Source organism: Tardiphaga sp. vice304, from assembly GCF_007018905.1.
In the GTDB taxonomy this organism is placed as follows: domain Bacteria; phylum Pseudomonadota; class Alphaproteobacteria; order Rhizobiales; family Xanthobacteraceae; genus Tardiphaga.
Genome location: NZ_CP041402.1, coordinates 5,592,272 through 5,707,614, shown reverse-complemented (window position 1 = coordinate 5,707,614; position 115,343 = coordinate 5,592,272). Strand labels below are relative to the sequence as shown.

Below are 115,343 nucleotides of genomic sequence, written 5' to 3'. Positions count from 1 at the left end.
ACGACAGGGCCAGGCCGTAATAACCCTGGGCAAGCGAGAAATTTGGATTGAGACTCAACGCCGACTCGAACGCAGCCAGCGAATCTTCGAAGCGCCGCTTGAACAACGACACGCTGCCAAGAGCGTGATGCGCCCAAGGGTCCTCACTGTCGGCCTGGATCGACGCCAGCGCCGCCCGTTCGGCGATTGGCACAATAGTTGCCATGTCCGCCCAGCCCATATGCGCGCTGAAAGTATAGCTCGTGGCGAGCACGCCAAGCGCCTGTCCGTAGTTCGGATCGATAGTGATCGCCTTCTCGAGCAGCGCCTGAGCGACAACATTATCCTGTCGCGTCACCCGCCAGTAATGCGACAATGCCCGCATCACCAGATCCCACGCATCCATGCTGTCCGGCGGTTTGCGCTGGGCATGAAAATTCTCCGCGGCATAGAGTTGCGGTTCGATCGCGGCGACAATGGCCTCGGTAATTTCATCCTGCACCGCGAAAACGTCTGCAATGTTGCGGTCGTACTTTTCCGCCCAGAGATGACTTCCGGTTGCAACATCGTTGAGCTGCACCGTTATGCGCACGCGGTCGCCGCCCTTGCGGACGCTGCCCTCGACGACGTAGCCGACGCCGAGTTCCTCGGCGACCTGCTTCATGTGAACGGCTTTGCCTTTGTAGGTAAACGACGAGTTGCGCGCGATCACGAAGAACCACCGCAACTTCGACAGCGCAGTGATAATATCCTCACTGATGCCGTCGGAAAAATACTCCTGCTCGGGATCACCGCTCATGTTGGCGAAAGGCAGCACGGCGATGGCGGGCCGATCAGGCAGCGGCATCGCCGGGCGCGGCTGCTCGGGGATTTCATCCGGAGTTGCTGCGGCGTAAGTCGGCTCGGCGCCGTTTGACCTGGTATCGACAATACCGACAAAACGCACGCCCTTGCGAGCAACGGTGCGTATCAATTTCTGGTCTTCGCCGCTATCGCCGAGTGCCTTGCGCGCGGCGTTGATCCGGCTGGTGATCGTCGACTCCGACACCACCCGCCCGCCCCAGACCGAAGCGAACAGATCATCCTTGCTGACGACACGATCGCGGTTCCGCAAGAGATAGATCAGCAGATCAAACACCTGCGGCTCGACCGCGATGCGCTCCGAACCCCGATGCAACTCGCGCCGTTCGGTATCAAGCCTATGATTAGCAAAGATAAATTGCAATGGCGATGCTCCCGACCCGAGCGCGTCTCAAGAAATAATCAAGCTCATCTCAAGCAAAAATCGGGCTCCGGGCAAAGCCTTTTGATCTCAGGTCCCTGCATCTTCGTGACTTCCGATGCATCCCGACCGAGGAGAGAGATCATGACCCAAATCCAGGCCATAGGCGAGGAAACGAAGGGCAGTCCAGTCGGCAGATTTCTTGCCTTCGTCTACGGATTTGCATCCTACGCCATATTCTTTGTGACATTCCTCTATGCCATCGGCTTCGTATCAGGCCTGATGGTACCCAAGACCATCGATTCTGGAGCGGTCGGGCCGATGCCGGAGGCGATCATCGTCGATCTTGTCCTGATGTCGGTTTTCGCCATTCAGCACAGCGTCATGGCGCGCAGGCAATTCAAGCAGTGGTGGACCCAATTCGTGCCGAAGCCGGTCGAGCGCAGCACGTACGTGTTGTTGGCCAGCCTCGCGCTTGTCCTGCTATTCTGGCAGTGGCATCCGATCCCTGCCGTGGTTTGGGAAATCACCAATCCGGTGATCGCCATGGCTCTCCTGGGCCTGTCATTAATCGGCTGGCTGATCGTATTGACGAGCACGTTCTTGATCAACCACTTCGAATTGTTCGGGCTGCATCAGGTCGCAAATAACCTGACCGGCCACCCGATGCCAACGCCGCGCTTCCGCACTCCGCTTTACTACGAGTTCGTGCGGCACCCGATCTACCTTGGTTTCATAATCGCATTTTGGGCCACCGCCACGATGACAATCGGGCATCTTCTGTTCGCGGCTGTGACCACGGCCTACATCTTCGTCGGCATCCTGCTGGAGGAACGTGATCTGGTCGATCTCTTCGGCGAGGACTATCACCGCTATAAGGACCGTGTTTCGATGCTGCTGCCCTGGCGCAAGTCTGTTCGATAGATAAACACCGGCGTAAAGGACCGTTTGCAATGATAAACGAAGCGCAGGGCTGCATCGACTACGATGAATGCGGATCTGGCCCGGCCGTGGTGCTGTTGCCGGGATCATGCAGCACCGGCGCGGCGTGGCGGCCGGTCATCGCCGCGTGGGGCAACGAGTTTCGAAGCGTCACCACGAGTCTGCTAGGTTATGGTGGAACTGGCGAACGACGCAACCCAGGCGATCCCTCGATTTCACGCAACGCCGAAGCGATGGAATCGGTTATCCGCCGGGCCGGCGGCCGCGTTCATCTTGTCGGCCATTCCTTTGGTGGCCTCGTCGCGCTGGCTGTAGCGCTCCGCAACCGGGTATCTCTCGCAAGCCTCGTGGTTATCGAGGCGCCGGCTGTCGGCGTTTTGCGAGAGGGAAAAGAGCACCAGCATTATTGCGCGTTCAATCGGATGACGGACGCGTATTTGGCCGACTTCGCGGGCGGAAATGTCGAAGCAATCGCCGCGATGATCGACTTTTACGGGGGAGCCGGCACCTTTGCCTCATGGCCGCCGCGCTTGCGCGCCTATGCCGTGGAAACAACGCCGGTCAATATTCTCGATTGGGCCGATGCATATGGCTTCCCGATGTCGGCGGCTTTGCTCGACAGGATCAAGATTCCGCTTCTCGTCGTTCGGGGTGGGGCAAGTCCTCAAGCCGTGCAGCGCGCGAACGCGTTGGTTTGTGAACTCACGAGCAACGCCACTCTGGCCACGATCGATGGCGCCACGCATTTTGTGATCGTAACGCACGCCGTTGAGATCGCCGGCCGCATTGCAGCGCACGTTCGTCGTGCAGAGGAAGAAATGAAGTCGCCCGTGCAAGGGAAGTAGCGTATTTCATGCTGGACGGCGGCCATCAGACCATCGCAGGGCGCTGGAGAGCGTACCGTCGTTGTCGAATTGCTCCCCACAGTAGTGCATACGAATGCCGGCCGTGGAGCATAGGCGCTCATGACAAGCGCCTTCATCCTGGAACCGGCAGCCGGGACGACGTACCGGCTCAATGTCAGCTGCGGAGCGGCGGGAGCTGGGCCCGTTGCATACGTCGCTTGCAGGGCCATCATGGGCCGCAGCGGGGGGCGGCCTAGCTGGGCATACCACGCTCTTGACTTTTCGTTCCGCGGAAGGCGTGTGCCCGCCATCGCGCTCTCGAGGCGGCATCTGCCGCACTCCGATCGGGGCCGCCAGATCAGAACCGTACCTCCAAAAGGTGGTGCAAGATGGGAACCGCCAAACAGGTCGACTAGCGACGGTCCTTGTAAACGCTGGTCTACCGCCTCGCACCCTGGTCTACGCGGAGAAGGTTCGACCCCGGTTCCTCTCCCTCCGCCACTAAATATTATAATCCCTTGATTTTGCTGGGTTATCTTTTTGACGGTTAAGTTAGCCCCCAATTTAACCCCTAAGTTCGGTTAAAAAATGGAATGCCCCGGATTACCAACGTACCCCTGATCTCCTCGGACAAGCCACCGACCTTACCTAGACTCAAACGAATTGCACCTCCGAATACTTTGTTGCGAGGGGCAGACATGGAATTCTGGGGGCGCTGTCCTTATTGGACAGTTGATGAAGCTACTGCCCTGTCTTGGGGCTTGAACCCTGTGAGGGTGTCTAATTACCTTAAACGGCATAGACATAATCCTGATGATTTCTCGATTAAATGGACGAAACGTAAGAATTTGGCAGACCGAGCCATCGAGGCGGGTGACCTACTAACGCCGATTAGACCGTACCTTTATGCTGCATGGCTCGCCGAAGTAAAAATTGAACTTGAGCACGCCGGTCGTAAGGCAATGGACGGCGTCCTCAAAACTTCTAGAGATGCTCAGCCTCCCAACAGTGGTGAAACTCTTCCGGAAAAGAGCGATGCCGCAACTCCGATAAGCGAAAAGGCTGACGAACTAGAAAACCCGAAACTTCGGAATATCTTCTTAAAACTGCTTCTTGGCGTGGCGGTCACCAAATATAAGTTTGACCCTAACAAGCAGGGGTCTGCCGTCAGCAACATTGCGAAAACGCTAGAAGAGCTAAATCTCAGGGTCGGCGACGATACCATCAGAAAGTATTTAAAGCAGGCGTACATTGAGTTTGGTGGCGATCTGCCGGAATGATCACGACCCGAATTCGGTTCTTTCGACCCGATATCGGCCATTAGCAGAAAAGTTTCCGTCAAAACGTCTCCATCAGCAACCGATGGAGACCTCAATGCAAATTAATGACTTTCCAACTCATGGGCTTGTTCGCCTTTCGTCGATCTTATCGCCCTCTGGTCCTATACCAGTTGCAAAATCCACGTGGTGGGCTGGCGTAAAATCCGGCCGATTTCCGAAGCCAGAAAAACTCGGGCCGGGGATCACGGTCTGGCGAGCCTCCGATATCTGGGACCTGATTAACAACGGACCAGCCCGTTGAGAATCACCCGTGGAAGGACCGGCGTTGTGAGCGCCCGTCCTTTCGCCAGGCCCTCTTATAAGCCCCTTTCAGCAACCATTTCATAGCAACAGAATCGAAAATCCAATGACCACCAACGCCACGAGTCCGTTCAAATTATCAATCGACAAGATATCGATACTGGCTAATGCTTTTGGTCCCGACGAGATCAATGATGCCTGTAGTCGTTTAATAGCTATCGCAGACAGTGCTCCTCATAGGGTCAAACTGAAGTCCAGTAACCGTTATCGTCTCCAGGCGACATTCCAGATCGGCGGCTCCGGCACTCTGTTTATTCAGGTCGGTCCACGTTTTTCCGGCATCCGGGATTACCGGATCGAGTTCAACCCATCCAAACTTGACCAAGATGGTCTCGATGAGGTCCAGGCTATCGTCGAGGAAATTACGCATATCCCGTTCCGGGACTTTGTGGCCTCGGGAAAGGTCACCCGTATCGACGTGGCCTTGGACCTCCCCACATTGACGCTTGAGGATGTTGTTATCAGGAGCAAAGGCCAAAAGTCATTCGGTGCCTTTACGGATGGCAAGGGCATCCTCAAGAACGCCTACCTTGGAGACCCTAAGGCTAACCGGTCGTCTTGCTACACGAAAAAAACTAAGGGTCAGAGACCGTTCCTCCGCATCGAGCGGCAGCTTAAACCGGGTTGCCCGGGCAGCGGGGTAACCTTGCTCCCCAACCCATTCGAAAAGATCGATATGGTCTCAACATCGACGATTGAACCGTACCTTGACCAGATTGGTCCAAAGTATTTTTTTGACCGTGTTCGGCTGAGGGGTATCGGACGTGTCCTAGAGGAGTTCCCGGCGAAGGAGCGGAAGGTGATCCTGGCCGCTCTCAAGGACCCTACAAAGACCATGCTGCCGCCAATGGACCTCATCTGGCAGCGGTGGCCGTATGTCGTCTTGGAGAGCCTTGGGGGCGGGGAGCAGCACAATCCGAAGGCTGGACACGCTGCATGGCCACAGGGCACCCATTGCCCGACCATCCGACAGAAATTAAACCCCCGAAATCAAATCACTCCCGGTGTGATCGTCATGGGTAACTGACCGACCATAAACATCTTCGCTGCTCCCCGGTGGCTTTGCTCTCGGGGAGCTTTTCTTTGTGTTTGGGCACCTTAAGCCTGCTAGTACCCGTTGCCGCAAGATGCTGCCATTGAGCGCCTTAGACCGTCTACTGCTTATCAGCCGGACCATAATCCACGCCTGCGCCTCCCGCAGTCAGCACGTCACCCGCCCGCAGGAAGTCGCACATCAACTCCAAACGGTCATGACGGCGGTTCAAAGTATCCTTTGCGCACTGCAACATCTCTGCGAGTCGTCAGAGAACCCTTGGTCAGGCCTAAGCGCAGCATCTGCTATCTTCGGCGATCTCCAACCGTGCCTCAGACTGGCGGACTGCGACATTTTCGCATCTGTCGCTGAAATAAGAACTTTTCCTTGGCAATTACCCTTGTGGCGGCAGTACTAATTAATGTTTTGTATAAGGACATTTTTGACTGATTTCGGCTGCCCTGCGAATCGGGAAGCAGAGCACCCTTATTGCAAGTGCTGGGGTTGATCTTTATGCGCACGCCTTTTGTTCGATTTTCTTTTGGATTTTTAGCTGTTGGCATCGGGATCGCAGGATCGGCTTCCGCAGCCGATTTATCCAGCCGCCCGGTAAAGGCCCCCACAGCCGTTGCCGAAGTCGCACCGAATTGGGTGACTTCACTCAACACCGAGGTGCAGTATTATTCGTGGACCGGGACACTTGGAACACCGGTGCTGGCCAATCAAGCCCCCTATGGTGCGCCAGCATCAGGTTCACAGGTCTACATCCCGACGGCCGTCTCACTGACCGGCATGATGGGTACTGATCTGAAGCTAGAACTCACGGCACGCTCGGGTTACGTGTGGGGCCAGCAGAAGACTCCAGGCGAGGCAGGTACCGCTTCGTCCGCCACAGACACCCAGTTATCTACCACAGTAACCTATAGCGGTCTGAACGGCTTGCAGCCGTATTTCTCGCTTCTGATGAACCTGCCGACGGGCAGTTCAGCGTTATTCGGTGCCTCTCGGTATGCCCGCATGGACCCCGATCTGGTTGGCATATCGAGCTATGGTGAGGGCTTCAACATCGGACCGACCGTCGGCGTCAACATTCCGATCAATTCGGAGTTGCTGGCATCGATTAGCGGCGGGTATACGTCCCGGGGCAATTTCAACAAGGAAAGTGTGTTCGATCCGTTTTTCACTACGGACAGAATCACTCCCGGAGATGATGCTACGGTGACGCTCTCCCTAGGCTATGCGTCCGGCGCAGTGAGCTTGCAAGGCTCTGGCTCTTTCACGACCACAACCCCAAGCCTGAACAACGGCGTGGCGCAGTATAAAGCGGGTGACCGTGAACTGTTGACGTTGGGCGGGTCTTACGCCTGGAGTGATCAATGGAAGAGCAGTATGAATGCCTTCTGGAGCCACTCCGATAGTATTTCGACGGCGTCCGGCGGCGTATTCGTTTTGGAGCCTGCCAATTCGACCAGCAATGTTTTCCGCATCAACAGCGACACCACTTACGTATTCACTAATGGTTCTTCGCTAGGCCCGACGGCCAGCTATCTTTACCGTGACAGGAACGGCTACGACCCTACAACCTTCTCCTTCATCCCCGCCAAGACCCGCTGGTCCGCTGGTGTGCAAGGTGGTTACGTTGTGGCCAGCAACTTCACCCTGAGCGGCAAGGTCGAGCACGTCTGGACTCGTGAAAATGATAACCCCGACAAAGCTATCGGCGGGTTTGTGTTTCCGGGAACAGGTGCCCCGCTGATTTCTAGCGATGGCTGGGCTTTGAGCCTTGGCGGAACGGTGAGGTTTTAAGAGAGTATCATGACAAACATTTTCAAGATGTCCCTGTGTGTCCTACTTTTGACCTCGGCGTCGCTGTCGCCCGCAAGAGCAGACAATGCCTGCCCCGGCTTTGAGGCCAAGACCGCCAGTGGCGGCTGCGTCAATCCGATGCTGTCGGCATCGCTACGTCAGCGCAGCATCCTGCTTTCTCAGCAACGAATTTCCGAGCAGGCTTTTCCGATCCTTCCGAGTCAGGACCGGGTCTATCCACGGCCCGGCGAATTTAACAGGTTCGAACTGATCGGCGTCACTCGCAGAGGAACGCTGCGGACGCCAGGCATCTTCGGCACGAGTTCTCGTTTTCTGTCGTGTCATCCGAATTGCTGATGTCGCTCTGAGCCCTCTCGCCACCCTAGGGTAGCAAACGAATGATCCAACGCAGTGCGCCCAAGGTTATCCGACTGGACACGTCGCCAAGCTCATCTTCGATTTTGAGGAGAACAGCCCATTAGGCCTCTGTTTCATTTTTAGAACTGGCGCTACGCAACCATTTTAAAACGCAGGAGCAGTAACATCATGAAACCGTTCTATATTGCTTTGATGACCTTCGGACTTATCCCGATATCGATGTATCCGGCAGGTGCTGCGCCTCAGCGGGCAAGGCTTACAATTGAGCCAATCCGCCCCGCTGCGCCAAAGCCGGCCCCTGCTATTAGGCCCGGTAATCGTACAGCGCCGGTTGTTGTGGCCAAACCCGGCGCTCTCGCAGGAAGCGTTCCGGCTTCCCGCCTGCTTGGCAATAACTCGAACCGACTTATCAGCCAAGACGGGGCCGGCGTTATTAGCCCGGGAAATCGCAATGGCCTTATAAGCCCTGCAAATCAGAATGGCCTTATTAGCGACCGTGGCGGGTCTTTTATCGGTCATAACGGGAGTGCGATGCGGGGCAGATAACCAGCCTTATAACGCCGTTCACCGTAGGACACTAATCAAGAATCGTTGAATATCTGAGACCTGCGGAGTCCGGCACACTATTAGCAGTTTGCCGGGGTTATTTTAATTATTGCAAGAGCGATTCTCTCCAAATCTGAGGCTTTCGGCAAGGTGTTCACTTTTAGTGCGCAACCATTTTACAACGTAGAAGGAGTATCATCATGAAACCACTCTACATTGCTTTGATGACTTTGGGACTCATCCCGATATCGATGGATCGAGCAGGCGCTGCGCCTCAGCGGGCAAGGCTTACAATTGAGCCAATCCGCCCCGCTGCGCCAAAGCCGGCCCCTGCTATTAGGCCCGGTAATCGTACAGCGCCGGTTGTTGTGGCCAAACCCGGCGCTCTCGCAGGAAGCGTTCCGGCTTCCCGCCTGCTTGGCAATAACTCGAACCGACTTATCAGCCAAGACGGGGCCGGCGTTATTAGCCCGGGAAATCGCAATGGCCTTATAAGCCCTGCAAATCAGAATGGCCTTATTAGCCCCGGAAATCGCAATGGTGTCATCAGCAATGACGGTGGCAGTTTCAGAGCTAGGTAATTGCGCCATCGATAGTTGATGAGTGTTTGGGCAGCGCATCTTCGATTCTGATGTTGACCTTAAATCGAAGTGCGTTGTTCTTCCGTGGATCACTTGATGCAGGAGTTTTTAGAATGCGGCTTTTCGGGTTCACGGCAATCGTTGCGTCGTTAGCTGTATCGGTAGGCTCGGCATTGGCCGCCGTTCCCGTCGTTAAACCACCGACCCGACCAGCGCCGACGATGAATACGCCAGAGCGGTTGCAAGAGGTGAGAAGAAAGACGCAAATGGAAAAGCAGGCTAGTGAGCGAATCGGAAAAATCGAAAATAGGGGCCGACGTTCGCCTCAGTAGTTCCGTATGCGGTTTCATGTTTCGTGCCCCGACCATTTTTTGATATTGCGCCACGGACCGCTAGAATAATTTTCTGGTATCAGTCGCATTTGATTCCCCATTGCTCGGACTAATTATACTGCCGATACCTCGCACAGCGTTACTTGGGCTGCCAGCTTCCTTACCTTTCTACAATTAAGGGAGGCGGTCTCGTCCCGGTGGATAGCATGGGGTCAAGGCCGCCGATTTGTAAATGCCGCCTGTGCCCGAGTATATTGATCGGGCCGTGTTGCTCGAACTCACGGGCAAGGGCTTAGGACGATCAGCGATTGCAAAGCAACTTAAGATAGGCCGTGCGTCGGTATTCAGGGGCCTTGTCGAGAAGTGGGAGGGGCTCGATTGTTGAATAGGAATAAGTCTAACATCGATTAACAACTGAATACGGCCTACAGAAAATACGCCAAGCGAATCTACCGTTCGACATCCGGCGCAAAGTTGAAAGAGCCCCGTTTCAAACATGACGCTAAGCCTGACCAACCGGAGGGGAATTCGCAGATTGACAGTAGTCCGCCCAATCTTGCATTAGCTGCCGCCTTCTCTCGACGGCCGTTTTTCGCCGGTAGGCTCTCTCTGTCTTGTTGCCTAAAATGTGCGACAGACACAGTTCAGCAAGGTCGGAAGGATACTCAGTCTTATCGCCGACCCAATCACGAAATGACGATCTGAAACCGTGGACGGTTGCGTCTGTCACTTTAAGCCTATCGAGCGGAGTTTCCAGACTTGAGATTGGCCGGTCTGTTTTGCTTCCAGGAAAAACGAATTTGTTGATCTGTCCAACACGTTGATGGTTCAAAATCTCCAATGCTTGTTCGGAAAGCGTTACCTGATGGAATTGTTTTGTTTTCATGCGCTCGGCAGGTCGATCCCAGGTTTTGTTGTCCCAGTTGATCTCAGACCATACGGCACCTCGCACCTCCTCCGTACGTGCCGCAGTTAGGATGCCGAATTTCAGGGCAATCGCTGCTGTACCACCCACTGATTCGAGTTGCCGACAAAAGGCAGGGACTTTTTCATAGTCCATCGCTGCATGATGACGCCTTACTACCGTGGATTGATCTGCCAAAAGGTGATCTAAGTTTCCTTTCCAGTCAGCCGGATTGTCACCTTCCCGATAACCTCTGGACTTCGCAGCATCGAGAATCTTCTGGAGGCGTCCTCGAACCCTTGAAGCCGTCTCGGCCTTCGTGAGCCAGATAGGAGCAAGAATGCTCTGGATGTGATCCGTGGTGACCGCATTTACGGGCTTATCCCAGATACTGATTGCATAGGTCCGAAGGGTGTTCCTCCATTGCTGGCGGTGCTTTGGGTTGCGGAAGCCCTGCTCACGAGACGCTATGACCTCCTCTGCGAAGGCACCAAAGGTCGGTACCCGGCCGGATTTTCGACGGTCATCAATCGGGTCGATTCCGTTCGCAATTTTGCGTCGGGCGGTTGCAGCACGGTCTCTGGCCTCAGAGACCGAAATGACGCTGGCACTCCCCAGGCCCATTTCTCGATCCCTGCCGTTCAAGCGGAAGCGCAGTAGCCACTTTTTGGCGAGGGATGTTGAAACCTCCAAGTAAAGCTTCTCGCCATCGCCATAGCGGCCAAGCTTGGCGTTCTTCACCTTTAAAACAGTCAATGTGCCCATCGTCAGCCCCCGATTTAGCCCCCAAGAATGAGCCAGATTTAGGCGGATCGCAATAGACGCCATTGGACTAAAAAAAGAAAAAAATAATGAAAACAGACAGCGTCTCAGACATATGACGATTAGTCAGGATTGATCTGGACTGCTAATCAGCGGACACTCTCTCCGCCACCGACGCTGCGCTCCTGACGCCGCCGGTCGCAAAAGTGTCCAAAAAGCCCAATAAAAACAACCTTCCCTGGAAGTGGTGCCGTACGAGAGAACTGCCAATTTTGGAGATTTGAGGCTGGAGACGTCGTTTTTCTCCAAAGCTTAGTACTTCGGCGATTTGGTACGGTTCTCAAAGCCAGCCATTTAAGGTGTTTGCAGCCTCCATCTTGCTGACGGTTCGAATCCTTGTCGGACGACCGAGAGCGTCACAACCTTTCGCCAAATTGCTGTTGGCCGTCCTGCTATTCGGCCGGACGGCACCGCCAGCCCAGGGGCCCGCAGTCGCATGGCGTTCTTGCACTTGGAAGACTCCACTGAAAAGTAGACCTGGCATCAAAGACGCCACGATTCAAAAGTCTCCAGCCGACTTTCGAAATCCCTCTTTTGGAAAAGTTGAAGGCAGAAATCGGTTTAATCGCCAATCGCAACCGATTTTGGTACTTTCCTAGGGCGGCTATCCCGCCCGAATGCATGCAACTAGGAGTATGCATCTGGTGTGCCGCGGAGATTTTCAAGAGATCGTAAGGCAAGGATGAGGCGGTTTCCATGGCTTCGGGTCTGGCTCTAGGTCTGAGGCTGACTCCAGCAATCGAAGCCAAACGACCATTTTAAATTTATACAAGTATGCATTCATCGTGGCACCTCCGAACTCCGTCGGTGTGATCAGAATGGTCGGCGGCCACGCTTCGCGTGCATTCTGTTAAACCTGACGCGATTTAGTTGGCAGGACGCTGACAGGCGACGTATCAAGGAGCAGTCGACCTAAAGCCTTGAGGCAGCGCTCCGAGCATCCGTTTGCGTGTCTGGTAAACGGTGGGACACATCAATTGGAGAATCTTGTATGAAGGTCGACGAGGGAAAATATTCAATCGCCGAGTTGGTCGACTGGTACCAAACGAAAACCTTAGTACCAAACAAGGAATATCAACGTGGGTCGGGCTTATGGCCACCTTCCGCGAAGAGCTATTTCATCGACACAATTCTCAAGGAGTTTCCGTTCCCCAAGGTTTACTTCCATGAGCGGCTAGATTTGCGCACCCGAAAGCCCATGCGTGAGATAGTTGATGGCCAACAGCGGATTAGTACAATCGCGGAATTTGCTGCCAACGGGTTCGAACTCGGCACAAATGCGGAAGGCTTAAAGGGCAAGCGCTTTGAAGACCTGACGGAAGAGCAGCAGGATGCGTTTTTCTCATACACCGTGTCAGTCGACGTAATACGGAACGCCAGTCGTGCCGAAATTCTTTCAATGTTTCGCCGCATGAACGCCTATACGCTCCCGCTCAATGGCCCGGAAAAACGACATAGTGAATTTTTTGGCGAATTCAAAGATTGGGTGAATACAGCACTAGACAGATACGGAAAGGCTTTGATTGATTGGAAAATTCTGACCAGCAGACAAGTTATCCGTATGGCAGACGCGGAGTTTGTTGCTGACTTAGCCCTCGCGATTGAAGAAGGGATTGTCAGCACGAGCCCGGCAAAGCTTAGAGATCTTTATAAGCGCTACGACGTGTTCTTCACTGCGCGCGACGAGATGGACAACAAAATCTCGGCCGCGTTCGATGTGATTTTGTCAGACTTTTCCGAATTGCAAGGGACCTTTCTGACGAGGCCTCACGTATTCCACTCGCTTATTTGTGCACTGATCCACCGGCGATATGGGCTGCCCGGAGCAGAGCAGATGATCGGCGTTAAATGTGCAGGGAATTTTTACAGCGATCGCGAAAGTGCGCTTGGAGCGCTAAAAATGCTTGCTGCCGCATATGAGGAGAAGGATCTAGATGGCTCTCTGAGAAACTTTGTACGTTCTGCTTCCGAGGGGGGTAATCGTACGGCGCAACGGGCAGAACGCATTCGCTATTTCTGCGAAGCCCTCGAAGGTCGTGTTGAGTAAGCCGCGGTGGGCCTCACAGCAGCATTTGGAATTCTTGATGCTGAACTGAACGTGCTGGCAAGTGAGCTGCGCTCATTCTCTTCCGGTCGGGCTCAGCTTGCTGCGGCCAATCAGTTTTCATTGTTAGATGAGTGCTTGTTGGAAGGGCTGCTGTCTCGTGTCTGGCAATCATGGTGCAGCTTTGCACGAGTATGCGTTGTCGATAGCTGCATGGGCACGACTTCTGCCTCGGGGGCAGCGGTAAGTCCGCTGATTGAAGCAGTGAGTGACCCACATGTCTCTTGGGCGGCGATACGCGCGAAAAACAAGCCTAATCCGCCCTACTGGGGCGCGACAAATACCGTGCTTCGTGTAGAGCCTACCTGGGGCGACGTCGACGTCCTCAACAAAATTCTGACAAAGCTGAGGCCAAGCAACCACCTCCAGTTACTCGCTGCATTCTCATCTATTACTCCAAGCGCCAAAGCTCTCCAGACGATCCGCAACGGGGCGGCGCACCACAACGCGGAGACAATGGCCGAAGTACGTAGTCTGCAATCGTCATACGTCGCTTTTCGGATAGACCATCCAACCCATGCATTATTTTGGACCGAACCAACCAGCAGCGACTTTCTAGTAACGTTTGCAATCGACGAAATAAGGGTCGCAGCACAAGCTGCCATATCATGAGTAGATAAGCTTGCCGGGCTTGGTATGGCGTGCAGTCTTTTCGAGCGCGTTACCTTCCCAGTCAAACGTTCCATAACATTCGATCGGCGCGGGGCTCCTCGTCTGCAATTCAGCCCTGATCGGCAGACGAAATTGGAGCCGTTGCGCGGCAGTTTGCTATTCAGAAATCAGCTGATTTTGCTGCTGCGCCCAATTCTGGGGAATGGGTCCAAGCAGCCCGTCAAGCTCGAGACCCACGGGCTGTTGCCCCTCAAGGATCGATTGGATGATCACCGGTGCCAACAGTGTTAAGCGCAGCACCCGGCTGAGATATGACTCGTTGATGCTTTCCGCTTTTGCCAGGTCCCGGACCGTGCTGTACCGGCCGGACTCCAGCATGTCCCGCCAACGATGGGCCCGAACAACGGCTTTGACGAGGGTGCTGTCGATGCGGGCGGCCCGCGGGATCCAAGGAGCCGCATCCGCCGGCGTCACGACCTGCTTGCGACCGCCCTGGTGACGCAGCGTGATCGGAATGTGGACTGAGATCGTTCGGCCGTCTCGGCTGAGAGCCGGGCGGCGGGACTTGCCAACAATGAGGTTCTGTTGAGTGGTCATGCGGCCTCTTGCTGCTGGACAGTGACGCCGCGGAGATCGTTGCAGAGAGACGTCAGACCATCGACCCGAAGGCGGAGGTCGATGCCGGTGGGGCTGATGTCGACCCGCTCGACCAGCAGCTCGATGATGCGGGCCTGCTCGGCGGGGAACAGCTCGGCCCAGAGTGGTTCGAATTCGACCAGTGCGCTGCGGACGTCATGCTCGCTGACCCCCTTGTCGGCCTGGTGTGCTGCGCGCCAGGTGGCGACAATGACCTCCGGTGACAGCAGCAGCGACCGGATTTGCTCAATGACGATGCGCTCGATCTCGGCTGCTGGCACCTGGCGAAGCGGACAGGCGTCCGTTCCGCGCTTGATGACGCTCTGGCTGATGTAATATCGATAGAGCTTGCCGGCTTTCCGGGTGTGGGTCGGCGACATCGCAGCACCGTCTGGACCGAACAGCAGCCCCTTCAGGATTGCCGGGGTCTGCGCCCTGGCGCCGGCCGCCCGTTTGCGGGGGCTGGCCTGCATGAGGGCGTGGACCTGATCCCAGAGTCTGCGGTCGATGATCGCCTGGTGCTCGCCGGGGTAGGACGTGCCCTTGTGGACGGCCTCGCCAATGTAGACCCGGTTGTTCAGCAGCTTGTAGAGCACGCCTTTATCCAGAAGGTGGCCGTATCGATTGGTGGCCCCCTTCAGGACCAGCTCCCGCGCTAGCAGGGTTGCGGACTTCAGAACCAGGAAGCGCTTGAAGATGCCTCGCACGGTTTCGGCATCTGCTTCGTGAATAATCAGCTTGCGGTCCTGGACCTCGTAGCCGAGCGGCGTCCAGCCACCCATCCACATGCCCTTCTTGCGGGAGGCGGCGACCTTGTCGCGGATCCGCTCGCCCGTGACCTCGCGCTCAAACTGGCCAAACGACAGCAGCACGTTGAGCATTAGCCGGCCCATTGGGCTGCGGGTGTCGAATGATTGGGTGATGGAGACGAAGGTGACATCCCGGCCGTCGAAGGTTTCGACCAGCTTGAGGAAATCCAGCATGGATCGGGAAAGCCGGTCGATCTTGTAGACCAGGACCACATCCAGCTTGCCGGCTTCGATGTCGGCAAGCAGCCGCTTCAGCGCAGGCCGCTCCAGGGTGCCGCCGGATATTCCACCATCGTCATAGCGGTCTGGGACTAGCGTCCAGCCCTCGGCGCGCTGGCTAGAGATGTAGGCCTCGCAGGCCTCGCGTTGGGCTTCCAGCGAGTTAAATTCCATATCGAGGCCCTCCTCGCTGGATTTGCGGGTATAGACCGCGCAGCGCAGTTTCCGGAGCGGTGCCATGGCAACGCCGCGGCTCGTCGACCGGTGAATGCCATCACTGCTGGCTGAAAATTTCGACGCGGCGGAGTTGCTACGGCGAGCGGTCATGCTTTTACCTGGTAATTCTTGAGGCCGAAGAACACCCAGCCATTCCACTTGGTGCCGGTGATTTCCTGGGCGACGGACGACAGCGACTTGTACGGTCGTCCGAGATATTCGAAGTCCTCGATCCGAACCGTCACGCAATGCGAGACGCCCTGCCACTCGCGGATCAGTTGGGTGCCGGCAATCGGCCGGTGGACCGGTCGGGCTTTTCGTTCAGCAACCGTCTTGGCGTCATATTGCTTGGCCATGGCGCGGAGCCGGTCGAGGGTCTCGCGGGCAAGGCCGCCGTAGGCCAGCTCCTGGATGCGGTAGGCCAGCCGGCTCTCCAGAAAGCGCCGGTTATATTGGGGCGGTTCGCTCTCGAACAGCTCCCGCCACTTTGCCTTCAAAACGGGGGCAGATGCGCCCTTCAGGGCGGCTAATTGGCTTAAAACCGTGTCATTCACGTGTCGGTTTCCTCGTGCTTACGAGGGACATCACCGGGCGACCCGGGGTTGAAGTCGAGCGGAGAATCTCGATTTGCCAGCGAAATGAGACTGGACTTGCGGGCATTAAGACGCTGGAGACCGAGCGCCAGAATGCCGGTGATTTCACCGAGGCCGTCAAGATTATTGTTCGGAGGGTTGTCCATAAGCGCAAGGGTGATGGTTCACCGGCTGCTTATCGAGTCTCTATTGGCGGTTGCTGCTCTGAAACAACCATCAGCGAACGCGGTAGGAGAGCAGCGTATTGGATTTCTGTGGCAAATCGCAAGTTTGGCAGATTAGCGCTGAGGCATTCAGGCCAAAGTGAGCGCGAATCACGCGCAACGCGCGGACGCGAGGGAAAGCCGCTATGAAATCTCAGAAAAAAACAAAGACCAACGCGAGCGTGCCTCTGGTTCGCAAATATCACCAGATCGCAACCAACGAGGGGGAGCCCCGCGAATACCTCGTAAAGCATTCGCGCGGTGTTCTATCGCGGACCGTACGTACGTCGTTGGTAAGCGGCAAAAACCTTTTACCTTCCACTCCGCGTATCCCATTAAACCTCGACGAGGTCTGCCAAGAGGCAAGGGATGTTCTGGAAGAACACGAATACGCGACTGATCAAACGCGCCTCCCACCAGAGGAGCTCGACTTTGTCGAGGAGCGGCTCTGCGATGACGAGGTGTTGTGGTACCACGACGTTATTCACGAGTCAGAGGAGCTGTCTGAGGTACGCATCGCGGGCGATTTGTTGATGACCTTGCTCCAGCTAGAGAAGCTTCCGCATATCGAGCAGTACATGCCTTATCTGGCCAAAGCCATGTTCGACTATGGCGAGTTTCGAGTGAGCCAGATCAACTCCCTTGCAGCCGCAGGCGCAGCCTCCATTGCTGGGCGAGCGGCCGGACCTATCGCGAAGAGCAAGAAGCTCTATGCGATCAGGCGCATAGTCTGGCACCGAGCCGTAGCCTGTTGGCTGAAATTTCCCGCTTACAAGGGAATTACTGAGAGCACCGCGTCTCAAATAGCCGACGATGTTCGCGCCGACATCGCAAAAGCTAACCTCGGTTCGAAGACAATCCGCAGCTTGAAGACGATCGGGGACGACCTTCGAGCGGGCCGGAGATCGAAAGTTTTTCCAGATTGGCCAATCAAGCGGACCAGTGAGCTCCGGTCTGGCCAATCGAGAAGATGATTTTCTTTTCGGGCTAACCGTCTCTGTTACGGCTCAATGCGCTCGACCGACATGCTGTCCGTCTCACTGCTCGAGCGCACGGAGCTACCGATGGATACGTCTCAGATTAGTTTGCCCCCGCTGTTGTGCGAGGAGCGAGCGGCTCGCTTTTTGTCGATTTCGAAGCGAACGCTCCAGGCCTGGCGAGTGGCCGGCACGGGCCCACTCTTCATCAGGATGGGACGAGCAATCCGCTATTGCCAGACCGATCTGGTGGAATGGATGAATTCCAAGCGGTGCAGCCGGTGAACATCCTCACCGAGAACTGCGGGATCCGCGAGTCGGATAGCAACCGGTCGCCGCGCAGCCGTCGTGCCATCGCAACGGCCGCAGGTCATGACCCGCAAGACTATTCGCTATATTTCGGGCGCCAACGGCTGGGTTTGGTTAGACAGATTGCTCCACGGCAGTTCGAGGCATTCACTGCGCGGGGAAGGTACATCGGGTGCTTTAAAACCGTTGTGCGAGCAATGGCTGCGGTGCCAAAACCGCGGGGATCGCGGTCGTGAGCTGGCAAGCGACGGAATGGGCGCGCCGGCAAGTTACCGGGTCTAAGGCGCGAAAAGTGCTCTTGCTGGCAATCGCCACCTACGCCGACGAAAACGGGTTTTGCTGGCCGGCTCAGGAGACGCTCGCCAAGGACACCGAGATGTCCGTCGATACTGTTCAGCGTCAGCTCAAGATCCTTGAGAACCAGAAAACCCTCACGCGCGAACATATGCCAAAACGACGCGGCCAGTGGCGTGGTTACTGCTATCGCCTGAATATGGGCTCAAACGTGATGGTCGCCGCGCCAAAACCTGAGAAACCGTCGGCACGAATGCGGCCCGCCCACACCGCATCGAGCACTGAGACCGAGCCGCATAGCTTGCGGCATAAACCTTCAATGGAACCTTCACCTGAAACTTCAATGGGACACACATCCACGGGAATTGTCAGGCGGCAGGCTGCCTTTCAAAGGAAATACGAAGGAATCGAGATCGTTCAGCATCGCGTCGCGTCACGCATTGGAAGCGATGGCTGGCTTATCTTGGGTGAGATGAGCGACAGCGAGCTTGCTCGGGTGTCCGGGCTTGAGCGCCATGGCGAGTTGGACGATGAGAAACTAGCGGAAGCTGTTCTCAGAGTCCGGGTGACGAAGCGGCCAACATGATGGAACCTCCGCCCTTGGCTGCGAAAGGCGCGCTTAGCGAGAAGGGGCGTTGCCCTCGCGCTCCATCTGTCCGTCCGGTGCCGCGTACTTCTGGCGGTTCTGCTGCGGAACGGCCAGAAGACTACGGCGAACGTCCAACCTTGCCTGCGTCGGCTTGCGCAGACAATCTGAAGCAGCAGACCGTTCCGCGTCGGAAAGGATGCTCCCGTCCGGCGCTGGTCGCTGAAGTCGCGACGGTGCGTCCGGGCGAAACACCCCTAGATAACAGCTCGGGCCAAATGGACGACCGACGTCGACAGTCGCGCGGTCGCCCCATCGTCGCATCTGAGGAGTTGTCAAAACTCTAGGGGCAGGGGCATCGGACCGGTTAGGGTGGTTCACACGGAAAGAAACAAAAGCTCAATACAGAAAGCCATCCGTGCGTGGCGCGGCAAGGCGCGAGACCTCAGATAGCGTTGCTGACGGAAGCGGCTGTAGCAACCGGTAAAAACGTTTTACAGGTTGCTCCCATGGGGGCGGAAGTCGCGAGCCTTCGAGATTACATCCACTCCCGCCAGAGAGGGGGGGTGGTCAAAACTCTGAGGGGTAGGGGCATCGGACCGGTTAGGGTGTTTCATTTAGAGAAAGTCTGACCTCAAGACAAAAAGCCCATCAGCGAGCACGCCGGTAATTACAGTGCCAATAGCGGCGTCGGACTGGCTAGGCTGCTCACGCAGGAAGAAATGGAAGCTCAATGTATAAAGCCATCCGTTTCTAACGCGGCAACCCACTCGTGATTTTAGCGCTGATCATGTTGCGCGTGCCCGACGCGGAGCTTGCGCTCTTGGCGATCGATCGCAATCCTGGTCAAGTTTGCCTCTCGGAGGGGGGGTATCAAAACTCTACGGCCTAGGGGCATCGGACCGGCTAGGGTGTTTCATTTAGAGAAAGTCTGACCTCAAGACAAAAAGCCCATCAGCGAGCACGCCGGTAATTACAGTGCCAATAGCGGCGTCGGACTGGCTAGGCTGCTCACGCAGGAAGAAATGGAAGCTCAATGTATAAAGCCATCCGTTTCTAACGCGGCAACCCACTCGTGATTTTAGCGCTGATCATGTTGCGCGTGCCCGACGCGGAGCTTGCGCTCTTGGCGATCGATCGCAATCCTGGTCAAGTTTGCCTCTCGGAGGGGGGGTATCAAAACTCTACGGCCTAGGGGCATCGGACCGGTTAGGGTGCTTCACGTGCATGAATCCCACTTTTTTCAAAAGAAAAAGCCCACTCGCCGAGCGGAATTTTCTCAATGCGCCGGCGACCTCAGGCCGCTTGTGGCGCAAAGCGGACGCCGATGAGCAGCACCACAGCGGCGGTGCAAGGCCGGCTTGGCATCACAGTCTTCTATTCGGTTGGTCTTTTCACAATAAGCGCATCAACCGTGGTGATACGGTTCGCGCCACAGATCAACGGGTTGAAATCCATTTCCGCAATTGTCACGCGGTGATCGTCGGCGAGTTCCGACACGCGCGCCACAATCTCGCTGAGCGCATCGATATCGATCGCCGCGCTGCCGCGAAAGCCGGTCAGCAATGCTGCGCCCTTCAGACCGATAACCATGCGTCGCGCCTCTGCGGCTGAGACAGGAGCGATTGCAATGGCGACGTCTTTCAGCAGTTCGACTAGAATTCCTCCCAGTCCGACCAACACCAACGGGCCGAACAGCGGATCGTTGCGCACGCCGACCATGACCTCCACGCCCTTAGGAATCATCGGTTGGACCAGCAGTCCGTTGATGCGCGGTGTCGGAACGATGGCGCGCGCGCGTTCGAACAGAAGACGCCCAGCATCGCGGACATCCTGCGCATTCTGCACGCTGAGGCTGACCACGCCGGCTTCCGTCTTGTGCATTATGTCCGGGCTCTCGATCTTGAGCACGACGGGATATCCCAGACGATCGGCTGCGACCACAGCATCATCGGCGGTCGCCACCACAGCCTCTTCGACCACGGGAATGCCGTAAGCGGCGGCGATGCGCTTGCTCTGGCTTTCGGTCAATGCCGCCTCGGCGGTGGCGTTCAGGATCTCGGCTGCGCGTCCTGCAGCTTCCGGTGGGGAGCACCGTGCGGCCTGCTTGTCGGGCACCATGTGACGCAAGCGTTCGCGCTGCTGCCAAGCAGCCAGGGTGGCAAAGCAGCGATCCATGCCAATGAACAACGCAAGATTGCTGTCTCGATGGGTTTCGATCGTACCCGGGCCGCCAAGCCAAGCCGGCGCCCAGACGTTACAAACGATCTTGCCATGTTTGGCGGCGGCGCGACCGAAGACGGGGAGCCGGGAGGTGGCGGATTCATAGGCATAAGCGTGCGACGTCACCATCGCGCCGAATTGCCCGTCAGCCATCAAAGCATCAACACAGGTATCCAGCGCGTCCATGTCGTTCATCAGTTGCGCGGTAACGTCGCAGGGATTTCGTGGCGAACCGAAGTCCGGCACGTGGGTCGCCAGCAGCTCGCGTGCGTGGGCAGCAGGTTGTGGCAACGGAATGCCGTGCAGTTCGGCCTTGTCTGCCGCCATTATAGTGGCGCCCCCAGAGGTCGCGATCACGGCAACGCCATCCGCTTTGGGAGGCGGCGCCTTCGCGAAGAACGCGGCGGTCTCGATCAGATATTCGAGCCGATCGACCTGGATGACCCCGGCGCGCGCGAACATTGCGGCATAGGCTTCGTTCGATCCCGCGAGCGAGCCGGTATGCGACATCGCCGCGCGCGCGCCTTCGTTACCAGTGGCCATCTTGTACATGATGACCGGCTTGTTGACAGACCACGCAAGTCGCAGGGCATGATCCATGCGCTGTGGATGTGCCATGCCTTCGAATACGCAGACGATCGCCTTACACGCAGGATCTTTTGCGAGGTAGGCGACATAGTCGGCGACGTCGACATCGGCCGAGTTTCCGGCGGTCAGGACATGACTGACCGCGACGCCAAGCTCGGCTGCCTGTGCCAGCGAGAAGCCGAGGGACCCTGACTGGCTGACAATGCCGATGGCATGCGGCAAAAGCGGGCGGCGTGCGGGCATGGCCGAGAACGTCAGGCCGGCACCGATGTCGTAGTTGAGAAGGCCGATCGTGTTGGGGCCGACGAGGCGCATATTCGCGCCACGCGCGAGGGCGACGATTCGACTCTGCTCGGCCACGCGATCGGGCTTTGCCGTTTCGGCGAGGCCGGACGCGACGATCACGACCCCGCCGACGCCTGCGCTCGCGCAATCCTGCACCACGCTCTCGACCATCTCCCGGGGCACGGCGACAAACACGCAGTCGGGCACTTCGCCGATGGCCTGTACCGATGGGAAACAAGGGCGGCCTGCCACGGACGTGGCGCGCGCATTCACTAGATGCACCGGGCCATCGAAGCTCTGCAAGTTCTCCATCGCGCGATTGCCGAATGAACCTTTGCGGTCGGAGGCGCCGACAATGGCGACGCTGCGCGGAGCGATCAATCGTCTGAGATCATCCCGGGCATAGGGCGTCAGGCGCGGGGCCAGAATCGGAGCGTCTGCTGTGGTCATGGGATCGTTCTCTCGCCAGTGAGGCTCGTCATTGAAGTGAGGCGAGCCTTCGCGTCACCATCCCATAGCAGCACGCCGCGTCAACCCATCGCAGTAATGTCGATTTGAGCGAGCCTGCATGCAGCACTGCAGAGTGGCTGCATCTTTGCGGAGGCCATGTTGTGTGCCACAGTCATTGGATTGCAAAAAGTCGACGCCGAATGGCGCGAGATATCAGGGAAGGAAGCTAATATGCCCACGCTTAATTTTTCTCGGGTGCTCGGAGGCATGGCGGTGGCGCTGCTGGCCTTCGCCGACACTCAAGCGCACGCGCAAGCCTATCCCGATCACAATATCACCCTCGTCGTTCCATTTCCGCCGGGCGGAACAACCGACATCGTCGGTCGTATTCTGGTCGAGCAACTCAGCGCGGACTTCGGAAAACAGGTCGTTATCGAAAATCGTGGCGGTGCCAGTACGTCGCTCGGCGCGCAGATGGTCGCCGGCGCAGATAAGGACGGCTATACGTTGCTGTTCGCCAGCGCAACGACCTTCACGACGAACCCACATCTGCTTCCCTCCATCAAGTACAAGCTGGAGGATTTCGCGCCGGTCGCGATGGTAGTGAAGGTGCCGTTCGCCTTCGTCGTCAAAAAGGACTTTCCCGCGGCCGACATCACGGCATTTCGCGCCTATGCGCTGGCCAATCCGGGCAAGGTCAATAACGCCACGAACGGACCGGGCAGCACGGTACATCTGATGGGCGAGATCGTGGCGCGCGGGCTCGGGGTCAAGTTCCAGCATGTGCATTATCGCGGCGCCGCGCCTGCGATGAACGATATGCTCGGAGGGATCGTCGACAGCAACGTAGAGGCGCTGACGAATTCAGCGCCAAACCACAAGGCCGGCATGTATCGCGCGTTGGCCGTGTTGTCGGAGCAGCGTCTGCCGCAGATGCCGGACGTGCCGACATTCAAGGAACTGGGCTACCCCCGCATTGTCGGTGAAACGTGGTTCGCGGTATTCGCGCCGGCCGGCACGCCTCAGCCCGTGCTGGACAAGCTCAGCACTTCAATCACACGCGTCGTGAACACGCCCAATTTCGCGAAGCGCATGGAAGCGATCGGCAACGTGCCATGGGCGATGACGCCGGTCGAACTTGGTGCCCATGTGGTGAGTGAACGGGAACGTCTGGGCAAGCTCATTCGCGACGCTAACATCATTCTGGAATAAAGGGCTGAGGAGGATCGCCGACTGCTTGCCTGTGGGGTGAGCGATCACTAACCTGCAGCAAAACAATCAAGGAAGAAACCTATGAATGCCGCCATCAGTGCACCGGCCGTTAAGGTCGTTCGATCGGTCCAGGATCAGGTCAGCCCGGAAGAATGGCAGTCGCGCGTCAACCTTGCGGCTTGTTATCGCCTGACCGCCATGTACGGCATGACTGAAATGATCGCCAATCACATCTCTTGCCGTGTTCCGGGCACGGAGAACGAGTTTCTTATTAATCCCTATGGCATGCTCTATGAGGAGATCGACGCGTCAAGCCTCGTCAAAATCGATGTCGATGGCAACGTCCTATTCAACGCGTCCGATTACGCTGTGAACGCGGCCGGCTTCGTAATCCATAGCGCGATCCATATGGCGCGCCATGATGTCGATTGCGTTGCGCATACGCATACGGTTGCCGGCATGGCCGTCTCTGCAATGGAGTGCGGGTTACTGCCGGTGGCGCAGACCTGCATGCGGTTCCTTCACGTCGCCTATCATGACTTCGAGGGCATCGCGGACAATCCTGAAGAGCGGGAGCGACTAGTTGCTCATCTCGGCAACCATGAAGCCATGGTGCTGCGCAATCACGGACTGCTCGTGGTCGGCAAGACGATTGCCGCGGCATTCAATGTGCTGTTTCGGATGGAGCGCGCTTGCGCGGTGCAGGTCGCAGCCCTGTCCTGCAACACCAAGCTGATCACGCCTCCGCAAGACGTCTTGCAGCAGACTTACGATCGTATGAAGCCGCGCGACAACGTGCCGGGCCTCAGTGGTGAACTGGCCTGGCCCGCGCTTCTCCGCAAGCTCGACCGGGTTGATTCGTCATATCGGAATTGATGGAGGCGGCAGCCATGTCCTGGATGGCCGCTCATGGCGGATTGTGTTGAAAAACCCTGGTTGAAGCCGAACGCGATCGCTGATTCACTAACGGTATTGACGGAGGCTGAATCGATGATGGGTCCCCAGCAGATTGATCAGGCGGCTCTGTTCTACGAGTTCTCGCTTGAGCGGCATGTGCCGGCCTCTCATCTTCTGAGGTCTATCGACCGCTTCGTCGATCTGTCGGGTATTCGGAGCGAGTTGGCGCCTTTCTACAGCTCGACAGGCCGGCCTTCGATCGATCCTGAACTGCTCGTGCGGATGCTGCTGGTCGGCTACTGCTATGGCATTCGTTCCGAGCGGCGGTTGTGTGAAGAGGTTCACCTAAACCTCGCTTATCGCTGGTTCTGCCGGCTCGGCCTCGATGGCGAAGTGCCGGATCATTCGACTTTCTCCAAGAACAGGCATGGTCGCTTCCGCGATTGCGACTTGCTGCGCAAGCTGTTCGAGACTGTCGTTCGTCGCTGTATGTCTGAGGGATTGGTCGACGGTACCGCCTTTGCGGTCGACGCCAGTCTGATCGCCGCCGACGCCAACAAGCAACGCTCGGCTGCGAGCGCCGATCAGCAGGACTGGGAGGGCCTTGCCAGAACCCGCCGGTCGGTCAGGGAATATCTCGAAACGCTTGATGAAGCGGCCTGGGGCACAGCAAGTGAGACGGTGCCGAAGTTCGTCTCAAGATCGGATCCGGCCGCGCAATGGACCGGCGCTCACAAGGGCCATGCCTTCTTCGCCTATGCCGACAACTACCTAATCGATCTGAAGGTTGCGATTATCGTCGACGTCGAAGCGACCCGCGCGATCCGACAAGCCGAGGTCGGCGCAGCACGCACGATGATCGACCGCACGGAAGAACGCCTCGGACTGCGCCCCGAGCGTCTGGCTGCCGATAGCGCTTATGGATCAGCCGAGATGCTGGGTTGGCTGGTCGACGAGCGCGCTATCGAGCCGCACATTCCGGTGTTTGACAAGTCAGCCCGTAACGATGGGACGTTCGCGCGGGACGACTTCGCCTACGATGCAGAGACCGACATCTATCGCTGCCCGGCAGGCAAAGTGCTGGCTTCTACCGGGACCTTGGTCAATGACGGAGCGACACTTCTCTATCGTGCGAGCAAGTATGACTGCGATATCTGCAAGCTCAAGCCACGGTGCTGTCCGAAGATGCCTTCCCGGAAGGTGCCGCGTTCCGTCTACGAGAGCGCAAGAGATGTGGCGCGCGGCATCGCCAGGACCGAGGCCTATGTGACGTCGCGACGTGAGCGCAAGAAGATCGAGATGCTGTTCGCGCACCTGAAGCGCATTCTGCGCCTCGACCGGCTCCGGCTGAGAGGACCTTACGGCGCTCACGACGAGTTCCTGCTCGCCGCTACCGCCCAGAACCTCCGAAGACTGGCAAAGCTGGTCCCGTCGCCCGCCCCAATGCCTGCCTAAGCCGAGACGAACTGACGCGCGCCTTGCTCACAGAAACGTCGCGAACAGTTGCGACGGCGACTTTTTCAACAAAATCGGCGCAAAGTGGACCGTCGAATACATCGAGCCATGGGAAGGACAAAAACTCTAACGAGCAGCGGCGGAGCGCAGGATGGACCGGTTAGGGTCGTTCATCCATAGAGAAACCAGAGCTTAATCGAGAAAGCCCACATACCATTTTAGACGTGTGCAAGCAGTTGAGCTGATCGCTGACGCGCGATCCGTCAAGCTTGCGAATTGCGACCATCTTGAGATGGGGCTGGATCTCTCGCTCACTCACGCTTGCGGTTGGTGGCGCAAAGGGGAGGGGGGCGTAAAAGTCTGTGCGATGGGGAAGGCTGGACCGGTTAGGGTGTTTTATACAGAAAAAGTCTGACCTCAATCCAGAAAGCCCACTGGCGAGCACAACGTGACCAGGGTGATAATAGGGGCTTCGGGCTGGTTAGGTTGCTTCGCATGGAAAGAAACAAAACCTCAATACAGAGAGCCATCCTTCCGTGACGCGGCAAGGTATAATATGCGAGCAGCCGGAGCAGCCTATAAAAACATTTTACAGGCTGCTCTAATGAGCTGAGGCTTAGCGCCTCCATGATCACTCACGCTCCAGCCTGAGAAGGGGGGTGGTCAAAACTCTAGGGGGCATCGGACCGGTTAGGGTGGTCCACACGCAAAAAGTTGTTTTTTTAATTAGAAAAGCCCACTTCTCAGGCGGGATATCAAACCGAGCCTTCAGAGGAATTAATACAGAAAGCCAACTCGCGTTTCGGGTACGCCGTCGACCACGGACAGCTTCTGACGCAAAGCCGCCATTCTATTATCCACGGGGAAAGAGCGCCGTGAAGGTCGTGCCGTGCTTCTCTGATGAGGCTACCTTGATCGTTCCGCCATGAGCGATGACGATCTCGTTCGTAATATATAAACCCAAACCCAAATTGTTCGACTGTAAGTGCGCGTCTTCACCTTCGCCGCTTCGAACCAGCGCGTCGAAGATTCTCGCAACTGCGCCCGGGGGAATGGGAACGCCGTCGTTGTGAATCGAAACGGTGACATCGGTCGTCTCGCCGTTGACGCTGACGCTGATGGGAAGATCCTTGAAGCCGTATTGCACGGCGTTGCCGAGCAGGTTCGAAAGGACCTGCCCGATGCGCGGCCTGTCCCAGTTTCCGTTGGTGTCGCCCGACACATCGACCGTGAATGTGCGCTCCGGATGAGCGGCACGCATCTCATCGACGAGTTGCCGCGCGACAAAGGCCATATCCATCTGAGCCCGGATGACCCGCAGGCCGGATCCTATGCGGGCTCTTGTGAGGTCCAGAAGTTGGTCAAGGATCTCGATTGCGCGGATTGAACTCAAAGAAATTTGAGATATCAGCATTCTCTGACGTTCGCTGAGCGCCCCAATTCGCCCGATCAGCTCCGCCGACATCGTCATGGCACCTATCGGATTGCGAAGATCGTGGCCAAGGATACCAAGAAAGAGATCGCGGGAGCGCTCGACCTTCAGGGAGTAATAGCTGATGGACTCCGTCAACTCCTGGTCGATGGCCTCATTAAACCGCGTCAAATCTACGATATCCTGCCGCGTAGTCTCCGTTGCCTGTGCCCCCCACAGCTTTATGACGCTCGCACGCAGTGCGCGATACTCGGAGACCATCTGATCCATGTTGAATCCGCCCGCCTGTCTAAGCGCGGCGTGAACTTCGGCTACGCTGTCGGTGGAATGCTTTGCGTTCATGCCTTGCGATTTTCTCACCTGCTCCGCATCCGTCTGCAGGCTATCAATGTCGTCGGCGATGAATTGAAGGATGTATTCGATGTGGTTGCGCAGTGAAAGCGGGCTCGCCGCTTCCGGCGACGGGGCCAATGTCCCAGCAAATGCTTCCCATTCGGCGATGATGGGCGCGGAGTTTTCCCGGATGAAGGTCGACAGGCGCATGATCAGCTTTCAAATATGTCGCAGGAGGGTAGGAAATCACGACCGTCTACCGGTCAGACTGGGCGGACTGGTGTCATGCGACCGCCGACGATCGCACGCGAGCCGCCACTGGGGGGGAGCGCCCGTGGGAGCCGAATATCGGCCGAGCGTAGCGGATTGGTCGATCAGCGACTGGTATCACTCGCAGGACAGCGCCTCTAACCTGGATCGATCGAGGATTTTGATCACGCCGCGCGAGAACGAGATGGTGCCGTCCTTCTGAAGTTGGTTGGGGTGGGAGCCGAAAAACGGGCCGATTACGGTCATGGAGCTCTCCTGAAAAGGCGGGAGTGCTACCGAACTCTCTGTCACCGTTAACAGCCTGGGGCGGACGGCGATGATGTAACAACACCCCAGATTTAGTCCGGTTCCGTACGGTGCCCCGGTAACGGTGGAATGGTGGGCTAGGCAAGGTGGTCGATCGACCATGCCGTCAGATCGTAAATTCCTCGATATATGACGATTATTCGGCGCAAATCCGCTCACTCGTCAGACATCGAAGGCGCCGTTCTGATCGGCTTTCTCGTTTTGAATCCGGAAAAAGTTGGGAAGCCGACATGCGGCTAAAAGCAGCCCACTTCATCGAAGAATTTGGTAGCTCGCTAAAAGCGACTGTGCTGCAGCGATTTTTGCAGTTCCTATAGATCCAGTGCTAGGCCCTTGGTGCCGCCTGCGGATTAGTTTCAAGTATATGTTGTCCTCCGGACCGAATAAGCGGGAACGTTAGATACAGCCGTTACTTTATCGTTGGATCGGATTTGCAAAGTAAGCGAACTTTCTTCGCTTCAGCTTCCTTCACCAAAAGCATTCGACGTCGAAGCCGAGCACGTTGCCGCCGGACGCTTGAACTCGATCAAAATTCACCCCTACGCTCATGGAGCAACAAATGACGGACACTCGAAACGTCTCGCAGGCGACCGTGCCTGGCGAGAAGACATCCGAAGGATTCGGCCGGCGTCGTTTTCTCGCCTGGTCGGGCACGGCACTCCTGGGCGCCGTCGCGCTCAGCGGCAGGCTGCCGGGCTTCAGCATCGAGCAGGCCCTGGCACAGACCCCGGGCGGCGCCGCGATGGCGAAGGCCGTCGATCTCGGCGAAGGCGACGTAGGCATCCTGAACTACGCCTACGCGCTGGAACAGCTCGAGGCGGCGTTCTACACCCAGGTCACCAAGACGCCCTACGCCAACATGTCGTCGGCGGACACCGCGGTCCTGACCGGCATCCGCGACCATGAGATCGCCCATCGCGATTTCTTCAAGGCCGCGCTCAAGAAGAACGCCATTCCCGCGCTCGATGTCGATTTCACCAAGATCGACTTCAACAGCCGCGACAGCGTGCTGACCACCGCCAAAACCTTCGAGGACCTCGGCGTCGCCGCATATAACGGCGCCGGCCAACTGCTGGAGAAGGCTGAATACCTGCTCCTCGCGGGCAAGATTGTCTCCGTCGAGGCGCGTCACGCGACCGCGATTCGCTACCTGATCGGCATGAAGGGCAGCGCCAGCGCCTCCAACGGCTCCGGCACCACTGTCGGCTCGAACACAGGCGGCGGCAACGCCTTCGACGATGCCGACGTCGTCAACGAGAAGGGCCTGGACCGTGCGCAGAAGCCGGCTGAAGTCCTCGCGACCGCCGGTCCGTTCGTGAAAACACCCATCACCGCCGACGATATCGGCTGAGGAGCAGAAACATGACAAACGAAAACACCATTCTCGCCGACATCGATCCGGAAATCGCCGCTCGCGTGTCTCAGCCCGGCTCGTTCAAAAACGCCGCACTCAAACTCGGCGTACTGGCCACGGCTCCCCTGGTCATCGCCGCCGCGTCGACGGCCGCGTTCGGGCAAGGTGCGCAGTTGCCCCGGAAGATCGCCGAGGTCCTGAACTTCGCCCTCACGCTCGAATACCTCGAGGACGAATTCTATCGGACCGCGCTCGCCAGCGACAAGCTGATCCCGTCCGAAACGCGTGCGACCTTCGAAACCATCGGCAAGCACGAAGCCGCGCACGTCGAGGTCCTGAAGGCCGCATTGGGAAGCCACGCGGTCAAGAAGCCGACCTTTGACTTCACCGCAAAGGGTGCGTTCGGCGACGTCTTCTCCAACTACAAGACGTTCCTGGCGGTCTCCCAGGCGCTCGAAGATACCGGTGTCCGGGCTTACAAGGGCCAGGCCGCCAACCTGAAGAGCTCAGACGAAATCCTGACGGTCGCGCTGCAGATCCACTCGGTAGAAGCGCGACATGCGGCACAGGTCCGGCTCATCCGCGGACAGACTGCCTGGATCGTCAGCAACTCCCGCGGCGACCTGCCGGAGGCCACGCAGGCGGTCTACGACGGCGAAGCCGACTTCATGCAGGGCGGCGCAGACATCAAGGATCTCGGCGGACTTTCCGCTGATTCGCTGTCCGGTGCGTTCGATGAGCCCCTGAGCAAGAGCAAAGTCCTCGCGATCGCCAAGCTGTTCATCAAGGCCGCGTAAGTCGTCCCCCGCGTTGGCCGAGATGAAACTGGGGTGGCGGGCGCTTGTCCGCCACCCTTCCTCTATATGCGAAGGAACGCTCCGATGGGCTCAATGAGCATCGTGCACTGGATGATCGTCGTCGGCGTCGTCGTGCTTCTGTTCGGCAAAGGTAAGATCTCCGGCCTGATGGGAGACGTGGCCCAGGGAATGAAATCGTTCAGAAAAGGACTTCAGGAGGATGACCCGGCTGAGACGCCGTCGCTCAAGACCCAGGCAAATCGTTCTGAGAATTCACCACCTGTCGCGAAATCCTGAAAAGTCGAAATCTCCCGCCGACGACAGAGGCGCGAGGAGCGGAGCGCGGGCCTACAGTAAGAAACGTTTTGGTAGACTTGATAATTTGATGATCGAGTTATTTTATAACGAATGATGTGCGAACGGCGGTGATTGCGTGAGACGACGATCTAGTTTTAAATGTGTTGGGTTGCAGGTTGTTGAACATAAGGCGCCAACTGCATCGGACCGATTAGTGTAGTCTGCTCGCGAAAAGTTTGATTCTTTCAATTCTAAAAGCACACTTGCCATGTGCGACGCCGAACGGCGCGCGCGCAAGCGATGCAGGCGCAAGGCCAGAAGGCCCCAATTGCGCAGATCGCCATCGGCCGCGCGTCCGCCGACGAGCCGCTCCGCGTCACCCTGGTCGTGCTGCCGGACCTGTCATTTCCGCAGCGCGCAGGCGACCGGCGACAATACCGGTTCGGCACTCGATCTGCCATGGCGGCGCTGCCTGCCAGGCGGCTGCTTCGCTGATGCCTTGGCCGCGGACGATGTGCTGAAGCGCTGGCGCGGCCTCACCGAACCGGGCCGCATCGTGTTGAAGAGTGCGTCGGGTCGCGAGGTGGCGCTTCCGCTGTCGTTCCGCGGCCTCGCTCCCGCCCTCGACGCCCTTGCGAAAGAGCGGGCGTGGGCTGCGTCGGCGTGACCTGCCCCTGCGGATTTCCTCCAGATGAAGTTAGAGTCCGGCCCACTGAAGGACGGACCAATGAAGCGAACCAGGTTTACGGAAGAGCAGATTATCGGTGTTCTGCGCGAGCATGAGGCGGGGGCGAAAGCCGTCGATCTGGCGCGCAAGCACGGCGTCTCGGAAGTGACACTGTATAATTGGAAGGCCAAATTGGGCGGGATGGACGTTTCTGAGGCCAAGCGGCTGCGGCAGCTTGGGGATGAGAACGCCAAGCTGAACAAGCTGCTGGCCGAACAGATGTTGGATGCCGCAGCGTTACGCGAGCTTCTGTCAAAAAATGGTAGGGCCCGCCGTCCAGCGCGAGGCTGTCGCGCATCTGCAGGCCGAACTGGGCCTGTCAGAACGGCGGGCCTGCACCATCGTCAGCGCCGACCGCAAGATGATCCGCTACCGGTCGTGCCGGCCGCCGGATGCCGAACTGCGCGTCCAACTGCGCGAGCTCGCCAACGCCCGCCGGCGCTTCGGTAATCGCCGACTGTTTGTGCTGCTGCGTCAACAGGGCGAGCCGTCCGGGTTGAACCGGATTTACCGGCTGTATCGGGAGGAAGGCCTCAGCGTGCGGAAGCGCCGGGCCCGCCGCCGCGCGGTCGGCACTCGGGCGCCGATTCTGGTCGAGGCTCGGCCGAATGCCCGCTGGTCGCTGGATTTTGTCCACGACCAGTTCGCCAATTGCCGCCGCTTCCGATTTCTGAATATCGTCGATGACGTGACCCGGGAATGCCTGGCGGCGATCCCCGACACCTCGATCTCGGGACGGCGGGTGGCGCGCAAACTGACGGCGCTGATCGCTCGCCGCGGCAGGCCTGGCATGATCGTCTCGAACAACGGCACCGAATTCACCTGCAACGCGATGCTGACCTGGTCGGAGGACCATCAGGTCGCCTGGCACTTCATCGCGCCGGGAAAGCCGATGCAGAACGGCTTTTGCGAAAGCTTCAACGGCCGGATGCGCGACGAGCTGCTCAACGAAACCCTGTTCTTCAGCCTCGACCACGCCCGAGCCAAGATTGCAGTCTGGGCCGACGACTACAATCGCCACCGCCCGCATTCCTCGCTGGGCTACCTGACACCTGCGGCCTATGCCGCCAACCTCACCGCAACGTGCGATCGGCTGCGCAACCCCGACCAGCTCCGCCGATCGCACGTTGCTCACCCCACGCCGAACGGCGTAACATACGCGAGACTCTAATCGCTACTGGATGAACGTTCAGGGGCAGGTCACTCAGCCTTTAGGGCCTCCGAAAATTCCAGTAATTAATTACGCCAACGGCGTTCGGAGCAGCACCTATCGCGCGAAAATGCTGTGGCACTCGTGTGAGTGTGAAGCCGCGCTGGTCTCCGCTCCGCTTAGAGCAACCGCGACCATGGCAACGACGACGATAAGTGCCCGGGATGTTTTCAACCATCCCCTAGGCCAATCGCGGAGAAAGAACGTCCAGTTCGCACCGCCAATCAAAATGGCGACCACAGCTGCGACGGCTACAGCCATCCACACACCATGAAGCTGCCAAACATAGGCAGCCGGCGGTGCGACCAAAAGCCGAGTCGGAAAGTAAAGAATCTATCCGCTCGCGGATGACGACCACGGCCGGAAGCCGTGTCGGCCCGGATGTTGGGAACGGGAATAGCGAATCGCACCCGCGACCCGTTAGTGTCGCGGTACAAGGTCAGAAGCGAGAAGGAAAGCAGGCGGGATCAGCCCGCGCGCACCGTGTTCAGGAATTTGCTGACTTCGGCTTTCAAGCGGCTGCTGTCGCTGGACAGCGACTGTGCCGCCGAAAGCACCTGCGATGAGGCGGAACGGGTTTCGCTGGCCCCGCGCTGCACATCGGAAATGTTGGAACTGACCTGCTGCGTCCCTTGCGCCGCCTGCTGCACGTTGCGGGAGATTTCCTGGGTTGCGGCGCCCTGTTCCTCGACGGCCGAGGCGATGGTCGAGGCGATCTCCGACATCCGCCCGATCGTGGCGCCAATTTCCTTGATGGCGTTAACGGATTCCCCGGTCGCAGCCTGCATGCCGGTGATCTGCAGACCGATCTCGCCGGTCGCCTTGGCTGTCTGTTCCGCCAGCGCCTTTACTTCGCTGGCAACAACCGCGAAGCCGCGACCGGCTTCCCCCGCACGTGCGGCTTCGATGGTGGCGTTTAGGGCCAGCAGATTAGTTTGCCCCGCAATGCTGTTGATGAGTTCAACGACATCACCGATGCGGTTCGCGGCAAGCGCCAGCTGGGAAATCCGGTCGTTGGTGCGTCCCGCCTGCGTCACTGCCTCGCTGGCAATGCGCGCCGAATCCTGGACCTGCCGGCTGATCTCATTGACGGAGGACGCCATCTCTTCAGCGGCGGACGCAACCGACTGCACATTGGTCGATGCTTCCTCCGAGGCGGCGGCCACCATGTTGGTGAGTTCCTGCGCTCGCTGCGATGTCGCAGTAAGCGTGCTGGCCGACGCTTCCAGCTGGGTCGATGCCGAGGAGACGGTCCCGATGATCTCACCGACCGCGTCCTCGAAATCGTCAGCGAGCTTGATCATGTCGCGCTTGCGCTGATCGGCGGCCGCCGTATCCTGACTGAGCTTGGCAGCGGCTTCAATGCATGCCTTCTCCTCCGCCTTGACCTTAAACTTATCGACCGCCACGGCGAAATCGCCGATTTCGTCCTTTCGGCCGAAGCCGGGGAGGATAACGGCGAAGTTGCCATCGGCCAGTTCCTGCATCGCGCTGCTCAGCCGGCGCATGGGCCGGGCAATCAGGAATATGGACATCACAGCGGTCACGATCAGGATAAGGCAGGCCAGCAGGCCGACGCCGAACGACGTTGTCACGACGGAAGCTGCTTCGGCGGCGGATTCGGTGGCCAGCTCCTCAACCCGCTTTACGGAAATGGCCGTCATGGCATTGGCGGCCTCTTCCAGCGCGGAGAACATTGGGATGGTGACGTCACGGCGGAAGCGAATGATTTCGTCGTCCTGCTTCGCGATTTTCTCGGCGCTCGCCGCCAACGTCTCGCCGTTCGCGCCACGCTTGGCCTCTAAGGCAAGAACCTGTCGCTTCATTTCAGCAACGACGTCCTTAGACTTGGTGTAAGCTACGAGGTCTTCGCTGATTTTCACCACGAGTGACTGATTCTCGGTCGAAAGCGCGTTCTTTCGCATGAATTCATTATACTTGGTGGCAGATGCATGCCGCGCCACGAAGTACTCGTTGGCTTTTTCGATGGCGTCGACCGAGCGCGCTAGGTGGATATCGCGAAACACGATTGCCATGCCGCGGACCGAAGCCTTAAGCTCGACAGCGGCCTGCGCCACCTTCTCCTGTGTGATGGCGCGAGCAAAACTTTTCTGAATGCTGGCGAGTCCGGTCATCTCTACATAAATCAGCGTGGCGATGAGACCCAGGCCAAGCGCCGAAGCGATCGATAGTTTGGTGCCTATGCGAATATCGTTCAAGAAACGAATCATAATATTCCTTGGTCAGGCTGATGAAGCCAATTAAACCTAGTAATTCATATTCCCAATATCTCGTATTCGTAGCACGCCATAGATTAATAATATATTTTTGAGATGCTGGGGTGTCTCGGACTTGCAGATCCACCGATGCAGGCAACTGGTTGCCGCAGCAGAAGACTGGTCGCTCCCGCAATAGAAGTGCTCGGTGATCAGTCTGTCGCAGCAGATGGTAGCGTGATTTTATCTTGTTCGCCTCTGACACACCGACGCGTGACTTATATGCCTAAAGAGGGGCGTTCAACAGCGCTCATCCCGCCACTTTAGCCGTGACAACCTGCATCCGTCCTTCATTTTTAGAATCGCGCCCGCCCACCCTTTGATTTCCATTGATTGTTTTCAAGGCGGGGTGGCCTAGCTTCAGTGTCGGGTTGGGCAGGCGACATCGCCAAATTTCACTAGCGTCGGTCTGGAAGGCGGTACAGCACGCAGCCTCCGTCAAGGGGCTCAGCAACGAAGGCGGGGGGGGGTATGTCCGTCGTCAGACAATTTGAGACTGATCAGGCGTTTCGAAAAGAGAGGCTCTGGCTCATCAGGGTTATAGTTTAAGCGGCCTGCAGTCGGTGCTGCAAGCGTCGGTTAGCGATGGTGGCGAGTTTGATGCGTCTGCGTTCTGCGATGATCGTCTGTGCTCTGCCAAAGTAAACGTCGGCAGGTGTGACGTTTTCGATGCTCACATGATAACGGACGTGGTTGTAGTGCTCGACACAGGCTCCAATCTGTCGGTCGAGATCTCCGGGTAAATAATAGTTTTCCAGCAGAATGCGGTTCTTCAGGGTCTGGTGCCAAAGCTCGATCTTGCCTTGGGTTTGCGGGTGGTAGGGTGCGCCCCGCACATGCTGCATACCCTTGTCCTCGAGCCATTCAGCCAGATCGCCTGCAACATAGACGCGCCGTTGTCGCTGAGCAGTCTCGGCCGGTGCACGACTGTGGCGCTGTCGAGGCCCGATGCCGCCAGCGCCTGGTCCAACGTATCCGTGACGTCGGAAGCGCACATAGTGAGGCCGAGCCGCCACGCCACGATATAGCGCGAGAAGTCGTCCAACACCGTCGACAGATAATACCATCCCCAGCCGGTGATCTTGAGGCAGGTGAAGTCCGTCTGCCAGAGCTGGTTGATCGCGGTGGTCTTGTCCTTGAACTCGTTCGCCGCCTTGATGACCACTTAAGCCGGGCTTGTGATTAGGTCATGCGCCTTCAACCGCCGATAGACTGACGCCTCCGAGACGAAGTACTTTTTCTCGTCGGTGAACCGCACGGCCAGCTCCCGCGGAGACAGCTCGGGAACCTGCAGCGCCAGGTCGATGATCTGGCTGCGAACGTCGTCCGGAATGCGATTCCAAACGCGATCCGGTTGGGAGCGATGATCGGCCAGCGCCTCGATACCGCCCTCGCGATAGCGATCGTACTATCGGAAAAAAGTTGCGCGTGGAATGCCGAGCATGTCCAGCATGCGCTTGGCGGGCAGATGCGATTGCTCCACCAGAGCGAAAAACAGTTTTACAGGACGACTCGCTCAGCAACAAGTGCCGGACAGTGACTACTTTTTGACTGGTGATCGCGACCGAATTCTTGCTTAACTGGCCTCACACCTTGTCCCCGAATTCGCCGCGGCCAGCGCGGCGCTTCAACAAATTCCGGCTGCCGATCACGATCGCCCGCATGTTGTCGAAGTCGTGGGCCAGCTCACCGGTCAGCTTGCAGCTTGTGTTCTGACGCCTCCGCCGAATTAAATCTGAGCAATATTGACCATCCTACTTAATCAAGCCTGTTGAAGGGGGAACCATCCTCGCTGTCGCCGATTGTAACGCTGTTGTTTCAACAAGAGACTAAAATGAGAAAGATCATTCTTACTGCGGTATGTGCTGCTATCACCGGAATTTCCGCGACTGGCGCGTTTGCTCAGACCACCGGTCCGGCCGGGCAAGACACGACCAAAATGGCATCTGAGGCGAAGAGTAGCATGTCGAAAGAAAGCACATCAGGAATGTCTAACGGCGGCATGGCCAAGGAAAACATGAGAAAAGATGGCATGGCGAAAAAAGACATGTCGAAGAATGGCATGAAGAAGGACGACATGAAGAAGTGAGCTTGCTGCTTCTTACGTTCAACAAGCTGTCTCCACATGCGGAAGCAGCTTAACGGCTTTTGGCGGAATTCTTTGTCGGAGTGGACTAAAATGTCCGAAAGTGACGTCCGCAAGGGCATGCCATCAACCAAGCTTTCCCGCGAAGAGTTCGACCGGCGCTTTCGAAGCCGATTCACTGATCCGGCATTTGAACCGCTCGAAGCTGAAATAAGAGCGATAACTGCCGCAGCCTGGGACGGCTACACCAATTCACGAAAATCGCCCCGAACTCGCAAGGCAGGCACAGGATTTTCAGATCCGGACTACGACCTTGCGATCGACTGGATTAACGCGCGTGCCGCGATCGCAGCGGCGAAAAAGCGCCACGATGACCCAAACGAAATCAAGCGCGTTCTTTTAGTAAATGGATCGTCGCGTAGCGACCAAACATGTCCCGGCGAGATGTCGAAAACCTACCGTCTGGCCATGATGGCGCAGCCGATCTTGGAGGAAGCGGGATACGCGGTCGATTTCCTGGATCTTTCCCGATTGACGTCGGAGATGGGACGACACATTCATCCCTGCAAATCCTGCGTCTCGACTGCGATGCCGCTGTGTCACTGGCCATGCAGTTGCTATCCGAACTATTCGCTGGAGCAGACCAACGATTGGATGAACGAGATCTATCCGCTTTGGGTGGGCGCGCATGGCGTGATGATCATCACTCCGGTCAATTGGTATCAGGCGCCGACAGGTCTAAAGGCAATGATCGATCGTCTCGTCTGTGCTGATGGTGGCAATCCCGATCCGACGTCGACGCACGGCAAAACGCCTGCCGAGGCCAAGAAAATCGAATTGGATGGTTGGGACTATCCGAAGCATCTCGCTGGACGATTGTTCTCTGTGGTGGTGCATGGCGATTCGATTGGCGCTGAAACTCTCAGGCGGTCGCTATCCGACTGGCTGACGGACATTGCGATGATCTCGGCCGGAGCATTATCCGAGAAAGACGGATATATCGGGTATGAGGAGCCTTACGCGACCTCGCATCAGGCACTGGACGAAGATGATGCATTTCAACAGGATGTTTGCAGCGCCGCTCTCACACTTGCGCGCGCCATCAAACTTCAAGGCGAACACCAATTGGTGCAACCAGATTTGGGATTGCGACCGGCGAAATTGAAATAGGGGCGACGCGATCAGGAAGAAATGCTATTGCCCGTGCATATCCGAAACGTTGTTTGGACGCGGACTTGTATGGCCGGCCTTCTGGCCAACCCGTCATTGCCATAGACAAAGCAACGGTGTCACGCCGAGTTTCATTGCCAGGGCGGCCTTTATTCCAAAGGGTGGGAGGCCGATTACCGCAAGAGAAATCAGCCGCGCCAAGCCTCCAGTGACGACGATGAATGAAAGCAACTCAAATCTTTCCCCGTTAGCTTCGATACGCGGAATGGTGCTCCAAAAGCCAAGGCCGATTCCAGGCAGGAGTCCGGAAAAAATAGCGAAAGTGGCTGTTTGCGCTGGGCCCTACCGCGGTATCGACGAATTCCGGACCCAGTAGAATCCCTGCTACTCCTGCCGCGACAGGTACGATTCCGGCGACAGCAACGCAAAGCTGCAATAGCGACCGCTTACGCATCAAAGCTTGGCCGTTTGATTATCCATTCGCGCAGCGCTGGGCCCGGTTCCAGTCTGCGTAGAGGCAAAGTTGGTGATGCTATGCCCGGCAACCGCGGAGAGAACATATATTCTATGATACCGCTTCACTGACTAGTTTCCGAAGCTGTTGCCCTTAACTTCCACTGAACAAATTATAACCCTGGTCGCCCCCAGTAGCGCCTCACTCCGCCGGCATCTTAGCAGAGCGAAGCGGCGCAAAGTATCGCTTCATGGCCGCATGAGACGTTTAACTACGACGCATTGTTGAGGGCGTATTGCCACGCGTCACTAGGCGATAACTGTTCTTTCTCAAATTTTGTAGCAGCTCGCTCTTTTAAATGATTGGCAGTAAGGTAAGTAATTTTTTCAGTCGAGCGAATTGACAATTCCTTTTGTCATCGCGACGGTCTGCCGCCCTCGCGATTAAGCCATAAGCGTCCGAGTGTTGCGAAGCACTCCAGCCGCTTTTAAGGCATCGTTTCGCTCTGTTCCGGGTGGCATGTTCCGCGCCGCTTCAAGGGCGTCATCAGCCTTGCTACGCAGACCAGCGGATCGCTTCGGCTGTTTACCGTCCAATGGTCAAAATTGATCAGAATCAGCTTTATCAAATGGTCAGATTGGTCATCGCGGGTCCACCATACGAGCCAATCGCACTAATCGCTCGTTTGGTATCAAAGAGAATTTCGTTGTCTCGAGCGAAACTCTTTCTCTAATTTTAACGGTCTCTTCGTTGCCGTCCGCTGCGCTGTGTTATTAGATTCAGAATTGGCGCATGACGCCCAAACACGCTCACTCGAGGGCCAGGACGATGGCAAGCAAGCCAGTCAAAGACGCGTGCCCTCCTAGCGGTCGAGCGCATCGATCTCTCCCAGCTTCATCGCATCGACCCGGCGGCGCCGCGCGACGAGTAGTTCGACGTGGTTGGCAGATCTAGAAGGAAAGCCTTATCCGTTACGTCAGTTTCAGCGAAGTGAGCGTAAAGGAAATTTTTTGCGTCGGGCAGCGACTTCATCGTCACGACTATGCAGAATCAGTACGACCTGATCGACCGCAAGAGCGATGCGGTTTTCGAGCATTGCCAGACGAAGGGAATCGGTTTCATCCTCTGATCGCCGCTGGCCCGCAGGTTGCGGCCACCCCGGGTCCGCGCTCTTGGAGATCGCGGGCCGGTTGGGAACCTCGCCGAGCCGCGAGGCATTGGCCGGGGTGCTGATCGTTCCGAGGTAGTCCTGCCGATTCCCAGCACCAGAAATTCCCACCATTTCGAAAAAGACGTTGCTGCCGCGGGCATCACGCTGACCGCCGCGAATTCCAAAATGGGCGATTAGCAGGGCACGCTCATCACAGCAAAAGAAAGCCGGCTGACGCCAGGGAACGATTGTCAGGATTTAGGATTGTCGGTCAAGAGACACGTCGTTCGGCTAAAGGAGGCACCACCAGATGTCGTCGCGGGTTTGCGCCTATTAGCCCGCGGTACACGAACGTCCGGCCGCAAAATCTCTTCTTTATCTTGACCTCACCAATAAAGACTAAGGGTCGCCTTCGAGATCAGTGCCTCATAAAAATTTGGCGAAAGTCCACGTCAAGACCACTTGCTAATGCGCCTGTTAGTAAAAATGGAACACGCCATGGCTTACCAGAGTATCAACCCGTATGACGGTAAAATCTTCAAGACGTTTAAGGAAATTACGGACAGCCAGATCGAGACGGCGATCAAGACGGCAGCAACATGCTATGAGAGCTGGCGGCAGAGGAGTTTCGCCGAGCGAGCGGTCGTGGTTGCAAAGGTCGCTGCCATCATGCGCGCACGAGTGGACGAGTTCGCTCGTCCGGCGACCCGTGAGATGGGCAAGCTCATCGAGCAGGCTAGGGGCGAAGTGCTGCTCAGCGCGGACATCATCGACTACTATGCAAAAAACGCCGAGCGTTTCCTGGCGTCAGAAGATCTCAAACCAAGCTGGGGCGAGGCCGAGGTCGAGAGCAGCCCGATCGGGGTGCTGTTTGGTGTCCAGCCGTGGAACTACCCCTATTATCAACTCGTGCGCTTTGCAGCCCCTAATCTTATGGCTGGCAATGTCGTTATGGTGAAGCACGCGGGATGTGTCCCGCAATGCGCCCTCGCTTTCGAGAAGTTGTGGATAGAAGCGGGTGCACCAGCGGGTGCATATACCAACCTGCGAATCTCGCATGATCAAGCCAGTCGCGTCATCGACGACCCTCGGATCAAGAGTGTGGCGCTCACTGGGAGCGTGGATGCCGGAAAGATCGTTGCCGCGAGAGCTGGGCACAGCATGAAGAAGTCCACAATGGAACTTGGCGGCAGCGACGCTTTCATCGTGCTTGAAGATGCCGACCTCGACAAGACGATGAAGTGGGCAGTCTGGTCTAAGATGAGCAACATGGGCCAGTCTTGTGTCGCTGCGAAGCGCTTCATTGTCGTGGAAGACCTGGCTGATCGCTTTCTGGAGAAATTCCAGACAGCGCTGGCAGAGCTTGAACCAGGAGACCGATGGACAAGGCAACAACGCTCGGGCCTTTGTCCACGGAAGCGACGCTGGAAACGCTGCTGGACCAAGTCAAGCAAGCCATTGCACAAGGTGCTACAGTTGTGATGGGCGGCAAACGCATTGATCGACCGGGATGGTTCATGGAGCCCACGATTCTTGCGGACATCGAGCCCGGCAACCCCGCCTTCAGGGAAGAATTCTTCGGCCCGGTTGCGCTTTTCTTCCGGGTGAAGAACGAAGATGCGACGGTAGCACTCGCCAATGACTCTGATTTCGGGTTGGGAGGCTCGGTGTTTACTAAAGATAACGCCCGCGGCAAACGCCTGGCGAGCCGGGTCGATACGGGCATGATATACGTCAATCACCCGACCTCTTCGACACCGGGCCTTTCATTTGGAGGCATCAAGAACTCCGGCTACGGACGTGAACTCTCCAGCATGGGCATCCAGGAATTCGTGAACAAGAAGCTGGTCCGAGTCACTTCGATTGACCCGCAACCAGGCGTGCCACTTTCAGTCTAATGTTTGGGGAAACTCACTATCCGTTACACGCTTATTCATATCGAAAGGAGATACTCTCATGAAGGCCTTAATCTACAACGGTCCCCGTGACGTAAGCGTCAGCAGCATTCCCGACGCTCAGATTGAAAGGCCGACGGATGCGGTCGTCCGGATTACTACCACCAACATCTGCGGCTCTGACCTGCACATGTATGAAGGTCGCACTAATTTTGAGAAGGGGCGGGCTTTCGGCCACGAAAACCTGGGCCAAGTCATCGAAATCGGTGCCGGGGTGGATCGGGTGAAGAAGGGCGATTGGGTCTGTCTGCCTTTCAACATCGGTTGCGGCTTCTGCGAAAATTGTGAGCGTGGCCTGACCGGGTTCTGTCTCACGTGCAACCCAGGCACGGCGGGAGCGGCCTACGGCTTCGCTGGAATGGGACCATTCCAGGGGGGGCAGGCGGAACTTCTGCGCGTGCCCTACGCCGACTTCAACTGCCTTGCCCTGCCGGAAGATGCGGCGGAAAAGCAGGATGACTACGTCATGCTGTCCGACATTTTCCCAACGGGCTGGCACGCGACGGAGCTCGCCGGGTTGCTTCCTGGGGAGACAGTGGCGATCTACGGCGCCGGGCCGGTTGGCCTGATGGCGGCGCACTCCGCAGCAATCAAAGGCGCTGCTCGAGTGTTCGTGGTCGATGCCCACGATGACCGGTTGGCGCTCGCAAAGTCGCTTGGGGCTATTCCGATCGATATGCGGCGCTGTGACCCGGTGGAAGAGATCCTCGGCCAGACAAACGGGCTTGGCACGGACCGCGGCTGCGAGTGCGTCGGCTATCAGTGCTGCGACCGTCACGGACGCGAAGTGAACAACTTCACGATGAACAGCCTGGTCGCGACGACGAAGGCGACGGGCGGTATCGGAGTGGTCGGCGTGTTCTTGCCTCAAGATCCAGGCGCTTCCGACGCATTGGCGAAACAAGGCAAGATGGCCTTCGACTTTGGCGCCCTCTGGTTTAAGGGGCAGCGCATCGCCACTGGGCAGGCTAACGTAAAGGCGTATAATCGGCGCTTGCGCGACTTGATCCACGTCGGCAAGGCGAAACCATCGAGCATCATCTCGCATCGCATTGGGCTGAACGAGGCGCCCGACGCTTATAAGCATTTTGACGCCCGCGATGAGGGGTGGACTAAGGTGGTATTGAAACCAGCGGCTTGACCGACCGCCGTGACGCGGTGGTGTCACGGCGACGCTCGCCTCTGTGAGGCATTAAAGAACGGCCACGTGCCACATCGCAAATCGTGGCCTGAAGCCTGCACGAGCGAGCATCCTCGACGGTGCCTTCTTGTTTTACTCGGCTAAGCCATTTCTCGACTTCAGCAGCCAGCTCTGCCTCGGCTTGTACCATGCGGGGGTAGCTGATCGGCTTCTGTTTCGAGGCGTTCGCCCGCAATTTGGTGCCGCCCACCGCAACATAGCCAAGGTCGACCAGACCCGCCCCGGGACCTGCACGAACAGCCCGGCCAGCTGTCGGGTGACGCCAGCGGAATTCGCTGAAGGTGCGGAAGTCTGCTTATATTCTATTTCATTCACCCAATGGGGGCATCGCCATTGTAACGGGGGTTGCGCGTTGCTCGTACGGCGTTTTCGTCCGCTCGGAAGTTTGAGGAAACGACATCATGGCTAACCGTGTAAAGAAAATCTTCAAACCAAAATTTGGCTTCAGGCTCGGCGGCGTCTCGCTCGGATCGAATTCAACAAGCATACCGACAGGGAGGCCGAAACTACCCTAGAAGCTGCGTGGGACATCGGCGTGCGATATTTCGATGTCGCACTCTGGTATGGGTTTGGTCTTTCGGAGCGGCGCTTCGGTCACTTTCTGCACAACAAGAACCGCAACGACTATCTGCTATCCTCAAAAGTGGGAAAGCTGGGATCGGCTGCCGCTTGCGCCGCTCTTCGATCGGCGTCCACCCTTGTGTTGATGGCGAAGGTTTTCGCGTCCGCCCGGAAGTCCATTCCGCGATAGTCTGTTCCGAATCCGATGGCTTCGTTCTCTCTCAAAACGAAATCGCAGACTTGAAAAACGGCAGGCTACTTAGGGTCCGGACTCACTACAGCCACCAGATGACTGCGGCGGCGAGACTGATGGCTCCCATGAAGTTTTTGATGTTCCGATCGAAGCGGGTTGCGATGCGTCGCCAATCTTTGAAGCGGCAGAACATGCGCTCGACGACGTTGCGCTGCTTGTAGATCGCGCGGTCATATTCGTATTGGATCTTGCGGTTCTTGCGGGGCGGAATGACGGGCTCGGTGCCACGCTCGGCCAGCCATTCCCGCAGTGCCTGGCTATCGTACCCCTTGTCAGCGACGAGTTCCGCAGAGGGTGGCATCGCTCCGATGCAGAGCTGCGCGACCTTGCAATCGTGCACGTTTCCGGGCGTCAGGAGCAGGACGCAGGGGCGGCCCTTCTCGTCGCAGACGGCATGGAGCTTCGTGTTTCGTCCGCCTTTCGTGCGGCCGATACCATGAGCCAAGGCCCCCCTTTTCCGCCGCCCGCACAGCGGTGGACCTTGATACAACTGCTGTCGATGAACAGCCGGCCCGGCACATCTGCCGCTCCCGCCAACGCGCTGAATATGCCTTCCCAAATGCCGCGTTCTGACCAGCGGACGAACCGGTTATAGAGCGTTTTCTTCGGACCATAGACGTCGGCGCAATCGACCCAACGGCCGCCGCAGCGAAGGGCATGGACGATGCCACTCAGCACACGACGATCATCTACCCGGGGCTTACCGCGCACGTCGGTTGGAAGCAGCGGCTCGATCCGAGCCCACTGCGTATCGGAAAACCAAAAGAAATCCGCCATCTCATTGCCTCCTCGATGAGGCAGTGAATCACGAACGAACGATCATGGGAATCCAGTTATTGGGTCCGGACCCTAGTACAGAAAGCCACGTCGCGTTTCGGGTACGCCGTCGACCATGATCGGTTGCTGGCGCAAGGTCGATCCTGGAAGATGAACCTCTGAGGTGGCATAAGAGCCAATACCGCCGCCTCTTCGCCGGTGATGTGGAGAGATCAACAGGAACTGGCATTGGCTCTGGCAATGAGGCATGGGCCCGAGCCATAATGCGTCATGAGATGCATCGCCCAGTTTCTGAAAATCTGGTTACTCGGGAGTGCGCTTTGCCTCTTTACGGCGACCGCTTTCGCACGGCTTGCTGATGATGAAGATAAACCCGTTGATGAGGATACAGGAGAAAGCACCGTAAAGGAGCGCACGCTTGGCATCCTCCCGAACCCACTGGAGCGCTGGGGCATAAAGTTCGCCGCAACGTACATCGGCGAAGCGCTCGCCAACGGTGTCGGCGGTGTGCAGCCCGGAGCAACGCTCTTAAACCGGCGAAATCTCGCGCTCGATATCGATTTTGAAAAAGCTGCCGACGCGAAAGGCCTAACCTTTCATGGCAACGTCTTCGCAATTTATGGAGATCAATTCACCAACCGCCATCTGCAAAGCTTCATGGGGGCGAGTGGGATCGAAGGAGTGACGACTGTCCGGCTGTTTGAGGCCTGGTTTGAGCAGAAGTTCGTCAACGATCGTCTTTCGATCCGCGCCGGGCAACTTTCCGCGGACGCCGAATTTATCACGACAAAATTCAGCGACGTATTTACTAATGCAACCTTCACTTGGCCTGCAGCTACCGCAGCCAATCTGCCAAGCGGTGGCCCGGCGACACCGCTCGCCGCGCTCGGCGCCCGGTTCCGGGCGAAGCTGAGCGACAACATCACCGGAATGGTCGCTGTCTATGATGGTGACCCAGCCGGTCCTGGCGACGGAGACCCCCAAGAGCGCAACCGTTACGGTCTGAACTTCCGCTTGCGAGACCCGCCTCTCGTTATCGGGCAGGTCGAGTTTGATTGGTCTGATGCATTCGGCAAGAAAGCGCCCGGCGCCTTTAAGCTCGGCGGCTTTCGTCACTTCGGTGAATTTGACAGCCAGCGCTATGCTTTTGACGGGCGTTCGCTTGCAGACCCGACGTCTTCCGGGATGCCAGCGACGCTGCGCGGCAATAGTGGGGTATTCGCTGTGATCGAGCAGACGATTGCCACGAAGCCTACCGTTGAGGATCGCGGCATTGGCGTGTTCGCACGCGCGGTGGTGAGCCCACCGGATCGGAACCTAATCGATGTCTATGCCGATGCGGGCTTTCAGGCGAATGGGTGGTTCGATTCTCGACCGAACGACAAATTTGGTGCTGCGATTGCCTATGCCCACGTTTCGCGGGCCGTTCAAGCCCTCGATCAAGACTACCAGATCTTTCTCGATCCGACCTTCGCGCGTCGCTCGTCGGAGGCGCTGGTGACCGTGGCATATGCCTACGAAGTTCGACAAGGATGGTTGTTGCAACCAAACGCTCAGTTTATTGCCCGTCCGGGTGGGGGGGCTGTTGATCCAATGAAGAGCGACACGCCTGGGCGCCATATTGGCAACGCCTTTATTCTCGGTTTGCGAACGGTAGTTAAATTCTGATCAGGTTGCCCCTGCTGTCCTTGGCGGCCTGAAAGAGGTCGCTGATGGCCGCCTGTTCTCCGTAATAGATTATAGATTGCAAATCTCCGGCTTGCCTTGATTTTAGCGCCATTCGTTCACAAACCATTCAATAGAATGCTTCTAAAGGTTTCGGCGCGTTCTCGAGAGCGCATATGACGCACGATCCCATGGCAACTGCAATCGACTGGCTCGACGGCGCTGCTGGTTCCACGACTTGGAAACCTGCGTCCCCGAGCATTTCTGCCGCATTCATGCGGAGCAAGAATTCGTCTTTGACGATTAGAATGACCGTGCTGCGAGCTGCATGATGGAATTCCCTTCGGCGATGAAAGCGACGCAGCAAGGATTCGTTACTAAGTGGACAACCGGACGGCCACTGTCAAAGGGTCATCGATCCGGCGAGTTCTCGCTGGCCCCGTACGATTCAGCCGCCGATTCGACTAGTCGGCCGGATTCGCCCCCTCTTCCACCGCGACGGCGGTCAGCCGCTCCGCGTCGGTCACGCCCGCGGACGCCGTGCGAAGCATCCGCTCGGCCATCTTCGCGATCGTGGCTGGAGTCCGGTTCGCCTCGTCTATGCTTCCCGCCGCGTCGTTCAGCGCGGTACGCATCGTCGAAATCAGGTCGGCTCCGAATTCGGAGGGCGAAAGCTGCGGGGATTCGGTCTTGGACATGCTTGACTCCTCAATTCGGCCAGCGATGGTTAATTCCCCATCGCGACAGCCGAAAGGCCCTAGGGCTACGAATACGTGGTTTGTTCGTGGTGGCAATCGGGCATGCGTCGGACGGCAGGCCGGCTGGCTCTCCTCCCGGGATAACCTATTCCAGCGAGGCAAACGGACCATTATGTTCGCCGCCAAGACCACGTATCGGAAGGTAGCAAGATGGTTTCGGCAGACGATTTCAGGGAAGAACTGTTGGCGCAAATGAAGACTGCCTCGACACGTGGACAACGGCATCTCGTCGTGAACGCGGTCGAACTGCACGTGGCCCTCGGGCTTTTCCCTGCCCCCAGCCACCACACGGCTTCTGACGTGATGGAGGTGGAAAGGCAGCCCGGCGACATCCTTATCGTCGGCCGCGACAACCCATCCGGACTCACGATCCGATTTCTACTTCCGAGAGGCCCATCCGGATCGCCTGTGCCGACGGAAACGTGATCTTGCTTCAAATCGGTTGGGTTGGCGAAGGTTGCGGTTGCAGCCGATTTGTATCGCTTCCGCGCCGGCCGTGCTGGCGATGTACCACGGTCGTAGAAGCGAATCTTGATATCTCGACGCGGTCCGCATCGTGTCGCTGCTATGCAGCAGAGTGTCGGATATCGAGGCATCGTGGACTCGGGTGTGGCGTCAGCCTGGCAGATGTCGGGGTTGACGGCCTAGTTGACGGAACTCGCCGTCATTATTAATTAGCAAGCGGCCCGGTGACTTGAGTTGCATTAAGAATGCTAGGGACTCTTGGGGTCCGCTCCGGGATGAAAAGGGGGGGGAAACTTACGGGGTTAGGGGCATCGGACTGGTTAAGGTCGTCTGCACGAAAAAAGTTGTTTTTTTAATCTGAAAAGTCCACTTGCTGGGTGGCAGCTGCAAGCGACCACTTACTGGAATCAATACAGAAAGCCGCCTGAGTAGGAATCGATCCTAAGCACTAGGCCGGCTTTTCGCATCACTTTGACCACTTTTCGCTTCTGGCGCAGTCCAACCTGCGGCTCTGTGATGTCCTCGCCTTAAGCACGTTTGTGGCGTGGCTTAATTGCTACAGCAGCCCTGCCTGATGCTCACGTCTGCCCTTCGCGCACTTTTAGAAACACAAGCGGCTGGTCAGGTTTGACCGAGCCCAGCGGATGAAAATACTTTAACACCAACATTAAGGAACCGAGATTTCTGTAGAGCGCTCCTTAGTCAGAGTGTAGGGTCCGCTGGGCAGCACAGGAACGAGCGTGAGCGTAGCACAACGGAACAATGTCCAGATCCGCGGGACTGGAGAAACAGCAATGGTCTTCGCCCATGGTTTTGGATGCGACCAGAACATGTGGCGCTTCGTCGCCCCAGCGTTCGAGAAGGATTTCACGACCGTCCTGTTCGACCACGTCGGTGCCGGCGGTTCCGATCTAAAAGCCTATGATCCCGCGAAATATGACAGCCTGGTCGGCTACGCCGCCGACGTCGTCGAGATGGGACAGGAACTGGAACTGAAAGGCGCCGTCTTCGTCGGTCACTCCGTCGCTGCCATGATCGGCGTGCTCGCCTCGATTAAGGCGCCCGACCTGTTCTCGACGCTTATCCTTGTCGGTCCGTCCGCGCGCTACATTGACGATGGAGAGTATCGAGGCGGCTTTTCGGAGGTGCAGATCACCGAGCTTCTGGAATTCCTCGAGCAGAACCAGATGGGCTGGTCTTCCGCCATGGCGCCCGCCATTATGGGGAATTCCGATCGGCCAGAGCTCGGCGAGGAATTGACCAACAGCTTCTGCCGGACGGATCCGGACATCGCCAAGCAGTTCGCCAAGGTGACCTTCTCTTCCGACAACAGGGCGGACCTCGCGAAGGTCACGGTCCCGACTCTGATCCTGCAATGCAAGGACGACATCATCGCCTCCGAAGAAGTCGGTGAGTATGTCCACCGAGAGATCGCAGGTAGCAAGCTCGTCAACCTCGAAGCTACTGGACATTGCCCCAATCTCAGCGCCCCTGCCGAAGTCGTGGCGGCGATACGCGCTTATGTCTAACGGAGAGGCCGAAGGCGAATTCAGAGATCTGTTCGAGAACGCCCCATGTGGCTACGTCACCCTAGGCCCAAACGGCCGTGTGTCGCGGATCAACGCCACGATGAAAGCTTGGATCGGCTTTTCTGACATCGAGCTGATCGGCAAACGGTTGAACGAAATTCTCAGCATGGCCGGGCGGATTTACTACGAGACCCACATCGCGCCACTGCTCCGGATGCAGGGCGCCTTCAGCGAGGTCGCGCTCGATTTTGTTATGCAGGACGGCGGTAAGCTGCCTGTGATCGTCAACGCTGCCGAACAGCGGGATCCCGACGGAAAGACGATACTGACCCGGGTCGTCGTGCTGAAAGCGACCGACCGTCGGCTCTACGAACGCAATCTCATCGAGACGCGCTCAGCGGCACAAGAGGGCTTGCGAAGCGAGCGGGAGACGTCGGAGTTGCGCGAACAGTTCATCGCCGTTCTGGGGCATGATCTGCGCAACCCGCTGGCAACCATCAGCGCCGGCGCCCGCATTCTGCAGCGATCGGATTCGCCGAAGAGTGACATGGATTTTCAGGTTCTTGCGATGTTGAACACGACAGTCGTCCGAATGGCGGGTCTGATCGACGACGTCCTCGACTTCGCCCGCGGCCGCCTCGGAAGCGGCATCACGTTGACCCGCGACGCCCAGCACGCCCTCGAGCCGATTTTGGTGCAGGTCGTCGACGAGCTCCGGATCGCGCATCCCACCCGCGAGATCCGGACGGAGTTCACGATCTTCGAACCGGTCGATTGCGATCGGTCCCGTATGGGCCAATTGGTATCCAACCTAGTCGGCAATGCACTCACACACGGTGCGGTGCACGCACCTGTGAGGGTCCACGCCAAAACGGTCAACGGAACGTTTGAACTCTCCGTCGTCAATGCTGGGGAAGCCATTCCCGAGGCTGCCATGGCAAGGCTGTTTGAGCCATTCTTCCGCGGCGAGGTGCGTGACTCCGGACACGGGCTCGGACTAGGGCTACATATCGCCTCTCAGATAGCCAAAGCGCATGGCGGCAGGCTGTCGGTCGCATCGACGCCGGAAAAGACATGTTTCGTTCTGACAATGCCGCTCCGCAGTTGAAGCAAACCGGCCAGAACTCTGTCAAAAAAGACTAGGCTGCTATTTCGATTCCAGATTGCCGCTCACCACCGCTGTTGTTGGCCACTCCTCGGAGAACACATCTGCCGCGAAACGGAACTTGATTGCAAAGTTGTGGGCTATCGAAAATCTGACGCGTAGGCATCGGACCAGTTAGGTGGTTCACACGGGAAGAAACAAAAGCTCAATACAGAAAGCCGCAATGTAGACCCGCAACCACCGCATCTCCTCGTTCGTCCAAACAACTCGGTGCAGCATTTCCATATCCCAACGTCGTCGCTTCACTAGCGTACGTTTTTTCGGAGACGTGTTTCAATTTGAATCCGATGGCACTCAGCCGGGGATCGAATGACTTCTGAACGGGGCACGTTGCGCTGCAACAAACAACTAGACCGTTCGAACCCCGCCGGCCGGATCCGATTGGAACTTTGTCGATTGTTGGGCGTAGTGAAACGGTACAGATGGAAGTTTCGTACCTGGAATGCCAGTAGAATGCTGGCCTACAACTCATGAGGCTATCATATGAAGAAGATTCTTCTCGCGACTTGCTGCGTTGCTTTCCTCGGCGGCGTTAACGCCGCTTCAGCTCAGCAAATGGGCTCAGGCATGACTTCTTCGGAATCCGGCATGAATGCCAATGCCAAGATGTCGAAAAAGAAGATGATGATGATGAAAAAGAAGAAGATGATGATGAAGAAGGATGGCATGTCCGATGGCATGGGCATGAAGAAGATGTAATGGCGACGGCCGCGTTGTCGAAAGGCCGCGCGGCCTCTTCATCGGATTCGACGTGACCAAACGCGAAATCTGGATACTCTTGGGCTGCACATTGCTGTTGGGCGGCTTCACGCTCTGGGGCGCCATTTACGCGATAGACAACTATGTGTTCGGCCAAGAGGTAGAAGAAGTCTTTTCATACAAGCGTTAGACTAGCTGACCATCGTGTCGTCGATCTCTTTTCGAAATACAGTTGCCATGCAATTCGGCGATAACTGTAATTTTCAGTCGACAGGCAAAATCGACGTTCGGCTTTGACCGCCGATCCGCGGAAGTGAGCTGCACCCGGTTCTGTTGGCACCGGCTTAAACTAATCCGGCCCTTTGCTCGAACTCCATAGGGCTCAGATATCCGATGGTCGAGTGACGACGCTTCGGATTGTAAAAGCATTCGATGTAGTCGAACACATCGACCTTGGCTTCGTTCCTTGTTCGGTAGATCTCGCGCGCGGTTCGCTCCGTCTTCAACGACGAGAAGAAGCTTTCCATCGCCGCGTTGTCCCAGACATTTCCAGACCGGCTCATTGAACAGACGACGTCGTGGTCGGCCATCAATCGCTGAAACTGCTCGCTGGTGTATTGGCCGCCCCGGTCGGAATGGTGGCGCAGCGCATCAGGTTGGCCTCGTCGCCAGATTGCCGTCACGAGGGCGTCGGTCACAAGATGCGCCGTCATTGCGGTTTGCATCGACCAGCCGACTACGCGCCTAGAGAACAGGTCGATGACGGCCGCCACATAAATCCAGCCTGCCGCCGTCCAGACATAGGTGAAGTCGGCGATCCTCTCATTATCGGACGAATTTGTCAGGGACGACATTTCGGGTGCGCGAGCACGATGTCGCGTGCGACGAATGGAGTGTGCTAACACCGCGTACGCCATCGCCAGCTCTTGCGTTTACAGCGACAGCACACAGTGAACCTGGTATCATCTATCCGAACTGGTGCCCCGGTAGCGAAGTGTTGTCGCGGCCGCGGCATTTTGCGGTGATTTGAGGGGTGCGCGATGGGTTCGAATGGCGGGTGGCGTCAGAATTCCATAACAACTGATAGGCGAGCGACGGCGTTCGGCGACGGCTGTATTTCGATTGCAAGTTGCTGACAGTTGAGGGGGATATCAAACTTCGCGCCGGGAGGGGTTTGGACCGGTTAGGGTGGTTCATGCGCAAAGAAAGAAAAGCTCAATACAGAAAGCCATCCGTGCGTGACGCGGCAGGGCGCGAGACCTCACCTGGCGATGCTGACGGAGGCAGCTGTAGAAACCGGTAAAAACGTTTTACAGGTTTCTCCTATGGGGGCGGAAGCCGCTTGTCTTCGAGATTACATCCACTCCAGCCCGAGAGGGGGGTGGTCAAAATTCTGAAGGGTAGGGGCATCGGACTGGTTAAGGTGCTTCAGACAGAAAAAGTTCGGATTGAATACGAAAAGCCATACCTCCATGCTGCCTTGGCGGAAGGCTGTCTTTCTGACGCATAATAGCAGTTGGAGTTGACGCGAGAAGCGTCCGCAATACGGACCCAGCAAGCACAGGCAGCGCCGGCTGGGGCCAGGAAACGCCGTGCTGGACATCGCTAGGTGCAACTCATCCGGGCGCGCTCGGGGCATAGCCGGAAGGCGTTCGACAGCGAGAACAATAGAACCGGGCTGCGGCTGTCGTTCTTCGGCGAGCGATAGCTCAGCGGCACGCCGACGCCGATGTCGGCGCGCAGGTCGCCGTCGAACAACAGCCGCACGCCGCCGCCGGCTGAGGTCAGCGACAGACCGTCGCGATAGCCGTAGCCGACGTTCCAGACGGCGCCGGTGTCGACGAAGCCGTAGAGCTGGTAGCCACGGGTGTAGGGCAGGTTGAGCTTGCCGTCGTACCGAAGCTCGAGCGAGCCGGCCATCGCGTTGTCGCCGCTGATCTCCGCACTGCCGTAGCCGCGGCCGAAAATGGCGCCGCCGAGATAGTATTGCTGCGAGGTCAGCAGTTCGGTGGAGGCATATTGTCCGGCGCCGGCAATCTTCAGCGACCAGTCCTCGGTTAGGGTCTGATAACGCGCGAACCACAGATTGACCGTCGTGAAAGAACCAGATCCGTCGTATCGCGAAAGGTAATCGTCGCCGGACCGCGAGGCGCCGAGTACGTCGATGCCTCGCCGCAAGGTTGCTGTTAGATAGTTAGTCCCGCCGAAATCGTCCTTGAGCAGGTAGTCGGCATTGAGGCTCGCGATGCGCAGGCGATCGTTGTAGAGCGTGCCGAATGTGTCGCTCTCGGAAATGTTGGTGAATTGGAATCCGGCGGTTAGCGTCAGCGTCTGGCTCTGCGACTGCAGCGGCGCCACGCTGGCATGGACCTCGAACGACTGGGTCTTGGTGACGTCGCTATACTCGCGGCGCCAGTCGCCGGGACGCACCTCGCTGTACAGCGCCGAGCCGCCGATGCGGACGCCGTCGGTGCCGATCGGCGCGTCATAGCCGATCCTGCCGAAGGCGAGCTGGCGCGGGTCGGCGGGCGTGGTCGACAGGTTGGCGACCAGCGAGTCGCCCGGCAGCAGATAGGAGTTGAACGCGCCAGTGGCGTAGGTCTGCCACGGACCGACCGCGCGGGACCCGAGGTTGTCGATGCCAAACGAGGTGTAGACCTGCCAGGTCTTGACGTAGACCCTGAGACGGAAGCGGCCCGAGCCGACGCCAATCTCTTCCAGCGCTGTATCGGCAACGCGGATGCCTGGCCGGGCGTTAATCAGCAGCAACTGGCGCTCCAGCACGTCCTGTCGCGAGGGGCGCGCCGCAAGCACCGGCGCCATCATGGCGGCCACGCCGAACCTGCCGCCGTCGTCGCCGTCGACCACCACGTCGGCAATAAGCCCTTCGATCACCTTGATCTGGATGACACCGCCCTTGACGTCCTGCGGCGGCACGATCGCGCGGCTCAGATGATAGCCCGCCGCGCGGTAGCGTTGCGTGATGGCTTCAGTGATGGCGGCGAGGTCAGTCTGCGATGCGGGTTTGCCGAGGTAGTCCTGATAGGTGGTGGCCAATGCGGCGGCCGGGATTGCCTGCGCGCCGTCAAGCGAGACGCGGCGCAGCGCGAACATTTTTTTATCGTTTCCGGTAGCCGGCGCTGCGCTGCGCACCGCCGGCAAGCCCACGCGCGGCTCGCTGCGCTGCTGATCTCTTCTGACCGCATCGAAATGTTTGGCAGGTTGTCCTGGATCGAAGCCTGGATTCTTGGCCTGCGCCATCGCGGCGCCTGACTGCAACACTCCCGCCAAAGCAAGGCAAGGCATCGAAACCTGTGCCAGGGACCATTTCCGGGTTTCTACGCCAACGTACCGGACTCGCATGCCAAAAAGTTCCATCGTCTGCCGGGGACTTCCCAATAGCCTTCTGATTTTTCTAGATTTTTATGGTCAACGAAGCCTTAACGCGTGGCTCGCCCAGAGCCGTAGCGGCTAAGCTTCTCTTGATGCTTTTCCGATATCAGCGTCAGACGCATTGCATTGCGAGGAGTCTGACGTTGCCATTTCATCTTTTCGGCCGTGTCGTCGTTGCTGTTTTCTTGATCTTTGCCGGAGCAGCGCAGGCGGCCGACGACAAGCCCTGGACCGTGAGCAAGTCCTCCGGCGAGGTATGGACGGTGACCGCGGGAGCGCAGCCGGTCTCGTTGTCGCAACAGGCGGATCTGCGGCCGGGCGACACCATTCGCACCGGCCGCAACGGTCGCGTCCTCTTAGTGCGCGGCGAAGAGAGCATTTTGATCGCGCCCAATTCCGCGATCGGAATTCCGCAACGTGCAGCGGACGGCATGTCGACGACCATCGTGCAGCAGGCCGGATCGATCCTGCTCGAGGTCGAGAAACGCAACGTCCAGCATTTCGAAGTCGAGACGCCGTATCTCGCGGCCGTCGTCAAGGGCACTCAATTCCGCGTCTCCGTCGGCGCAACCGGTACCAGCGTCAACGTGCTGCGGGGGCAGGTCCAAGTAGCGGACTTTAGATCCGGTCAGATCGCCCAGGTGATGCCCGGCCAGTCCGCAACTTCCTTTGCGCAGGGCAAGATCGGTCTGGCGCTCGCCGGATCCGGTGCGTTCAGCCCGATCGAACAAGGCAAGCCGCGGCCATCATCGGTCGAGCGTTTGATGGTGCCGAAGAACGGCCTGACGGCGCCGCGCAATGCTGCCGCCGGTACGCAGGTGCGAACCGTCGGCCAAGTGACGCAGTCCGCGACCGTCGTTGCCACGCGCGCTACCGCGGCCAGTCCTGCGGCATCGGTAACCGCGGCGCGGACGGCTGTGGCTGCCAAGCCGGCGGCGATGCCATCTATCACGCCGGCACGGTCAGCTGGCGGCATCCGTATAGCGGCGCCGATCGGCGACGTGCGGCTGAACTTCAGCAAGGTGACCAACGGCCTCGCGCGCGGCACGACCGTGCCCTCGTCGGGCCGTGCAGTGGCGGCGCGCGATTCCACGATCTGGACGTCGCGTGACGGCAAGCCCTCAATAACGCAGGGCAACAGCAGTGATTCAGGCAGCGTGAATAATTCGTCGAACGTCGCCGCGACCTCACCTGGAATCGCCACGGCGGCAGCCCCATTGGCCGCCCCTCCGGCGAGCAGCGCTTCGGACGTCCAGGGCAGCGCGTCGACCAACTCGAATTCCGTCTCAAACGGAAACAGTTTAAGCGCCAATTCCGGTTCGTCCAACAACGGTCGCGGTAACGGCGCCAGCGGTAACGGCACCGGCGCCTCCGGTAACGGAAACGGAAACGGAAACGGAACGCAAGTGGGCAGCAATGGCGGCCGTGGCAATAGCGGCAACCACGGCAACGGCAACGGTAACGGTAACAGCGGCAACGGTAATGGCAACGGCAACAATGGCAACAGCAACGGCATAGGCAGCGGAAACAACGGAAACGGAAACAACGGCAACGGCAATAACGGAAACGGCAATAACGGCAACGGCCGCAAATCCTGAGCCGATGAACAGGTCGGAATTGGTGTGGGAAGGGCGAAGGTGAAACAGTATCGGCCGCATCTTCTTGTCGCTTTCGTGCTGGTGATCGTCGCCTCCGGCGGCCTGCACTTCGGCATCCGCAATCAGTTGACGGATCTGCGGTTCGGCTCGACGCCACGGGCCGCCAGTGGGGAGATCGTGCTGGTCGCGATCGATCCCCGCTCGATCGCCAGCATCGGCGTCTGGCCGTGGCCACGCACGTTGCATGCGCAACTGATCGACAGGCTGCGCGGCGCCGGGGTCGGCGATATCGTGTTCGACGTGGATGTCAGCACGCCCTCGAATCCCGCGGGGGATGCAGCCTTCGCCGAAGCGCTGAAGTCCGCCGGCGGATCGGTGGTCCTACCGTCGTTCCGCCAGCCGACGACCACACCCAATGGCCAGCCCGGCTCGCTGCACGTCAACCGTCCGCTGCCGGCGTTCCTTGCACAATCCTGGTCGGCGGTCGTCAATGTCGCGGTGGAGCCCGATGGCCGAGTGCGTCGTTATCCGGTAAGCGACCGTGTCGATGGCCAGCTGGTGCCGTCGATGGCCGCTATCGTGGCCGGACAGGCCGATCTGGCGAAGCCGCCATTCCTGATCGACTTCGGCATCCGGGCTGCGTCGGTGCCGGTGGTGTCATATGTCGATGTCCTGCACGGCGAGGCCGAAGCCCTGCGGGCGGTGAACGGCAAGAAGGTGATCATCGGCGGCACCGCGCTTGAACTCGGTGATCGTTTCAGCGTGCCCAATGGCGCCGTGATTTCCGGACCATTGCTGCAGGTGCTGGCCGCGGAGTCGCTCGTGCAGGGGCGCGCACTCTCCTTCAGTTCATCCATTGTAACTCTGGCTGGGCTCCTGGTAATCGCAGCGATCATGATGCTGGTATGGCGACGCACGTCCGCCGGCTACCGCGTCAGCATGCTGGTCGGGATGGCCGGGGCGATCGAGGCCGGCGCCTGGCTTCTGCAAAGCCAATTCCCGATCGTGCTCGACACCTCGTTGTTCCTGCTGGCAACCGGTGTCTATCTGGCGGCGATCGCACTCGACGAGATCGACTTTCGCGGAGTTCTTGCCCGGGTCGCCGAGAAGCGCTTCCAGCGTGTCACCATGGTGCTCGGCGACGGCGTCATGTGCGCCGACTCCCGTCTGACGATCACCATGTGGAATCCCGGTGCCGAAGCGATCTTCGGCTACACCGCACACGAGGTCATCGGCCAACCGGTGGACATGCTTATCTCAGTCGCCGAGGGGCAGGCAGCGCTGTCGTCCCGGATTATGGCGAGCCCGCAATCGACCATGCGGGCGGCCGGCGGATGGGTGCTCGAACTCGACGGACGCCGCAGGAACGGTGAGACGTTTGCGCTCGAGGTCTGTCTGTCCAGGTGGGACGGCCCCGACGGGCTGAACTACGGCGCCAGTCTGCGGGATATAACGGCGCGCAAGCGCGAGGCCGAGAAAATCCGCTATCTCGCCGAGCACGACGTGGTGACCGGACTCCCGAACCGCAACACGTTGCAAATTCGCCTTAGGTCGACGATCGAGACCGCGGGCGCATCGCGCCCGGTGAGCCTCCTGGCGATCGGCATCGACGAGTTCGAACAGGCCAATGTCATGCTCGGTCATGGCTTCGGCGACAATCTGCTGCGCGCGGTGGCCGAGCGGCTGTCCGGCGCACTTGACCGTGGCGCCATGATCGCGCGGCTCGAGGCGGGCCGGTTTGCCGTGCTTGCCGATCGCATGGATCGTGCGCAGGCGGCGGCGCTGGCTGCCCGCTGCGTTGCGGCCTTCGCGCAGCCGGTGCGGGTCGGCGATCGCGCCCAGCAGGTTGCCGTCAATATCGGCGTGGCCGTGCTTCCGGGCGATGGCGAAACCGCCGAGGCCGCGCTGGGCAATGCCGAACTGGCACTGGTCCAGGCCACGCTATCCAATGCGGCCAATATCGTGTTCTACGAGGCCCGTTTCCGAAAGGAGATCACCGACCGGCTACGCACCGAAGTCGAACTGGTTCGGGCGCTGCGCCTGCACGAATTCGAGTTGTTCTATCAACCGCAGGTCTCGCTGGCCGACCGCCGCGTCATCGGAGCCGAAGCGCTGATCCGCTGGCGACATCCGGAACGCGGGCTTGTACCGCCCATCCAGTTCATGCCGGTCGTCAACGCGTCTGCCATCTCCAATCAGGTCGCCGGCTGGGTTCTGAGCACCGCTTGCCGCCAGGGCGCCGCCTGGGCCAAAGCCGGCCATGGCATCCGCATCGGCGTCAACCTGTCGCCATCGCAATTCAGCTCGGGCGATCTGCTGGTGGAGGTCGCCGCCGTGCTGGAGGCGAGCGGGCTGCCGCCGTCGCTGCTCGAGCTGGAAGTCACCGAAGACATACTGCTCGAGGACAAAGCGGCGGTGCTGTCGATTGTCCGCGGTTTGCAGGCGCTCGGCGTTCGCCTCGTGTTCGACGATTTCGGCACGGGCTACGGCAGCCTTAGCTATTTGAAGACCTTCCCGCTGGATGGACTGAAGATCGATCGCTCGTTCGTGCGCGAATTGATGCTCGATGCCAGCGACGCTGCCATCGTCGGCTCGACGATCGAACTGGGCAAGAGGTTGGGGCTGTCGGTCATTGCCGAGGGCATCGAGGACAATGCCACGGCGGAGCTGCTTAATGAAATGGGTTGCAAGGAAGGGCAAGGCTACTATTTCGGCAAACCTATGCCCGCGGCCGAATTCGCTTCCACATTTGTTGCCGACGAATACCTCGTGATGAGTGCTAGAATGTCCGCATAGGCCTGTGGCGGCACGTTCAGCGCATAAGCGGTTACGATAACTCGCGACAATCCACACGCTCAAAAATGGCGGTGCGAAAATTGCCGACACGGCCCTCCCGTGGCCAATTTTTCCTAAAGGTCGTCGGAACGGTTGGCGCGTAGCCCGGTTATGCCATTACTTGCATCTAGTTACTGGGCGCCGTTAATGACTAAGATCAATTGTAAAACCTGCGGTGCCATACTCCCAAGGTTCGAAATAATCCCAAATCGACCGGGCTATGAGTTACATCGATTCAGATGCTTCGATTGCGAGCTTGAGGCGCGAGTTGAAGTGGACGCCCGGTTCCGAGACAGCGCCATTAAAACGCCGTCGCCATTTTGGAGGGTGTTACCATCGGGAGCCGATCATCCGCTCGTAACGAACCTTATCAGGGGTTTTCGATAGACCCTTACCGGGCCAAAATGCTTCACGCATTCCAAACAAAATTCGAAGCGAAAATATTCATTGCCTAACCTATGGTCCTGTGAACATTTTTTGACGCCATTGGCGCGACGACAAATAGTGCACTCCTTAAGAGGGTTCGGCACCGAACGCGGCGACTTCCAGGTATGGGCTTTGTCTTAGTTAATACAGGATTGTTGGAGCATTATGATTTTGGATTAGTGCGAATGACCGCCAGCTTAGAACCGGCTTTCTCGCCTCAGCTCTAGCGGTCGAGCATTGCGAAATCTCTCGCGACACCACCCCCGCGTCTGGGCTGGCGGGCTTGCCGGTCCGTAAAGCGATCTCAATAAGCCACGCCTTCTGAATGCCCAGGAGAGCCGCATAGCGGGCGCTTCTGACCCAGTTGTACCCCTTTGAAGACGCGACGCGCAAAAAGTCTTCGCGGGCCTCAATCAGCAGGACAGGAGTCGACGTGAAGTTGCCGCCCTGCACCGCGGCGGCACAAACGAGATCATAAAGATCTTCCCGCGTCGTGCATGCACATTCGCTTCATTGGTCGCTAAGCGCGACATACATGTTATGCAACCGAAGCTGGCGTGTTACAGCGGCAGCTATGCCTTCTTAGTGAGCTCACTGTCGCGCGCCAAGCGCAATGCCTTCAGGCGCGCGCGGTTTTCGTCGAGATCCTTCTTTGCCTGCTCGTCGCCAGTAAGGGGCGCGAGAGCAACCTTGAACGTGGCTTCCGCGGCGCGTTGCGCCGACGTGCGCGGGCGAGTTTCGTTTGGTCGCTTCATTTCTTTTCCGATCCGCGAATCGCGCCAACGGATCGCGGCCGGTGGCCGGGCGGTTGCCTCAGGTTTTTGGTATGACCGCGTTGACCCAATGATGTCAGAATACCAAAGACGCTGACCCGGGGAAAGCAGCAATTTCCTTTGCCATTCCATCGCGAGCATCAGATTGTTTATGTCACGAGGTGACTTTTACCTTGCAAAATGCGCGACCGTCCGGGCGCTTTCAATCTCCTAACCGATGCGTTCTATCAATTCCCACGGGACGACAGCGGCCATCGCTGTCGTGACGGCTACCGGTGCGGCGGGAGCCGGTCGCCCTCTAACACCAGCGGAGCGCCGTCGCGCCTTCCTGGAAAATTTAGATGGTGGTGCCATCCGCCAGGGCATGCCCAGCTGACTTCGGTGAAGCGATCGTTCCTGCTCGCCCACCATCGGAAGGCATCGAAGCTGCCGACGTTCTTGCGGGAGTACGACAAGGTCGCACGGCTGTGTGCGGCTGAAGGCGTCGACTATAGGCTGAAGTTCGCCGGCGATGTCGATCACCGGGCCAAAACTGTGAGGAAAGGGCTATCGGGATCGATTAGGGTGGTTCACACGGGAAGAAACAAAAGTTCAATACAGAAAGCCATTCATGTGTAATGCGGGGGGGGGGGGTGTCAAAACTCCGAGGGGTAGATGCATCGGACCGGTTAGGGTGGTCCATGGGCAAAAAGTTGGTTTTTTAAAACTAAAAGCCCACCTTCGTGAGATCCGGATATTCTGCAGGTCCAATTCTAGCAATCCCGTTGAACCTCAACGTTCGCTATTACGTAGTTCTATCGTTGGTGGGTAAACGCCCCAACACACCTCGCCAGCCGGCGGCCTCATCTCATTGCTGCTCAAAGAGGCCGCTAGCGATGATTCGATTCAATTTCAATGGTCGGCAACTTCGCTCTGATCGACAGGTTCTGATTTCGCAAAAATCCGGCAAGTAGCGAAGACTTATCTAAGTTACTTTTCTCGTCTTCGCTACGTTTCCTGTCTTAGCCCCTCTTCCGTACAGCGTTTGATGTTGATTATTCTTGCTGTGCGCGCGTGGAAAGCAACAGTTTTAATGGTGGACTGTTCATTCATCAGGCACCAGCAGTGCTGCGCCTCAGTCAGCAGGGGGACGGGCGAATGCCGTTTTATCCGCGAATTCCATTCTCTTAACGAGCGAGGCGTTTGACTATCCATTCCCCGCCTCGGTTTTGTCGGTACTCAGCCGTATCATGCGGGTGAAAGGATCTTTTCTTAACGTGATGGGATGAAACCGACCCTCGAAAATTTTCGACTATAGATAAAGAAAAAGCCCGGCACGATGCCGGGCTCAAGTCGTTTCAAGGGTTGTCGAAAATATCAATATTTCGCGACTACCGGGCCACCCCAGTTGAAACGGTAGTTGAGGCCAGCCTTGACGGTGTGTTCATCGCTACGGAACGAGCCCAAGCCAATCAAAGCAGTTGGTCCAGTTGTAAACTGCGAATTGCCGAAATTGAAGTACTGATACTCAATTTTTCCCGACCAGTTCTGCGTGAACAGGTATTCAAGGCCGCCACCAACCGTGTAGCCGTCCTTGTTGCGGTTATAGGTGAAAGGGACCGCAGCGCCAGCAACGGTTACGTTTGTATTGTTGCTGTCGCGGAAGCCGTAGCCGCCCTTCACGTAAAGCAGGGCCGGACCCCAGGTGTAGCCCAGCCGACCTGTAACCGAGCCGATGCCGCGGTTACTAGAGTTGTTCGTCAACAGGCCTGCGCCGGCCGGATCGACGAAGGCGTACCCATTGCCGTTGCCGCCGTTCTTCCAGCTATAGTTGGCCTCGATGCCGACGACCCAGCTCTGGCCAAACTGATAGTCGGCACCGCCCTGAACGCCGCCGATGAAGCGACCGTTATTGTTGTTGCCAAACGTGCTGTTGCCATTCCAGTCTCCGCCGACGTGGCCACCGATGTAGAAGCCGGTCCAGTTATAGATTGCGACCGGCGCCATCGCAGGGGCCTTGGTGTACGGACGGGCAGCTAAATCCGCCGCGGCAGCCGGAGCGATTGAGCCGAGCGCCGCGATAGCGGACGCCGCGAGAAAGAGCTTCCTCATAATTTCCCCCAAAATATCGACGCCCAAAAATTAAGCGCTTTGCTATTTTCCCACATCTTTAGATTCGAAGATGTGATAAAAAAGAAACACTCATTTTAAATGCTTGGAAATTGAGGCCGGTACTGCAAGCCGATTAGACAGCAGCCATTAGTGGCGGTGAGCGGCATCTGCTGCTTCAAACGAAGAAAGTCTAAGCGTGTATAAGGCCCCTCTCATCGCGGAGCAGCTTCGCGATCTTGGATACGAGGTCTGGCTGCTTCTGGATTCCGACAAACCGCCAAACGGGGGGTCCTTGCGACGAGCCACCCATACAGGCGCGGCCCTCTGGGAGTGGCCTGACAACTGCTCGAGGGAGCAACGGCTGTTTCTCGACCTACCTTAGGCAGGAGTGCGCGCACTGATCGCCCTCGCAATCGAGCGCGTCGGACCGGACACCGTCGGCAGCGTCGCCGCCTTCCAGGCCTCGAAGCCGCCGTCGAGCATTTTCCGCCTAGGCGCCGGCATGCCGCAGCCACGCAGCAGCACCCTCGCAAAGTTTCAGGCGTTTTTTGGCAGATGACGATTGTGGACCGGCCAGTTGACGTGCCCCCGCCAAATTAGGCCAGTCTGACCTGGAATTTTCCATTTATCATCCCTGAAGGGACGAGGAGAGTTCTATGATAGTCCCGCGGTGCGCGCGATGAAAACCTACCGCTCTTCACATTGAAGGCGGCGTGATCGAACTCGTAGCCTTCGGCTTTTGGTATGGCGATGGTTCCGATTGGCCTCAGCGACATGGTGTCCTCACGGTTTGGCAAGCGCTGCCGGCATGGCGGGCGTCCGCCGCACCGTCTCCGCCGTCTTGAAGCGCGCGGGACATCACGTTGGCGCAGATCCAGAACAAGCGCGCCAGGACCTTTTCAAAGGCAAGACGGTGCCGCTGGGGACCCATGCGCCGCGCTGGCTGGAGCGCAGTTGAAAACTGTTCGCAGGCTTGCAGATTTTTGAACGAGATTCGTACGTGCGCATGAGTTTTTTTGATTGTTTGAGCCGCCAGATGAGCACTATTAGCGCTGGGACAAGACAAAACACCGCGGATTGAGCGCGCCTCCGATATGGATGGTCGAGTGATAAAATTTACTGAACGATTTCCGATGCTTAGCCGCAATCGCGTGATGTTTGGCGCGGCCGTCGTAGCGGTCGCGATCGTCGGCGCCGTGGCGTTGTCGCGGACCGCCGAAACTCCGCGGCCTAATTCCGAAGTATCTAGCCAGTCGCGCAAGATCCCGACGCGCTATGTGACCGCCCCGGCCGAATGGGCCAGCCTGACCGTCGAGCCGGTCAGCGCGCGGGCGTTCCGCGCCGAGCACGTCACCGAAGGCAAGATCGCGGTCGACGAGGACAAGTCGACGCCGGTATTTTCGCCCTATGCCGGGCGGGTGACAAAGCTGCTCGCCAGGCCGGGCGACAGCGTCCGTGCCGGCCAGCCGCTGTTCACCATCGAGGCCGCCGACAATGTCGGCGCGCAGAACGATTTCATTACCGCGATCACCAGCCTCAACAAGGCCAAGTCGCAGCTCGATTTGGCGACGATCCAGGACAAGCGCGCCAAGGACCTCTCCGAAGGCCGTGCCATCCCGCTGAAGGACTATCAGAAGACCCAGGCGACGCTGCTGCAGGCGCAGAACGACCAGCGCTCGGCCGAAACCGCGCTGGAAGCCGCACGCAACCGGCTGCGCTTTCTCGGCTTTACCAATGAGGCGATCGCCGCGTTTCAGGACCAGGGCAAGATCAACCCGGAGACCACGATCTATGCGCCGATCGCGGGCGTCGTGGTGGCGCGCAAGATCGGCCCTGGCCAGTTCGTCAGCGCCGGCGCCACCGATCCGGCCTACGTGATCGGCGACCTCTCCACCGTGTGGCTCACCGCTTTCGTGCGCGAGACCGAAGCCTCCGAGGTCGAACTCGGCCAGGAGCTGACCTTCAACGTGCTGGCGCTGCCCGGCCGTGTGTTGACCGGCAAGATCAACTACGTCGCCACCGCGCTCGATCCTGCGACGCGCCGGCTGATGGTGCGCGCCACCCTGGACAATGCCGCCGGATTGTTGAAGCCGGAGATGTTCGCCACCGTGACGATCTACGCGCCGGGCGACCAGCCGACCGTCGGCGTGCCGCGCCAGGCGCTGATCTACGAGGGCGACCAGGTCCGCGTCTGGGTCGCGCATGATGACGACAAGACGATCGAGCTGCGCGTCATCAAGACCGGGCTGGTCAACGGCAACCTGGTCGAGGTCTCCGGCAATTTGCGGCCGGGCGAGCGCATCGTCACCAGGGGCTCGCTGTTCATCGACCGCGCCGCATCGGCGTCCTAACTCCCAGCTTCGGCTTTTCTGAAAGGTCCGATCTGGATGGATCGTCTCGTTGCCCTTGCCGTCAACCGCCGCTTTCTGATGGTGGGGCTGTTGCTCGCCGTGATGATCGGCGGGGTGTTCGCGTTCAATCAGCTCAACATCGAGGCCTATTGTGGCTATAGATTCGCTATTCGTTGGGGAGATGCGACCGATGATGGACCAGATCAGCAAGTCGTCGGCTGACGTCCGTAGTTCGATCGGGCGAGATCTTGTTGCCACCCAGCACGAAACCGGTGACACCATTCGATTTGCTGGCTCACTCGCTAAAATGTGCGCGGCACTTGCCTGAGTTCTCGGAGGCATCATTGCATTCTTCGTCGGACGAAGTGTCATTCGTCCGGTATCGGGCATGACGAATGCGATGACAACGTTGGCTGACGGTAAGACTGACTTGGAAATACCGTCTCTCGACGAGAAAGACGAGATCGGATCCATGGCACGTGCCGTGGATGTTTTCAGAAAGAATGCCATTGAAGTTGAGCGTCTGAAACGGCAACAGCAAGATATCGAGCAGCAGACTGCAGATCTGCGCAAGGCGGATATGCATAAACTCGCCCAATCGTTCGAGGATGCCGTTGGTGAGATCATACAAACCGTCTCGTCCGCGGCGACGGAGCTCGAGGCCTCGGCGAATACCCTGGCGTCGACGTCCCATAGAACCGAACAGCTATCGACGGTTGTCGCATCGGCGGCGGAAGAAGCGTCCACCAACGTACAATCCGTTGCGTCCGCAAGCGAGGAAATGAGTTCTACGGTGAACGAGATAAGCCGGCAGGTCCAAGAATCTTCGCGCATAGCCGGCGAGGCGGTCGCACAAGCCGTGCGAACCAATGATCGCGTAAACGACTTTTCCGTAGCGGCGAACAAGATCGGAGATGTCGTGGAACTCATCAGTAGTATAGCAGGACAGACGAATCTGCTTGCACTTAATGCAACGATCGAAGCCGCCCGCGCGGGCGAAGCGGGACGAGGCTTCGCCGTGGCGTCGGCGGAAGAAAAATCGCTGGCCGAACAGACGGCGAAAGCCACCGGGGAAATCGGAGATCAGGTGCGCGGCATACAAACCGCGACCGCAGAATCGGTTGATGCAATTAAGGAAATCGGCCAGACGATAGGCAGGATCGCCGAGATCGCTTCAGCGATCGCAGCAGCCGTCGAAGAGCAGGGTGCGGCGACGCAGCGAATTTCACGCAACGTACAGCAAGCTTCATAAGGAACCATACAAGTCGCATCGAACATAAGCGATGTGCAGCGTGGGTCGAGCGAAACCGGCTCGGCGTCGTCACAGGTACTTTCGTCCGCACAGGCGCTTGCAGCCGAGAGCACTAGATTAAGGTCGGAGGTCAGTAAGTTTTTGAATACCGTCCGTGCCGCATGACTTCCTTAGGTCGGACAACGGCTGTCGTCATAGCTTAGGGGCTCTGACGACAAAGTGCTTCGAACTGTGACTGCGTATGCAACGGTCCCTTGTGCTAAAAAAAAGCCTATGTATGAGAGCGCCACCCGTAGGCAATGCAGAGGCGCGATTTCCGTTGGTTCGGTAAGGATGCCGAAGTGGTGGCACCGATCACGCTGGGGCAGTTGCCAATCCGCTGGGTTCAGAACATGGTGTTCTGGTTTGTTGATGTCTCCGACACAGCCTGCATGACATCCCAATGCTCGACGATTTTGCCGCCTTCGACCCGAAACATATCGACGATCGCCTGGCCGCGATCGTCAGGCGTCCGCTTTGAATGCGAGTGAATGACCACGAGGTCCTTTTCGGCAACGACGCGCTTGACGGCGCTTGATGAATCCGGGTTCTGCTTGAAATACCCTTCAAAGAACCGCGAAAATACCTCTGGTCCGTCGGGGACCCGCGGGTTGTGCTGCGTATAGGTTGTTCCGAGGTACAGTTTGGCGGCCTCCGCTGGCTGATGTTTAGCAAAGGCCAACTCGTAGAACTGAACGACCACGCGTTTGTTCTCATCGGTCAATGGGTCCGCATGGGCGGTGCCAGCAACGGCGATGAATGTTGCGAGCATCATGGAGCTGAGTGGCTTGAACATGTAACGTCTCCGGACTGTCAGGTGTGTTGCGCCTGTGAGATGTGGGGAAATCTGTTTTCATCATCTTAGATTGTCATAACCGCTCCGGTTCAGTTTGCACCTAAAGGCAGGTTGTCCACCACATCTTGGCCCAACCGGCAGGGATGTGGGGGCATCCTTACCGCTGAGGGCCAGAAACGGCCGCGTGGTTAGCGGGTTGCTAGGCGCACTGCTCGGAAGTGCCCTGACAGCCCGAGGGCCTACGCCGCTCCGCCCCCCGGCTTACTACTCTGGCGTTGCGGTGAGGGGCCGGCATGGCGGATGGTCCGACAGTAGTACTGGGATGGTTTTAGGTATCGAATCCGCATTGTGTTTAAATCTGCGACTAATGATTTATGATCCCCGAGCGCCCAGTTACCTCGCGTGTTTCCCTAGAATTTAACAATCGCTGCAACAAAGGCGGCTCATCTGAGCCGCCATTTTATTTGAAAATTAGGGAACTTCGGCCGGTAAACTAAGATGTTTCATTCAAAGCCTTGAAACAGGATAAACTGCTACGTGCATCGACATACCTCATCCACTCCAGTTCAGCAGATATGATTCGAATGAAGAAATTGTCGTCCTTCCAAAACGAGACGCGGCGCCGACGGCGGCCGAGGTCGAAATTGTTGCTGTTCATTGTGTTGAGCGGAGTACTGGTTTTTGCTGCAGCCGCGACCATCTTATTTTTTGCGTTACGTCCGGTGACACTGCGCGTTGCAGTGGGGCCGCCGGGAAGCGATGATGCGAAATTGATTCAGGCGTTGGCGCAGAACTTTACTCGTGAACGAGGCCACATTCGGCTTCTTCCCATCACGACAGATGGAGCAATCGAAAGCTTGTCTCTATTCAGCCAGTCGAAGGCCGACCTAGCGGTGGCGCGGGGCGATCTTGAGATGTCGAACGATGCACAGTCGGTAGCCATTCTGCGGAAGAATGTCGTCGTCATATGGGCTCCTCCTTCAATACCCGCGAAGGGCGCTAAGAAGTCGACGGCAGTCAAGATCAAAAGCCTTGAAGACCTGACGGGAAATCGGGTCGGAGTCATTGGCAGAACCAAAGCAAATGTGACGCTTCTTAATGTAATTCTCCAGGAGGCCGGTGTCTCCCCTTCAAAGGTCGAGATTGTGCAGTTCGCCACCACGGAAATAGCATAGATGGCTCGCGACCAAACGATCGCAGCTTTCGTGGCGGTTGGGCCCCTTACCAGTAAAATTACGGCGGACGCAATCGCCATGACTGCCCGCACACGCGGCGAACCAAAATTTATTGCAATCGACGTGGGGGATGCGATCGCACAGAAACATCCGCTCTATGAATCCGAAGAAATCCCAGGAAGTTCGTTTAGTGCGTCTCCCGCCAGACCGGATGACAAGATAGATACCGTTGGCGTCAATCATCTCATCGTCGCCCACAAATCATTGTCGGAGGCGACCGTCGGTGCGTTCACGCGCGAACTGTTTGCAGCCCGCCAGACACTTTTAAAGGAATTACCGGAAGTTTCCAAGATTGAGACACCGGACACCGACAAGGATGCGGCACTGCCGGCCCATCGTGGCGCTGCGGCGTTCGTCGATGGCACCGAGCGAACGTTTCCAGAAAAGTACAGCGATTACATGTGGGGTGGAATCCTGCTGCTATCTGGCCTTGGGTCCGCAGGCGCATGGTTCCGCGGGTATTTAAGGAAAGACGAAACCTCCAACAATGCGAGGTTGCGAGACAGACTGGTGGATATGATTAGTCAGGCGCGGCGAGCTAACAGCATAGAAGAACTCGATAAGATGCAGGAAGAAGTAGACGAGATACTGCGCGATACTCTCGATTGCTTCGACGATGGTGCGATTGAGGAAGGTGCGCTATCTGCATTTAGCTTAGTGTTTGAACAATTCCATCAGGCGACCGCGCATCGAGAGGCGCGATTGCTGGGCCACCGAGCTAATTTGATAAGTATCGCACCGCAACTGAAGTGAAATTTTGAAATTACGACCTGAAGACCGAGTTAGCGCGCGTTTCGGTTCCGGCATAGTAAACCTGTGGCGGCGCAGGCAGTAACGCCACGGCGCGCCCTAACGCCGCCCCACCGAAAGCCTTCCTACGCCGCCGACGGCGATTTGACCATTCTCTGCTCTTGCGGGTGCCGGCAACAAGTGGACGCCCGGTCAACGTCACAGCCGCGATAGCTGCAGCGATTTGCACATGATCACCTGCCCCTGAACTTTCATCCAGTTGCGATTACAGTCTCGGCGGATGTGCTCTGAGACCGAAGTTTGGACCACTGGCAATTAAAGTTTTCCGGCGGGCTGGTTGCGCCGTCACGATTGAGCAACGAAATCGGGGTCTTTTGCCCGATTGCCCCATGGGGGGGCGCTCTTCGTTGTAGTATCTGCGCCAATCTTCCAATTTTGTCCGGGCGTCGTCAAGGGTGAGGAACCAATGAGTGTTCAGACACTCTGCGCGGAAGCGCCCGTTGAAGGCTTCGATGAACGCGTTGTCGGTCGGCTTGCCAGGCCGGCTGAAGTCCAGCGTGACGCGCCATTGACGTAGGCCCACAGATCGAGGCCACGGGAGATGAACTCCGAGCCCTGGTCGACACGGATGGTCTTCGGATAGCCAGCCACTGCGCAGATTGTCTGCAGCGTCTGAACAACATTCTCGGCCCGGTAGCTGAAGCGCGGATCCAGTACCGGCACATAGCGGGAGAAGAGATCGACGACCGTCGGCCTCATCACAGGTGCTAGCAGCGGCGAAGTCGCTGTCTTCCGATAGCAACCGGCTGAAATTTGAAGTTGTCAAATTCCTGAGTGCTGTCGGGGCGGCCTGATGCCGATGTTGGCCCGCGAGCGATCGCGGTTCAACGCTCGACAATAGCCAATCCTCCGAATAAGCGCTCGGACGCCGTTCTGGCAGCCACGAGTCCTCCGACCTCGCTTGGGGGTGGGCTCGGTCCCAGGTCGGTTCGGGCAATCGGCCGACCGAGGCCTTAGCGCCTGCTCTCGGCCCGCACAGTCTGCTCAGCGGTACGGCGCGCGGTGGCAGGTTGGAAGAGGGGAACGTCCGCCGTCCAGCCGTAGACCGATGCTTAGGCTATCTTGATCGTCCGCCGGACAAGAACCGTCCCTGGGGAAAAGCGGACTAAGTGTGCGCCACCCGCCGAGCCGAACAGCGATGGTCCTTGGTGGACGCTAATCTACCGCCAGGCACGCTGATTTACGCGGAGAAGGTTCGACCCCAGTTCCTCTCCCTCCGCCACTGCTGCTGGGCTTCCAATGCCACTTCCTAGCCAAAGCTCCAAAAAGCCCAATCAAATCAACCTGCCATGGCAGTGGTGCCGTACGGGAGAAGTGCCGATTTCGGAGATTTGTGGCCGGAGACGGCGTTTTTCTCCAAAGCTTAGTACTGCGGCGATTTAGTACGGTTTCCAAAGGCAGCCATTTAAGGTGTTTGAAGCTGCGGTCTCGCTGACGGTTCGAATCCCTGTCGGACATGGGACAACGACCGAACCCAGTTGGCATAGGTGCGTGCTGCGCCGCCACGACCGAAGGGTGCCAGGATCGGCGCCGGTGCTTGATCTCAACCTCAGGTCGCGGGAGAGTGTGCTTTTCTAGGGTGAGTAATAATGAAACGGGTTTTCATCAGCTTTAGACCAATGATAATATCGGCCGCCTCCCTTGAACGCTCGGTGAAGCACTAGGCCAGCGTGGACCTGCGCCGTCTTGAGCATAGGCGCTCTGGGGCAATGACCATGATCCGCGTCGAACGCTGCGGTCGGTTCACGATCTGGGCAATGGTCGTTCTGATCGTTGTGGATGGGGTTTCGGGTACTGGCCTAATTAGGCCACTCGGAGATCCGAAGTAGGCCTTTGCAATAAATGGTACCAGGCGGCCTAGTCGAAGGTAATTCCAATCCTGTTTTCTTTCCGCCAGACTACCCGGCACATTCGGCTGATCTGATCAGAAACAACGACGAGATTAAATTCAGACGGAATTCCTGCCGGGCTTTCAACAGACAGAGCAGCCCCCGTATCCGATAAGTTACGGACTGTGCAATCGATGCCGCCGCCGCCAAATTCGATGGTGCCAGCTTTGAAAACGCGTTTTCGCGGTGCAATCCTATGTTCGCTCATGAGTCGAACATAGGTTCTATTTCCTGAGACTTTCGTAAATAGTCCATCGCAATTTTTGAATTAGGCACTAGGGGTCGAAACAGGCCAGCACCGGGTTTCGATAAGCTAATGCTCTCTAATAAGTAGCCCGATGGCCACATGACCGTCAACTGGGCAGGCAGTATCTCGAAAAAATGCAGACAAATGGCCCGATTAAGGGGCCATTGAAGTCAATCCTCGTCGTTCACATCATATACGTGAATGATCCGACGCGTGTGCGGTTGAAATACGACGGCCCTGCGGTTTACGACGTCGTAGTGGTATCCTTCAACTCCGTACTGACGCGGTAATTCTCGCGATCCATGCGGGCCATATCCAAAACGTTGCCCGGGCGACAGATCGCCATAATATTCGTAGGACCGTGGACGTTCACGATCCCGGTAGATGTATTCACGAGCAGGCTCTCGTTGCTCAACGGGCATCGAGGAAGCCACGATCGCACCAATGACCGCGCCTGCGATAGCTGCCCCGGCGCGATCATCCGCTCTTGCGAGCCCGGGCATTAGAAGCAATGCTGCGGCCGCAGCGAAATTGAAAAAGTTAAGTTTCATAGCCAGTCCTTGCGCTACAATCTGTCAGCTTGCGAGACACTGGGTCAGGATAGTTAACGAAGCGTGAAAATCTCCACGAAGTGATCTTCTTGCGCATCTGCAAACTAGATTTTACCGACAGCCATCCATCCGGGCAATCGGCCGTGCTGCACATCATCGCTTTTGAGCGAGAGCTGAGGCCCCAAACGCAAACCGCCGCCACCTCCAGTCAAGGAAGCGGCGGCGATGGTTCTGCAAAAGCGCGCGGGGGTGCCACCTGCTCTTGCAGGATCACCGTGGCGCCAATGAGCAATCATGCACGCGTTGCTATGCGTGTGCTGGCTAGCTTGTGGCATTCATAACACCCGATGGCGTGGAGTGCTCGGCAGCAACAGTTTGCCAGCGATCTTCCTAACCGAGTGCGGTATTGCACGAGTACCGCACTCGGTTGGCAGGGAATCAGATGAAGGGACGGACGAGCCCATGATAGATGGGACGACGGACCCTATTTCGGGGTCAACTGCTCTTGCTGCCGCGCCCAATCGAGCGGAAGGGGTCCAAGCAGCCCGTTAAGTTCGAGACCAGCGGACTGCTGCCCTTCAAGGATCGATTGGATTATCGCTGGCGCCAATAGTGTCAAGCGCAACACGCGGCTGAGATATCACTCGTTGAGCCTCGTGTAAAAACGCCAATGGCCATGTCGCAGGTTTGGAGCATCTGATCATTGATTACGCTTTTAGGTGAGGGTCTAGGTATCGCTCAGGATTAACGGTGGCAGATGGGAGGCGCCCAAAGACAAGCGCGATCGTGCTATGAGTACGCGCAACTTTCGTCATGACTAGACCTCATCGTTGCAGGTTAGGGCCGGCAGGAAGTTCCAGCTTCCTCTCGGTTTGTTTTTCCGGTACCATAATAAAATGAAGGCCGTAATTAAAAATGGTACCAAAAAAGGACGGGGTAGACCTGCCGCCGGTCAAGGCGTTCAAATCGGCACACGTTGGTCGGAAACAACCGTTGCTGCAATTGAGGTTTGGGCGGCGCAACAGTCCGACAGCCCGGGCCGATCAGAAGCCATTCGCCGCCTTGTTGAAATGGGCTTGGCAGGCGCCACCAACGGCCGCCCCAAGAAATCCGCTGCATCCCCGAAATCGTCCGAACTTGCAGCGGTGCAGATCGATCGGCTAACCGACTAGAACGCACCAATCGAAGGCCGGAAAACTCGAAAGCGACGCCGGTTAAAAGGGCCGTCCGAGTTCCGCAGCGTCCGCGTCGACCGCAAAAAGCCTAAGTGATGGCCTAGATTCGGGGCATGGAGCGGCAACTAGCGAGCGCATCAATTGGAGCAGCCGGACGACGCTGACCATGTCGAAAGGCAGCATGACCAATTATTGGTATTGCTGGATCATGTACGCGCACAAGTTTACACTATGATAATCGCCGTGGTTCTCATCGCCGGCGTCGCCGGTCTCGGTTATGTTGCCGTTTATTTTCTAGGGCCATGAGGTCTCACTCAGGCGCCCCCACCAGCGTCGACGAGTTCAAAGACTGAAACACGTGCAGCGGTTATTGCGTCTCCTAAGGCTGACACTAGTCGTTTGAGCGTGCCTGATGAAATTGCTGCGGAAGCGCTGCGGCGAGCGCTGACCCTTCGCATCCAAGATGACCAGCCTCCAAGCCTTCCACCGCCAATACCACTGCCTCGGCCCCGGCCGATTGCGCGACCTCGCTAGCTGAATTTCACCTGTCGTTGACCAACGCGCCTTACCCTACCTTTTTCAGAATATGTTCGAGATCAGATATGACCCAGCAGAAAACACCCGCCGGCGGATCAGCCCGCAAGCAAGCCGAAGCGCTCTTCAAAACCCCAGCTAAGCCGGCGACCGGAGAGAGTGATGAAAAGATGGCGGCTTTCGCTAATCGCGACCGGCTGAAGGCGGAAAGACTTGCGAGGGAAGGCCACACGCCGACCAAACTGCGCAAATTTGTCGAAACACTTTCGAACGGCGTTGCTGGCCGTGTCGCATACGTCACCGTCGCGGCGGCGATGTCGTCGGCAGCCGACCTCGCGACGTGGAAGGAAGACTTCACCTTCAACGCTGCGGAAGCCATTCTAGCGGCGCCAGATCTGAAAGCAGTCTATGCGGCAGCGATCAAGGATGGTTGCGCCTTGGTTCAACCAGCGTAATTTTAGATCAGCGCGGGGTAGTAACGGTGAATTCTACTCCCAAGCCGGACCTGCCTGACCACACGCTGATTGTCGACCTTGAACTACCGGCGCGCATTCTAAACGCGCTCCAACGAAATGGCTTCGCGACGGTAGGCGAGGTCCGCGAAACATCGGATCAGAATATTCTCAGCATGCAGGACATCGGGCCGCGATCGCTAAAATTCCTGCGGACAGCGTTGGGTGGCCCAAACCACAGAGATTGACCTGCAACGGCACATTATCGTTTTCTCAGTTTTATGCCGACGCAACAAGAAGCCCTTGTCGAACGCTACATGCAGGCTGCCGGCATCGCAGCCGTATCGATCGACGTCACCGGTGCGATCGGCTTGGTCGACGTAGTCGGCCTTAATCGCCCGCGGGACTAGCTTTGGTTATGCTGCCCCGCCGGCGATTACCGACGGCTTTATCAGTCTTCGACCGCCGGTCTGGCGGGATCGCTGGCGCCGACGGCCTCCGTCGACGTTGTCGAGAAAGCCGCACGGGCGTTGCGCATTCCCCTAACGCGTCACGAGGATACCGCACGAGTACCGCACTCGGTTGGCAAGAAATCAGGTGGGGGCGCGGACGAGCCCAGGAGGGATTGGGCGATCCTCCCTATTTCGCGATCAGCTGCTCTTGCTGCCGCGCCCAATCGAGCGGAAGGGGTCCAAGCAGCCCATTAAGTTCGAGACCATCGGACTGCTGTCCTTCGAGGATCGACTGGATTAGCGCTGGTGCCAGCAGCGTGAGCCGTAATATCCGGCTGAGATACGACTCGTTGATGCCTTCTGCTTTCGCCAAATCTCGGACGGTGGCGTGCCGGCCGGACTCCAGCATGTCCCGCCACCGATGGGCGCGAACGACCGCTTTGACCAAGGTGCTGTCGATACGAGCGGCCCGCGGGATCCAAGGCGCCGCATCGGGCGGTGTCACGACCTGCTTGCGGCCTGCTTGGTGGCGCAGCGTGATGGGAATGTGAACCGAGATCGTTCGGCCGTCTCGGCTCAGCGTCGGGCGGCGGGATTTGCCGACAATCAGGTTCTGCTGAGCTGTCATGCGGCCTCTTTCTGCGGGGCAGTGGCACCGCGGAGATCGTTGCAAAGCGAGGTCAGGCCATCGACCCGCAGGCGGAGGTCAATGCCGGTCGGGCTGATGTCGACCCGCTCGACCAGCAGCTCGATAATGCGGGCCTGTTCGGCTGGGAAGAGTTCAGCCCACAGAGGCTCGAATTCCACGAGCGCACTTCGGACATCGTTCTCGTCGAGTGACGTGCCGGCTTTCTGCGCCGCGCGCCAGGTGGCGACGATGACCTCTGGTGCGAGCAGCAGCGACCGAATTTGCTCAATCACGATCCGCTCGATCTCCGCGGCCGGGACCTGGCGGACTGGGCAGGCATCCGTCCCCCGCTTCAGGACGCTTTGGCTGATGTAATAGCGGTAGAGCCGACCGTTTTTCCGGGTGTGGGTGGGCGACATCGCCGCGCCGTCAGGTCCAAACAGCAGCCCTTTCAGGATCGCCGGGGTCTGTGCCCTGGCGCCGGCAGCCCGCCTTCGGGGGCTGTCTTTCATGAGGGCGTGGACCTGGTCCCAGAGCTTGCGGTCGATGATGGCCTGGTGCTCGCCGGGGTAGGACGTGCCCTTGTGAACGGCCTCGCCAACGTAAACGCGGTTGCTCAGCAGCTTGTACAGCACGCCTTTATCCAGGAGGTGGCCGTACCGGTTCGTCGCCCCCTTCGCCACCAGCTCTCTGGCCAGCAAGGTCGCGGACTTCAGGATCAGGAACCGCTTGAAGATGCCTCGCACCGTCTCAGCGTCGGCATCATGGATAATGAGCTTGCGACCATGGACTTCATAGCCAAGCGGCGTCCAACCGCCCATCCACATGCCCTTCTTACGGGAAGCCGCGACCTTGTCCCGGATCCGCTCGCCGGTGACCTCGCGTTCGAATTGACCGAAGGACAGCATCACGTTGAGCACCAGCCGGCCCATTGGGCTGCGGGTGTCGAACGACTGGGTGATGGACACGAAGGTGACGTTGCGCGCGTCGAAAGTCTCAACCAAATTGAGAAAATCCAGCATCGACCGGGAAAGCCGGTCGATCTTGTAGACAAGGATGATGTCCAGTTTGCCGGCCTCGATATAGGCGAGCAGCCGCTTCAGCGCAGGTCGCTCCAGAGTTCCCCCGGAAATGCCCCCGTCGTCATAACGGTCGGGCACGAGCGCCCAGCCTTTGGCGCGCTGGCTGACGATGAACGCCTCGCAGGCCTCTCGCTGGGCCTCCAGCGAGTTAAACTCCATGTCGAGGCCCTCCTCGCTGGATTTGCGGGTGTAGACCGCGCACCGCATTTTGCGGACCGGGGACGGGGCATCACCACGATGCGTGGACTTCTGACCTCCATCGGCAGCGGCCGTTGCAGATTTGGGCTCGACCGACTTGCTGCGGCGGACGCTCATGATTTCACCTGGTGATTCTTGAGGCCGAAGAAGACCCAGCCGTTCCACTTGGTGCCGGTGATCTCCTGGGCCACTGACGACAGCGACTTGTATGGACGGCCGAGATATTCGAAGTCGTCGGTCCGGACCGTCACGCAGTGCGAAATGCCCTGCCACTCCCGGATCAACTGCGTGCCGGCGATCGGCCGATTTACCGGGCGGGCTTTCCGCTCGGCGACGCTCTTGGCGTCGTATTGCCTGGCCATGGCGCGGAGGCGGTCGACCGTCTCGCGGGCCAGGCCGCCGTAGGCCAGCTCCTGGATCCGATAGGCCAGCCGGCTCTCCAGGAAAAGCCGGTTATACTGGGGTGGTTCGCTGTCAAACAGCTCCCGCCATTTGGCCCTCAAATCCGCGGCGGATGCGCCCTTTAGGGCCGCCAATTGGCTCAAAACGGTGTCATTCACGTGCCGATATCCTCGCATTTGCGATGGACATGACCGAGCGATCCGGGCTCGAAGTCGAGCGGATTATCTCGATTTTCGGCTGAAATCCGACTGGACTTCCGGTCCTGAAGACGCAAAAGAGCTGCCGCTAAAAGGGCGGCGATTTCGGTCAGTCCGTCGTGGCGATCTGTCGTCATACAACGTTGATCGGCGTACAGGCACGCATCGGTCCAACAGTTTCATATGAAACGGTAGAGCGGCGCAGCGCATGGGACCTGAGCGTAGTTGCGAGATGTATAAACAGCGGATCAGCGCAACGCGACGTCACCGATGGCTTAATCTTTGATCTGCCGATCAGTGATTCGCGCACGGGGAGTACTTGATGGAGCACGTGGTTTCAGCATCTGGAAAAGCGCTCGATAATCTGAGGGGCCTCATGCTGCGCGACGCATTTCTGCGGTATGTCCTGCAAGATGAGTCGATCGCCGAGGTGAGCGCGCGGCTATTGGAGGCGCGGCCGCAATATTCTTCCATTTTCCGCGAAGGGCAGGCGCCCGGCCCAACCGTGAACTTTTTGTGGCCTTTGCACAGAAGTGAGAACGAGCTCGCGGCAGTCTTCGTGCACCGCTTACTCTTCGTTTTGGGCGAGCCACTGCCTCAGCCAACGGAGCTGGAGAGAGTAGCGGCAAAGTCGATTGTCGAGCGCATCGACCAGCTTGTCAGCGGCTTGTCGTGTGGGGAACTCGTCGCAATTGGAACATTCGCTACAACAGGAGCTGAGGTAAATGTCAGCGCCGCTCAGTGGCGACGGAAAGATCTGGTCCTAGATGTTCAGAACAGCAACATTTGTGAGATGCTGAACAATCGGCCCGTAAATATTTGGAGTGGAGTCTGGCTTGAAACGGCAGATCGGCGGGATTTCTCGACGCCATTGGCATCCTTGCCCACGGATGACAATCGCTACTCTAAGACCCAAAGGCAGACCGAAACCAAGGGCAAAGCTCGCCGAGAATGCCTCGATTGGCTTATATCGATGACATCTGACAAAAATTGTCTACCAATGTCCAATCCAGCTTTATGGGATATGGCGAAGACAAAGTGGCCGGGCAAGATCGGGAAGCGCCAGTTTAGCCTCTGCCGGGATGAGGCACTTGCCAAATTGCCCGATAAAGAGCGGGCATTGTGGACCCGGCCAGGGCCTAAGCCTAAAGCGAACTAATTCGATTCGCTTCACTGCGAATTCGCATAGGCTATTTTTCAGTGCGTCATCTTAGTCAGTCTTGCTGCATCGAACTTGATGCGGTGATGACATGTCTACAGAGCGACCCCCACAAGACCTGGATAGGCTGCTCAAGGAGCAGGACGCGGCTGAGCTTCTGAGCCTCTCAGTTCGAACCCTCCAATCATGGCGAACACGATTGGCCGGTCCTGCCTTCGTTCAGGTGGGGCGGGCGGTACGCTACCGGCGGCAGGATCTGCTCACCTGGATCAGCGCCAACACTTGCGGTGGCTCAGACGGGCGCCGGCCATGAGCAGCACCTCGGAGATTGAAGACGCTCCCACGGAGCCCCGCTTTCGACGGGTTGAGCTGTCCCGAGCATCGCTATGACTGAGTCTGGGAGGCGGAAGCACAGCGCGGAGACGCGCGCCAAGATCCGTGCAGCCAATCTCGCTCGCTGGGATGATGCTGAAAAGCGAGCGAAAGTGAGCGAGGCGACAAAAGCTCGGATGGCCGACCCGGCTGTTCGTCAGCGAATCAAAGACGGTATGCGCCGTGCCTCCATTCAGAAGGACGAATTACGCGAACTGCGTGCTGTTTGGGCCGCCACCAGTCCGGCAGCACAAGCGCGATTCATACTGAGTTTAATGTCAATCGCATCGCTTGAAGACGCCGATCGCGATGGCTGCAATGGGTGAGGTAATTCCGGCAGCTCGGAGCGCACTCAAGACGTTTACCGCTTTGAAGCTCGCAATGCTTGATGAAGCCGCCATTGACGAGCGCTTGACCCACCTCGACTTTCGCCTTTTCTATTACCTCGCGAGCGCATCGGATCGCGAAACTGGCATCGCTCGCCGTAAGCAACAAGTAATTGCTGAAGCTTTGAACGTAACGCGACGGGCTGTCCAGCTCAGCGCGGGACGCCTGGCCGCGTCTGAGTATATCTCTGTGCTAATAAAGGAAGGCGGCAGCTACACGCATGGCTACGTGATTGAGGTTGATAGGGCGAATGCCAGTTCGCTTTTTCAAAACCCAAAGGCGAACGTGGATTCGCCTTTGGCTAGAAAAAGGCGAACCTGCACAGTAAAAAAAGCGAACGGAGACCCCGATAAAGGCGAACCGCCATTCGCACCAATTCTTCCTGTAGCGCGACAATCAGGATGAGAATCCCGCGACAATCAGGATGAGAATGCGCCGCTGCTGGGGTGACGAAGGGAGGGCGTAGCCCGACCGGAGGCACCCCAGCAGCGGCGTGTCGGCCCGAAGGGGCCTCATTGGCGGTAACGGCGGCTGGTAAAGCATCGGCTTCTCCTTCGAGAGGACCAGTGCTTTGGCCGGCCGGCATGTCACCGATCAACAAATGAGGCTTTTCATGAGCTTGCGTCGCAACCATTCGCCAGCCGTCGCCGCTGCAAAGGCTGGTTTCAGCACCTCCGCCGCCTACCGATACGAGAAGGATCCCCGACTTCCGACCCAGAAGAAGGCGCGCCGCGCACGCCGTCGAGCCGATCCGTTCATCGACGTTTGGGAGAACGAAGTTCTGCCGATACTGAGGGCCGCCCCCGGATTGCGGCCGATCGCCGTGTTCGAGGAACTATGCCGGCGGCATCCGGAACTGGGTTCTGGAACGCGGCGGACGCTCGAGCGGCGCATTCGGGCATGGCGGGCGGTGAACGGGCCGGATCGGGAGGTGATCTTCCGTCAGGAACATCCGCCGGGTCGCATGGGGTTGTCGGACTTCACCGAGGTCGCCGATCTCGGCGTCACCATTGCGGGCCAGTTGCTGGACTGCCGGCTCTATCACTTCCGGCTGCCTTTCTCCGGCTTCGAACACGCCCATGTCGTGCTCGGTGGCGAAAGCTTTGTCGCGCTGGCGGAAGGCTTGCAGAACGCGCTGTGGTCGCTGGGCGGGGTTCCGGAGCAGCACCGCAGCGACAGCCTGTCGGCCGCGTTCCGCAATCTCGGAGCCGATGCCAAGGAGGATTTGACGACGCGCTATGAGGCGTTCTGCGGCCATTACGGCATGACGCCGACCCGCAACAATCCCGGCGTATCGCATGAGAACGGCTCGATCGAAAGTGCGCATGGCCATCTCAAGAGAGCGCTGGCCGATGCCCTGCTGCTGCGTGCCTCACGCGACTTCGACGATCTTGCGGCCTGGCGGGGTTTTGTCGACGAGATCGTTGGCCGCGGCAACGCGCGCAATGCCAAGCGTATCGATCAGGAGCGGACGGCGCTGAAGAAACTGCCGGTGCGCAAGACCGCCGATTATGAGGAGGTCAACGTCGACGTCACGACCTCCAGCGCCTTCACGTTGCGCAAGGTGTTTTACTCGGTCCCATCCCGCCTGATCGGTCACCGGCTGCGCGTACGTCTTTATGACGACCGGCTCGAATGCTTCCAGGGCGCCACGCACATCATCACCTTGCGACGCGGGCGAACCCAGCCCAACGGCAAACACGGCCACGTCATCGACTATCGCCATGTCATCCATTCGCTGCGCCGCAAACCGATGGCGCTGCTCAATCTGGTCTATCGCGACCAGTTGTTCCCCCGCCGCGTCTACGCCCGTGCGTTCGACGCCTTGCTCGCCGGCATTGGCGAAAGACCAGCCTGCCGTGCCATGGTCGGGCTTCTGGCGCTCGCACATGAACGGGCCTGCGAGGCGGAGCTCGGTGCCGTGCTGCAAGCCACGCTCGACGACGGCATCCTGCCGGATCTCAAGGCGCTGATCGAACGCTTCCGACCGAAGGGCATGGCACTACCGGTCGTCGTCGTCACGCTGCCCTCGCTCGCTATCTACGACCAGATTGCCGCGGCTGTGGGAGAAGCCGCATGAACGCGACCGTCAAGATCGACGCCGCCCGTGTCGAATTGCTGCTCAGCGAACTGCGTCTGCCCGGCATCAAGCTGATCTGGGCCGCCCTGGCGGAAACCGCCGATAAGGAAGGCTGGCCCGCCGCCCGCTTCCTGGCGGCCCTGGCTGAACAGGAGATGGTGGAGCGAAACCGTCGTCGCTTCGAGCGTCATCTGGATGAAGCCCGCCTGCCGCCGGGCAAGACCCTCGCTGCATTCGACTTCGATGCCGTGCCGATGATCTCAAAGGCGCAGGTGCAGGCTCTCGCCGCCGGTGACGCCTGGCTCGACAAGGGCGCCAATCTGTTGTGTTTTGGTCCCCCTGGCGGCGGCAAATCGCATCTGGCAGCGGCGCTCGGCATGTCCCTGATCGAAAACGGTTGGCGCGTGTTGTTCACCAGAACCACCGATCTCGTGCAAAAGCTCCAGATCGCGCGCCGCGATCTCACGCTTGAAGCGGCGATCGCCAAACTCGACAAATATCACCTGCTGATCCTCGACGATCTGGCCTATGTGACCAAGGATCAAGCGGAGACCAGCGTTCTGTTCGAGTTGATCAGCGCTCGCTACGAACGCCGCTCGATGCTGATCACCGCCAATCAGCCATTCGGTGAATGGGGAAAAATCTTCCCGGATCAAGCTATGACCCTCGCGGCGATCGACCGCCTCGTCCATCACGCCACGATCCTCGAAATGAATGTCGACAGCTATCGCCGGAAAGAGGCTCTCGACAAGGCTCGTGGAGCCGGACGACCGCCAACGCGCGCGACAATCAAAGCGTCATCCTGATTGTCGCTCCACGACAATCAACTCTACAGCACGCGATTATCGCTTGCGTTATCGTCAGGCCGCGACAATCATCCCCACGCCGCGACCGCTAAATTGCCATCCTGATTGTCGCGCTTCCCATCCAGATTGACGCGCTACATCTTCCCTTGAATTCCCTTGATATCCCTTTGGGGGGCCGATGCCTGACGTCGTTCTTGCAAGTTTAAGAAAGTGGCTTGGCGATGATATCTTCAGAAGCTGGATCGCCAAGCTTACGATCGCTGGCGTCGCGGATGGTACAGTCACGCTGATGGCTCCCACACCTTTTTACGCGGAGAGAGTTATGCGTGATTATGAAAAGCCACTGATCAATGCGTGGAGCACCATAGATCCCTCGATTGAGCGCGTCGCTGCCTTTGCCGCAAAACCTGGGATTTCCAAGATATAAGCTGGATAAGGCGAAAGTCTGGATGGTTGGGGAGTCGGACCGGTTAGGGTGTTTTATCCAGAGAAAGTCTGACCTCAATCCAGAAAGCCCATCAGGGAGCACACCGGTGATCATGGTGCCAATAGGGGCTTTGGACTGGTTAGGGTGCTTCGCATGGGAAGGAAACAATGCACAAAGCCATCCGTGCGTTCAGCAGCAAGGCGCGAGACCGCCAATATCGATGCTAACGGAAGCAGCTGTAGCAACCGGTAAAAACGTTTTACAGGTTGCTCACATGGGGGCGGAAGTCGCGAGCCTCCGATATTCCATCCACTCCAGCCAGAGAGGGGGGGTGGCCAAAACTCTAGAGGGCAGGGGCATCGGACCGGTTAGGGTGTTTCATCCAGAAAAAGTCTGACCTCAATCCAGAAAGCCCATCAGCGAGCACGCCGGTGATCATGGCGCCAAGCCATCCGTGCGTGACGCGGCAAGGCGCGAGACCTCACCTGGCGACGCTGACGGGAGCAGCCGTAGAAACCGGTAAAAACGTTTGACAGGTTTTTCTTATGGGAGCGGAAGCCCTTGGCCTTCGAGGCTGCATTCACTCCAGCCCGAGAGGGGGGGTGGTCAAAACTCTGAAGGTTAGTGGCATCGGACCGGTTAGGGTGGTCCACACGCAAAAAGTCGGTTTTTAACAACTAAAAGCCCACTTGCTCCCGATCCGTCAACGCGTCTGATGCCAGCGAAAAGTTCGGCGGAATTAATACAAAAAGCCACTCCCGTTGTTTTGCCGTCGACCGTCTCTACTGCTCATAACGTGCCGCCTGTATAGATGCTGTCAAAGCATGGGATGACCGCGTAACCACAGAGTCAGACGATACAAGCGACCGCTGCTTCGAAACGCTCGCGCGTCAAAGCGGCTACCCTATGCAATCGCCCTAGATCTCGATCGCAAATCGGCAGGCTGAAATCATGATGCGCATCGCATCAGAATTTGGATTTAGGCCGGCGAGCACGAGCAGGATCTCAGTGCCAGACGAGAGCCGTCTGCCCTTGTTTGATCAGTCCACCGTTTTGCGAGCATCGGAATGATCGACATGAACGGGAAGCGAACGAGAGCTCGGCGGCGGCTTCAAAGGATGCTCGCTGATCTTGCGAAAGCGCGTAGGCCGGGCGATTAACGCTGAGATCGTGTTAGCCCTTGTACTACGCCGCTCTTACTTCCCGCAAAAATGCATCGACCTGCGTCTTCAAATCTTTGCCGCTCTGCGATAGGTCCGCGGCGGATTCCACGACGCGTGAAGCGGCGGCACCGGTTTCGCGAGCGGCTTCATTGACCCCGACGATGTTTTCCGAAACTTCGCCGGTGCCGCGGGCGGCGTCGGCGACGTTGCGGGCGATCTCCAGGGTAGCCGCGCCTTGTTCTTCGACCGCGGCAGCAATCGCACTGGCGATCTCGCTGACCTTGCCGATGGTCGCGGTAATGCCCTGGATCGACCCCACCGACTGCCGCGTGGCGTTCTGGATCGCGCTGACCTGCGCCGATATTTCGTCGGTCGCCTTGGACGTCTGCGTCGCCAGTGCTTTCACTTCGGACGCGACTATCGCAAAGCCGCGGCCGGCTTCGCCAGCACGCGCCGCCTCGATGGTGGCGTTGAGCGCCAGCAAATTGGTCTGCGCAGCAATCTCGCTGATCAAGTTTACCACATCACCGATCTTTTGCGCGGCGGCGGCGAGGCTCTGGACTTCGGCATTAGTGGCGTTGGCCTGGTTAACGGCGTCGCCTGCAACGCGGGCGGATTCATTGACCTGCTGGGCGATCTCGCTGATCGAGGCATTAAGCTCCTCGATCGCGGCGGCGACGGCCTGCGCGCCTTGGGTGGCAACTTCAGAAGCGGCGGCGACTGCGGCAGTCTGGCGGGTGGCGTCGGAGGCGGTGGCGGCCATGGACTGCGCGGTGCTGCGGAGTTCGCCGGCCGCGGATCCCACGGCGTCAACCACGCCGCCGACACCGGACTCGAACCTCGCCGCCAGCGCATTCATACTATCGCGGCGCTCCAACTGGCTGCGTTCGCGCTGCTGCTCCTGCGCCGCGCGCAATTGATCCGTCTCGATCAGGCCTTCCTTGAAGATTGCCACGGCGCCGGCCATGGAGCCGATCTCGTCCTTGCGGCCGGCGCCGGGAATCGCCACCGCATGGTTGCCGGCAGCTATGGCGCGCATCGCCGCTTCCAGCGTGCGGATCGGTTTCGCCATGCCGCGACCGACAAAGGTCGCGATGCCCGCCGCCAGCAGCAGCACGCACACAGAAGCGATGACCAGCCAAGTCAGCGCGCTGCGCGTCAGCGCCGCGTAGGCGGTTACATCGCGCACGATCTCGAACACCGCAACCGGCTGATCCGAGAAGTTCCTGATGACCCCGAAAGTGGTGGCCGAGGGACGCCCGTTGGTTTCGCCGAACTGGATCACTGTCTCACCGCCCATGGCGCGGCGGATGGCGGAACTGTCAGCGGTCGCACCGGTCAGCGTTGTGGCGAGCGTCTTGGTGGACTGCCCGTCGAGCTGATGGATCGCGACGTCCAACTTGAAGCGGCTCTTCATGCTGTCGACGAATGTCTTACCGAACGGCGCGCCAATATCGACCGTGCCGACCACAGTATTGCCGTCGCGCATCGGACTGGTGCCAAAAATGTTTAGCACATCGCGCCCGGCCTCGATGCCGCCGACGGCCTTCCCGGTATTCATCACTTGCACAACCATCTTGCGTCGCGCCGACAAGTCGTCGTCGAAGGCGGTGACATTGTGGGCGCGCGCAAAGGCGACAGCCGGCGGAATTTGGATGGTGATCAGTTCTAGGCCGCTCGGCGTGATCCGCTGCATGGCTTCCTTGAGTAATGCGAGCGTGCCGGCCCGGTCCCTGGCGCGCACCACATCCTTGAGCTGCGGCATCGACGCCAGCGCGTCCGCGACGGCAAGCGCGGCCCGTGTGTCAGCGTTGAGCGCGGCGGTCAAGTTGGCGTAGTCGTTCTGCGATTCCCGGTTCAGCGCGACATCGACGATGGCCTGTTGTTGCCATGAGCTGAAGGCAGCAACGACGCCGCAGGCACCAGCCGCCACTAGCGTGATTGCGAGGACCATACGTGCTGAAATGGACGTGAGTGTCTGCATGTTGCCCCTCGACCCCCCGAAATAATTTTTTTGCTGCACCGCTAATATCCCACAACAGTTAGGGAGTTAGCGTGAAGAAGGTATTAAGGGATACCCGGCTGAACTGTATGATCGCCAGTACCTCGCTCAGCGACGGAGGGGGGGTATCAAAACTCTGAGGGGAAGGGGCATGGGACCGGTTAGGGTGGTCTACACGCAAAAAGTTGTTTTTTTAATCTGAAAAGCCCACTTGCTGGGCGTAATCCGCACCCGAGCATTCAACGGAAATAATACAAAAGCCACCTCGCGTTTCGGATACGCCTTCGGCCATGGACCGCTTCTGGCGCGAAGCGGTCAGTCATGGATATGTCCGCTCTTAGGGGCAGTACAGACATGCCGGGGCTAAGACTGAGGTCGCCATTTGACCCATAGCGGACCTGAATTAATGGCTTCCGAGAAATTCAGCTTTTGACCGGTAGCGGACAGATAGGGAACGGAGGCGCTGGCGAACGACACCCGGGTCCGTAGTTTGAAGGTGTCAGCCTTTTGAATTCCCGAGTTTCACCTGTGGGCGTCCTCAGATTCTATGTCGTCCTACTAACAAGATTACAGATTTTACAGCTAATTAACACGTTAATGGAAAGGTGATGCCTATCTGCATCCCCCTCGAAGAGATTTGTGGCCCGATGAGTTTCGTCCGCCGAGAAGACGCTGCCCTACAATTGCCGATTTGGGCTGCAGTCTTCCTAACGCTCATTTGCGTTGCGATCTTCGCTATGAGTAGCTGGCGGGAATGGTCCACGAGGAACGCTGAGCTAAAGAATACAGAAATCGACATGGCAAACCTTGCGCAGTCGCTCGCGCAACACGCCGCCGATACATTCGAACTGGCCGACACGGTTCTCAATGGCGTCGTCCATCGACTTGAAGTCGACGGCAATGGCCGCGAAGCCATCACGCGGCTTCAGACCTTCATCGATATGCGCAGACCAAAACTGGGCCGTATCCGCGGCCTGTTCGTCTACGACGAGACCGGACGTTGGCTCGCAACGACCGAACCGGTGAGCCTGAACGGTCTGAACAACAGCGATCGGGAATATTTTCGCCGTCACGCTGAATCAGACGATCGCGGTTTGCTGATCGGCCGGCCTGTAAAAAGTCGTTCCGGCGGACAATGGATCATTACCGCCTCAAAGCGTTTCAACCATCCAGACGGCTCCTTTGCGGGCGTCGTGTTGGCCACCGTTGACGTCGCATACTTCGTGAAATTCTTTGATAGATTTGATCTCGGAAAGAAGGGCGCGGTTTCTCTCCTCAGTGCCGATGGCATCATGCTCGCGCGCAGCCCCGATGATGGAACTTATGTCGGACGGGATTTGTCGAACACACCGTTTTTTAAGGATCGTGCCGCGCGTCCAGCGTCGGGCGCGTATTATTTCACATCGCCCCTGGATGGAGTCCAACGGCTGAGTTTCTACAGGACGAGCGAGCATTTTCCCCTTCTGATCCTAGCTACCAAAGCACAGGATGAGGTGCTGGCCCCGTGGCGCAAGGATGCCGCCGTGCGAATGACATTCGTCCTCGCACTGCTGCTCATAATTGCCGTCATTGGCGTCTTTTTCGTTCGGCAATTGCAGGTGCGTCAACGAATGGCCGCTGAACTTGTAGCCAAAGAGGCGGACTTTCGCTTGCTCGCTGAGGAATCCAGCGACATGGTCACTCGCATCGGAATGGATGAGCGCATTCAATATGTTTCGCCGTCATCGAGCCGGGTGGTGGGCTGGCCACCGGAACAGCTAATGGGGACGCCGGCGCTGGCGGGCGTGAACGCGGAAGATCTCCCGAGGGTAAAGGCGCTGGTGGCAGCCTTGAAGCGGGGCGAAGAAGAAGACGCCCGGATCGTGTATCGCAGCCGTCATCGGGAGAAAGCGGAGGTATGGATCGAATCCACCATGCGCGTCACCAGGGAGTATGAAACGGGAGCCATCAACGGCGTCGTCGCGATATCGCGCGATATGACGGAGCATAAAGACCTTGAGCAGAAGCTGTCTTCGCTTGCGACCTTAGATGGCCTAACCGGAATAGCCAATCGCCGACATTTCGACGAACAACTGGAGAGGGAATGGGCAAGGGCGCGACGGGATGGCACTCCATTGTCACTGCTAATGATCGACGTCGATCATTTCAAGAAATACAATGATCGATACGGACATCAGGCTGGTGACGTTTGCCTGAAGTCTGTTGCGCAGGCGCTGGCCGCAGCGGCTCGACGACCCGCCGACGTAGCGGCAAGATACGGCGGAGAAGAGTTTATTCTGCTTTTGCCCGATACCGATCGCGCCGGATGCGAACTGATGGGAAGCAAGATCAGGGACTCTCTTGCCGTCCTTGGCATCGATCATCAGGCGAACCTCCCATCCCAAAAAGTGACCGTGAGCATCGGAGGCGCAATAGCTTTCGTCCAAGACGCCAAAGCGTCAAGCTCATGGCTGGTCGAGGCAGCAGATCGAGCACTGTATGTTGCGAAGCATGAGGGGCGCGATCGACTAGTGACGTCGGGCACAATAGCAGAGTTGTCGAAGGGAAGGAATGCCTAAGGCCCTCGGAACCATCAAGAACACCACGGTCTCGACTGATGGAACAATCGGCCACCTTCATAGCGCTACCAAGTACCTGCGAACCGCCAAGTGACCTAAGATCAATCTCTTCCGCTATTGGCACGCCGTGGTGCTGCTGCGCAGCAGCACGTCGACTATCGATGCAGAGCGGACTCTGGCGCGGCATCAGCCTGGCGGATTTATGGTTTCATGGCCTAGGGCCTTTTGGTGGCCGCTCCGAGATGAAGGGGGGGGGGTGAAAACTCACAGGGTTAGGGGCGTCGGACCGGTTAGGGTGTTTCATCCAGGAAAAGGCTGACCTCAATCCAGAAAGCCCATCAGCGCGCACACCGGTTATCAAGGTGGCAATAGCGGCATCGGACTGGTTAGGCTGCTCACGCAGGGAGGAATAGTCCCCGTCCTGGCAGAGCTTGCTCTTGGGGGGGGGGTATCAAATCTCTACGGCCTAGGGGCATCGGACCGGTTAGGGTGGTCCCCACAGAATAAGTTCAAAGTTCAATAGAGAAAGTCGCACGCTCAGAGCATCTGACTCTGCCAGACGCTTCATTTGCCCCCGGAATGCGTTCCATAACAACTGATGTACGAATCAGCCTCGCCTCTTTCTACTAGGTAATTGAATGTCGCCCAACGCGTGATCGTATCAAGTCGGGCCTGCTGTCATTAGGGCCAACGATGATGCAGGTCGTCGATCACAAACGCGTGGGCATGTCCCGCGTGTTCGCCGTGCACGTGAGGATGGTTCGAAGGCAGATCGGGATGGCGGTGCGGGACCACATCGTTGTCCGACGCGAGCCACACCGTTCGGGCTAGTAAAACGCCGGAGAGCGCGACCGCTGCGAGCACAAGCAAGGTCGGCACCAATCCCGCCCCCGAGCCAAGCCAGCCGGCCAGCGGATAAGTCAGCAGCCAGCAGGCGTGCGACAGGGCGAATTGCGCGGCAAAGACAGCGGGCCGGTCGGCTGCGTGCGCCGAGCGCCGCAGTAAGCGTCCGGACGGCGTCATGACGGCCGAATAAGCGACGCCGAGCACCGCCCACGTTGATAGCAGGCCCGGCCAGACCCACTCCGTGGCCACAGACGTCGATACCAGCAGGCCGAAACACAGAAGCGCCGCTGCGAGCAGCCCTGCCGCCGAAAGCATGACCGGGCGATCCGGCACCCGGTCGAGCAATCTCGGCAGCGAAAGTGCTGCCACCATAGAACCGCCGCCGAAACATGCCAGAGCGATGGCCACGTCGGTGTCCGATCTGTGCAGCATCCCGCGGACCAGCACGACGGTGTTGACGATCACCATGGCGCCCGCTGCGGCGACGGACAGGTTGAGCGCCAGCAGGCCGCGCAGGCGGGGCGTAGCGAGGTAGATGCGGATCCCGCGCGTGGTGTTGTCGTATATGCCTCGCTTGCGCTCCGACGCCTGGGGCTGAGGAATGGTTACCGACAGCACCAGGGCCGCCGAGCAGAAGAAGCCGATCACCGTTCCGAAGAACAACAGGTGGAAGGTGATCACCGTGAGCAGCGCCGCGGCCAGGATCGGGCTGACCAGGCTCTCCATGTCGTAGGCCAGCCGGGACAGCGAAAGCGCCCGGGTGTACTGGGCCTCGTCCGGAAGCACGTCCGGAATGGTCGCCTGGAAGGTTGGCGTGAACGCCGCAGAGGCCGACTGCAGCACGAAAATCAGTAGGTACACCTGCCAGACCTGATCGACGAACGGCAGCACCAGCGCCACCGCGGCGCGCGTGAGGTCCATCGAGACCAGGAAGGCCCGGCGCGGCAGCAGATTGGCGAAGCCGCCGACGACGGGCGCCACGCCGACATAGGCGATCATCTTGATGGCAAGCGCGGTCCCGAGCACGGCACCTGCCTTGTCGCCGGCGATCTTGAAGGCCAGAAGGCCAAGCGACACCGTCATCATGCCGGTGCCGATCAGCGCGATGACCTGCGCTGCGAACAGATGACGGTAGGTGCGATTGGCCATAACAGAGAGCATGTTGGGCGTCCTTGCTGACGGCTGTCCGATATCGATTGTAGCCCATTTACCGGTTTTTTAGCTGTTCGCCATTACTCTAACTGCTGTTTTGCAAGTATCAGAAATTGGCAGGCGAGTGGACATGGGTGGCAAGTGCGCAGGATGCGGTGAAGAAGTCGCGCTCCCTTTCTAATTCAAGATGGCTTTTCAGCCGATCGTCGACCTCAAGGCCAAACGCGTGTGGGGCTATGAGGCGCTTGTGCGTGGCCCGAACGGCGAGTCCGCCTTCTCGGTGCTCGATCAGGTTACCGAAGAAATTCGGTACCGCTTCGACCAAGCTGCCCGCGTACTGGCGATCGAGACCGCCGGCGCCTTGTTCAAGCAGCCGCATTTGCGGCTGTCTATCAATTTCATGCCGAACGCCGTCTACGAGCCTGCGGCGTGTATTCAGAAGTCGCTGGCCGCGGCCAAGCGGGTCGACTTTCCGCACCAAAACCTGATGTTCGAGTTCACCGAGAACGAGAGGATGACCGACGTAGCGCATGTGCAGAGGATCGTTGAGGCGTATAGGAAATTCGGCTTCATGACGGCGCTGGACGACTTCGGCGCCGGCCATGCCGGCCTCGGCCTGCTAGCGCGGCTGCAGACCGACCTGATCAAGATCGACATGGAACTGCTGCGCAACATCCATCTCAGCCGCGCCAAGCAGGCGATCGTCGCCGGCATTGTCGGGATTGCGCGCGAACTCGACATCATCGTGCTCGCCTAGGGTGTTGAGAGCGCCGCCGAGCTCACCGTGCTGCGCGCTGCCGGCATTTCGCTGTTTCAGGGCTATCATTTCACAAAGCCTGCGTTGATGGCGCTGCCCGATGTGCCGTTGCTGGATCAGCCCATCCTGATCCGTAGCGTAAGTTAGAGAGACTTTTCCTTTTGCGGAGCCTCACGCCGCCAGTCAGCGTAGTAAGGTAGCGTACATGGGTATGGTGCCGTCGGTTGGTCAGGCCGAAGCGCTGTTTACATAACTTTAGCTATGTCCCGCTAACCAGGATCAATGGGGTCTAATACTGCAATTGCGCTAGCTAGCAGATGGCCGGCTTGGCTTCATGCCGTCGTCCTGTTGCTTGCGAGCTGGGTGGTCATGGCCTCACTGTCCTTGCAGGTTCGTCCCGGCGCCGATGTCGTCGCTGTCGCCTTTCCGCCGTGGTGAACCTCGCAGCAGATATTCCTTGCCGCGGCTTCTCCCAATGCAGCGATCGTCAGGACCAGTGCGCTGACATCTATCTTAATTGTCCGCCCGGACGGTTTCGACGGCCTCAAACGGCTGTTCGACGCTGGCGCCTGGTTGGCTGTCGAACCCCAGACTGAGCGCCCGATCCAAACGGGTGGGAGTTGCGGATAACGCGGAAGCTGACTGGCACGCAGCCCCATTGGCAAAACATGTGTCGCATTGGTAAGTGCCGCCGATGTCCGTAAACCAGTGGTTGATGAAGACGTGGATCGCCTGCTATAACGGCGCCCATTTCTTGAAATGGGGTCGAAATCGGATGACTTGCCCGTCTTGCCGCGCCCGTTGCTCATTGCTGCCAAATGGGGCCACCAGCTGAGCGCAGCGCCCAATCACCTTATAAAGGTCAATCGAAGCGCTAAGCTGGTTCTAGCCAGTCCAAGTTGATTCCAAGTCCCCCTGCTGGTCAGGCCCGGCCGTATTATTCGCCAATGCGCTCGGGCAGTACGTCAGGCCCTCAGGGGACTACGCTCCAAGCCATCAGACTCGCAGGAAGTTTCGAACTCAGATAGGTTTAGCATGCGTAATGTCAGGCACTTCATCCGATAAGGCTTCTCCGTCGTATGCCGATTTCAAGTCGCCTCGTCATCAACCTGACCATCGTTTTGCTCACGGTCGGCTTGCTTGCCCTTACTGGCATCATTTCGACGACGGTCTGGCTGGGCGAAAAAGCGCAGGTCTACGCCGAAGATGCCACCAGTGCGCAAAACACCCGGATCGCGGCCGTCGAGCTGAGGGCCGCTATGCAGGTCGCGGAATCCAGCCAGCGCGGCTATCTCGTCAGTAGCAACGAGATATACCTGGCCCCCTATGACAGCGCCAAGGCGCTGGTCGACACCCAGCTGGCGCGCCTGAAATCCGCGCTGCAGCCGTTTCCTGCCACGGCCCGCCTGCTCGACAGGCTGACCCGGCTGGTCGCCGACAAGATCGCGGATATGGACCAGACCATCGCGGCGAAGCGCGAATTTCGCGAATCCGACGCACTGGCGGCGTTCGGCAGCAACCGCGGCAAGGCGCTGATGGACGAAGCCAACGTCTTCCTGTCCAGCATCATCCGTACCACCGATGAGCGGCTAACCAGGGGGCTGACGCAGCAGCGCTCCAACGCCACTTGGCTACGCCTGGTGTCGATCGTCGGCGGACTGATCATCATGGGCGGCGTCGGCGGCGTCATCCTGACGATCTATCGCTACACCCGCGAGGTGGCGCAGACCCGCGACCAGGTGCAGCAGCTCAATGCGACCCTCGAACAACGCGTGCGCGACCGGACCGCCGATCTGGTGGATGCGCGCGACAAGGCGGAAGTGCTGCTGGCGGAGGTCAATCATCGCATCGCCAACAGCCTGACCATGGTGTCCGCCCTTGTCAGCCTGCAGTCCCGCAATATCGAAGACCGCGTCGCCAAGGATGCCCTGAGGGAGACCCAGGGACGCATCGATGCCATCGCATCGGTTCACAAGAGCCTCTACAGTTCAGGCGATGCGCGCTTCGTCGATTTCGACGATTACCTGTCGAGCCTGCTCCGCAATGTCGAAGAGGCCATGCGCAATGAAGGTCATGGCGCCTCGATCCGGACCGACCTCGAGGCCCTGAAACTGAAGCCGGATACCAGTGTGAACCTCGGAGTCATCGTGATCGAACTGGTGGCCAACGCCTTCAAATACGCCTATCCGGATCGCGCCGGCGAAGTGCGGGTTCGGCTTAAACGACTGTCCAGCACCGCTGCAGAACTGGTGGTCGAGGACGACGGCGTCGGCCGCAGCGTCGACGCGCCTGCGAAAGGATCCGGTCTGGGCACCCGGATCGTCACCGCCATGGCGCGCACGATCGGCGCTGAAGTCGAATACTTCCCTCGTCATCCCGGTTGCGGCGCCAGACTGGCGTTCGCTTGCCCCACGGATCTCGCGTGATGAGCCGACAAGTATTGATGGCCGCGTTGGGATTAGTCCATGGTCGGGCAAGGGGCGCTGCAGCGGCGATCCTGTGCGGCCTGCTGCTGCCATGTGCCGTGTCGGCGCAGCAGGGGCCGCCAGGCCTGACACGTCCCGTCGTGCTGCAGCCGTTCGATCCGAAGGCGCCCGCCTGCAGCCGTCCGCCCGGGCTCGAAAGGGTGCTGGCCTTCGCCCAGGACAACGAACGGAAGTTCATGCAGGGCGTATCCCAGGGGCTGGCGCTGGCAGCCAAAGACCGCGGGCTGACGTACCGCGTCGCCCAGGCCGACAACGATCCGGCAAAAATGGTGGCGCAGGTCCAGGCCATGCTGGATTCCAAGGTGGGGGCGATGGTCATCGCGCCGGTCGATCCGCCGTCCATCGGCCCGGTGCTCCGGCAGATGATCTGGTCCGGCGCCTATGTCGGCGCCGTGGTGCCGCCGCCGGCGACCTCGATCCTCAACGCTCCGCAATATCTCACCGGCAAGGTGCTGGGCGACGAAGCCGGCAGCTACATCAGGACTCGCCTCAAGGGCAAGGCGAAGGTTGTTCTGCTCACCCACGACAGCCTTCAGTTTCTCGCGCCGCGGTTTGCAGCGATGCGGGATTCCCTCAAGGACATGCCGGGTGTCACCATCGTGGCCGATATCTCGCCGCTGACGGTGGATGAAGCCGGCGGCGCGGCGATGATGCGCACGATCCTGATCGCGGAACCCGATATCGACGTGGTCCTCGGCGCCGATACGGTTGTGCTGGGCGCGCTCGCCGCATTGCGCGAGGCCGGCAAGACACGGCCGGATCAATTCCTCGGCGGCATCGACGGCGAACCCGCCGCGGTCAGCGAGATCAAGGCAGGGGGCCCCTACAAGACCAGTGTCAGCCTGGCCGCGCCGGTCTTCAGCTATGCCATGGGCCAGCACGCGGCGGACTGGCTCGACGGCAAGAGCATTCCACAGGCCATGGATATTCTGCCGAAAGCATTGCGGCTGGATAACATCGCCGGATACGAAGCCGATCTCACCGATCCCGCCGCGGTCTACAATGAGCCGGCGCGTCGCGACAGTTACCTCCGCATGTACGGCAATATCTGCTTCGACAGCCGGGAGAATTTCATCGCGTTTCCGTGGTCGTCCGAGCGCAAATAAGCATCGCCGGCGCCGCGCAAGAAGCCATAGTTGTCAGCCAGAAAGACTGCGGCAGTCGCGCGGCTGCACCACGCGCCCGCCATGCCACCGCTCCAGATCTGACGGCCGACGACGGGCGAATGACGGCGCACGGCGTGGGTGCCAACAGGGGCGTCGGACCGGTTCGGCTGATTGAAGCGGGCGAGCCTGTCTCTCGGGGGTGAGGCGCGTCAACACTCTGAGGGGTAAGGGCATCGGACCGGTTAGGGTGTTTCATCCAAAGAAAGTCTGACCTCAATCCAGAAAGCCCATCAGCGAGCATAGCGGTGATCACGGTGCCAATAGAGGCGTCGTACCGGTTAGGCTGCTCACGCAGTAAGAAATAAAAGCTCAATGTGCAAAGCCATCCGTCTCTAACGTGGCAATCTACTAGTATTTGTAGCGCTGATCATATTGCGCGTGCCCGACGCGGAGCTTGCGCCCTTGGCGATCGCTCGCATTCCTCATCAAGCTTGCCTCTCGGGGGGGGGTATCAAAACTCTACGGCTTAGGGGCATCGGAACGGTTAGGGTGGTCCGTATGCAGAAAGTTGCTTTTAAAATAGAAAAGCCCACTTGCTGGCTGGGATCTGCAACCGAGCATTCAGCGGATTTGATACCGAAGCTAACAGCCCGATGTTAGTGCGGAACTTTTGTCAATCTGGGCCGCCGCTATGGAAATCAATCAGGCCGGTCGCATTAAATTCGAGGTCGCAGCGGTACACGCCCCCATTGCTCGAATAGGCAATAGCCGCGCCATTATTTGTCGGTCTCAAGTTATCAAGGTCGGATGCCGGATATTGTAGCAAACGGTCCCGCCAGTAAGCGCGCAAGGCAGTATGACCCGATATGGTAGCACCCCCATTGCAGCGGCACTCGATCGTAGCGTCTTCGGCGTACAAGCTGAGGATCGTACGAAGGTCACCTGCTCGATAGGCGTCAAGCCAGTCGATCGTCGCTGCCATCGGATCAATAGACATATGCCCAACCTCTCGCTAAATATTTCATGGCGGGTCTTAGAATCTGTCAAGTGAACATCTTCTGAACGCCCTATTCATCTGAACTTCTTGTTTTCTCAATAATTGGTAGTTCTTGCGCCATTCCGCGTTTTACATCCGGTTTGACTCACGTAGCAGAACACGTAGCCGTCATTACTACCCTGCACTATATTTGCACTATCAAGTTGCACAGCAAGCTCGTAACGAGTCGCATTCCAAACGACTATAGTTCAGGTTTTTCTGACTTCAAAAACGTCATTGAAAAATGCAGGCCTTCCGGCAGGAAGTCCGAGACCGCCGTTCCAGCTAGATCACACGCCAAGCTTTTGATTAGCTTGCTTCCGAAACTCTTGCGAGACGGGTCTTGAACGAGAGGACCGTCTAACTCCTGCCAATCGATTCTTACCTTCTCGTCAGCCAATTCGACCCAGGCTATTTTGAGCCTACCAGCTGAGCTGGAAAGCGCCCCATATTTGGCTGCGTTCGTGGCCAGTTCATGAAGAATCATGCTAATCGCGACGGCATCTTTGGCGTTTAACAAAATGGTAGATCCGTGCATCAAGATGCGGGTCCGGTTTTCATCTTGATAACTACTCAACTCGCTCTCAAAGACGTGTCTCAGATCTACGGTGCCTCGCCTTGCTTGCGCCAACGCTTACGGTCCAACTACTCCCTTTCAGATTGGAAAACGCCGAAACCAGAGGAGTGCCCTCCATGGATAAATTCTCGATATATCCCTCGTCGGAATGTTGAGAGGCCTCCCACCAGCCAGAACTAATTTGCTTTCCGACGTAACGATCGTTGTCGATACTTCGAGCGACGAAGTTGCCGTCGCGGTCGCCGATCCCAGCTACCCAGCCCTTCGGAAGTTGCTGACTTTCCAGAACCTTGGCAAAACCGCCCGCATCCAAACCGATGACAATGTTAAATTTGGGTCTGCCGCCTTTGAAAATAGGAACGAAAACACCCAACGCAGGTCGCCGCGCGACAGGACCGATTTGAACGCCACCTATCTGGTCAGTGCCGCTTTCAAACGCTCGCTGATGCACCGCTAGCGGGACGACGTGTGGAAGTTGATCACCAAATGGTCGCAAGGAATTCAGAAGCTGTTGGCCTGGTGCATCGGCAACGACAACCCAAGTGCCGGGCAAATTCTTGACCGCATCTAACGCCTGCGCGCGAAAACGTTCGAGGTTGTCATCTTCGAGGGTGACCGACGTCGCTAAGCTATATCCCAAAACGGCATATTTTTTTAATTCTGCATCCACTGCCGCAGCCAAAGCTCGAGTGGTTCCGACCAGAGACACTTTTTGCGCCTCTGACTGCGTCGTCGCGAGACGGTTGATCACGAACAAGTTTGCAACTATCAATGGTATCGCGATGATTAAAAATAATAGAAATAGGCGCTGTCTAATAGTTGCTAGCACTAGTCACTCGCTGGGAACTTTTGATTCCAACATTAGCGTCCTTCGAAACATAACTGTCTGAGATTGCCCGATAAGAGGCTTCTCTGCAATGATCCGCGAGTGAAGTAACGGCCTTCATGAGTGAGGCAGACGAAGTCTCTTTTCCGCCGTTAGCATTTATGTCGTTAGGTAAGTTAGCGCAACGGCTGACTTCGACGAGGCCCAATGTCAAATATTCACCGCGTGGTTCTCGGCAAAAAAAATTGATATGCCGAGCGCCGAATCGGCAGTTATTGCTTAGAAGTGACGCCGGACCGGGAGGCACCGGAAAGCAACGAAATCATGATTCATAATGTTCATTAAGTGACCGCAACAGCGCTCTAAGTGAGCAGACCGTGACGACGACTGTCGAAGGTAGCCACGCTTGAGCGCCGCTATACGCGATTCCCTCGATCTCCGGGATAGCCCTCAAGCTCTCAGCAAAGTGAGAGTGGAGCGTTAATTCTGCCCGCCGTCTCATGGGCGTTCCTCTCACATTCAATCTTATTGTGCTGTTGGCCGGAAGATCCACTCCCGCCAGACGGTCAACAAAGCCGCCATGACAACCGGCCCAAGGAATAGGCCAAACAGTCCAAAGGTCGCCAGACCGCCGAAAATTCCGACAAAAGCGAGAACAAACGGGAGGCGTGTCGAGCCGCCCACCAAGGTCGGCCATACAAAGTGATCACCGGCAAGCATGATTATCGCGCCCCAGCAGAAAACGGCACCGGCCGCCAAACCGCTCCCGCCGCCGGAAATCAGGACGACCGCCGCAGTAATAAAGGCGATCCATGCGCCAAACGGGAGCATCGCGAAGGCCGTCGTCAGTACTGTAAATAATACCGGGTTTGGAACGCCCGCGACGAAGTATCCAAATCCGATGAGCAAGCCCTCGCCCACGGCTACCAATACCGTGCCGTTCACAGTGCCGCGCGTGGCATCTACCATCTTTCCGACCAAACCCTCCCCAGCATTGCCGATTAGGCGGTCACAAGTTTCTAAGAAGCGGCTAGCGATGTCGCGACCGTTGCGCAGCAAAAAGAACAGGGTCAAAAGCGAAAATAAAAATAGAAATAGCCGATGGAGCAGTTGTCCGCCGAACGTTTTGAAAAGCTCCGACGCGTGGTCTGCATTGACTGACTGCAGCCATGCAGTCGCAGCCTTCGGGTCTGAGAGGTTTGCTCGCCACCAAGATTGCAGACTTTCCGCGACAACCGGCAGGCGAGAGACCCAGTCGGGAACTTCAACCCCGCTTTCTTGGGCACGCTTGAGCCAGGTTGAGAGCACGTCACTTTGCTGAGCTATTTGGTAAACCGCAAGGGACATCGGCGTGAATAGGACCAGCGCAACGATTGCGGTAAAGATGAACGCTGCCAAATTGGATCGACGACCGGATGAAAAGGGTGCTGCAAATTTGAGGTATAGCGGCCACAAAGAGACCGCGAGGATTGTTGCCCAGATCAGCGCCGGCAAAAAGCTCGCGGCTGTCCACAAAGCCAGACCAAAAATAGCCAAGGCAAGAACAATTCTGGCGTTCATCCGCGCGCGGGCGCCCAAGGGCAGTGGCTTTTTCACGGTGCTGGCGAACTCGTCACCAACCTTCTCGGATGACTTCTCCCTCGCCGTACTCGTCGCCACTCTCGCCGCCATTCCACTTTATCCTGTTGTGCACAACAGAACCTCTGGGCGGCAATTCGGTTCCAGATGGGAAAAAGCTGCAATAGCTGACGGCTCATCCAAGCCACGCGCGCGGGCCCACGCCGCAGACGCTACATCTGGCCTAGCCTACCAGCTGAACGCTAAAGCCTGGCCGAAGGTCTCGGGCTGCGCTTGACGCTCGCGCACGAACGGGCGGCTTGCGTAGCGCTGGATCGGCTGCGCCTTACGGCGCCGGGGTGCTTGACTATGCTGGCGCGGGCTGGTCGCTTGGCGCGTACTGGTGTCGGCGAGTGCGACGGTGACGGGTGTCGATGGCGGCGTCGGCGTTGTGGAGGCGGGCTGCACATGGACTTGGCGCGGTGCTTCGACCGTGGCTTCGCCGCGCAGGCACCCCCCCGAATAATACGGCCAGTTCTGAGTCTCGCAAGCGTTGCTGGCGGTTGCAGCCGGGCTTTCGGGAGCAGGTGCAACAGCCGGCACATCGGCCGTGGCCTGTGCCAGCGGCAGGTTCGACGGTGCCGACGGCGGGTTGCCGCGCCCCGGATCCGAGCCAGATACGGCGGCGTTCAGTGCCACAAATGCAACGATAATAAATCCGGCAAAAGTAACGAAAGCGAACACGCGGTAATCGATGGGGCGGAGAAACGTCATGCGGATGACCTTGTGTCGGAGAAGCTACGGCGAGAAGAAAGTGGCCCTTTCCAAGGCCACCTCCAGCGATCAGTCCCAACGTTGACGACGATGCTTGACCATGACGACCCGGTCGCGGTTGCGCCAGCCCCGATGCCAGCCACGATTGCCGCGATATTCGGCGAGTTGGCCAAAGTAGCCGCGGTCGTAATCACGCGACATGCCACGATCGTCGCCGACGCGAACCGGGACATCCTGGGCGCTGGCGAAGGTTGCTGTGAACACCGTCGCTGCAACCGCAGCGGCAGATGCGTGAGCTGATAGCTTCATGTCGGTACTTCCCGTTTCAATATGGCCAATAACGGGAAAAAATGGCAATCGTTCCGCTGGCGGCGGCGATATCGCATGCGGCGCTAGCAAAAAAATCCTGCCGCGGACAAGCCAGGGCAGGACCAGTTGAACGAGGAACTTGCGTCCTGGCACCGATAGGCGGTGCCGAGCCTAACCCTCGATGATGTAGACGATCTCGTGCGTCTGCGGTCGAAGGATCACGTAGCGGCCATTGACCACGATGAAGTCATAGCCACGCCATTCCGGATAGATCTCGATCACCCGCGTCGGGACGGGATGAAAGCGCACCGTCGATGGCACGGCCACGCCGACCGAGATGTTAAAATTCACGTTGCGAACTTCTTCGACCCGCTCCTGCCGGATTGCGCTGGTGATCTGCGTGCGTTTCTCGGCAGGAGGAGCAGCCGTTGCCGACGTCGCCGCATTGCCCGTGGTAGCCGCCGCGCCGGTCTTAGAGTCACCCGTCTTGGTGTTGCCGGTCTTGGAGTCGGTCGCCGTCTTGCTGTCGGCGGCGGCCTTGGTATCGTTCGCGGTTTTGCTGTCAGTGCTGCTCTTGGTATCCGTCGCAGCCTTTGTGTCCGACGGTACAGCCGTCTTGTCTTCGGCCGTGCTGTCAGGCTTGGCCGCTGGCGCCATTTTCGAGTCAGTCGGGGCCTTCGAGTCCGCTGCCGACTTGGCGTCTGGTGCGGATTTGGAATCGGTCATCGACTTGGTGTCGCTGGCGGCACCCTTTGTGGCTGGCGTGCTGGACGATGGAGCCTCGCTGGTGCGCGGCGCCGCGGCCGGCGCTTCGCCGCCTTTGGATCCGCTCATTCCCGCTCCCTGCGCCAGGGCCAAGCTGGTGGTGGCAATCAGGGCGATGGTCGCAACTGATCCCATAAATGTCTTGCTCATTCTGTGTCCTCCATTGTGAAACCGCACATTCGGTCCTGCGCTAGAACGGCAAGCCGTGGCATCAGGTTCCACAATCACGGTGATAAATCGGGACAAAGATGCAATTGAAAGCGCGCGAGAGGGTCGCAAACTGTTTCATCGAAGAGGCAAATGCCTTTTGATGCAACTCGGAACCGAACAAAGACCGGGAACTTGTGTCAATGGTCGCGTGGTGCGGCCTAAGGGAGACGCAACATGACACGCATGATGATGGCCGGCATTACCGCTCTATTGCTGACGGCGGGTAGCGCTGCAGCGGTTTCGGCGATGCCGCTAGCACCCATTAATGCCTCGGCCGACACCATCGAGGTGCGCGGCGGCCACGGCCATGGTCACGGCGGCATGCATCGCGGTGGCCGCGGTCATCACTATGGCTGGTCTCGCGGGCGCGGTCACCACTATGGCTGGAGCCGTGGTCGCGGCCATCGCCATCACTGATAATGGTCTTGGCGGACGCGACACGCGTCCGCCTTCAGCCAGGCGAAGCTCCGCTTTGGGCCAGCGCACGCAACGCCACAGCGCGTTGCCGCAAGTCATTGCGTGCCGAGCCTACAGGAAGGCGTCGCGCTTCGCCGAGGCTCTGCCGGGCCTCGCATTGCAGGATGGCTGGGCGTTTCTGCGTCGCATCCTGCAGGTCTGGAGGCGCTTCCGTGCCATAGACCTGTCGCTGCAGCGGGATTAGGTGGCGCACTGCCTGCTTGATGAAACGGTCGGCATCGAACTCCAAAAATTCGCTAACCCGCTGAAGTTGCTAGTCGTAATAGATAAGAATCACACTATCATTCCCGGGATACAGTCCGACTAGCTCGAAGGCGGCACGTGGCGCCTTGTCGAAGGTTTCGCGCCAATACGCCATAATATCGGAAGAACCATGCAGCACGCTTGGCGGTTCGCGCAACTACGCACCCGCAATCGCCATTCTGGCGTCAGACGCATAGACGTCGGCAACGCTCTGCCAAGTGTTCGATTTGCACGCATCAAGCTAGTCGATGGCGCGCGCGATGACGTCTACGTGGGTCGTGCCGTGTTCCCATTGCTTCTAGCCTTGCGTGATGCCAAATTTGAATGGCACCCTGCCGCTAAAGGGCAGGCGAACGGCGCGTTTAAACGGCAGTCACGTCGGCGCAGATGTGATGGCTTCAGGCCGTTGGGTCCGTTTTGCCGGTCGCAGACAGTTTCTTTGCATAGCCGTGGCTGAATTGCCGACCTTGGCAATCATCGCCTCCCGTGCCGCGCGCTTGACGCCATGATGCCGCGTCCAGAAGCGGGTTTCTGCCGCGCGCTGCAGGGAGATATGGCTCCCGTCGCGCTCGCTCTGATTGGCCAGCTCGTCAACTACCTGTACTGAGCGGCGCTAGCTCAATCCCATTTCGACAGCGATGCGGACGAGATCCGAGTGATTTCGCGCCCCTAGCTTCTGCTTCAAAATGGAGGTCGTGTTGGCGACGGTCTTGTACGAGATGTCGAGCGTATCGGCGACTTCGACAATCTTGTCGCCGCGGCTAAGAAGCCGCAAGATTTCGAGCTCGCGTGCGGACATGTTGGTAGCCGGATTGGCCCTGATTGCCGCGCCGGAGAAGGCGACGGCTTCCGCCAGATGCGGGCTAATAAAATTCTCGCCCGCGGCAACCTTGCGGACGGCCTTGATCAGCAGTCGCGGGTCGTCACCTTTCGACACATAGCCTTGGGCGCCGAGCTCAATGGCACGGACCACAAAGGCAGGGTCGTCATTCATGCTGAACATGATGATCCGCGCCTTGGGGTCGTCCCTGCGAATTCGCCGCATCAGTTCGAAGCCAGACAGGTCCGGCAGGTTGATGTCGATTATGGTTACGTCGGGTCGCTTGGCAAGGTAGGCCCGATGTCCGGACTTTTCGTCCACGGCGTCGTCGATCGTAATCGACGGGTCAGACGCAAACAGCGAGCGACAGCCTGACACCACGACAGGATGATCGTCGACAATCAGGAGTTTTACGGCTGCTGGCATCGGAAAATCTCTCAATTATGTTATGCTTGTCCGAATTTAACGCTTTGGCTAGAGCAATGGTGCCCGGTTGTACGCTTTAATAATTCCAATGTGGAAGACTTTCTCATTGCGCAAACGCATTTGCGTGCTGCTGGGCGGTATGTTTCTCGGCGCGCTAATGGCAGGCGGAACGTTGCTATGGATGTTCGCGTCGGATCAAATTCTTGAGGAAAATGAGCCAGCGGCACGGTCCGCCATTACCGTCGCCTCAGCCCTGAACGCTGCGCTCGCGGCATCTACCCGCCCTGATGCGACTCTCCAAGCCTTCGTCGACCAACTGCAATCGTCGCCAGCAAACGCGATCCGGTTTCGTCGTAGTGGTGAGGTGCCGGCACCAATGCCCAAGTCGCCCGGCAAGGTGCCGGACTGGTTCGTCAAGGCGCTGCTGTTGCCGGACCTCGCTCAACACATCCCGGTCCAAATCCAGGGCCGGCGCGTGGGTGATCTCGCATACGAGCCGGACCTCTCCGCACAGGTATACGAAAAGTGGATCGGCTTTCTATCGCTTCTCGCGGCGTGCATCATCTTGGCCGCGCTGGCCAGTCTAATTACGTTCGCCATGATCGGCGCCGCGCTGCGTCCGCTGCAGGATCTCGCCGAGGGTCTGGCGCGGCTCCGGATCGGCGATTTCACAACGGACGTCGACTGCTCCGGCCCGCCTGAAATTCGCGAAAGCTGCCTGTCAGTCAACCATCTGGCTGTGACGCTCAGCCGCCTCAATTCGGAGAACCGAAGTCTGTTGCGCCGGATGGTATCCATCCAGGACGAGGAGCGCCGGGATATTTCGCGCGAGCTGCACGACGAACTTGGTCCGCTACTCTTCGCAATTCGCGCCAACGTCACAGCCATGATCGACGACGATGGCGAAGGTGGGGAACCGGCCAGGCCCATCAAGCAGCGCGTGCTAGAGGCGGTCGAGGCTCTTCAGGTTACCAACCGCCGAATCCTGGACCGCCTGCGTCCGCTGCTAATCGAAGAGCTTGGCCTTGACGCGAGCATCCAGAAGCTGTTGCGGGATGTGCACGCGCAGGTGCCCGATATGATCGTGACCTTCGCGATCGATCCCCAGATCGTCGCGGCGGACAGCGTCGTAGCGCAAACGGTATATCGCGTTTTGCAGGAGAGCATCACCAATGTGCTCAAGCATGCCGGCGCGTCGAAGATGAATGTGAAGACTAAGGTATCGCACGACACAATTCTGGTGGAGGTCGCCGACAATGGGACTTCAGCACCTAAGCAGCCGACCTTTGGTCGCGGCATGACTGGCATGCGCGAGCGGTTGCGGGCGCTTCAAGGAACGTTCGCGTATGTCCGGACGGATGAATGGACCACGATCCAGTGCAGCCTGCCGCTGGCTGCTCCGCACTAATCCGGATCTGCAGCCGTCTTGCACGGCGCAATCGCCATGCCCGTCTGCGCGAGGGCCGTGATGATCACCTTGGCCACGCAGGTCGCTTGTTCGCTGGAGATGGTCAGGGCGTCGCCCTGGTGTTCGATAGCACAGGTGCCGATCGCTTTGGCGATGATGGTAGTAAGCTGGAAATCGTCCACTATGGGTGAGCTCCCGCGAAATCTAATGACCGCACGTTGACAATTAGCCGACGCGACGCTCTGGTCACGGCCCGCGATAGATCGCCGTCTGGATGTTCGACGAGCTTTGTGGCTCGCCATGATGCGCCATGTTGCGGAGCGTATCCGCTGACGTCCAGGCTGCTGATGCGCGCTGCGCCGGCCGACCATCGCCATTACTGATGAAAAGCAGCGCAGCCATCAGGACCGCGCCCACGCACACGAAATAACGGAAAAGAGGCATCACATTGCTCCCGCATGGAATGAACGGAAACGACGTCGAGGCGGCCCTCGTGCCGCCTCGACAGAGCGCGTTTAGTCGATCACTTCGACAATGCGATGGGTTCCCGGGTCGACAAGGACGGTACGGTCGTTAACTACGGTGTAGCGGTAGGCTGTCGAACCATATTCACGCGGCACTTCGTAATAGGTCACGCCGCTGTCCGGCAGTTCGGCGCCGACCCGTACTTCGCGCTCGTAGCGATAGGACGGGTGGCGGCGTTCGGTGACGTAGCTGTGGAAGCGGGGACGGTTAGCCTCTGCAATGCCACCAGCGGTGGCGCCGGCAGCAGCGCCCACGGCAGCGCCGACCGGACCGCCCACAGCGCCACCGACAATAGCGCCGCCGACGGCTCCGCCGGCCGGTCCGTTCTGGGCGATGGCGGGCGAGAAGCAGGCTATCGAGGCGACGGCTAATGCAGCGGTGGAAATGAGTTTCATGATGTTCTCTCCTTGTTGTTGGCGAGTTCAGAACTGGCAACAGCAAACGTCGTTCCACCGGTTTGCCGCTTTCCCGAAAAACTTCAATGTTGAATGTTGAGGAATTGGGCTTACGTACAGCGATCAATTCGATCAAAAAACCGGTCGTTATCGCGTTATCTGTTTATACAGAACGGTAATTACGAGTATCTAAGAGGCTGACTGAAAAAGAAGCTGAGTGATTTCAGCCAGTTGTGATTCCTTCGGATTTGCGAAGATTCGAGGGAGAGCACGATGGTCTGGACTGAAATCACCCGCCGACACTATAGGCGGGCGAGCTTGCGATATGAAAGCGATACGACGGATGCCGAGTGGTTTGTGATGGAGCCGCTTCTGCCGCCTGCTTCGGCGCTCGGTCGCCCGCGTGCGACAGATATGCGAACGGTGATGGATGCGATCCTGTATATTGCGTCGACCGGCTGCCAATGGCGGCAGTTGCCCAAGGATTTCCCGCCCTACTCGACGGTGCAGGGCTATTTCTACGCGTGGTCGCGCGGCGGACTGTTTGCGTCGCTGAACTACACGCTCGTGATGGCCTCGCGCGAGGCGGCTGGCCGAGAGGCGAGCCCAACGGCCGGAGTGATTGACAGCCAGTCGGTGAAAACCACGGAAAGCGGCGGCCCCCGGGGCTATGATGCAGGTAAGAAAATCAAGGGCCGCAAGCGCCACATCGTCACCGACACGCAAGGAAACTTGGTCGGGCTGGTCGTGCACGAAGCCAGCATTCAGGACCGTGATGGTGCCCCGTGCGTTCTTGCTTCGATACGTTATCGCTATCCGTGGCTGCGCCATATTTTTGCCGATGGTGGCTATGCCGGAGATAAGCTGCGTCAAGCTTTGAAGCGCATCGGCAATTGGACGATAGAAATCATAAAACGATCCGACAGGGAGCAGGGCTTCGAAATCCTACCGCGCCGATGGGTCGTCGAACGAACGTTCGGATGGCTCGGTCGCTGCCGCAGATTGGCAAAGGACTTCGAGACCACAATCGCCAGCGCCGTTGCCTGGGCGTTCGTCGCTCACATTCGCGTCCTTATAAGACGGCTTGCAAAAGCCTGAAATCAAACGAATTCATTATGAGTCAGACTCTAAGTAATTCCGAGTGAGGACAGGGGACCCGTTCAAAGGACTTTAGGAACTCAAGGACCGGGAAATCCCTGCAATCGCCATCTCTGCGGAAGCGGAAGTCTGCCGTATCCACATCAGCTTTGCCGAAGATTTGGCCGGACCTTATCCACGATCGGAAAAGTGTTTGCGCATATTGCAGAGGAAGAGCGTGGCCATGGCCATCGCCGTGCTGAGGATATTCAAGCAGCGCTTTGGAATACGGCTCCCGCCGATCACTCTGCACCATCAGGGCTACCTGCGGCGCGGCCCGATCTGGTTGACGAAGAACCTGTCACTCGATCGTCCGCAAAGCGGCCAGAGCGATGGAATTTGAAACAGCATCCGCCGGCTTGGATGGGCAAGTGCTGGTCGGTGTTAGTGTTCGGTGCGGACCTTCATGGTCTTCATGCTTGTCTCGGCCTCCGTACATGCCTTGAACGTGCCGTTATCGACCACGGTCGTCGTCCTCGTGGTCGGCTGGGAACCGACGGTGGTACACAGCTTAGTGGTGGCGTCGCGGACCACGTGAGAGTCGCTCAAAACGGTGGTCGTTTGAGCGAAGGCCGACGTGACGAAAGGCAGCCAGGGTACCTGCGATCAAGAACGGTTTCATTTGAGGTTCTGCAGTTATCAACTGCGAGGCGCAAATGCGCGGCAAAAATTCCAGAATTGCCAAAAATTCCCGAAATCCATGTATATTTCTAAACGCGGTGATAGCCCTAGAAGAACTATATTTTAACAGTCTAAGTGCGGCGTCAAACCTGAGTCGGGATGAAAAGGAAACGACCCCAATCATCAGCCATTCAATATGTCGATACAGCGAATCGACATCGGCGATGGAACACGTCGGCTTGCAGTCGGTTAGACGGTCCCAACATCAACCTATGAGGGACCAATGAAACGCCTTTTTTCAATCTGTATCGCCGCGCTCCTGACCGCGGGTATAGCCCATGCACAGGCCCCGGCTGCCAAGGACAAGCCTGGCAACAACGCTGTGAACAGCGAGCAGAAGAACTCCAATGCGCCGGTCGCGGGCCGCAACTCGTTCACCGAGGGCCAAGCCAAGAGCGCCATCGAGAAGGCGGGCTACAGCAACGTGACCGAGTTGAAGAAAGACGACAACGGCGTGTGGCGCGGTAAGGCGAGCAAAGGCGGCTCGAGCAGCGCTATCAGCATCGATTTCCAAGGCAACGTTAACGCAGCTAAGTAACAGGGAGGCCAATTTATGACCGTTACCATTTCACGTTTGTACGACTCGTATCCCCAGGCCCAGGCGGCTGTGAAAAGCCTTGAGTCCAATGGCGTACCGCACGCTGACATTAGCATTGTCGCCAATAATTCCGACGGCTGGTTCGACGGTAAGAAGGATCGCGATGGCGACGGGGTCGACGAGCGTGCCGAGGCCGCCGGCACCGGTGCCGGCATCGGCGCCGGGCTCGGTGGTGCCGCCGGGCTGCTGGCAGGTCTAGGTCTGCTGGCTATTCCCGGTTTGGGACCTGTGGTGGCTGCGGGCTGGCTGGCCGCTACCGCTCTAGGCGCCGCAGCGGGCGCTGCGACCGGCGGTCTGATTGGCGCGCTGACCGAAGCCGGCGTTTCGAAAGAAGATGCGCCGGTTTATGCAGAGGGCGTCCGCCGCGGCGGCACGCTGGTGTCTGCCAAGGTTAATGAAGCGGACCGTGTACGACTCGAGGCTCTCATGAGCCCATCGTCGGTCAATTTGAACGACCGACGGGCGACCTGGGAGAAGTCCGGCTGGACCGGATATGATGCGGCCAGCAAGCCCTATGACGCCGCTCAGGTGCGCAAGGAGCGCGAACTACACACCACTTCGCGATGACAATGATGGCCCGCTTCGGCGGGCCATTTTCTTAATCAGCTGAGCTCGATTCAATAATGATGTACGGCTGCTGAACAGTGCCGTACACAAGAGTTCTCACGACATTGCACTACGGGAGAAATCGGGAATGGCGGGATGGCCCGTTATAGATCGTCGGGTAAGGAGATTTAGTATTGTTACAGGTTGCAATCTTGAAAGTGTTAGCGAGCTATCCGAACGGCCGGGCCACGGTTGCTGCCATGAACACCGATTTGGCTATCCTTGCCGGTGCCGGCAGTCCCCGGGGGAATTGCTTGAAGCGCTTGGCCGCAGTTGCGCCCGACCTCGATTCAGGCATGGTTATTCAGGATTCTCATGGCTGGCATTCAACCCCGGCCGGGGCGTGAACGCCTCAGTACCCTGGAACTGCTGAACTTGCTCTCGTGCGCGCTCGACGAAACCCTCATTCCGACGATTGATTAATTTCGATGACCGAGACGGGAAATGTCGGCAATTTGTACCTTAGGTGTTCCGTTTCGTGGAACTCGATGGTGTGAAGCGTGTTGTTCGGCATTGTTCGAACACGTCGGAGGACCCCTTGAACCGTAGACAACTTCTCGGCGCGACGGCGGCACTGCCGTTGCTAACGGTCCTGCGGCGCGGGGCAGCAGCGGCGCCGGGGGCAGTGCCTTTTGATGCGGCCATGGTCAGGCAGTTGGCACGTGATGCGGCGTCCAAGCCGTTCAAGGCGCCGGACAACAAGCTGCCGGACAGTTTGAAGGATCTCGACTACGACCGTTACCGCGCGTTGCGCTTCAATCCTGAGAAAGCACTTTGGCGCGGTGAGAAGTTGCCGTTCGAGGTGCAGTTCTTCCACCGGGGCTCGTTTTACACGAACCGGGTCGACATCTATGAAGTTGCTGATGGGCAGGCGACGCAGGTGCCGTACAAGCCGGAGAACTTCTCGTTCGGAACCACGCCGCCACCAGCGGCCGGCAGCGATCTTGGATTTGGCGGCTTTCGTCTGCACGCTCCCATCAACCGGCCCGACTATTACGACGAGGTCTGTGTGTTTCTCGGCGCCAGCTATTTTCGCGCGGTCGCTAAAGGGCAAGTTTATGGACTATCGTCGCGAGGCCTGTCGATCAACACCGGTGAGGCCGCTGGTGAGGAATTTCCTGCGTTTAGGGTATTCTGGATCGAGAAGCCAGCAGCCAATGCCAGCTCCATTGTGATACATGCGCTGCTCGACAGTGAAAGCGCTGCAGCGGCTTACAGGTTCACTATCCGGCCAGGCGAGACCACCGTGTTCGACGTAGAAATGGTGATATTCCCGCGGGTCGAGCTGAAGACCGCGGGGCTCGCCGCCATCACCAGCATGTTCTTCTTCGGGCCCAACGATCGCAAGCAAGTCGAGGACTTCCGCCCCGCAGTGCACGATTCTGACGGCCTCGCGATCTTCAACGGGCGCGGCGAACAGTTATGGCGGCCACTCCATAACCCGCGTGATCTGCAGATCAGTTCGTTCGGCGACCGCAGCCCGCGGGGTTTCGGGCTCATGCAGCGCCAAAAGGAGTTTTCCGATTATCAGGATCTTGAATCCAGCTTCGAACGGCGCCCCAGCCTGTGGGTGGAGCCGATCGGCGACTGGGGCGAGGGATCGGTGCAGCTTTTGGAGATCCCGACCAACGAGGAGATCCACGACAACATCGGCAGCTTCTGGCGTCCGAAGAACGTGCTGCCGGCCAGGGGCGAACAGGCGTTCACCTACCGGCTGCACTGGGGACCCGACCAGCCAAAGCCGTCGGCGCTGGCGATTTTTTCTCGCAGCGGCGTCGGTTCTCGCGGCGACGATACCAAACTGTTCGTGCTCGATTTGATTGGCGACAAGCTGAAGTCCGTCGATCCTACGAAAATCAAGGGTGTGGTTACGGCGGAGAAAGCCGAAATCCGCAACATCGTCACCCAGCGTAACCCGCAGACCGGCGGCTGGCGACTGAGCTTCGAAATGGCAGCCAAGGTCAAGACGCCGGTCGAGTTACGCGCCATCCTCATGCAGGAGGATCAGCCGGTTTCGGAAGTCTGGGTCTACCGATGGACACCTTGAATGTGCAGGCGTCGGTGGCGCCCTTAGCGGCGCCCACGGGCAACCTGCCGGTGGCTGTCGGCGCTCCGTTTCTTCCTCCGGAAATGCCGCTGGCGATGTTTTCGCACGGGCTCGGCGGCCCGGAGGCGTCGCAGCGTCGTACACAGTTCAAGCCCATGCCGACCCTGCTGCGGCGGGCTTATATCCTGCTCGGCACCGCTGCGCTGTCGGCGGCCGGCGGTTACGAGATGTTCGAAGTGTTGCAGGTCGGGGGCGTTACCATCCTGGAAGGCATGGTGCTCGGACTGTTCGTGCTGTTGTTCGCCTGGGTCGCCTTCTCCTTCATGTCGGCGATGGCGGGCTTCGCCCTGCTGCTGGTGCGCGGACGCGATCCGCTGGCCATCGAGCCGCTGGCGCCCCTGCCGGCAATCTGCAGCCGAAACGCGATGCTGTTGCCGACCTATAACGAAGATCCCTACCGGATCATCGCGCGGCTGCGGGCAATCTGGGAGTCGGCGGCAGAGACTGGCCATGGCGCGCATTTCGACTGGTATGTGCTGAGCGACACCACCGATGCCGCGATCTGGATCGCCGAGGAACAGGCGCTGCTGCAGCTACGGCGCGACGCGGCTGGGGCTCCAAACATCTTCTACCGCCACCGACCGCGTAACGTGGCGCGGAAATCCGGCAACATCGAGGATTGGGTTAAGCGGTTCGGCGGCGGATACGATCACATGATCATTCTCGACGCCGACAGCCTGATGACCGGCGATACCATCGTGCGTCTGGTGGCCGGCATGGAACAGCATCCCGGCGTCGGGCTGATCCAGACGCTGCCCATCGTCGTCAATGCGCGCTCGCTGTTCGCGCGGATGCAGCAATTCGCCGGCCGGCTATACGGGCCGGTGATCGCATCCGGCATCGCCTGGTGGCACGGCTCAGAAGGCAACTACTGGGGCCACAACGCCATTATCCGGGTTCGTGCCTTTGCGGACGATGCTGGCCTGCCGGAACTGTCCGGACGCAAGCCGTTTGGCGGCCATATCCTCAGCCACGACTTCATCGAGGCCGCCTTCATGCGGCGTGCCGGGTGGGCCATCCACATGGCGCCGAAACTCGGCGGCAGCTACGAGGAGTGCCCGCCGTCGTTGCTCGATTTCGCCGCACGCGACCGCCGCTGGTGCCAGGGCAACCTGCAGCATCTGGCCGTATTGCCGGCAACGCGGCTGCATTGGGTGTCGCGCCTGCACTTGTTGACTGGGATCGGCTCCTATCTGACCGCACCGCTCTGGCTGATGTTCCTAGTGCTGGGCATCCTTATCTCGCTGCAGGCGCAGTTCGTGCGTCCCGAATATTTCGCGAAGGGCTTTTCGCTGTTTCCGCAATGGCCGGCGCAGGATCCTGTGCGTGCAGCCTGGGTGTTCGGAGGCACCATGGGCCTGCTGATCGTGCCCAAGCTGCTCGCCTATGTGTTGCTGCTCACCCAAAGCGAAAACCGGAGGCACTTTGGCGGCGGCTTTCGCGTGTTCGCAGGCATCATCATCGAGACCGTTCTGTCCGGCCTCATTGCCCCCGTGATGATGATCTTCCAGTCGTCCGCGGTGGGCGAAATTCTGCTCGGCCGCGACGCGGGCTGGCAGGTACAGCGCCGCGACGATGGCGGCGTGCCGGCTCGCGAGGTGGTCCGCAAATACGCCGTGCCGACATTCGTCGGCGTACTGATGGCGATCAGCGCTTTTGTCGTGTCATTGCCGCTGTTTCTGTGGATGACGCCAGTGATCCTGGGACTGCTATTGTCGGTGCCGGTGGCCATGGTGTCATCGCGCCTGCTGCAAGCGGGCCAGCAAGCAGGTCTGTTCGGCACGCCGGAACAGAACGTGCCGCCCACTGTGCTTACCCGCGCCAATGCGCTTGCGCTGGCGGCGCCGGGCTACAGCGCGAGTCCATTGCACGCGCTACGTGCCGACGCAGACTTGCACAATGCGCACCTGCTGTCGCTGATCGAAGCGCCTCGCAGCCGTGGCCAGATCGACACCGATCTCGCCATCGCCCTCGCCAAGATTGCGGAGGCTGAACATTTCGACGAGGCCGTGAGCTATCTTACGCCGCGCGAAAGCTTCGCGGTGCTCAACAGCCGGTCGGCGCTTCAGCAACTGTACGATCTGCCCGGACCAGCGAATGCTGGAGCCTGACTAGCCACCGTCTGGCTTCGACCAAGTGCGATGCGGCGTGAAATTTGACTACGATGATGCCTTGGCCCGGGGCAGTTGGCCTAGTCACTGGCGGTCCCCGCAATCAGCCTCTTGCGGCCATTGAGAACAGTACCTCTGAAAAGAAGGCCAAAAGTGGGGGAAGTTCGCGCCGGCCTCTTTACCGATGGCCTAGCCAGAACGCTGGTGTACTGCTTAGAACGCTGACTTGCGCGGAGAAGGTTCGACCCCAGGTCCTCTCCCTCCGCCATTTCATTGAAATCCGATAATAATATCAATCATATAGCCTTCGTGATGAGCGAAAGCCTACATCTCGCCCCACATCTTCTTAGTGTTGGGGGCAGATGGTACCCGCTGTGGCCAGCCCCACCCCACCTATTCCTAGGCTGGCGTCGTCTCCAAGCGAAGGCCAAAGCTGAGTAAGCGATACAGGGGGCGGATGATCATGCCCCGCGGCGTGGTGTAGCTTCTTGATGGCCACCCCGATTGCCGGCCACGGCCGGGCTGGTCAGGTTGCCACTGCGGGCAGCCCGACGATCGGATTATCGCTGATCGGGGCGATGGTTTCCAGCGTCATGTAGCGGGCACGCTGAACCGCCCATTCATCGTTTTGTTCAAGCAGGATGGCACCGACGAGACGTCGGATGGCAGCCTCGTTGGGGAAGATGCCGACGACCTCGGTGCGGCGCTTGATCTCGCCATTGAGGCGCTCGATCGGATTGGTGGAGTGCAGCTTGGCGCGATGCGTCGCCGGAAAGCCCATGAAGGCCAGCACGTCGGGCTCGGCCTCGTGCATCAGTCTGGCCAGCTTCGGGATGGTCGGCTGCAACTGGTCGGCGACCTTGCGCCATTGCACCCTTGCGGCTTCGGCGTCGTCCTGGGCGAAGGCGGTGGCAATGAAGGCGGAGACCACGCGCCGCCCGCTCTTGCCGGCATGGGCCAGCGCATTGCGCATGAAGTGGACGCGGCAGCGCTGCCAGCTGGCGGTCAGCACCTTCGACACCGTGGCCTTGATGCCCTCGTGGGCGTCGGAGATGACCAGCTTGACGCCGCGCAATCCGCGGCGGGCGAGCTTGCGCACGAACGCGGTCCAGAATGTTTCGGCCTCGGAGGGCCCAATGTCCATGCCGAGAATCTCGCGCCGGCCGTCATTGTTGACGCCGACCGCGATGATCGCCGCTACCGGGACGATGCGGCCATTCTGCCGGACCTTCACATAGGTGGCGTCGATCCACAGATACGGCCAGTCGCCCTCGATCGGCCGCTCCAGGAATGCATTGACGCGTTCGTCAATCTCCTCGCACAGCCGCGACACCTGGCTCTTGGAGACGCAGCTCATTCCCATCGCCTTGACCAGGTCATCGACGGAGCGGGTCGAGATGCCCTGGATGTAGGCCTCTTGAATCACGGCAGTAAGCGCCTTCTCGGCCATCCGGCGCGGCTCCAGAAAGCCCGGAAAATATGAGCCCTTGCGCAGCTTCGGGATCCGCAGCTCGACCGTGCCGGCCCGGGTCTCCCAGTCGCGTTCGCGGTAGCCGTTGCGCTGCACCAGCCGCTCCGCGCTCTTCTCGCCGTGGCCGGCACCGGTCAACGCGGCCACCTCCAGTTCCATCAGCCGCTCGGCGGCGAAGCCGATCATCTGGCGCAAAATATCCGCGTCGGGGGTCTTCTCCACGAGCGCACGAAGGTTCATCATCTCGCTGGTCATCGGTGGTTCCTCGGTTGCATTGCGTGTTGCAACCCGATCCTACCGGCGAACCGCCGGTGACCAACACATGCCGCTCGCTCGCTACAGCGCCATTTGAAAGCGCGCTTCGCGAGCGGCATAAGATCAGAAACCTACACCACCACGCGGGACACGATCGGGCGTCCAGAGGACAGTGAACGTAATGATGGGATCGCCGGATGGTTGAAAGCAGGCCAGTCATGGAGCGCAGTGTAGTGGGCTAAAGGTTGCAGCAGCCCTACAGTCTCAACGATCGCAAAACGTCGCCATGCGTTGGCAACTGGAATGAGCTCATAGCCGGTATTTATAGCTTAAAAATACTCGGGTACCGGATGGCCACTTATTTTCTGTCTGTTTCCTCACGGCATCCACAGAGACGCAAATACGAACAGAGTGCATGGCAGACTTGCTCACATGTCGAGTGCGCCGAAATGTCATGAGTGGTATTTGATAATCATCACCGAATGCCACGCTTGGGCGGTTCCCACGCCATGGGAGCCACAATGTTAGAAGCGTCGCGCCGTGCTCAACTGCTTGTCTTAAGGAATGATCTCGTCGTCATTCGCAATCGAGCGACGCGCTTGCAGCTTGAAGAGATGATTTCACTTATCTCCGAGGCAATCGCAGTGATCTCCGGGCAGCCCGAAGTCGCCAATCAGGTGCGGCCTGTGACCGAGCGGTAATTGCATTCTGCATCTTGCATCATAATGATGATGGCTAGAGCAGTTTGAGGTGAGATGCCGACGTTGCCAGCAGGCGAGCGAGGTTGGTCTTGATATCGAAAACTACAGTTCTAACCGCTCGCTAATTGAGCTGCGGTCTAGGGGCGTTCGTGGATGTGAATTGGCTTGATAAGTCGACAATGAAATTGATTCGCGTGTTCTTGTGGGCCGAGTCGAGCAACAATTGGATCAAGCGCGACTCAAAGATGGCGTGCCACACAGCTCTGCGCTTGGAGGCTTAAGTGAAGGCGTATTGAATTGCACAGATCAAGCGGTTCACCGCCAAAGTCAGCTCGCGCCGCCTAAGATAGGCGCGCTGGATCTGTGTACGCTATTCTCTAGCACGATATCATTCTTCGTTTTTCGACGTCTTTCATCAAAAAGTCGTTGATCTCCGATGCTAACACAGGTCGGCTAAACAAATAACCTTGCATTTCAGTGCAGCCAAGACGCCTCAGAGCGTCAAGCTGCATCTCAGTCTCAACCCCCTCGGCCGTAGTCGTCATGTCTTGCGCTGTAGCAATGTCAATAATAGCGCGAACGATATGAGCAGAGCCATCGGCATGGTCAACTTTATTGATAAAGGTTTTATCGATCTTGATTTTGTCGAACGGGAACCGCTGAAGATAGCTCAGCGAAGAGTATCCCGTTCCAAAGTCATCAAGCGCGACTTGAACGCCCGCTGTGTGCAGCTCATGGAGCGTTAAAAGGGCGGTTTTATCGTCTCCGATGAGGACGGCCTCCGTGATCTCCAGCTCAAGACGTCGCGGCGACACTCCGGAAACAGCGAGGGCCTTCAGCACTTTTAAAGCGAGCGATTGGCTGCGGAATTGTACGGGCGATACGTTGACTGCAACGCCTATGCTTTTTGGCCATTGGGAGGCACGTGCTAGAGCCTGCAATAAAGCCCATTCTCCTAGTTCGAGAATGAGGCGGGACTCCTCCGCGATGGGTATGAATTGTTCTGGAGAAATGGGGCCAAGTATCGGATGGGTCCAGCGGAGCAGAGCTTCGCAGGAAGTTATCCGTCCGTCGGAAATAGAGATCAAGGGCTGAAATACTAGTGAGAAACCGTTGCCGCCGATGTCCCCGCTTAAAACGGCCTGTCTAAGATCCGCTTCGAGACGACGTCGAGCATTTTGGGACTTCGCCATCGCTGGATGGTAAATCATGTGGGTATTCTTGCCCGCGGCCTTCGCTTGGTACATGGCGATGTCGGCGCTTCGCATCAGCGTTGACGCGTCGTCGCCATGTTCGGGACTAATGGCAGCGCCAATACTGACATCGATTCGGACGCGCTGTCCGGACAGATCGATGGGTTCGTGGAGCGACGCGAAGACGTCGGCTATCAATTGGTCAACTTCGGACGCGATCAATGATAGGCGGCGAATAATTACAAATTCATCGCCTCCAAGCCTAGCCACGAAATCCCACGGGCGGTCGGCACATACTCGGAGGCGCAATGCAACGGCGCGAAGTAATTCATCTCCTGCTTCATGCCCGAGCGAATCGTTGACTGCCTTGAAATCATCGACATCGATGAACAGAAGTGCAACTCTGATATCGTGGCTGGATTCAAGCTCGCTCGCGAGGCGCTGTAAGAAGATCCCCCGATTTGGTAAGCCCGTCAGGGTATCGTAATGCGCTAATCTTTCGATTTGTTTGTCGAAAAGTCGCCGCTCGGTGATGTCCTCGTGAGTCGATACCCAGCCGCCGCTCGCCATCGGTCTATCTATAATCTGGATGAACCGGCCGTCCGCTAAGCTCAGAATAAACGGTTTTCCACCTTCTAACAGTTCTTTTGCAACACGCTCACAGTACTTGTCGATGTCCCCAATCAGCGACCCGCGCTCTTGGCGGTGCACAAGTACATCTCGCAAAGTGCAGCCCGGTTTCACGATTTTCGGAGAGAGGCCATACAGTTCGATGTAACGCTGATTGCAAATGAGCACCCGTTTGTTGGCGTCAAAAAGCAACAGGCCCTGCGTCATGTT

General features: G+C 58.4%; 96 protein-coding genes and 5 pseudogenes (2 of these 101 running past the window's edge). 59 read left to right on the top strand and 42 right to left on the bottom strand.

Annotated elements, in window-relative coordinates; genetic code table 11:
- Nucleotides 1–1,204 carry the 5' portion of a winged helix-turn-helix domain-containing protein gene (locus FNL56_RS27130; protein WP_143578484.1) on the bottom strand. It extends 371 nt beyond the left edge of the window, so 1,204 of the gene's 1,575 nt are visible here — the first part of the coding sequence; its start codon is at nt 1,202–1,204; its stop codon lies beyond the left edge, outside the window.
- A gap of 141 nt (nt 1,205–1,345) precedes the next feature.
- Between FNL56_RS27130 and mddA the strand changes: the two genes are divergently transcribed.
- The 6 genes from mddA to FNL56_RS27090 all read left to right on the top strand — a co-directional run bounded on the left by mddA (nt 1,346) and on the right by FNL56_RS27090 (nt 7,824).
- Complete coding sequence (mddA, locus tag FNL56_RS27125; protein ID WP_143578483.1) at nt 1,346–2,125, top strand: methanethiol S-methyltransferase; 780 nt, start codon at nt 1,346–1,348, stop codon at nt 2,123–2,125.
- A 29-nt stretch (nt 2,126–2,154) separates the two neighbouring features.
- Complete coding sequence (locus FNL56_RS27120) at nt 2,155–2,988, top strand: alpha/beta fold hydrolase (RefSeq protein WP_143578482.1); 834 nt, start codon at nt 2,155–2,157, stop codon at nt 2,986–2,988.
- Between the two features lie 698 nt (nt 2,989–3,686).
- Complete coding sequence (locus FNL56_RS27110; RefSeq protein WP_143582500.1) at nt 3,687–4,268, top strand: hypothetical protein; 582 nt, start codon at nt 3,687–3,689, stop codon at nt 4,266–4,268.
- A gap of 406 nt (nt 4,269–4,674) precedes the next feature.
- Nucleotides 4,675–5,655, top strand: a complete 981-nt coding sequence (locus FNL56_RS27100) for a hypothetical protein (protein WP_143582498.1) — start codon at nt 4,675–4,677, stop codon at nt 5,653–5,655.
- A gap of 510 nt (nt 5,656–6,165) precedes the next feature.
- A complete protein-coding gene (locus tag FNL56_RS27095) occupies nt 6,166–7,467 on the top strand; it encodes a hypothetical protein (RefSeq protein WP_210245445.1) in 1,302 nt (433 codons plus the stop codon).
- A gap of 9 nt (nt 7,468–7,476) precedes the next feature.
- A complete protein-coding gene (locus FNL56_RS27090) occupies nt 7,477–7,824 on the top strand; it encodes a hypothetical protein (protein ID WP_143582496.1) in 348 nt (115 codons plus the stop codon).
- Between the two features lie 1,982 nt (nt 7,825–9,806).
- Here the strand turns inward: FNL56_RS27090 and FNL56_RS27085 are convergent.
- Nucleotides 9,807–10,973: a tyrosine-type recombinase/integrase gene (locus FNL56_RS27085; protein WP_143582495.1), complete on the bottom strand. Its 1,167-nt coding sequence runs from the start codon at nt 10,971–10,973 to the stop codon at nt 9,807–9,809.
- A gap of 1,048 nt (nt 10,974–12,021) precedes the next feature.
- Between FNL56_RS27085 and FNL56_RS27080 the strand changes: the two genes are divergently transcribed.
- Entirely contained in the window at nt 12,022–13,077 is a 1,056-nt protein-coding gene (locus FNL56_RS27080) for a DUF262 domain-containing protein (RefSeq protein WP_143582494.1), read from the top strand.
- A gap of 6 nt (nt 13,078–13,083) precedes the next feature.
- Nucleotides 13,084–13,746 (top strand): hypothetical protein, encoded by a 663-nt coding sequence (locus FNL56_RS27075; protein ID WP_143582493.1) that lies wholly within the window; start codon nt 13,084–13,086, stop codon nt 13,744–13,746.
- Nucleotides 13,747–13,902: 156 nt separating this feature from the next.
- On the opposite strand, the gene FNL56_RS27070 is transcribed toward FNL56_RS27075, so the two are convergent.
- The 3 genes from FNL56_RS27070 to FNL56_RS27060 are packed head-to-tail and all read right to left on the bottom strand — an operon-like array spanning nt 13,903 to nt 16,180.
- Entirely contained in the window at nt 13,903–14,343 is a 441-nt protein-coding gene (locus FNL56_RS27070; protein WP_143582492.1) for a hypothetical protein, read from the bottom strand.
- Complete coding sequence (locus tag FNL56_RS27065; protein WP_143582491.1) at nt 14,340–15,737, bottom strand: recombinase family protein; 1,398 nt, start codon at nt 15,735–15,737, stop codon at nt 14,340–14,342. Before FNL56_RS27065 ends, FNL56_RS27070 begins: the two co-directional genes overlap by 4 nt.
- Nucleotides 15,734–16,180 (bottom strand): DUF2924 domain-containing protein, encoded by a 447-nt coding sequence (locus tag FNL56_RS27060; RefSeq protein ID WP_143582490.1) that lies wholly within the window; start codon nt 16,178–16,180, stop codon nt 15,734–15,736. The genes FNL56_RS27065 and FNL56_RS27060 overlap by 4 nt, the downstream gene beginning before the upstream one ends.
- Before the next feature lie 388 nt (nt 16,181–16,568).
- On the opposite strand from FNL56_RS27060, the gene FNL56_RS27055 reads away from it, so the two are divergent.
- The 3 genes from FNL56_RS27055 to FNL56_RS27045 all read left to right on the top strand — a co-directional run bounded on the left by FNL56_RS27055 (nt 16,569) and on the right by FNL56_RS27045 (nt 18,588).
- Nucleotides 16,569–17,396 carry a hypothetical protein gene (locus tag FNL56_RS27055; protein ID WP_143578476.1) on the top strand — a complete coding sequence of 276 codons (828 nt, stop codon included), beginning with the start codon at nt 16,569–16,571 and terminating at the stop codon, nt 17,394–17,396.
- Nucleotides 17,397–17,432: 36 nt separating this feature from the next.
- The gene (locus tag FNL56_RS28940) at nt 17,433–17,684 is read left to right on the top strand and encodes a helix-turn-helix domain-containing protein (protein WP_210245444.1); all 252 of its coding nucleotides are present in this window, start codon (nt 17,433–17,435) and stop codon (nt 17,682–17,684) included.
- Nucleotides 17,685–18,000: 316 nt separating this feature from the next.
- Nucleotides 18,001–18,588: a helix-turn-helix domain-containing protein gene (locus tag FNL56_RS27045; protein WP_168204702.1), complete on the top strand. Its 588-nt coding sequence runs from the start codon at nt 18,001–18,003 to the stop codon at nt 18,586–18,588.
- A 1,377-nt stretch (nt 18,589–19,965) separates the two neighbouring features.
- On the opposite strand, the gene FNL56_RS27040 is transcribed toward FNL56_RS27045, so the two are convergent.
- Nucleotides 19,966–22,134, bottom strand: coding sequence for an acetate--CoA ligase family protein (locus FNL56_RS27040; protein WP_143578474.1), 2,169 nt, complete (start codon nt 22,132–22,134; stop codon nt 19,966–19,968).
- 231 nt (nt 22,135–22,365) lie between these two features.
- Between FNL56_RS27040 and FNL56_RS27035 the strand changes: the two genes are divergently transcribed.
- The 3 genes from FNL56_RS27035 to FNL56_RS27025 all read left to right on the top strand — a co-directional run bounded on the left by FNL56_RS27035 (nt 22,366) and on the right by FNL56_RS27025 (nt 25,698).
- On the top strand, nt 22,366–23,346 hold the full coding sequence (locus FNL56_RS27035) for a Bug family tripartite tricarboxylate transporter substrate binding protein (protein ID WP_143578473.1): 981 nt from the start codon (nt 22,366–22,368) through the stop codon (nt 23,344–23,346).
- An 81-nt stretch (nt 23,347–23,427) separates the two neighbouring features.
- Nucleotides 23,428–24,222 (top strand): class II aldolase/adducin family protein, encoded by a 795-nt coding sequence (locus FNL56_RS27030; protein ID WP_143582488.1) that lies wholly within the window; start codon nt 23,428–23,430, stop codon nt 24,220–24,222.
- Nucleotides 24,223–24,336: 114 nt separating this feature from the next.
- Nucleotides 24,337–25,698: an IS1182 family transposase gene (locus tag FNL56_RS27025; RefSeq protein ID WP_143579312.1), complete on the top strand. Its 1,362-nt coding sequence runs from the start codon at nt 24,337–24,339 to the stop codon at nt 25,696–25,698.
- Between the two features lie 853 nt (nt 25,699–26,551).
- On the opposite strand, the gene FNL56_RS27020 is transcribed toward FNL56_RS27025, so the two are convergent.
- On the bottom strand, nt 26,552–27,673 hold the full coding sequence (locus tag FNL56_RS27020; RefSeq protein WP_143578471.1) for a sensor histidine kinase: 1,122 nt from the start codon (nt 27,671–27,673) through the stop codon (nt 26,552–26,554).
- A gap of 177 nt (nt 27,674–27,850) precedes the next feature.
- Nucleotides 27,851–27,979: a winged helix-turn-helix domain-containing protein gene (locus FNL56_RS27015; protein ID WP_210245443.1), complete on the bottom strand. Its 129-nt coding sequence runs from the start codon at nt 27,977–27,979 to the stop codon at nt 27,851–27,853.
- Between the two features lie 619 nt (nt 27,980–28,598).
- Here FNL56_RS27015 and FNL56_RS27010 point away from each other — a divergent pair.
- The 5 genes from FNL56_RS27010 (at nt 28,599) to FNL56_RS26990 (ending at nt 32,385) form a co-directional block, all read left to right on the top strand.
- Complete coding sequence (locus tag FNL56_RS27010) at nt 28,599–29,390, top strand: ferritin-like domain-containing protein (protein WP_143578470.1); 792 nt, start codon at nt 28,599–28,601, stop codon at nt 29,388–29,390.
- 11 nt (nt 29,391–29,401) lie between these two features.
- Nucleotides 29,402–30,190, top strand: coding sequence for a ferritin-like domain-containing protein (locus FNL56_RS27005; protein WP_143578469.1), 789 nt, complete (start codon nt 29,402–29,404; stop codon nt 30,188–30,190).
- Nucleotides 30,191–30,274: 84 nt separating this feature from the next.
- Entirely contained in the window at nt 30,275–30,487 is a 213-nt protein-coding gene (locus FNL56_RS27000; protein ID WP_143578468.1) for a twin-arginine translocase TatA/TatE family subunit, read from the top strand.
- A 328-nt stretch (nt 30,488–30,815) separates the two neighbouring features.
- The gene (locus tag FNL56_RS26995) at nt 30,816–31,154 is read left to right on the top strand and encodes an invasion associated locus B family protein (RefSeq protein ID WP_168203045.1); all 339 of its coding nucleotides are present in this window, start codon (nt 30,816–30,818) and stop codon (nt 31,152–31,154) included.
- A 60-nt stretch (nt 31,155–31,214) separates the two neighbouring features.
- Nucleotides 31,215–32,385, top strand: a protein-coding gene (locus FNL56_RS26990; protein ID WP_441351259.1) for an IS3 family transposase whose coding sequence is annotated in 2 segments (ribosomal slippage) — nt 31,215–31,471 and nt 31,470–32,385 — 1,173 coding nt in all. Because the reading frame shifts where the segments join, the coding sequence is not laid out codon by codon here.
- A gap of 506 nt (nt 32,386–32,891) precedes the next feature.
- Here FNL56_RS26990 and FNL56_RS26985 read toward each other — a convergent pair.
- Together FNL56_RS26985 and FNL56_RS26980 are read right to left on the bottom strand one after the other, a co-directional pair.
- On the bottom strand, nt 32,892–34,652 hold the full coding sequence (locus FNL56_RS26985; RefSeq protein ID WP_441351320.1) for a methyl-accepting chemotaxis protein: 1,761 nt from the start codon (nt 34,650–34,652) through the stop codon (nt 32,892–32,894).
- Nucleotides 34,653–35,245: 593 nt separating this feature from the next.
- Nucleotides 35,246–36,186, bottom strand: a pseudogene (locus tag FNL56_RS26980) (transposase); the annotation flags it as partial.
- A 348-nt stretch (nt 36,187–36,534) separates the two neighbouring features.
- Between FNL56_RS26980 and FNL56_RS26975 the strand changes: the two are divergent.
- Nucleotides 36,535–36,789: a hypothetical protein gene (locus FNL56_RS26975; RefSeq protein WP_143578465.1), complete on the top strand. Its 255-nt coding sequence runs from the start codon at nt 36,535–36,537 to the stop codon at nt 36,787–36,789.
- A gap of 90 nt (nt 36,790–36,879) precedes the next feature.
- Nucleotides 36,880–37,956: a flavodoxin family protein gene (locus tag FNL56_RS26970; RefSeq protein WP_143582487.1), complete on the top strand. Its 1,077-nt coding sequence runs from the start codon at nt 36,880–36,882 to the stop codon at nt 37,954–37,956.
- 93 nt (nt 37,957–38,049) lie between these two features.
- Here FNL56_RS26970 and FNL56_RS28935 read toward each other — a convergent pair whose 3' ends face one another.
- Complete coding sequence (locus FNL56_RS28935; protein WP_368039361.1) at nt 38,050–38,214, bottom strand: DUF4345 family protein; 165 nt, start codon at nt 38,212–38,214, stop codon at nt 38,050–38,052.
- A 1,814-nt stretch (nt 38,215–40,028) separates the two neighbouring features.
- Between FNL56_RS28935 and FNL56_RS26960 the strand changes: the two are divergent.
- The 3 genes and pseudogenes from FNL56_RS26960 (at nt 40,029) to FNL56_RS28930 (ending at nt 43,467) form a co-directional block, all read left to right on the top strand.
- Nucleotides 40,029–41,458, top strand: a pseudogene (locus tag FNL56_RS26960) (NAD-dependent succinate-semialdehyde dehydrogenase).
- 58 nt (nt 41,459–41,516) lie between these two features.
- The gene (locus FNL56_RS26955; protein WP_143578462.1) at nt 41,517–42,656 is read left to right on the top strand and encodes a glutathione-independent formaldehyde dehydrogenase; all 1,140 of its coding nucleotides are present in this window, start codon (nt 41,517–41,519) and stop codon (nt 42,654–42,656) included.
- Between the two features lie 595 nt (nt 42,657–43,251).
- Nucleotides 43,252–43,467, top strand: a complete 216-nt coding sequence (locus tag FNL56_RS28930; RefSeq protein ID WP_441351258.1) for a hypothetical protein — start codon at nt 43,252–43,254, stop codon at nt 43,465–43,467.
- An 85-nt stretch (nt 43,468–43,552) separates the two neighbouring features.
- Here FNL56_RS28930 and FNL56_RS26945 read toward each other — a convergent pair.
- A protein-coding gene (locus tag FNL56_RS26945; RefSeq protein ID WP_441351309.1) for an IS5 family transposase occupies nt 43,553–44,256 on the bottom strand; the annotation gives its coding sequence in 2 pieces (ribosomal slippage) (nt 43,553–43,972 and nt 43,975–44,256; 702 coding nt in all).
- Between FNL56_RS26945 and FNL56_RS28535 the strand changes: the two genes are divergently transcribed.
- Both FNL56_RS28535 and FNL56_RS26940 read left to right on the top strand, forming a co-directional pair.
- Nucleotides 44,188–44,334: a hypothetical protein gene (locus FNL56_RS28535; protein WP_246661574.1), complete on the top strand. Its 147-nt coding sequence runs from the start codon at nt 44,188–44,190 to the stop codon at nt 44,332–44,334. The two genes, FNL56_RS26945 and FNL56_RS28535, sit on opposite strands and share 69 nt — an antisense overlap.
- Before the next feature lie 243 nt (nt 44,335–44,577).
- Nucleotides 44,578–45,975: a carbohydrate porin gene (locus tag FNL56_RS26940; protein ID WP_143582486.1), complete on the top strand. Its 1,398-nt coding sequence runs from the start codon at nt 44,578–44,580 to the stop codon at nt 45,973–45,975.
- Between the two features lie 461 nt (nt 45,976–46,436).
- On the opposite strand, the gene FNL56_RS26935 is transcribed toward FNL56_RS26940, so the two are convergent.
- Nucleotides 46,437–46,670 (bottom strand): hypothetical protein, encoded by a 234-nt coding sequence (locus FNL56_RS26935; protein WP_143575868.1) that lies wholly within the window; start codon nt 46,668–46,670, stop codon nt 46,437–46,439.
- 1,265 nt (nt 46,671–47,935) lie between these two features.
- On the opposite strand from FNL56_RS26935, the gene FNL56_RS26930 reads away from it, so the two are divergent.
- The 4 genes from FNL56_RS26930 (at nt 47,936) to FNL56_RS27920 (ending at nt 50,778) form a co-directional block, all read left to right on the top strand.
- The gene (locus FNL56_RS26930) at nt 47,936–48,724 is read left to right on the top strand and encodes an alpha/beta fold hydrolase (protein ID WP_143575867.1); all 789 of its coding nucleotides are present in this window, start codon (nt 47,936–47,938) and stop codon (nt 48,722–48,724) included.
- Nucleotides 48,717–49,832 (top strand): PAS domain-containing sensor histidine kinase, encoded by a 1,116-nt coding sequence (locus FNL56_RS26925; RefSeq protein WP_143575866.1) that lies wholly within the window; start codon nt 48,717–48,719, stop codon nt 49,830–49,832. The genes FNL56_RS26930 and FNL56_RS26925 overlap by 8 nt, the downstream gene beginning before the upstream one ends.
- A 540-nt stretch (nt 49,833–50,372) precedes the next feature.
- On the top strand, nt 50,373–50,588 hold the full coding sequence (locus FNL56_RS26920; protein ID WP_143575865.1) for a hypothetical protein: 216 nt from the start codon (nt 50,373–50,375) through the stop codon (nt 50,586–50,588).
- 52 nt (nt 50,589–50,640) lie between these two features.
- Complete coding sequence (locus FNL56_RS27920; RefSeq protein ID WP_168203043.1) at nt 50,641–50,778, top strand: hypothetical protein; 138 nt, start codon at nt 50,641–50,643, stop codon at nt 50,776–50,778.
- A gap of 154 nt (nt 50,779–50,932) precedes the next feature.
- Here FNL56_RS27920 and FNL56_RS26915 read toward each other — a convergent pair whose 3' ends face one another.
- Together FNL56_RS26915 and FNL56_RS26910 are read right to left on the bottom strand one after the other, a co-directional pair.
- A complete protein-coding gene (locus tag FNL56_RS26915) occupies nt 50,933–51,505 on the bottom strand; it encodes an IS3 family transposase (protein WP_441351257.1) in 573 nt (190 codons plus the stop codon).
- A gap of 688 nt (nt 51,506–52,193) precedes the next feature.
- A complete protein-coding gene (locus FNL56_RS26910) occupies nt 52,194–53,702 on the bottom strand; it encodes a ShlB/FhaC/HecB family hemolysin secretion/activation protein (protein ID WP_246660815.1) in 1,509 nt (502 codons plus the stop codon).
- Nucleotides 53,703–54,124: 422 nt separating this feature from the next.
- Between FNL56_RS26910 and FNL56_RS26905 the strand changes: the two genes are divergently transcribed.
- Both FNL56_RS26905 and FNL56_RS26900 read left to right on the top strand, forming a co-directional pair.
- Nucleotides 54,125–55,579 (top strand): FecR family protein, encoded by a 1,455-nt coding sequence (locus FNL56_RS26905; protein WP_246661612.1) that lies wholly within the window; start codon nt 54,125–54,127, stop codon nt 55,577–55,579.
- 39 nt (nt 55,580–55,618) lie between these two features.
- Nucleotides 55,619–58,375, top strand: coding sequence for an EAL domain-containing protein (locus tag FNL56_RS26900; RefSeq protein WP_143582483.1), 2,757 nt, complete (start codon nt 55,619–55,621; stop codon nt 58,373–58,375).
- A 1,037-nt stretch (nt 58,376–59,412) separates the two neighbouring features.
- On the opposite strand, the gene FNL56_RS26895 is transcribed toward FNL56_RS26900, so the two are convergent.
- Together FNL56_RS26895 and FNL56_RS26885 are read right to left on the bottom strand one after the other, a co-directional pair.
- Entirely contained in the window at nt 59,413–59,754 is a 342-nt protein-coding gene (locus tag FNL56_RS26895; RefSeq protein ID WP_143575861.1) for a hypothetical protein, read from the bottom strand.
- Between the two features lie 1,215 nt (nt 59,755–60,969).
- Entirely contained in the window at nt 60,970–61,704 is a 735-nt protein-coding gene (locus tag FNL56_RS26885; RefSeq protein WP_143575860.1) for an outer membrane protein, read from the bottom strand.
- A 1,133-nt stretch (nt 61,705–62,837) separates the two neighbouring features.
- Between FNL56_RS26885 and FNL56_RS26880 the strand changes: the two genes are divergently transcribed.
- The 3 genes and pseudogenes from FNL56_RS26880 to FNL56_RS26870 form a co-directional block, all read left to right on the top strand.
- Entirely contained in the window at nt 62,838–64,055 is a 1,218-nt protein-coding gene (locus FNL56_RS26880) for an efflux RND transporter periplasmic adaptor subunit (RefSeq protein ID WP_246661611.1), read from the top strand.
- A gap of 36 nt (nt 64,056–64,091) precedes the next feature.
- Nucleotides 64,092–64,277, top strand: a complete 186-nt coding sequence (locus FNL56_RS26875; protein WP_143582325.1) for a hypothetical protein — start codon at nt 64,092–64,094, stop codon at nt 64,275–64,277.
- 106 nt (nt 64,278–64,383) lie between these two features.
- Nucleotides 64,384–65,472: pseudogene (locus tag FNL56_RS26870) on the top strand (methyl-accepting chemotaxis protein); the annotation flags it as partial.
- Nucleotides 65,473–65,692: 220 nt separating this feature from the next.
- Here the strand turns inward: FNL56_RS26870 and FNL56_RS26865 are convergent.
- Entirely contained in the window at nt 65,693–66,142 is a 450-nt protein-coding gene (locus FNL56_RS26865) for a nuclear transport factor 2 family protein (RefSeq protein WP_246660812.1), read from the bottom strand.
- A 644-nt stretch (nt 66,143–66,786) separates the two neighbouring features.
- Between FNL56_RS26865 and FNL56_RS28925 the strand changes: the two genes are divergently transcribed.
- Complete coding sequence (locus tag FNL56_RS28925; protein WP_368039324.1) at nt 66,787–67,317, top strand: ABC transporter substrate-binding protein; 531 nt, start codon at nt 66,787–66,789, stop codon at nt 67,315–67,317.
- Nucleotides 67,318–68,130, top strand: a complete 813-nt coding sequence (locus tag FNL56_RS28920) for a TAXI family TRAP transporter solute-binding subunit (RefSeq protein WP_368039323.1) — start codon at nt 67,318–67,320, stop codon at nt 68,128–68,130. It abuts the gene before it with no gap.
- Between the two features lie 323 nt (nt 68,131–68,453).
- Here FNL56_RS28920 and FNL56_RS26855 read toward each other — a convergent pair.
- From FNL56_RS26855 to FNL56_RS26845, 3 genes and pseudogenes are all read right to left on the bottom strand, one after another.
- Nucleotides 68,454–68,877 (bottom strand): annotated as a pseudogene (locus FNL56_RS26855) (integrase core domain-containing protein); the annotation flags it as partial.
- 1,167 nt (nt 68,878–70,044) lie between these two features.
- On the bottom strand, nt 70,045–70,284 hold the full coding sequence (locus tag FNL56_RS26850; RefSeq protein ID WP_143575829.1) for a PilZ domain-containing protein: 240 nt from the start codon (nt 70,282–70,284) through the stop codon (nt 70,045–70,047).
- 209 nt (nt 70,285–70,493) lie between these two features.
- Nucleotides 70,494–70,874, bottom strand: coding sequence for a hypothetical protein (locus tag FNL56_RS26845; RefSeq protein WP_143575828.1), 381 nt, complete (start codon nt 70,872–70,874; stop codon nt 70,494–70,496).
- An 896-nt stretch (nt 70,875–71,770) separates the two neighbouring features.
- Between FNL56_RS26845 and FNL56_RS26840 the strand changes: the two genes are divergently transcribed.
- The 3 genes from FNL56_RS26840 (at nt 71,771) to FNL56_RS28915 (ending at nt 73,283) form a co-directional block, all read left to right on the top strand.
- Entirely contained in the window at nt 71,771–72,046 is a 276-nt protein-coding gene (locus FNL56_RS26840) for a hypothetical protein (RefSeq protein ID WP_246660810.1), read from the top strand.
- A gap of 605 nt (nt 72,047–72,651) precedes the next feature.
- The gene (locus FNL56_RS27915; protein ID WP_168204626.1) at nt 72,652–73,038 is read left to right on the top strand and encodes a hypothetical protein; all 387 of its coding nucleotides are present in this window, start codon (nt 72,652–72,654) and stop codon (nt 73,036–73,038) included.
- Nucleotides 72,924–73,283, top strand: a complete 360-nt coding sequence (locus FNL56_RS28915) for a DNA-directed RNA polymerase subunit alpha C-terminal domain-containing protein (RefSeq protein ID WP_368039322.1) — start codon at nt 72,924–72,926, stop codon at nt 73,281–73,283. The genes FNL56_RS27915 and FNL56_RS28915 overlap by 115 nt, the downstream gene beginning before the upstream one ends.
- Nucleotides 73,284–73,674: 391 nt before the next feature.
- Here FNL56_RS28915 and FNL56_RS26830 read toward each other — a convergent pair whose 3' ends face one another.
- The 4 genes from FNL56_RS26830 to FNL56_RS26815 are packed head-to-tail and all read right to left on the bottom strand — an operon-like array spanning nt 73,675 to nt 76,131.
- A complete protein-coding gene (locus FNL56_RS26830) occupies nt 73,675–74,115 on the bottom strand; it encodes a hypothetical protein (RefSeq protein ID WP_143575827.1) in 441 nt (146 codons plus the stop codon).
- Entirely contained in the window at nt 74,112–75,512 is a 1,401-nt protein-coding gene (locus tag FNL56_RS26825) for a recombinase family protein (RefSeq protein ID WP_143578457.1), read from the bottom strand. Before FNL56_RS26825 ends, FNL56_RS26830 begins: the two co-directional genes overlap by 4 nt.
- Entirely contained in the window at nt 75,509–75,955 is a 447-nt protein-coding gene (locus FNL56_RS26820) for a DUF2924 domain-containing protein (protein WP_143575825.1), read from the bottom strand. The genes FNL56_RS26825 and FNL56_RS26820 overlap by 4 nt, the downstream gene beginning before the upstream one ends.
- On the bottom strand, nt 75,952–76,131 hold the full coding sequence (locus FNL56_RS26815) for a hypothetical protein (RefSeq protein ID WP_143575824.1): 180 nt from the start codon (nt 76,129–76,131) through the stop codon (nt 75,952–75,954). The genes FNL56_RS26820 and FNL56_RS26815 overlap by 4 nt, the downstream gene beginning before the upstream one ends.
- 185 nt (nt 76,132–76,316) lie before the next feature.
- On the opposite strand from FNL56_RS26815, the gene FNL56_RS26810 reads away from it, so the two are divergent.
- The 6 genes from FNL56_RS26810 (at nt 76,317) to FNL56_RS26780 (ending at nt 81,225) form a co-directional block, all read left to right on the top strand.
- Complete coding sequence (locus FNL56_RS26810; RefSeq protein WP_143575823.1) at nt 76,317–77,153, top strand: hypothetical protein; 837 nt, start codon at nt 76,317–76,319, stop codon at nt 77,151–77,153.
- 91 nt (nt 77,154–77,244) lie between these two features.
- Nucleotides 77,245–77,466, top strand: a complete 222-nt coding sequence (locus tag FNL56_RS26805; RefSeq protein ID WP_143575822.1) for a helix-turn-helix transcriptional regulator — start codon at nt 77,245–77,247, stop codon at nt 77,464–77,466.
- 350 nt (nt 77,467–77,816) lie between these two features.
- A complete protein-coding gene (locus FNL56_RS26795) occupies nt 77,817–78,317 on the top strand; it encodes a hypothetical protein (RefSeq protein ID WP_168204701.1) in 501 nt (166 codons plus the stop codon).
- A 166-nt stretch (nt 78,318–78,483) separates the two neighbouring features.
- Nucleotides 78,484–79,992: an IS21 family transposase gene (gene istA / locus FNL56_RS26790; protein ID WP_143581760.1), complete on the top strand. Its 1,509-nt coding sequence runs from the start codon at nt 78,484–78,486 to the stop codon at nt 79,990–79,992.
- Entirely contained in the window at nt 79,989–80,798 is an 810-nt protein-coding gene (gene istB, locus FNL56_RS26785; RefSeq protein ID WP_143581819.1) for an IS21-like element helper ATPase IstB, read from the top strand. The genes istA and istB overlap by 4 nt, the downstream gene beginning before the upstream one ends.
- A gap of 178 nt (nt 80,799–80,976) precedes the next feature.
- Complete coding sequence (locus FNL56_RS26780; protein ID WP_143582481.1) at nt 80,977–81,225, top strand: DnaA N-terminal domain-containing protein; 249 nt, start codon at nt 80,977–80,979, stop codon at nt 81,223–81,225.
- Nucleotides 81,226–82,410: 1,185 nt separating this feature from the next.
- On the opposite strand, the gene FNL56_RS26770 is transcribed toward FNL56_RS26780, so the two are convergent.
- A complete protein-coding gene (locus FNL56_RS26770; protein ID WP_143579249.1) occupies nt 82,411–84,372 on the bottom strand; it encodes a methyl-accepting chemotaxis protein in 1,962 nt (653 codons plus the stop codon).
- A gap of 665 nt (nt 84,373–85,037) precedes the next feature.
- Here FNL56_RS26770 and FNL56_RS26765 point away from each other — a divergent pair.
- Nucleotides 85,038–86,948 carry a diguanylate cyclase domain-containing protein gene (locus FNL56_RS26765; protein WP_143582587.1) on the top strand — a complete coding sequence of 637 codons (1,911 nt, stop codon included), beginning with the start codon at nt 85,038–85,040 and terminating at the stop codon, nt 86,946–86,948.
- Between the two features lie 681 nt (nt 86,949–87,629).
- Here the strand turns inward: FNL56_RS26765 and FNL56_RS26760 are convergent.
- On the bottom strand, nt 87,630–88,955 hold the full coding sequence (locus FNL56_RS26760; RefSeq protein ID WP_143578454.1) for an MFS transporter: 1,326 nt from the start codon (nt 88,953–88,955) through the stop codon (nt 87,630–87,632).
- Between the two features lie 178 nt (nt 88,956–89,133).
- Between FNL56_RS26760 and FNL56_RS26755 the strand changes: the two are divergent.
- The 3 genes and pseudogenes from FNL56_RS26755 to FNL56_RS26740 all read left to right on the top strand — a co-directional run bounded on the left by FNL56_RS26755 (nt 89,134) and on the right by FNL56_RS26740 (nt 93,295).
- Nucleotides 89,134–89,850, top strand: a pseudogene (locus FNL56_RS26755) (EAL domain-containing protein).
- Between the two features lie 932 nt (nt 89,851–90,782).
- Nucleotides 90,783–92,129, top strand: coding sequence for a sensor histidine kinase (locus tag FNL56_RS26745; protein WP_143582480.1), 1,347 nt, complete (start codon nt 90,783–90,785; stop codon nt 92,127–92,129).
- Nucleotides 92,129–93,295 carry a sugar ABC transporter substrate-binding protein gene (locus FNL56_RS26740; RefSeq protein ID WP_246660808.1) on the top strand — a complete coding sequence of 389 codons (1,167 nt, stop codon included), beginning with the start codon at nt 92,129–92,131 and terminating at the stop codon, nt 93,293–93,295. Before FNL56_RS26745 ends, FNL56_RS26740 begins: the two co-directional genes overlap by 1 nt.
- A 673-nt stretch (nt 93,296–93,968) precedes the next feature.
- Here the strand turns inward: FNL56_RS26740 and FNL56_RS26735 are convergent.
- The 7 genes from FNL56_RS26735 to FNL56_RS26705 form a co-directional block, all read right to left on the bottom strand.
- Nucleotides 93,969–94,292: a nuclear transport factor 2 family protein gene (locus tag FNL56_RS26735; protein ID WP_143582479.1), complete on the bottom strand. Its 324-nt coding sequence runs from the start codon at nt 94,290–94,292 to the stop codon at nt 93,969–93,971.
- A gap of 241 nt (nt 94,293–94,533) precedes the next feature.
- Nucleotides 94,534–94,908, bottom strand: coding sequence for a sensor histidine kinase (locus FNL56_RS26730; RefSeq protein WP_143578453.1), 375 nt, complete (start codon nt 94,906–94,908; stop codon nt 94,534–94,536).
- Nucleotides 94,909–94,915: 7 nt separating this feature from the next.
- Nucleotides 94,916–95,659, bottom strand: a complete 744-nt coding sequence (locus tag FNL56_RS26725) for a cache domain-containing protein (RefSeq protein ID WP_143575815.1) — start codon at nt 95,657–95,659, stop codon at nt 94,916–94,918.
- A 600-nt stretch (nt 95,660–96,259) separates the two neighbouring features.
- Nucleotides 96,260–97,405 carry an AI-2E family transporter gene (locus tag FNL56_RS26720; RefSeq protein ID WP_143575814.1) on the bottom strand — a complete coding sequence of 382 codons (1,146 nt, stop codon included), beginning with the start codon at nt 97,403–97,405 and terminating at the stop codon, nt 96,260–96,262.
- Nucleotides 97,406–97,540: 135 nt separating this feature from the next.
- Nucleotides 97,541–98,065, bottom strand: a complete 525-nt coding sequence (locus tag FNL56_RS26715) for a hypothetical protein (protein ID WP_143578452.1) — start codon at nt 98,063–98,065, stop codon at nt 97,541–97,543.
- Between the two features lie 69 nt (nt 98,066–98,134).
- Nucleotides 98,135–98,422, bottom strand: a complete 288-nt coding sequence (locus tag FNL56_RS26710; RefSeq protein WP_246660807.1) for a hypothetical protein — start codon at nt 98,420–98,422, stop codon at nt 98,135–98,137.
- Nucleotides 98,423–98,545: 123 nt separating this feature from the next.
- Nucleotides 98,546–99,208: a DUF1236 domain-containing protein gene (locus FNL56_RS26705; protein ID WP_246661610.1), complete on the bottom strand. Its 663-nt coding sequence runs from the start codon at nt 99,206–99,208 to the stop codon at nt 98,546–98,548.
- Nucleotides 99,209–99,523: 315 nt separating this feature from the next.
- On the opposite strand from FNL56_RS26705, the gene FNL56_RS26700 reads away from it, so the two are divergent.
- Nucleotides 99,524–99,766, top strand: a complete 243-nt coding sequence (locus FNL56_RS26700) for a hypothetical protein (protein WP_143575811.1) — start codon at nt 99,524–99,526, stop codon at nt 99,764–99,766.
- Nucleotides 99,767–100,442: 676 nt separating this feature from the next.
- On the opposite strand, the gene FNL56_RS28910 is transcribed toward FNL56_RS26700, so the two are convergent.
- Together FNL56_RS28910 and FNL56_RS26690 are read right to left on the bottom strand one after the other, a co-directional pair.
- Complete coding sequence (locus FNL56_RS28910; protein WP_143576403.1) at nt 100,443–100,655, bottom strand: DUF3606 domain-containing protein; 213 nt, start codon at nt 100,653–100,655, stop codon at nt 100,443–100,445.
- 27 nt (nt 100,656–100,682) lie between these two features.
- The gene (locus FNL56_RS26690) at nt 100,683–101,315 is read right to left on the bottom strand and encodes a response regulator transcription factor (RefSeq protein WP_441351256.1); all 633 of its coding nucleotides are present in this window, start codon (nt 101,313–101,315) and stop codon (nt 100,683–100,685) included.
- Between the two features lie 88 nt (nt 101,316–101,403).
- Between FNL56_RS26690 and FNL56_RS26685 the strand changes: the two genes are divergently transcribed.
- On the top strand, nt 101,404–102,723 hold the full coding sequence (locus tag FNL56_RS26685; protein WP_143582478.1) for a histidine kinase: 1,320 nt from the start codon (nt 101,404–101,406) through the stop codon (nt 102,721–102,723).
- Here FNL56_RS26685 and FNL56_RS26680 read toward each other — a convergent pair.
- The 3 genes from FNL56_RS26680 to FNL56_RS26670 form a co-directional block, all read right to left on the bottom strand.
- Nucleotides 102,720–102,905 carry a hypothetical protein gene (locus tag FNL56_RS26680; protein ID WP_143582477.1) on the bottom strand — a complete coding sequence of 62 codons (186 nt, stop codon included), beginning with the start codon at nt 102,903–102,905 and terminating at the stop codon, nt 102,720–102,722. The two genes, FNL56_RS26685 and FNL56_RS26680, sit on opposite strands and share 4 nt — an antisense overlap.
- 64 nt (nt 102,906–102,969) lie before the next feature.
- Nucleotides 102,970–103,167, bottom strand: a complete 198-nt coding sequence (locus FNL56_RS26675) for a hypothetical protein (RefSeq protein WP_143575807.1) — start codon at nt 103,165–103,167, stop codon at nt 102,970–102,972.
- 71 nt (nt 103,168–103,238) lie between these two features.
- The gene (locus FNL56_RS26670; protein WP_143578449.1) at nt 103,239–103,643 is read right to left on the bottom strand and encodes a DUF1236 domain-containing protein; all 405 of its coding nucleotides are present in this window, start codon (nt 103,641–103,643) and stop codon (nt 103,239–103,241) included.
- Nucleotides 103,644–103,916: 273 nt separating this feature from the next.
- Between FNL56_RS26670 and FNL56_RS26665 the strand changes: the two genes are divergently transcribed.
- Complete coding sequence (locus FNL56_RS26665; protein ID WP_143577461.1) at nt 103,917–104,741, top strand: IS5 family transposase; 825 nt, start codon at nt 103,917–103,919, stop codon at nt 104,739–104,741.
- A gap of 223 nt (nt 104,742–104,964) precedes the next feature.
- Nucleotides 104,965–105,123, top strand: a complete 159-nt coding sequence (locus FNL56_RS27905; RefSeq protein WP_168203040.1) for a hypothetical protein — start codon at nt 104,965–104,967, stop codon at nt 105,121–105,123.
- Between the two features lie 41 nt (nt 105,124–105,164).
- Here FNL56_RS27905 and FNL56_RS26660 read toward each other — a convergent pair whose 3' ends face one another.
- Nucleotides 105,165–105,329, bottom strand: coding sequence for a hypothetical protein (locus tag FNL56_RS26660; protein WP_246660806.1), 165 nt, complete (start codon nt 105,327–105,329; stop codon nt 105,165–105,167).
- 355 nt (nt 105,330–105,684) lie between these two features.
- Between FNL56_RS26660 and FNL56_RS26655 the strand changes: the two genes are divergently transcribed.
- The 4 genes from FNL56_RS26655 to mdoH all read left to right on the top strand — a co-directional run bounded on the left by FNL56_RS26655 (nt 105,685) and on the right by mdoH (nt 110,883).
- Entirely contained in the window at nt 105,685–105,999 is a 315-nt protein-coding gene (locus FNL56_RS26655) for a hypothetical protein (protein ID WP_143575805.1), read from the top strand.
- 15 nt (nt 106,000–106,014) lie between these two features.
- Nucleotides 106,015–106,626: a hypothetical protein gene (locus FNL56_RS26650; protein ID WP_143575804.1), complete on the top strand. Its 612-nt coding sequence runs from the start codon at nt 106,015–106,017 to the stop codon at nt 106,624–106,626.
- A gap of 577 nt (nt 106,627–107,203) precedes the next feature.
- Nucleotides 107,204–108,712 (top strand): glucan biosynthesis protein G, encoded by a 1,509-nt coding sequence (locus FNL56_RS26645; RefSeq protein WP_143575803.1) that lies wholly within the window; start codon nt 107,204–107,206, stop codon nt 108,710–108,712.
- Entirely contained in the window at nt 108,700–110,883 is a 2,184-nt protein-coding gene (gene mdoH / locus FNL56_RS26640) for a glucans biosynthesis glucosyltransferase MdoH (RefSeq protein ID WP_143575802.1), read from the top strand. The genes FNL56_RS26645 and mdoH overlap by 13 nt, the downstream gene beginning before the upstream one ends.
- Before the next feature lie 526 nt (nt 110,884–111,409).
- Here mdoH and FNL56_RS26635 read toward each other — a convergent pair.
- A complete protein-coding gene (locus tag FNL56_RS26635) occupies nt 111,410–112,609 on the bottom strand; it encodes an IS256 family transposase (protein ID WP_143581715.1) in 1,200 nt (399 codons plus the stop codon).
- A gap of 521 nt (nt 112,610–113,130) precedes the next feature.
- Here FNL56_RS26635 and FNL56_RS26630 point away from each other — a divergent pair.
- The gene (locus FNL56_RS26630; protein WP_143575801.1) at nt 113,131–113,310 is read left to right on the top strand and encodes a hypothetical protein; all 180 of its coding nucleotides are present in this window, start codon (nt 113,131–113,133) and stop codon (nt 113,308–113,310) included.
- A gap of 377 nt (nt 113,311–113,687) precedes the next feature.
- Here the strand turns inward: FNL56_RS26630 and FNL56_RS26625 are convergent, their stop codons facing one another.
- Nucleotides 113,688–115,343, bottom strand: partial view of an EAL domain-containing protein gene (locus tag FNL56_RS26625; RefSeq protein ID WP_143575800.1) — the 3' portion only. The gene runs 39 nt beyond the window's last position; the window shows 1,656 of its 1,695 coding nt (coding positions 40–1,695); the start codon falls outside the window, past its right edge; its stop codon occupies nt 113,688–113,690.

Coding starts and splice junctions, on each gene's coding strand:
- FNL56_RS26830 (WP_143575827.1), bottom strand. CDS start 74,115: ATGACAGCTCAGCAGAACCTGATTGTCGGCAAATCCCGCCGCCCGACG.
- FNL56_RS26815 (WP_143575824.1), bottom strand. CDS start 76,131: ATGACGACAGATCGCCACGACGGACTGACCGAAATCGCCGCCCTTTTA.
- FNL56_RS27080 (WP_143582494.1), top strand. CDS start 12,022: ATGAAGGTCGACGAGGGAAAATATTCAATCGCCGAGTTGGTCGACTGG.
- FNL56_RS26940 (WP_143582486.1), top strand. CDS start 44,578: ATGAGATGCATCGCCCAGTTTCTGAAAATCTGGTTACTCGGGAGTGCG.
- FNL56_RS26780 (WP_143582481.1), top strand. CDS start 80,977: ATGCCTGACGTCGTTCTTGCAAGTTTAAGAAAGTGGCTTGGCGATGAT.
- FNL56_RS27010 (WP_143578470.1), top strand. CDS start 28,599: ATGACGGACACTCGAAACGTCTCGCAGGCGACCGTGCCTGGCGAGAAG.
- FNL56_RS27055 (WP_143578476.1), top strand. CDS start 16,569: ATGAAATCTCAGAAAAAAACAAAGACCAACGCGAGCGTGCCTCTGGTT.
- FNL56_RS26880 (WP_246661611.1), top strand. CDS start 62,838: ATGCTTAGCCGCAATCGCGTGATGTTTGGCGCGGCCGTCGTAGCGGTC.
- FNL56_RS27015 (WP_210245443.1), bottom strand. CDS start 27,979: ATGACCGTAATCGGCCCGTTTTTCGGCTCCCACCCCAACCAACTTCAG.
- FNL56_RS26935 (WP_143575868.1), bottom strand. CDS start 46,670: ATGTCCAAGACCGAATCCCCGCAGCTTTCGCCCTCCGAATTCGGAGCC.
- FNL56_RS26910 (WP_246660815.1), bottom strand. CDS start 53,702: ATGTTCGCGCTGCGCCGCGTCTCGCTTGACGGCGCGCAGGCAATCCCG.
- FNL56_RS26825 (WP_143578457.1), bottom strand. CDS start 75,512: ATGAGCGTCCGCCGCAGCAAGTCGGTCGAGCCCAAATCTGCAACGGCC.
- FNL56_RS26865 (WP_246660812.1), bottom strand. CDS start 66,142: ATGTTCAAGCCACTCAGCTCCATGATGCTCGCAACATTCATCGCCGTT.
- FNL56_RS26955 (WP_143578462.1), top strand. CDS start 41,517: ATGAAGGCCTTAATCTACAACGGTCCCCGTGACGTAAGCGTCAGCAGC.
- FNL56_RS26720 (WP_143575814.1), bottom strand. CDS start 97,405: ATGGCGGCGAGAGTGGCGACGAGTACGGCGAGGGAGAAGTCATCCGAG.
- mddA (WP_143578483.1), top strand. CDS start 1,346: ATGACCCAAATCCAGGCCATAGGCGAGGAAACGAAGGGCAGTCCAGTC.
- FNL56_RS26850 (WP_143575829.1), bottom strand. CDS start 70,284: ATGAGCGAACATAGGATTGCACCGCGAAAACGCGTTTTCAAAGCTGGC.
- FNL56_RS27005 (WP_143578469.1), top strand. CDS start 29,402: ATGACAAACGAAAACACCATTCTCGCCGACATCGATCCGGAAATCGCC.
- FNL56_RS26715 (WP_143578452.1), bottom strand. CDS start 98,065: ATGACGTTTCTCCGCCCCATCGATTACCGCGTGTTCGCTTTCGTTACT.
- FNL56_RS27070 (WP_143582492.1), bottom strand. CDS start 14,343: ATGACCACTCAACAGAACCTCATTGTTGGCAAGTCCCGCCGCCCGGCT.
- FNL56_RS26770 (WP_143579249.1), bottom strand. CDS start 84,372: ATGCAGACACTCACGTCCATTTCAGCACGTATGGTCCTCGCAATCACG.
- FNL56_RS26765 (WP_143582587.1), top strand. CDS start 85,038: ATGAGTTTCGTCCGCCGAGAAGACGCTGCCCTACAATTGCCGATTTGG.
- FNL56_RS28920 (WP_368039323.1), top strand. CDS start 67,318: ATGGCTCGCGACCAAACGATCGCAGCTTTCGTGGCGGTTGGGCCCCTT.
- FNL56_RS26885 (WP_143575860.1), bottom strand. CDS start 61,704: ATGAGGAAGCTCTTTCTCGCGGCGTCCGCTATCGCGGCGCTCGGCTCA.
- FNL56_RS28940 (WP_210245444.1), top strand. CDS start 17,433: ATGCGCTCGACCGACATGCTGTCCGTCTCACTGCTCGAGCGCACGGAG.
- FNL56_RS26690 (WP_441351256.1), bottom strand. CDS start 101,315: ATGCCAGCAGCCGTAAAACTCCTGATTGTCGACGATCATCCTGTCGTG.
- FNL56_RS26970 (WP_143582487.1), top strand. CDS start 36,880: ATGTCCGAAAGTGACGTCCGCAAGGGCATGCCATCAACCAAGCTTTCC.
- FNL56_RS26875 (WP_143582325.1), top strand. CDS start 64,092: ATGGATCGTCTCGTTGCCCTTGCCGTCAACCGCCGCTTTCTGATGGTG.
- FNL56_RS27905 (WP_168203040.1), top strand. CDS start 104,965: ATGGCCATCGCCGTGCTGAGGATATTCAAGCAGCGCTTTGGAATACGG.
- FNL56_RS26630 (WP_143575801.1), top strand. CDS start 113,131: ATGTTAGAAGCGTCGCGCCGTGCTCAACTGCTTGTCTTAAGGAATGAT.
- FNL56_RS27110 (WP_143582500.1), top strand. CDS start 3,687: ATGGAATTCTGGGGGCGCTGTCCTTATTGGACAGTTGATGAAGCTACT.
- FNL56_RS27035 (WP_143578473.1), top strand. CDS start 22,366: ATGCCCACGCTTAATTTTTCTCGGGTGCTCGGAGGCATGGCGGTGGCG.
- FNL56_RS26650 (WP_143575804.1), top strand. CDS start 106,015: ATGACCGTTACCATTTCACGTTTGTACGACTCGTATCCCCAGGCCCAG.
- FNL56_RS26845 (WP_143575828.1), bottom strand. CDS start 70,874: ATGAAACTTAACTTTTTCAATTTCGCTGCGGCCGCAGCATTGCTTCTA.
- FNL56_RS26700 (WP_143575811.1), top strand. CDS start 99,524: ATGACACGCATGATGATGGCCGGCATTACCGCTCTATTGCTGACGGCG.
- FNL56_RS27100 (WP_143582498.1), top strand. CDS start 4,675: ATGACCACCAACGCCACGAGTCCGTTCAAATTATCAATCGACAAGATA.
- FNL56_RS26895 (WP_143575861.1), bottom strand. CDS start 59,754: ATGCTCGCGATGGAATGGCAAAGGAAATTGCTGCTTTCCCCGGGTCAG.
- FNL56_RS26915 (WP_441351257.1), bottom strand. CDS start 51,505: ATGGCGTACGCGGTGTTAGCACACTCCATTCGTCGCACGCGACATCGT.
- FNL56_RS26635 (WP_143581715.1), bottom strand. CDS start 112,609: ATGACCAGCGAGATGATGAACCTTCGTGCGCTCGTGGAGAAGACCCCC.
- FNL56_RS27915 (WP_168204626.1), top strand. CDS start 72,652: ATGACCCAGCAGAAAACACCCGCCGGCGGATCAGCCCGCAAGCAAGCC.
- FNL56_RS26675 (WP_143575807.1), bottom strand. CDS start 103,167: ATGCCTCTTTTCCGTTATTTCGTGTGCGTGGGCGCGGTCCTGATGGCT.
- FNL56_RS27025 (WP_143579312.1), top strand. CDS start 24,337: ATGATGGGTCCCCAGCAGATTGATCAGGCGGCTCTGTTCTACGAGTTC.
- FNL56_RS26655 (WP_143575805.1), top strand. CDS start 105,685: ATGAAACGCCTTTTTTCAATCTGTATCGCCGCGCTCCTGACCGCGGGT.
- FNL56_RS26685 (WP_143582478.1), top strand. CDS start 101,404: ATGTGGAAGACTTTCTCATTGCGCAAACGCATTTGCGTGCTGCTGGGC.
- FNL56_RS26705 (WP_246661610.1), bottom strand. CDS start 99,208: ATGAGCGGATCCAAAGGCGGCGAAGCGCCGGCCGCGGCGCCGCGCACC.
- FNL56_RS26740 (WP_246660808.1), top strand. CDS start 92,129: ATGAGCCGACAAGTATTGATGGCCGCGTTGGGATTAGTCCATGGTCGG.
- FNL56_RS27065 (WP_143582491.1), bottom strand. CDS start 15,737: ATGACCGCTCGCCGTAGCAACTCCGCCGCGTCGAAATTTTCAGCCAGC.
- FNL56_RS27120 (WP_143578482.1), top strand. CDS start 2,155: ATGATAAACGAAGCGCAGGGCTGCATCGACTACGATGAATGCGGATCT.
- FNL56_RS27040 (WP_143578474.1), bottom strand. CDS start 22,134: ATGACCACAGCAGACGCTCCGATTCTGGCCCCGCGCCTGACGCCCTAT.
- FNL56_RS26975 (WP_143578465.1), top strand. CDS start 36,535: ATGAGAAAGATCATTCTTACTGCGGTATGTGCTGCTATCACCGGAATT.
- FNL56_RS26735 (WP_143582479.1), bottom strand. CDS start 94,292: ATGTCTATTGATCCGATGGCAGCGACGATCGACTGGCTTGACGCCTAT.
- FNL56_RS27085 (WP_143582495.1), bottom strand. CDS start 10,973: ATGGGCACATTGACTGTTTTAAAGGTGAAGAACGCCAAGCTTGGCCGC.
- mdoH (WP_143575802.1), top strand. CDS start 108,700: ATGGACACCTTGAATGTGCAGGCGTCGGTGGCGCCCTTAGCGGCGCCC.
- FNL56_RS26920 (WP_143575865.1), top strand. CDS start 50,373: ATGAAGAAGATTCTTCTCGCGACTTGCTGCGTTGCTTTCCTCGGCGGC.
- FNL56_RS27090 (WP_143582496.1), top strand. CDS start 7,477: ATGACAAACATTTTCAAGATGTCCCTGTGTGTCCTACTTTTGACCTCG.
- FNL56_RS26805 (WP_143575822.1), top strand. CDS start 77,245: ATGTCTACAGAGCGACCCCCACAAGACCTGGATAGGCTGCTCAAGGAG.
- FNL56_RS26810 (WP_143575823.1), top strand. CDS start 76,317: ATGGAGCACGTGGTTTCAGCATCTGGAAAAGCGCTCGATAATCTGAGG.
- FNL56_RS28535 (WP_246661574.1), top strand. CDS start 44,188: ATGGACGATGCCACTCAGCACACGACGATCATCTACCCGGGGCTTACC.
- FNL56_RS26670 (WP_143578449.1), bottom strand. CDS start 103,643: ATGAAACTCATTTCCACCGCTGCATTAGCCGTCGCCTCGATAGCCTGC.
- istB (WP_143581819.1), top strand. CDS start 79,989: ATGAACGCGACCGTCAAGATCGACGCCGCCCGTGTCGAATTGCTGCTC.
- FNL56_RS26665 (WP_143577461.1), top strand. CDS start 103,917: ATGGTCTGGACTGAAATCACCCGCCGACACTATAGGCGGGCGAGCTTG.
- FNL56_RS27000 (WP_143578468.1), top strand. CDS start 30,275: ATGGGCTCAATGAGCATCGTGCACTGGATGATCGTCGTCGGCGTCGTC.
- FNL56_RS26925 (WP_143575866.1), top strand. CDS start 48,717: ATGTCTAACGGAGAGGCCGAAGGCGAATTCAGAGATCTGTTCGAGAAC.
- FNL56_RS27020 (WP_143578471.1), bottom strand. CDS start 27,673: ATGCGCCTGTCGACCTTCATCCGGGAAAACTCCGCGCCCATCATCGCC.
- FNL56_RS26760 (WP_143578454.1), bottom strand. CDS start 88,955: ATGCTCTCTGTTATGGCCAATCGCACCTACCGTCATCTGTTCGCAGCG.
- FNL56_RS26745 (WP_143582480.1), top strand. CDS start 90,783: ATGCCGATTTCAAGTCGCCTCGTCATCAACCTGACCATCGTTTTGCTC.
- FNL56_RS26840 (WP_246660810.1), top strand. CDS start 71,771: ATGAAGGCCGTAATTAAAAATGGTACCAAAAAAGGACGGGGTAGACCT.
- FNL56_RS27030 (WP_143582488.1), top strand. CDS start 23,428: ATGAATGCCGCCATCAGTGCACCGGCCGTTAAGGTCGTTCGATCGGTC.